This is a genomic window from Streptomyces sp. NPDC030814, assembly GCF_055572155.1.
Genome location: NZ_JBVIDX010000032.1, coordinates 1 through 90,015, shown reverse-complemented (window position 1 = coordinate 90,015; position 90,015 = coordinate 1). Strand labels below are relative to the sequence as shown.

80 protein-coding genes and 3 pseudogenes are annotated in these 90,015 nt (G+C 70.6%); 31 read left to right on the top strand and 52 right to left on the bottom strand.

The features are described 5' to 3' along the window. Window positions 1–262: 262 nt before the first annotated feature. Both ACZ43N_RS38530 and ACZ43N_RS38525 read right to left on the bottom strand, forming a co-directional pair. Complete coding sequence (locus tag ACZ43N_RS38530; protein ID WP_468103965.1) at window positions 263–1,963, bottom strand: DUF3152 domain-containing protein; 1,701 nt, start codon at window positions 1,961–1,963, stop codon at window positions 263–265. Between the two features lie 8 nt (window positions 1,964–1,971). Beyond that, window positions 1,972–3,180 carry an alpha/beta fold hydrolase gene (locus tag ACZ43N_RS38525; protein ID WP_468103964.1) on the bottom strand — a complete coding sequence of 403 codons (1,209 nt, stop codon included), beginning with the start codon at window positions 3,178–3,180 and terminating at the stop codon, window positions 1,972–1,974. Between the two features lie 362 nt (window positions 3,181–3,542). Between ACZ43N_RS38525 and ACZ43N_RS38520 the strand changes: the two genes are divergently transcribed. From ACZ43N_RS38520 to ACZ43N_RS38505, 4 genes are all read left to right on the top strand, one after another. Beyond that, a complete protein-coding gene (locus ACZ43N_RS38520) occupies window positions 3,543–3,767 on the top strand; it encodes a hypothetical protein (RefSeq protein WP_468103963.1) in 225 nt (74 codons plus the stop codon). A gap of 297 nt (window positions 3,768–4,064) precedes the next feature. After that, window positions 4,065–4,706, top strand: a complete 642-nt coding sequence (locus ACZ43N_RS38515) for a TetR/AcrR family transcriptional regulator (protein ID WP_468103961.1) — start codon at window positions 4,065–4,067, stop codon at window positions 4,704–4,706. Window positions 4,707–4,887: 181 nt separating this feature from the next. After that, the gene (locus ACZ43N_RS38510; RefSeq protein WP_468103959.1) at window positions 4,888–5,115 is read left to right on the top strand and encodes a DUF3107 domain-containing protein; all 228 of its coding nucleotides are present in this window, start codon (window positions 4,888–4,890) and stop codon (window positions 5,113–5,115) included. 219 nt (window positions 5,116–5,334) lie between these two features. After that, entirely contained in the window at window positions 5,335–5,604 is a 270-nt protein-coding gene (locus ACZ43N_RS38505; RefSeq protein WP_468103958.1) for a hypothetical protein, read from the top strand. A 270-nt stretch (window positions 5,605–5,874) separates the two neighbouring features. On the opposite strand, the gene ACZ43N_RS38500 is transcribed toward ACZ43N_RS38505, so the two are convergent. Further along, window positions 5,875–6,645: a ferritin-like fold-containing protein gene (locus ACZ43N_RS38500; RefSeq protein WP_468103957.1), complete on the bottom strand. Its 771-nt coding sequence runs from the start codon at window positions 6,643–6,645 to the stop codon at window positions 5,875–5,877. A gap of 500 nt (window positions 6,646–7,145) precedes the next feature. On the opposite strand from ACZ43N_RS38500, the gene ACZ43N_RS38495 reads away from it, so the two are divergent. Beyond that, a complete protein-coding gene (locus tag ACZ43N_RS38495) occupies window positions 7,146–9,623 on the top strand; it encodes a DEAD/DEAH box helicase (RefSeq protein WP_468103956.1) in 2,478 nt (825 codons plus the stop codon). Between the two features lie 246 nt (window positions 9,624–9,869). Next, window positions 9,870–10,739 (top strand): alpha/beta fold hydrolase, encoded by an 870-nt coding sequence (locus tag ACZ43N_RS38490; protein WP_468103955.1) that lies wholly within the window; start codon window positions 9,870–9,872, stop codon window positions 10,737–10,739. 32 nt (window positions 10,740–10,771) lie between these two features. On the opposite strand, the gene ACZ43N_RS38485 is transcribed toward ACZ43N_RS38490, so the two are convergent. After that, window positions 10,772–11,677 carry an NYN domain-containing protein gene (locus tag ACZ43N_RS38485; RefSeq protein WP_468103954.1) on the bottom strand — a complete coding sequence of 302 codons (906 nt, stop codon included), beginning with the start codon at window positions 11,675–11,677 and terminating at the stop codon, window positions 10,772–10,774. 239 nt (window positions 11,678–11,916) lie between these two features. Here ACZ43N_RS38485 and ACZ43N_RS38480 point away from each other — a divergent pair, with 239 nt between their 5' ends. Then, window positions 11,917–12,069: a hypothetical protein gene (locus ACZ43N_RS38480; protein WP_468103953.1), complete on the top strand. Its 153-nt coding sequence runs from the start codon at window positions 11,917–11,919 to the stop codon at window positions 12,067–12,069. A gap of 120 nt (window positions 12,070–12,189) precedes the next feature. Here the strand turns inward: ACZ43N_RS38480 and ACZ43N_RS38475 are convergent, their stop codons facing one another. The 4 genes from ACZ43N_RS38475 to ACZ43N_RS38460 all read right to left on the bottom strand — a co-directional run bounded on the left by ACZ43N_RS38475 (window position 12,190) and on the right by ACZ43N_RS38460 (window position 15,540). Beyond that, window positions 12,190–12,795, bottom strand: coding sequence for a MarC family protein (locus ACZ43N_RS38475; protein WP_468103952.1), 606 nt, complete (start codon window positions 12,793–12,795; stop codon window positions 12,190–12,192). A 259-nt stretch (window positions 12,796–13,054) separates the two neighbouring features. Further along, window positions 13,055–13,912 (bottom strand): PHP domain-containing protein, encoded by an 858-nt coding sequence (locus tag ACZ43N_RS38470; RefSeq protein WP_468103951.1) that lies wholly within the window; start codon window positions 13,910–13,912, stop codon window positions 13,055–13,057. A 137-nt stretch (window positions 13,913–14,049) separates the two neighbouring features. Continuing rightward, on the bottom strand, window positions 14,050–14,691 hold the full coding sequence (locus ACZ43N_RS38465) for a DUF6758 family protein (protein WP_468103950.1): 642 nt from the start codon (window positions 14,689–14,691) through the stop codon (window positions 14,050–14,052). A 264-nt stretch (window positions 14,692–14,955) separates the two neighbouring features. Continuing rightward, window positions 14,956–15,540, bottom strand: coding sequence for a suppressor of fused domain protein (locus ACZ43N_RS38460; RefSeq protein WP_468103949.1), 585 nt, complete (start codon window positions 15,538–15,540; stop codon window positions 14,956–14,958). Between the two features lie 569 nt (window positions 15,541–16,109). Between ACZ43N_RS38460 and ACZ43N_RS38455 the strand changes: the two genes are divergently transcribed. Further along, window positions 16,110–17,234, top strand: a complete 1,125-nt coding sequence (locus tag ACZ43N_RS38455) for a magnesium and cobalt transport protein CorA (protein ID WP_468103948.1) — start codon at window positions 16,110–16,112, stop codon at window positions 17,232–17,234. A 41-nt stretch (window positions 17,235–17,275) separates the two neighbouring features. Then, window positions 17,276–17,821, top strand: coding sequence for a hypothetical protein (locus ACZ43N_RS38450; RefSeq protein WP_468103947.1), 546 nt, complete (start codon window positions 17,276–17,278; stop codon window positions 17,819–17,821). 258 nt (window positions 17,822–18,079) lie between these two features. On the opposite strand, the gene ACZ43N_RS38445 is transcribed toward ACZ43N_RS38450, so the two are convergent. After that, on the bottom strand, window positions 18,080–18,790 hold the full coding sequence (locus ACZ43N_RS38445; protein ID WP_468103946.1) for a hypothetical protein: 711 nt from the start codon (window positions 18,788–18,790) through the stop codon (window positions 18,080–18,082). 272 nt (window positions 18,791–19,062) lie between these two features. On the opposite strand from ACZ43N_RS38445, the gene ACZ43N_RS38440 reads away from it, so the two are divergent. From ACZ43N_RS38440 to ACZ43N_RS38430, 3 genes are read left to right on the top strand one after another with little or no spacing between them, the layout of a single operon-like run. Further along, entirely contained in the window at window positions 19,063–20,352 is a 1,290-nt protein-coding gene (locus ACZ43N_RS38440; RefSeq protein ID WP_468103945.1) for a magnesium transporter MgtE N-terminal domain-containing protein, read from the top strand. A 58-nt stretch (window positions 20,353–20,410) separates the two neighbouring features. Next, the gene (locus ACZ43N_RS38435) at window positions 20,411–21,016 is read left to right on the top strand and encodes a DUF1003 domain-containing protein (RefSeq protein WP_468103971.1); all 606 of its coding nucleotides are present in this window, start codon (window positions 20,411–20,413) and stop codon (window positions 21,014–21,016) included. Between the two features lie 43 nt (window positions 21,017–21,059). Further along, window positions 21,060–22,193, top strand: a complete 1,134-nt coding sequence (locus ACZ43N_RS38430; RefSeq protein ID WP_468103944.1) for an Mrp/NBP35 family ATP-binding protein — start codon at window positions 21,060–21,062, stop codon at window positions 22,191–22,193. Window positions 22,194–22,319: 126 nt separating this feature from the next. Here the strand turns inward: ACZ43N_RS38430 and ACZ43N_RS38425 are convergent, their stop codons facing one another. The 5 genes from ACZ43N_RS38425 to sigE form a co-directional block, all read right to left on the bottom strand. Then, window positions 22,320–22,991, bottom strand: coding sequence for a hypothetical protein (locus ACZ43N_RS38425; RefSeq protein WP_468103943.1), 672 nt, complete (start codon window positions 22,989–22,991; stop codon window positions 22,320–22,322). A 309-nt stretch (window positions 22,992–23,300) separates the two neighbouring features. Beyond that, on the bottom strand, window positions 23,301–23,729 hold the full coding sequence (locus tag ACZ43N_RS38420) for a sec-independent translocase (protein WP_468103942.1): 429 nt from the start codon (window positions 23,727–23,729) through the stop codon (window positions 23,301–23,303). Between the two features lie 214 nt (window positions 23,730–23,943). Continuing rightward, a complete protein-coding gene (locus ACZ43N_RS38415; protein WP_468103941.1) occupies window positions 23,944–26,541 on the bottom strand; it encodes a S1C family serine protease in 2,598 nt (865 codons plus the stop codon). Between the two features lie 142 nt (window positions 26,542–26,683). Beyond that, window positions 26,684–27,901: an anti-sigma factor family protein gene (locus tag ACZ43N_RS38410; RefSeq protein WP_468103939.1), complete on the bottom strand. Its 1,218-nt coding sequence runs from the start codon at window positions 27,899–27,901 to the stop codon at window positions 26,684–26,686. Beyond that, a complete protein-coding gene (gene sigE, locus ACZ43N_RS38405; RefSeq protein ID WP_468103970.1) occupies window positions 27,898–28,614 on the bottom strand; it encodes an RNA polymerase sigma factor SigE in 717 nt (238 codons plus the stop codon). The genes ACZ43N_RS38410 and sigE overlap by 4 nt, the downstream gene beginning before the upstream one ends. 357 nt (window positions 28,615–28,971) lie before the next feature. Between sigE and ACZ43N_RS38400 the strand changes: the two genes are divergently transcribed. Continuing rightward, window positions 28,972–29,589 (top strand): O-methyltransferase, encoded by a 618-nt coding sequence (locus tag ACZ43N_RS38400; protein WP_468103968.1) that lies wholly within the window; start codon window positions 28,972–28,974, stop codon window positions 29,587–29,589. A gap of 135 nt (window positions 29,590–29,724) precedes the next feature. Here the strand turns inward: ACZ43N_RS38400 and ACZ43N_RS38395 are convergent, their stop codons facing one another. After that, window positions 29,725–29,892: a DUF3117 domain-containing protein gene (locus tag ACZ43N_RS38395; protein WP_003966491.1), complete on the bottom strand. Its 168-nt coding sequence runs from the start codon at window positions 29,890–29,892 to the stop codon at window positions 29,725–29,727. Between the two features lie 146 nt (window positions 29,893–30,038). After that, window positions 30,039–30,203: a hypothetical protein gene (locus ACZ43N_RS38390; protein ID WP_468103937.1), complete on the bottom strand. Its 165-nt coding sequence runs from the start codon at window positions 30,201–30,203 to the stop codon at window positions 30,039–30,041. 67 nt (window positions 30,204–30,270) lie between these two features. Between ACZ43N_RS38390 and chcB the strand changes: the two genes are divergently transcribed. After that, on the top strand, window positions 30,271–31,062 hold the full coding sequence (gene chcB / locus ACZ43N_RS38385; protein ID WP_468103935.1) for a 2-cyclohexenylcarbonyl CoA isomerase: 792 nt from the start codon (window positions 30,271–30,273) through the stop codon (window positions 31,060–31,062). 44 nt (window positions 31,063–31,106) lie between these two features. On the opposite strand, the gene ACZ43N_RS38380 is transcribed toward chcB, so the two are convergent. Together ACZ43N_RS38380 and ACZ43N_RS38375 are read right to left on the bottom strand one after the other, a co-directional pair. Further along, window positions 31,107–31,697 (bottom strand): DNA-3-methyladenine glycosylase I, encoded by a 591-nt coding sequence (locus tag ACZ43N_RS38380; RefSeq protein WP_468103933.1) that lies wholly within the window; start codon window positions 31,695–31,697, stop codon window positions 31,107–31,109. Then, a complete protein-coding gene (locus ACZ43N_RS38375) occupies window positions 31,694–32,044 on the bottom strand; it encodes a DivIVA domain-containing protein (protein ID WP_468103931.1) in 351 nt (116 codons plus the stop codon). Before ACZ43N_RS38375 ends, ACZ43N_RS38380 begins: the two co-directional genes overlap by 4 nt. A gap of 120 nt (window positions 32,045–32,164) precedes the next feature. Here ACZ43N_RS38375 and folP point away from each other — a divergent pair, with 120 nt between their 5' ends. Then, window positions 32,165–33,025 (top strand): dihydropteroate synthase, encoded by an 861-nt coding sequence (folP, locus tag ACZ43N_RS38370; protein WP_468103929.1) that lies wholly within the window; start codon window positions 32,165–32,167, stop codon window positions 33,023–33,025. A gap of 209 nt (window positions 33,026–33,234) precedes the next feature. On the opposite strand, the gene ACZ43N_RS38365 is transcribed toward folP, so the two are convergent. Continuing rightward, a complete protein-coding gene (locus ACZ43N_RS38365) occupies window positions 33,235–33,993 on the bottom strand; it encodes an LOG family protein (RefSeq protein ID WP_468103927.1) in 759 nt (252 codons plus the stop codon). Window positions 33,994–34,160: 167 nt separating this feature from the next. After that, window positions 34,161–35,240 carry a succinyl-diaminopimelate desuccinylase gene (gene dapE / locus ACZ43N_RS38360; protein WP_468103925.1) on the bottom strand — a complete coding sequence of 360 codons (1,080 nt, stop codon included), beginning with the start codon at window positions 35,238–35,240 and terminating at the stop codon, window positions 34,161–34,163. Window positions 35,241–35,359: 119 nt separating this feature from the next. On the opposite strand from dapE, the gene ACZ43N_RS38355 reads away from it, so the two are divergent. Together ACZ43N_RS38355 and ACZ43N_RS38350 are read left to right on the top strand one after the other, a co-directional pair. After that, the gene (locus ACZ43N_RS38355) at window positions 35,360–36,373 is read left to right on the top strand and encodes a VldE C-terminal domain-containing protein (protein ID WP_468103923.1); all 1,014 of its coding nucleotides are present in this window, start codon (window positions 35,360–35,362) and stop codon (window positions 36,371–36,373) included. A gap of 502 nt (window positions 36,374–36,875) precedes the next feature. Beyond that, entirely contained in the window at window positions 36,876–37,319 is a 444-nt protein-coding gene (locus ACZ43N_RS38350; RefSeq protein ID WP_468103921.1) for an ATP-binding protein, read from the top strand. A gap of 65 nt (window positions 37,320–37,384) precedes the next feature. Here the strand turns inward: ACZ43N_RS38350 and ACZ43N_RS38345 are convergent, their stop codons facing one another. Further along, window positions 37,385–38,485 (bottom strand): bifunctional succinyldiaminopimelate transaminase/glutamate-prephenate aminotransferase, encoded by a 1,101-nt coding sequence (locus ACZ43N_RS38345; protein ID WP_468103920.1) that lies wholly within the window; start codon window positions 38,483–38,485, stop codon window positions 37,385–37,387. Window positions 38,486–38,660: 175 nt separating this feature from the next. Further along, window positions 38,661–38,978, bottom strand: coding sequence for a ferredoxin (fdxA, locus tag ACZ43N_RS38340; protein ID WP_004926152.1), 318 nt, complete (start codon window positions 38,976–38,978; stop codon window positions 38,661–38,663). A gap of 140 nt (window positions 38,979–39,118) precedes the next feature. On the opposite strand from fdxA, the gene ACZ43N_RS38335 reads away from it, so the two are divergent. Further along, window positions 39,119–40,171, top strand: a complete 1,053-nt coding sequence (locus ACZ43N_RS38335) for a GNAT family N-acetyltransferase (RefSeq protein ID WP_468103919.1) — start codon at window positions 39,119–39,121, stop codon at window positions 40,169–40,171. Between the two features lie 17 nt (window positions 40,172–40,188). Then, window positions 40,189–41,040, top strand: coding sequence for a transglutaminase family protein (locus ACZ43N_RS38330; RefSeq protein WP_468103917.1), 852 nt, complete (start codon window positions 40,189–40,191; stop codon window positions 41,038–41,040). A 253-nt stretch (window positions 41,041–41,293) separates the two neighbouring features. On the opposite strand, the pseudogene ACZ43N_RS38325 reads toward ACZ43N_RS38330, so the two are convergent. The 5 genes and pseudogenes from ACZ43N_RS38325 to ACZ43N_RS38305 form a co-directional block, all read right to left on the bottom strand. After that, window positions 41,294–41,635, bottom strand: a pseudogene (locus tag ACZ43N_RS38325) (ATP-binding cassette domain-containing protein); the annotation flags it as partial. Window positions 41,636–41,746: 111 nt separating this feature from the next. Continuing rightward, complete coding sequence (locus ACZ43N_RS38320) at window positions 41,747–43,876, bottom strand: hypothetical protein (protein WP_468103915.1); 2,130 nt, start codon at window positions 43,874–43,876, stop codon at window positions 41,747–41,749. 160 nt (window positions 43,877–44,036) lie between these two features. After that, window positions 44,037–44,468 (bottom strand): DUF6113 family protein, encoded by a 432-nt coding sequence (locus tag ACZ43N_RS38315; protein WP_468103914.1) that lies wholly within the window; start codon window positions 44,466–44,468, stop codon window positions 44,037–44,039. Window positions 44,469–44,532: 64 nt separating this feature from the next. Next, entirely contained in the window at window positions 44,533–45,465 is a 933-nt protein-coding gene (mshB, locus tag ACZ43N_RS38310) for an N-acetyl-1-D-myo-inositol-2-amino-2-deoxy-alpha-D-glucopyranoside deacetylase (protein ID WP_468103912.1), read from the bottom strand. 95 nt (window positions 45,466–45,560) lie between these two features. Further along, window positions 45,561–45,755, bottom strand: a complete 195-nt coding sequence (locus ACZ43N_RS38305) for a hypothetical protein (RefSeq protein WP_005480627.1) — start codon at window positions 45,753–45,755, stop codon at window positions 45,561–45,563. A 225-nt stretch (window positions 45,756–45,980) separates the two neighbouring features. On the opposite strand from ACZ43N_RS38305, the gene ACZ43N_RS38300 reads away from it, so the two are divergent. Continuing rightward, window positions 45,981–48,137: a S9 family peptidase gene (locus ACZ43N_RS38300; protein ID WP_468103910.1), complete on the top strand. Its 2,157-nt coding sequence runs from the start codon at window positions 45,981–45,983 to the stop codon at window positions 48,135–48,137. Window positions 48,138–48,305: 168 nt separating this feature from the next. On the opposite strand, the gene ACZ43N_RS38295 is transcribed toward ACZ43N_RS38300, so the two are convergent. The 6 genes from ACZ43N_RS38295 to ACZ43N_RS38270 all read right to left on the bottom strand — a co-directional run bounded on the left by ACZ43N_RS38295 (window position 48,306) and on the right by ACZ43N_RS38270 (window position 54,407). Next, window positions 48,306–49,388 carry an ABC transporter ATP-binding protein gene (locus ACZ43N_RS38295; protein ID WP_468103908.1) on the bottom strand — a complete coding sequence of 361 codons (1,083 nt, stop codon included), beginning with the start codon at window positions 49,386–49,388 and terminating at the stop codon, window positions 48,306–48,308. Next, window positions 49,357–50,364 (bottom strand): ABC transporter ATP-binding protein, encoded by a 1,008-nt coding sequence (locus ACZ43N_RS38290; RefSeq protein ID WP_468103906.1) that lies wholly within the window; start codon window positions 50,362–50,364, stop codon window positions 49,357–49,359. Before ACZ43N_RS38290 ends, ACZ43N_RS38295 begins: the two co-directional genes overlap by 32 nt. A 9-nt stretch (window positions 50,365–50,373) precedes the next feature. After that, window positions 50,374–51,378, bottom strand: a complete 1,005-nt coding sequence (locus ACZ43N_RS38285; RefSeq protein WP_468103904.1) for an ABC transporter permease — start codon at window positions 51,376–51,378, stop codon at window positions 50,374–50,376. Further along, on the bottom strand, window positions 51,371–52,294 hold the full coding sequence (locus ACZ43N_RS38280; RefSeq protein WP_468103903.1) for an ABC transporter permease: 924 nt from the start codon (window positions 52,292–52,294) through the stop codon (window positions 51,371–51,373). The genes ACZ43N_RS38285 and ACZ43N_RS38280 overlap by 8 nt, the downstream gene beginning before the upstream one ends. A 50-nt stretch (window positions 52,295–52,344) precedes the next feature. Then, entirely contained in the window at window positions 52,345–53,991 is a 1,647-nt protein-coding gene (locus ACZ43N_RS38275; RefSeq protein ID WP_468103901.1) for a peptide ABC transporter substrate-binding protein, read from the bottom strand. Window positions 53,992–54,218: 227 nt separating this feature from the next. Next, the gene (locus ACZ43N_RS38270) at window positions 54,219–54,407 is read right to left on the bottom strand and encodes a hypothetical protein (RefSeq protein WP_468103900.1); all 189 of its coding nucleotides are present in this window, start codon (window positions 54,405–54,407) and stop codon (window positions 54,219–54,221) included. Window positions 54,408–54,647: 240 nt separating this feature from the next. On the opposite strand from ACZ43N_RS38270, the gene ACZ43N_RS38265 reads away from it, so the two are divergent. The 3 genes from ACZ43N_RS38265 (at window position 54,648) to ACZ43N_RS38255 (ending at window position 56,914) form a co-directional block, all read left to right on the top strand. Then, window positions 54,648–55,187, top strand: coding sequence for a SigE family RNA polymerase sigma factor (locus tag ACZ43N_RS38265; RefSeq protein ID WP_468103898.1), 540 nt, complete (start codon window positions 54,648–54,650; stop codon window positions 55,185–55,187). Next, window positions 55,187–55,996 (top strand): hypothetical protein, encoded by an 810-nt coding sequence (locus ACZ43N_RS38260; protein WP_468103896.1) that lies wholly within the window; start codon window positions 55,187–55,189, stop codon window positions 55,994–55,996. Before ACZ43N_RS38265 ends, ACZ43N_RS38260 begins: the two co-directional genes overlap by 1 nt. Window positions 55,997–56,368: 372 nt before the next feature. Beyond that, on the top strand, window positions 56,369–56,914 hold the full coding sequence (locus ACZ43N_RS38255; protein WP_468103894.1) for a hypothetical protein: 546 nt from the start codon (window positions 56,369–56,371) through the stop codon (window positions 56,912–56,914). A gap of 190 nt (window positions 56,915–57,104) precedes the next feature. On the opposite strand, the gene ACZ43N_RS38250 is transcribed toward ACZ43N_RS38255, so the two are convergent. From ACZ43N_RS38250 to ACZ43N_RS38220, 7 genes are all read right to left on the bottom strand, one after another. Then, window positions 57,105–58,244 carry an ABC transporter ATP-binding protein gene (locus ACZ43N_RS38250; protein ID WP_468103893.1) on the bottom strand — a complete coding sequence of 380 codons (1,140 nt, stop codon included), beginning with the start codon at window positions 58,242–58,244 and terminating at the stop codon, window positions 57,105–57,107. Window positions 58,245–58,257: 13 nt separating this feature from the next. Next, window positions 58,258–59,319: an ABC transporter ATP-binding protein gene (locus tag ACZ43N_RS38245; protein WP_468103891.1), complete on the bottom strand. Its 1,062-nt coding sequence runs from the start codon at window positions 59,317–59,319 to the stop codon at window positions 58,258–58,260. 9 nt (window positions 59,320–59,328) lie between these two features. Continuing rightward, window positions 59,329–60,309, bottom strand: coding sequence for an ABC transporter permease (locus ACZ43N_RS38240; RefSeq protein WP_468103890.1), 981 nt, complete (start codon window positions 60,307–60,309; stop codon window positions 59,329–59,331). A 95-nt stretch (window positions 60,310–60,404) separates the two neighbouring features. After that, window positions 60,405–62,213 carry an ABC transporter substrate-binding protein gene (locus ACZ43N_RS38235; protein WP_468103889.1) on the bottom strand — a complete coding sequence of 603 codons (1,809 nt, stop codon included), beginning with the start codon at window positions 62,211–62,213 and terminating at the stop codon, window positions 60,405–60,407. Window positions 62,214–62,325: 112 nt separating this feature from the next. Next, on the bottom strand, window positions 62,326–63,363 hold the full coding sequence (locus ACZ43N_RS38230) for an ABC transporter permease (protein WP_468103888.1): 1,038 nt from the start codon (window positions 63,361–63,363) through the stop codon (window positions 62,326–62,328). Between the two features lie 470 nt (window positions 63,364–63,833). Then, window positions 63,834–65,741: a translational GTPase TypA gene (gene typA, locus ACZ43N_RS38225; protein ID WP_468103967.1), complete on the bottom strand. Its 1,908-nt coding sequence runs from the start codon at window positions 65,739–65,741 to the stop codon at window positions 63,834–63,836. 418 nt (window positions 65,742–66,159) lie between these two features. Beyond that, window positions 66,160–68,625, bottom strand: a complete 2,466-nt coding sequence (locus tag ACZ43N_RS38220; protein WP_468103887.1) for an ABC transporter family substrate-binding protein — start codon at window positions 68,623–68,625, stop codon at window positions 66,160–66,162. Between the two features lie 339 nt (window positions 68,626–68,964). On the opposite strand from ACZ43N_RS38220, the gene ACZ43N_RS38215 reads away from it, so the two are divergent. The 5 genes from ACZ43N_RS38215 to ACZ43N_RS38195 all read left to right on the top strand — a co-directional run bounded on the left by ACZ43N_RS38215 (window position 68,965) and on the right by ACZ43N_RS38195 (window position 74,780). Further along, window positions 68,965–69,255, top strand: coding sequence for a hypothetical protein (locus tag ACZ43N_RS38215; protein WP_468103885.1), 291 nt, complete (start codon window positions 68,965–68,967; stop codon window positions 69,253–69,255). Between the two features lie 60 nt (window positions 69,256–69,315). Continuing rightward, window positions 69,316–70,152 (top strand): hypothetical protein, encoded by an 837-nt coding sequence (locus ACZ43N_RS38210; RefSeq protein WP_468103883.1) that lies wholly within the window; start codon window positions 69,316–69,318, stop codon window positions 70,150–70,152. A gap of 18 nt (window positions 70,153–70,170) precedes the next feature. Further along, complete coding sequence (locus ACZ43N_RS38205) at window positions 70,171–72,108, top strand: fumarate reductase/succinate dehydrogenase flavoprotein subunit (protein ID WP_468103882.1); 1,938 nt, start codon at window positions 70,171–70,173, stop codon at window positions 72,106–72,108. Between the two features lie 22 nt (window positions 72,109–72,130). Then, window positions 72,131–72,907 (top strand): succinate dehydrogenase/fumarate reductase iron-sulfur subunit, encoded by a 777-nt coding sequence (locus ACZ43N_RS38200; protein ID WP_468103880.1) that lies wholly within the window; start codon window positions 72,131–72,133, stop codon window positions 72,905–72,907. 238 nt (window positions 72,908–73,145) lie between these two features. Further along, window positions 73,146–74,780, top strand: a complete 1,635-nt coding sequence (locus ACZ43N_RS38195) for a hypothetical protein (RefSeq protein ID WP_468103879.1) — start codon at window positions 73,146–73,148, stop codon at window positions 74,778–74,780. 135 nt (window positions 74,781–74,915) lie between these two features. On the opposite strand, the gene ACZ43N_RS38190 is transcribed toward ACZ43N_RS38195, so the two are convergent. The 7 genes from ACZ43N_RS38190 to ACZ43N_RS38160 form a co-directional block, all read right to left on the bottom strand. Beyond that, on the bottom strand, window positions 74,916–77,753 hold the full coding sequence (locus tag ACZ43N_RS38190) for a SpoIIE family protein phosphatase (RefSeq protein WP_468103877.1): 2,838 nt from the start codon (window positions 77,751–77,753) through the stop codon (window positions 74,916–74,918). A 272-nt stretch (window positions 77,754–78,025) separates the two neighbouring features. Then, window positions 78,026–78,433, bottom strand: a complete 408-nt coding sequence (locus ACZ43N_RS38185; RefSeq protein ID WP_468103875.1) for an ATP-binding protein — start codon at window positions 78,431–78,433, stop codon at window positions 78,026–78,028. Window positions 78,434–78,644: 211 nt separating this feature from the next. Then, window positions 78,645–79,052: a (deoxy)nucleoside triphosphate pyrophosphohydrolase gene (locus ACZ43N_RS38180; protein WP_468103874.1), complete on the bottom strand. Its 408-nt coding sequence runs from the start codon at window positions 79,050–79,052 to the stop codon at window positions 78,645–78,647. A gap of 45 nt (window positions 79,053–79,097) precedes the next feature. Continuing rightward, window positions 79,098–79,298: an SPOR domain-containing protein gene (locus ACZ43N_RS38175; protein WP_468103873.1), complete on the bottom strand. Its 201-nt coding sequence runs from the start codon at window positions 79,296–79,298 to the stop codon at window positions 79,098–79,100. Between the two features lie 443 nt (window positions 79,299–79,741). Continuing rightward, the gene (locus tag ACZ43N_RS38170; RefSeq protein ID WP_468103871.1) at window positions 79,742–80,494 is read right to left on the bottom strand and encodes a GntR family transcriptional regulator; all 753 of its coding nucleotides are present in this window, start codon (window positions 80,492–80,494) and stop codon (window positions 79,742–79,744) included. Between the two features lie 148 nt (window positions 80,495–80,642). Next, complete coding sequence (locus ACZ43N_RS38165) at window positions 80,643–81,824, bottom strand: DUF4190 domain-containing protein (protein ID WP_468103869.1); 1,182 nt, start codon at window positions 81,822–81,824, stop codon at window positions 80,643–80,645. A 328-nt stretch (window positions 81,825–82,152) separates the two neighbouring features. Then, a complete protein-coding gene (locus ACZ43N_RS38160; RefSeq protein ID WP_468103867.1) occupies window positions 82,153–83,721 on the bottom strand; it encodes a S8 family peptidase in 1,569 nt (522 codons plus the stop codon). A 259-nt stretch (window positions 83,722–83,980) separates the two neighbouring features. Here ACZ43N_RS38160 and ACZ43N_RS38155 point away from each other — a divergent pair, with 259 nt between their 5' ends. After that, the gene (locus ACZ43N_RS38155; RefSeq protein WP_468103865.1) at window positions 83,981–85,087 is read left to right on the top strand and encodes a pyridoxal-phosphate dependent enzyme; all 1,107 of its coding nucleotides are present in this window, start codon (window positions 83,981–83,983) and stop codon (window positions 85,085–85,087) included. 175 nt (window positions 85,088–85,262) lie between these two features. Here ACZ43N_RS38155 and ACZ43N_RS38150 read toward each other — a convergent pair whose 3' ends face one another. Further along, the gene (locus ACZ43N_RS38150) at window positions 85,263–85,475 is read right to left on the bottom strand and encodes a hypothetical protein (protein WP_468103864.1); all 213 of its coding nucleotides are present in this window, start codon (window positions 85,473–85,475) and stop codon (window positions 85,263–85,265) included. Here ACZ43N_RS38150 and ACZ43N_RS38145 point away from each other — a divergent pair. Further along, a pseudogene (locus tag ACZ43N_RS38145) lies at window positions 85,468–85,575 on the top strand (LysR family transcriptional regulator); the annotation flags it as partial. The gene ACZ43N_RS38150 and the pseudogene ACZ43N_RS38145 sit on opposite strands and share 8 nt — an antisense overlap. A gap of 78 nt (window positions 85,576–85,653) precedes the next feature. On the opposite strand, the gene ACZ43N_RS38140 reads toward ACZ43N_RS38145, so the two are convergent. From ACZ43N_RS38140 to ACZ43N_RS38125, 4 genes are all read right to left on the bottom strand, one after another. Further along, on the bottom strand, window positions 85,654–85,866 hold the full coding sequence (locus tag ACZ43N_RS38140) for a hypothetical protein (RefSeq protein ID WP_468103862.1): 213 nt from the start codon (window positions 85,864–85,866) through the stop codon (window positions 85,654–85,656). A 175-nt stretch (window positions 85,867–86,041) separates the two neighbouring features. After that, a complete protein-coding gene (locus ACZ43N_RS38135) occupies window positions 86,042–87,214 on the bottom strand; it encodes an ROK family transcriptional regulator (RefSeq protein WP_468103861.1) in 1,173 nt (390 codons plus the stop codon). Between the two features lie 28 nt (window positions 87,215–87,242). Beyond that, window positions 87,243–88,322 (bottom strand): phosphotransferase, encoded by a 1,080-nt coding sequence (locus ACZ43N_RS38130; protein ID WP_468103860.1) that lies wholly within the window; start codon window positions 88,320–88,322, stop codon window positions 87,243–87,245. A gap of 27 nt (window positions 88,323–88,349) precedes the next feature. Then, entirely contained in the window at window positions 88,350–89,699 is a 1,350-nt protein-coding gene (locus tag ACZ43N_RS38125) for an aspartate aminotransferase family protein (protein WP_468103858.1), read from the bottom strand. 212 nt (window positions 89,700–89,911) lie between these two features. Between ACZ43N_RS38125 and ACZ43N_RS38120 the strand changes: the two are divergent. Continuing rightward, window positions 89,912–90,015: pseudogene (locus tag ACZ43N_RS38120) on the top strand (DNA-directed RNA polymerase subunit alpha); the annotation flags it as partial.

Below are 90,015 nucleotides of genomic sequence, written 5' to 3'. Positions count from 1 at the left end.
TAGTTTGCCCCCCCTTTTTTTTGGTTTGGGGGCCCTCTTTTCAGCGGGGGGTTGAGGGGGGGAGAAAGGGGGGGGGGAAGGTGGGGGGCCGGGCTGGCTTTTTCCCCCCCCCCCCACCAAAAGGGGTGAACGGTCGTAACTTTCCCCAGCGGGACGCGTTTCGTCGCGCTAGGAGATCAAATGATTACTTCACGTCAGATCATCGAATGCGCCCGCCGCCCTCGCGCAGCCGATTCGCCCCGACCGCCGAGCCGGCACCGGATCAACTCTCCGGGAACGCCCACGGGTTGGCCTTGCACGTGATGCCGTCATAGGTGAGGAACTTGCTCTGCTGCTGCATGACGGGCGCGAGATCACCGTCCTTGTCGCAGGTCACATGGCTGTAGCCGAGGCGGTGTCCGATCTCGTGGTTGATCAGCATCTGCCGGTAAGCGTGGATGCGGTCGCCGTAGGTCTTCGAACCCTGGGCCCAGCGATAGGCGTTGATCATCACGCGCTCGGTGGCGGCTGAATCGCACGACACGTTGTCCACGGTCGTGTCGAGCCCCGACTTGGCGCACCACACGGCGGTGGTGCCGGGGCTGGCCAGCGTGATCACGAAGTCGGGCTCTCCCGAGGAGATCCGTTCGAAGGTGCGGCCCCCGTTGTGCGCCCAACTACGGTCGTCGTTCAGGGTCTTCTGCACGGCCTCGGCGAACAGCTCCGCGTCGAGACCCAGCCCCTCCTCGACATCGACCCGGTAGCGGTACTTCTGCCCCGTCCCCGGCGCCTTGTCGAAGCCCATGACAGCCTGGAACTTGCCGTTGCCCTCGAGGTCCGCGGCGAGCTCGTACTTCCTGCCCATCTTCTCGTCGTACGAGAGGGGGGTCACGTTCGGCACGCTGGACGGTGTGGGCCGGTCGTCGCTGCGTGAGGTGTCCCGTACGTCGCGGGCGCCGGCGTCGGCGGCCTGCGTCCGCGGGGCTGTGTCGTCCTGGCCGTCGGCGACCTGACCGCCGACGATGACAGCGAGCACGGTGGTGACGGCGGCTGCCGCGATCCCGGCGAACGCCCGCCCCTTGCCGCCCTTGCCCGCGTCCTCCGCCGGGTCGCCGGTCAGCGGCTCCTCTTCGAGAACCCGCTCGGCCCGTACGTCGGCACCTGCGTCGCCGTCGGCGTGCGGCGCGCCGCGGTGGCTCCTGCCGGGCGCGAAGACGTCGTCGGCCTCGTCGAAGGCGTCCAGATACGCCTGCCGCGGGCCGCCGGCCGGTGGCGGCACGGCCTCCTGCCGGGGCCGGGGGATGGGGATGCGCCGCCCCGGCCCCCGGTCGCCCGCGCCGTACGCAGGTCGGCCGGACTCGCCGTGCGGCGCGCCGAACGCAGGGCCGCCGGGCGCGCCGTACGGGGCCCCCGAAGGAGCCCCGTGCGTGCCCTGTCCGGCGCCCGTCCGTGGTCGCCCGTCATCGCCCAACCGGCCCCAGCCTCCACCCGCTTCACGCTGCTCGGGATGCCCACCACGGCTCTGCGGGAAGCCGCCCCGGCCTGGGGCACCGTCGGGTGGACGGGGAAAACCGTGCGCGGGTGTGCCGTCCCGGAAACGGGGCGCCCCCTGTCCCGAACCACCGTCCGGCAGACGCGGGAACCCATGCGCTGGCGTGCCGTCGGAGAACTGCGGGAGCCCGTGCGCCGACGTGCCATCGGGGAAACGTGGGAACCCATGGGCGGGCGTGGCATCGGGAAAACGTGGGAACCCATGGGCCGGCGTGCCATCGGGAGGGCGCCGCGCTCCCGGCCCCGAAGCCCCTTCGTGTCCGCGAGGGACTCCGCGTCCCGGCGTGCCGTCAGGTGAACCCGGTGAGGCCGGTGGGCGCGGTCCGCCGCGCGGTGCCTCGTGGTCACCGGCTCCTGGTGGGCCCCCTGGGGCCGCCGGTCCTTTGCTCGTGTCGCCTTTCGGCGCCCGCCCCTTGCGGCTGTGCCGTCCCACGCCGCGTCTCAGCTCCCCACTGCGGGGTCGCCCGGTGCGGCTCCGCCCCCGGCGGACTCGTCACCGTCGGGCGCGCCCGAACCGACCGCCTCCACCGTCATCCCCTTCACGGGCTCGCCCTTCACCGGCTTCCCGTTCACAGACTCCCCGTTCACCCGCTCCACGTCCGCCCGGTCCCGGGCCGACGCCGCTGAGCCCCGTACGCCCGAATGCCGCGCCGCGGAGCCATGTCCCTCAGAGCCTCCCACACCGTCCGACCCCGTCCTGGTCGCGTCGGCCAGCAGGTCGAGGAACGCCGCGGCCACCGTCTGCGGGTACTCCATCATGGCCACGTGCCCGGCGTCCGGCAGGGACACGAGGCGCGAGTCGCGGAAGGCGCGGGCGGCGCGCTGGGCCATGCGGTAGCCGACGAGCTGATCGCGGCGGCCGTAGACGAGGAGCGTGGGGGCGAGGACACGCTCGGCCTGGCGCCACAGCGAGTGCTGACCGCCCAACGTGTACGCGTCGACGAGCCCACGGGCGGATCTGGTCATCGCGTCCCACATGTACGGGAGTTGGAGGCGTCGCTCCATCTCCTCCACGGCGTTGCGGAAGCCCTCCTCCGAGACCCGGCCGGGGTCGCCGTAGCAGAGCGCCATGACACCCCGGACGCGCTGCTCGGCGGTCCAGCCCTTGGTGAAACGGGTGAAGAGCGCCGCCACACCGGGGACCGCGAGCAACCCGGTCGGCAGCGCGGTGCGCTGCACGCGCAGCTCGGGAAGCGCGGGCGACACCAGGGTCAGCGTCCGTACGAGGTCGGGGCGCAGGGCCGCCACGCGCGTGGTGACCGCGCCGCCGAGGGAGTTGCCGAAGAGGTGCACCGGGCCGCGCCCGGACGCGTCCAGGTAACGGATGACCGCACGCGCGTGTGCCGTGACCGAGTAGTTGCCGTCGTCCGGCGGCGGCGAGTCGCCGAAGCCGGGCAGGTCGACCGCCTCGCTGGCCACCGCCTCGTCGAGCAGCGGCATCAGCCCCGACCAGTTCTGGGAGGAGCCGCCCAGCCCGTGCACGTACAGGGCGGGCGGCAGATCGTCACGCGCCGGCGGTCTCGACCGCACCGCCAGAGTGATCCCCGGCAGTCTCACCGACCTGAGCCGCTCCCCCGGCGCCACGCGCACCGAACTCGCCTTCGGCGACGCGGTTGCGGTCAGCAGGGACGGTAGTTCGGTCGAAGACATGCGGCAATGTTACGAGACGATCACGCAGTGGCTCATGTGTTCGCCGTCACAGATCGAGCCGGGTGGGGCGGGGTACCGGAGCACGACGTGGTCCCTGCGACCACGAAACCCGAAGCGGCTCCCGCGGCCAGCGGCGGGCCGACGGCGAAGTCGCGGTGAGACCCCGGCGACCACGCGGGGCGATCACGGCGGCCGGCGGCGCCACCGCCGCCGACAACCGTCCCCGTCACCACCGGACCGCATAGCGCCACGTTCGGCTGTCTCCTAGGCTCGTAGGCAGCAAGCACCACCCGTACGTGGCCCCTGCCGCTTCAGGGACGTTCCCGGCAGCACCGAGGCAGTAGCAGGAAGGGGAAACCCCGATGGCCGTTGACCCCACCGATCCTGAGACATTCGCGGAGACGGAGGCCGATTCCGTGGAGATCGACGACGTCGAGGCCCCCGAGGCCGATGCCGCCGAACAGCACACGTACGTCACCCCGGACAGGGACGACCCGTTGACCGACGTCGATCCCGACGCAGCCAACGTGGCCGACCTCGCCGAACAGGCCCGGGTGGTCGACCTCGACGAGGACGACTACCGCTGACACCGGACCCCGCCCGGACTGACACCGGACCGGGCCGGGCCCGCCCGGCGACCGACGTCGACGCTCCCGCCGGCGCACCGCCCGCCACCAGGACGACCGCCGGTGATGCCGACGACGACGATCGGTGACGGGAAAGGGCTTCCTTCTGTCCACCCTGCCCACGTTTGACGCGGTCCGCGGCACTTTCCCAGGCGTCCGGTCCGTGAAATTCTGCGCTCGCACCGCGCGCACCAGGGTTACCGAAAAGTACGATGGCGGCGCGGCGCACACCGCAAGTGGACGATTTTGGGAGGCGGCGTGACAGCCATCGAGCAGACAGAGGCGGCACGCCCGCGGGGCACACGCCTTCCGCGCCGAGCCCGACGGAACCAGCTGCTGGGCGCTGCCCAGGAAGTCTTTGTGGCCCAGGGCTACCACGCGGCCGCGATGGACGACATCGCCGAGCGGGCCGGCGTCAGCAAGCCGGTCCTCTACCAGCACTTCCCCGGCAAGCTCGACCTGTACCTCGCTCTGCTCGACCAGCACTGCGAGTCCCTCATCCAGGCCGTGCGCGGCGCGCTCGCGTCGACGACCGACAACAAGCAGCGCGTCCGGGCCACGATGGACGCGTACTTCGCGTACGTCGAGGACGAGGGCGGCGCCTTCCGGCTGGTCTTCGAGTCGGACCTGACGAACGAGCCCGCCGTGCGCGAGCGCGTGGACAAGGTCACCAACGAGTGCGCCGAGGCCATCTGCGACGTCATCGCCGAGGACACCGGTCTGTCGCGCGCGGAGTCGATGCTGCTCGCCTCCGGGCTGGGCGGTCTCGCCCAGGTCGTGGCGCGGTCCTGGCTGCACAGCGACCGCAGCGTCCCGCGCGAGCAGGCGGTCCAGCTGCTGGCGTCGCTGGCCTGGCGCGGCATCGCCGGCTTCCCGCTGCACGGCACCGAGCACCACTGACCGTCGTCGCGCGTTCCCCCGGACCGGTGTTCGGCACACACCTGGTCCGGGGTTTTGTTCCCGCACCCTGTTCGCTCCTGGCGTTCTCGAGCGGAGGGTGGGCGTCCCCTCACCGGGCTAATGTGTGCTGGGTACAGCGCGGACGCCCGCGCACTTCACTGACCGTCGGAGGGACATAGCCGTGGAGGTCAAGATCGGCGTGCAGCACGCGCCCCGCGAGATCGTTCTGGAGAGCGGTCAGAGCGCCGAGGAGGTCGAGCGCGCCGTGTCCGAGGCGCTGACCGGCAAGTCGGCGCTGCTGAGCCTCACGGACGAGCACGGCCGCAAGGTGCTGATCCCGGCCGACCGTCTCGCATACATCGAAATCGGCGAGCCGACCGCCCGCAAGGTGGGCTTCAGCGCGCTCTAGCCGAGAGGCACGCGAGGCATACGGAGGGGCCCGGTGGTGTGAAACCACCGGGCCCCTCCGTCATACGTCCGTCCACGCGCTCCTCCCGGCTCCCACGGCCCGAAGCCCACACGAGGGCCATAACTCGCCCACAGAGGGAGGATTGCGTTCCGTGACTCGCGGGTAGGACCGGCTACGACCGATTTGCCCAGGCCAGACCGTGCGGGAGGGAACCCGATCATGTTCTTGGAAGCGCTCGGATCCGCACTCGTCGGACTCGCCCTCGCCTGCGCCGCCGTCTACCGTCTGGCGCACCGTCTGCCGTCCCGCACGCTCGTGCTGCCGACCGGCGTGGCCGGCGCCCTCTTCGGCGCCTTCCTCGCCCACACCGCCCTGGGTGCCACGAACTATCTGGTGCTCCTGAGCGGTGCGGCGATCGTCGCCGCGGCGTCGCTCTCGCTCCTGCTGCGGCCGACGGAGCGCTTTCGACGCAGCTCGGCGCCCGCCTGAGCGCCAGGCCCCCACGGGGACGCAGGTCCCCGACATCAGCGGCTCCACCGCGCGGGCGCGCCCGAGCACGACGGACCGACAACGGCCGCCCACGGAGACCACGCCCCGCTCACCGGCAGTCCAACGGCACCGGTCCGGCAGTCGGCGTGATCCAAACGACAGACCCTAGAGCCGCTCATGCGGCGCCCAGCCGTCCCACGCGGCGGCCGGACGCGCACCAGGCGACCAGGTACCCACGCACGGCCGGACGCCCGCGCGGCGATCAGTTCCTCACGCGGCCAGGCCCAGCGCGGCCATCCGCTTCGTGTGCGCCTCGGTGATCCGGGAGAACATCCGCCCTACCTCCGCCAGGTCGAACCCGTCGGCCACACCGCCCACGAGCATCGTGGACAAGGCATCCCGGTCGGCCACCACCCGCTGCGACTGCGACAGCGCCTCACCCATCAGCCGCCGCGCCCAGAGCGCGAGCCGCCCGCCCACCCGCGGGTCCTCGTCGATCGCGGCCCGCACCTTCTCCACCGCGAACTCGGCGTGCCCGGTGTCGTCGAGGACGGCGAGCACCAGCCCGCGCGAGTCGGCGTCCAGGTGCGCCGCGACCTCCCGGTAGAAGTCACTGGCGATCGAGTCGCCGACGTACGCCTTGACGAGGCCCTCCAGCCAGTCCGAGGGCGCCGTCTGCTTGTGGAAGCCGTCGAGCGCGTCCACGAACGGCTCCATGGCCCGCGTCGGCTCCTCGCCGATCTCCGTGAGCCGGTCCCGCAGCCTCTCGAAGTGGTGGAACTCCGCAGCGGCCATCTTCGCCAGCTCCGCCTTGTCGACGAGCGTCGGCGCCAGCTTCGCGTCCTCCGCGAGCCGTTCGAACGCCGCGAGCTCCCCGTACGCCAGCGCTCCGAGCAGATCCACGACGGCGGCGCGGTACTGCGGATCGGCCGAGGCTTGGGCCCAGTCCTGGGCGGCGATGCCGGTGACCTCGGCGGTCTCGGCCGTCTCAGCGGTACCGGCGGCGTTGTCAGGCTTGTCAGACGTGGTCATGAAGCGCACAATAGCCCGCTCTGCGCGGGGCGGAAGGGCCCGGTCGATCGGTGTGACGACGACTACGTGACCAAATCGGCCATCGCATGTGCGCGTTTCCGGGGTATGGTGGTAATGCGCCTGCTGAGTAGGTCGACGTACCACTGCGGTATCTCGACCGCCTCTCGACAGGCCGCACGCATGAGGATGCCCGGTCGGTGGCCCGATCGGCTCCGACCCGACAGCCCTCCTGTTCCGTACGGCACTCTGCGTACGGCGTCCGGAGGGAACCCCTCAGCGGTATGAGCGCTAGAGCGTCGGCAGTGGTCCCGTGCCACACGGCCAGCCCGTGAGGGCGGCCGATGTCCCCCCAGGCACGGTCAGACGACACGACCCCCGCGCTCGCGCCACACCGCGTACACAGAAGAGGCAGCACCCTGACTACGACTTTTCGAGATCTCGGAATCCTTCCCGAGACGGCCGAGGCCCTGGAAGCCGTCGGCATCATCACTCCCTTCCCCATCCAGGAGATGACGCTCCCCGTCGCCCTCTCCGGCACCGACGTCATCGGCCAGGCCAAGACCGGCACCGGCAAGACCCTCGGCTTCGGTCTGCCGCTCCTGGAGCGCGTCACCGTCCCCGCCGACGTCGAGGCCGGCCGCGCCAGGCCCGAGGACCTCACCGACGCCCCGCAGGCGCTCGTCGTCGTCCCCACACGCGAGCTGTGCACGCAGGTCACCAACGACCTGCTGACCGCCGGCAAGGTGCGGAACGTCCGCGTCACCGCGATCTACGGCGGCCGCGCCTACGAGCCGCAGGTCGAGGCCCTGAAGAAGGGCGTCGATGTCGTCATCGGCACCCCCGGACGACTCCTCGACCTGGCCGGCCAGAAGAAGCTGAACCTGAAGCACGTCAAGTGCCTGGTCCTCGACGAGGCCGACGAGATGCTCGACCTGGGCTTCCTGCCCGACGTCGAGAAGATCATCGACATGCTTCCGCCGAAGCGCCAGACGATGCTGTTCTCGGCGACCATGCCGGGCGCGGTCATCGGACTGGCCCGCCGCTACATGTCGCAGCCGACACACATCCGTGCCACCGCCCCGCACGACGAGGGCGTGACGGTCGCGAACATCGCGCAGCACGTCTACCGCGCGCACAACATGGACAAGCCGGAGATGGTCGCGCGCATACTGCAGGCCGACGGCCGGGGACTGGCCATGGTCTTCTGCCGCACCAAGCGCACGGCCGCCGACCTCGCCGACCAGCTCAAGCAGCGCGGTTTCGCCTCCGGCGCGGTCCACGGCGACCTCGGCCAGGGCGCCCGTGAGCAGGCGCTGCGCGCCTTCCGCAACGGCAAGGTCGACGTCCTCGTCTGCACCGACGTCGCCGCGCGCGGCATCGACGTCGAGGGCGTCACCCACGTCATCAACTACCAGTCCCCCGAGGACGAGAAGACGTATCTGCACCGCATCGGCCGTACGGGCCGCGCGGGCGCGTCGGGTACGGCGATCACGCTCGTCGACTGGGACGACATCCCGCGCTGGCAGCTGATCAACAAGGCGCTGGAGCTGAACTTCAACGACCCGCCGGAGACGTACTCCACGTCCCCGCACCTCTTCGAGGAACTGAGCATCCCGGCGGGTACGAAGGGCGTTCTCCCGCGCTCGGAGCGCACTCGGGCCGGCCTCGACGCCGAGGAGCTGGAAGACCTCGGTGAGCCGGGTGGTCGCGGTGCCCGTGGGCGCAGCGGTCGTTCCTCCGGCCCCGCGTCGTCCGCCGAGCGCGAGCGCCCGGCGCGTACGCCACGCCGTCGTCGCCGGACGCGCGGTGGCGCCGCCGTCGACGCGACGTCCTCCCAGGCGACGGCGGTCACCGAGCCGACGCGGCCCGCGGACGCGCCCGACACGGCCACCGAGCCCGACGCCGGCCCCCGCACGCCCCGCCGTCGTCGCCGCACCCGCGGCGGCGCGACGCCGGCGGAGACGGTGGGTTCCGAGAAGGCCGTGGACACTGTCGACGACACCGTCGACACCGTCGACACCGTGGACGCCGTGGATGCCGCGGTGAGCGCGGTCGAGGACGTCGCGGACACGGCGGGGGCCCTGCCTTCCGCTGACGAGGCGAAGCCGCGCCGTCGCCGCACGCGCAGGACGGCGTCGACGGAACCGGTTGAGGCTCCGGGCGCCGAGGTGGCGGTCGACACGGTCGAGAGCACGGTGGCCGAGGAGGCTCCCGCCAAGCCGCGTCGGCGTACGCGGAAGGCCGCGGAGGCCCCCGTGGCTTCCGAGGCGGCGCCCACCGCCGAGGCCGCGCTCGACACGGCCGAAGGCACGCCTGCCACCGAGGAGGCCGCCAAACCCCGCCGCCGGACCCGCAAGACCGCGGCAACCGCCGAGGTCCCGAGCGAGGAGACGGCAGCCGCCGACGAGACCGCACCCAAGACCCGCCGCCGGACCACCCGCAAGGTCGCCGAGCCCCCGGTCGACGCGTCCGAGACGGTGGCCGAGGAGGCTCCCGCCAAGCCGCGTCGGCGCGCGCGGAAGGCCGCGGAGGCCCCCGTGGCTTCCGAGGCGGCGCCCACCGCCGAGGCCGCGCTCGACACGGCCGAAGGCACGCCTGCCACCGAGGAGACCGCCAAACCCCGCCGCCGGACCCGCAAGACCGCGGCAACCGCCGAGGTCCCGAGCAAGGAGACGGCAGCCGCCGACGAGACCGCACCCAAGACCCGCCGCCGGACCACCCGCAAGGTCGCCGAGCCCCCGGTCGACGCGTCCGAGACGGTGGCCGAGGAGGCCCCCGCCAAGCCGCGTCGGCGCACGCGGAAGGCCGCGGAGGCGCCTGCGGTGGAGGCGTCGGTTCCGGCGCAGCCGACGGAGGAGCAGGCGACCAAGCCGCGTCGCACGCGGAAGGCTGCGGCCACGGTTGCGGACGCGGGTGCGGCTGAGACGCCGGCGCCGCGTCGGCGGGCGCGGAAGGCTGCGGCTGTCGCGGAGTCGACGGACGGCTGACCCGAGGTAGTGAGGCGGAGGCCCGGTTCCCCCTGCGGGGGGCCGGGCCTCCGGCGTTCCGGGGGGCGTCCCGGATTCCTTGCCCCCGCCGCCCCACCCGTCCCGTGCCCAGGGGCTGCCGGTCGGGGGTGGGGGCTTGTCGCGCAGTCCCCACCGCGCCCCTGAAGGGGCCTGCGGCCCTTCAGACGCCCGCCGGCCCCTTCGGGCTTGTGATTGGGGTGGGCGGTCTCCGGATACCCTCGCCTCATGAGCCGTCCTCCCACCTTCGCCCCTCCTCCCGGCGCCCGCGCCCACCGGCTGCGCACCTCCCGCGGTGAGTTCGCCGTGATCGAGGCGGGCACGCCGGTGAAGGGCACCGTGCTCCTCGTGCCGGGGTTCACGGGCAGCAAGGAGGACTTCATCGCGCTGCACGCACCACTGGCGGAGGCCGGGTACCGCTCGGTGGCCGTGGACGGACGAGGCCAGTACGAGAGCGAGGGGCCCAAGGACGACGAGTCGCCGTACGCGCAGGACGAACTGGCCTGGGACCTGCTCGCGCAGGCGCGGGCCGTCGGCGACGGCGCCCCCCTGCACCTCGTCGGCCACTCCCTCGGCGGTCAGATCTCCCGCGCCGCGGTCCTCCTGGACGCCTCCCCCTTCGCCTCCCTCACCCTGATGGCCTCGGGTCCGGCACAGATCTCGGAGAGCCAGCAGCAGCGTGTGAAGCTGCTGCGGGACGCCCTGGCCGTGATGGGCATGGAGCAGGTGTGGGACGCCATCCAGGCGATGGAACCGCCGGAGGAGACCGACACCGGCGGTCTCGACGAGGGGCTGGACGACAGCGCCGACCTACGCCGCCGCTGGCTCGCCCACAGCCCGGCCCAGCTCATCGCCACCGGCCGGCAGCTCTGCTCGGAGCCCGACCGCGTCGCCGAACTGGCCGCCCTGGGCCTGCCCACGCACGTCCTGTCCGGCGAGCGCGACGACACGTGGCCGATCCCGCTCCTCGACGACATGGCCGCCCGCCTGCACGCGCATCGCACCGTCGTCACCGCCGCCGAGCACTCCCCCAACACGGACCAGCCGAAGACGACGGCCGCCGCCCTGATCGGCTTCTGGGACCAGCTCACCGGCTGAGCCCGGCTGCGTACCGCCGGGAGCCCGCCGGCCTAGTACTGCGCCCGCAGGTGCTCCCAGAACCCGTCCCGCAGCGCCCGTCTCAGGTCCGCCTGGCCCCGTAGCGAGTACTGGAGCAGGCCCTCCGCCTCGACGAGGAGGTCCTGGTCGACGGAGCCGGGCAGGTACGGGTGGCCGTGCAGGAGCTCCCTGAGCGGTTCCCGGCCCCGGGACGCGAGCCATTTCGCGGCGATCTGGGCGCCGACGAAGCGCACGTCCTCACGGGTGGGCCGGGCACCGGCGGTGGCCTCGTACGGGACGGCTGCCCGCCGGGAGACGTACGGCTTGAAGAAGTCGAGGTCGAAGGTCCGCTGGCTGTCGACCTCCCAGAGCAGCGGCTCGGCCTGGTTGCGGCCCTCCGGAGCCTCGATGCCCCAGAGATGGACCCGCGCCCCGTACCCCTGCGCGGCCTCGACCGCCGAGACCAGGTCCTCGTCACCGCCGATGAGCGCCGCGTCGCTGATGGCGCGGTGCCGGGCCAGGGACTCGAGGTCGGTGCGGATGAGGGAGTCGACGCCCTTCTGCTGGTTGTTCGCGTTGAGGTTGCCGAGCCGCACCTTGACGTCCGGCAGCTCGGCGATGGACTGCTGCTCCGCCGTATGGATGCGGCGGCGCGCCCCGTCGTACCAGTAGACGCGGAGCAGTCGGCTGTCCGCGAAGATCGTGCGGGCCCGGTCGATCAGGGCGTCGATGAGACCTTCCGCATCGAGGTCGAAGGACCGCCGGTCCTCCGTCCCGGCGACGAGCCGGCCGACGGCAGCGTACAGATACCCGGCGTCGACGAAGATCGCATGGGTCGAGGGCGTCTTCGCCACCTCGGCGAGCATGCGCTGGAGCAGCTCGTTCGTACGGTCGATGCGGGCGCCGAGCGCCGCCAGGTCGTCGTCGTTCATATGCATCCATTGTCCCGGCGGTCACGCTGCGAACACAACCGGTCCCAATCAGTCTTCCAGCTTCCTGGTAGACACACCCACAACGTCACTTACCAGCCAGTAATTAGGTTCTCGAAAAATTTCCTTAGCGTAGGGAATGTTTGTAACAGGCATACCGTTGACTCCTCATGGAACACGGGCACCGACGACCCGCGCACCACCAGTAGTTCTCCCCAGGGGAGGACGACCAGACGAAGGGAGAAGCCATGCGCTTCGAAATCCTGCGACTCGACGACATCGACGGTACGCCCGTCGACAGCACCGTCGTGGACGCCGCCTCCGTCAACAGGATCGTGCAGCAGGCCGCCGCCATCGGGCAGCGCCTCTGGATCCGCCCCGCCGACATGACCGCTTCGTAGTACCGGCCGACGTGACCGCCTCCCGCGAGGCGGATCCGTGCAGACTTCAGAGCCCCGTACGGGTCGCACCGATGTGCGCCGTACGGGGCTCTGCGTACGTCCGGACCCGGGGGCTCGGTATCAGCTGCCCCGGACGACCTGTGTGACACCGTTGATGATCTGCTGCACGGCGATCGCGGACAGCATCATCCCCGCGAGCCGGGTCACCAGTACCACACCGCCGTCCTTGATGACGCGGATGATCAGCAGCGAGTACCGCATCGTCAGCCACAGCACGACATGGATCGCCAGGATCGCCACCCACACCGACACCTGGGCGGCCACACCGTCCGCCTTCTGCACCGCCAGGATCACGGACACGATCGCCCCGGGCCCGGCCAGCAACGGCATGCCCAGCGGCACCAGGGCGACGTTCACGTCCTTCGTCTGCTTGGGCTCGTCCGTCTTCCCGGTCAGCAGATCGAGCGCGATCAGCAGGAGCAGCAGTCCGCCCGCGATCATCAGCGCGGGTACGGAGACATGCAGATAGTCGAGGATGTGGTTCCCCAGCAGACCGAAGACGGCGATCACCCCACCGGCCACGCAGACGGCCTGCAGTGCCATCCGCTTCTGGGTCCGGGCGGGACGTCCGGCGGTGAGGCCGAGGAAGATCGGGGTGATCCCCGGGGGATCCATGATCACGAACAGGGTGAGGAAGAGGGAACCGAAGACGGCGAGATCGAACACAGGGGTGCCTAGCGAGAGTGTGTGGAAAGCGGAGCAGGGGGAGATCAGCCCGCATCGCCGAGCGTTCGCGACACGGGGGAACATCGGACACGGGGGAACATCGGACACGGGAGAACACGGGACACGGGCGGACACAGGACATTGGCGGGCAGCGGGACAGCCGGGCAGCGGGACGGCCGGGCAGCCGGGCCGGACTGATGGGCCACCGACCGGGAGCCGTCGGCCTGAGCCGCCGGGTGCCCTCTGACGGAGGAGCCGTCTACTTCCCGCCGGTCCCCGGGACGGGAAACGCTCCGGTGGCGCGGCGCGTGATCTCCCCGTACACCTCGGGGTCGGTCGTGTACTCGCCGAGCGCACAGGTCTTGCGGCTGCCGTGGTAGTCGGAGGACCCGGTGGCGAGCAGCCCCAGTTCCTTCGCGAGGCCGCGCAAGCGCGCCCGGGTCGCCGGGTCGTGCTCCATGTGATCGACCTCGATGCCGTCGAGCCCGGCGGCGGCGAGGTCGGCGATCGCGGACTCGGGGACGGTACGGCCGCGTTTGACGGCGGCGGGGTGCGCGAAGACCGCCACTCCGCCGGCGCTCTTGATCAGCCGGATCGCCTCGAACGGGTCGGTCTCGTGCTTCTCGACGAAGGCACGGCCTCCGTCGGCGAGCCACTGCGGGGTGAAGGCGTCGTTCACGGTCGGCACGACGCCGACTTCGACGAGGGCGGTGGCCACATGGGGGCGACCCACGGAACCGTCACCCGCGATCCGCGCGACCTGGTCCCAGGTGACGGGCACGCCCAGCTCGTTCAGCTTGGCGACCATCCCACGGGCCCGCGGCACCCGGTCGTCCCGGACCAGCTCGCGCTCGGCGAGCAGCCGGGGCTCCTCGGGGTCGAACAGGTAGGCCAGCATGTGCATGCTGACGCCGTCCAGGCGGCACGACAGCTCGGCGCCGGTGACAAGCGTGAGCCCGTCCGGCAGCGCGGCGATCGCCTCGGCATGGCCGCGGGTCGTGTCGTGGTCGGTCAGCGCGACGACGTCCAGCCCCGCGGCACCGGCCTTGCGGACCAGCTCAGCGGGGGTGTCCGTACCGTCGGAGGCCGTGGAGTGGCAGTGCAGATCGATACGCACGACTCGGACTCCAGGCGCAGACGGAACGGAAGCGGACGCTCAAGAATAGCGCCCTTTCGAAGCGCTCCGGTCACACCCGAACCCGGGTAGCACCCCCTACACGGAGGGGGCGCCTCATGGCTCGGGGTGGGCGTCCCTCAGGGCTCCAGGATGCGTGGAGACAGCGCGCCGCACGGGAGGAGCTCCACCTCCGCGCCCCCGTCCCGCAGGTCGGTCAGGACCATTTCGTCATACATGAGGAGGCCCGTCTGCTCGGGCCAGACGACCGCCCACAGCCAGAGGCCGAGCGCCTCACCGGCGAAGACCGCGCGGTCGTCGGGGGTACCGGTGACATGCCAGAGGGGCGTGGGACGTCCCGCGGCGAGCACCTTGGCCTGGGGCGGTTTCTCCACGCTGAGATACGGCCCGGGGTCGGGCCCGTCGATGCCCGCGTACCGCGCACCGAGGCCCACGCCGAGTTCCTCGGCGATGAGTACCAGCTCACCCATGCCGCCGAGCGGCCCCGGGCCGGAGCAGGCCACGGCGGTGGCGCGTCCCCCGCTGCGGTCGTCGCCGGCGAAGGCCGCGCCGGTGAACAGCCAGCCCACCGGCAGCGGCCACGGCATCCACACCGGCACCTGGGCGCGGTGCACCACGACGCTGAGGGCCTCGACGCTGGGCGGGATCACGGGCTGCAGCGGGTGCACCGTCCCATGTACAGCGCACTGCCAGGAGTCGGCAAAGAGGCCGGGAGCCCTGACCCGGCCACCACACTTCGGGCAACTGGGTTCGCCCCTCATAGGGCCCAACGGTCCTCCCCGTGCTTCCTCGCGTCAAGGACGATCACCCGTCCGGCGTGTGCGCGTCACATTCCGCGCACGGGTGCCGGACACTCCGGACAGCGGCCGGCCGCCCGAGGACCGGGGAGCCAACCACCGGAATCAACTACCCACACCGCAGAGGGGAGCGGCGATTTTCGGCCACCTGCCGGTCGCCCGCCGGTCGCCTGTGGCGTGCCGTCCATCACACGGGGAAGTCGTGGGAAGCCGTCCGGGGCGGTCCGCTCAGTCCAGGGGGACCGCCGTACGGAAGGGGTCGCGGAGGTCCGTCCCATGGGTGAGCCAGCGCTCCTGGAGGGCCTGGGCACCGTGGACACGCTTCCAGGCCGCCTCGTTGGGGGTCATCGGGAGGAGGGGGAGGAAACGTACGGGGTCGGCGGGGGCGTCGAGTTCGAGGTCCTCGACCAGGCCACCGGATTCGGCGACGAGGACAGAGGTGAAGGGGGCACCGGGCCAGAGTGGCTCACCCACGTCGAGGGAGGCGCCGGGGGCCACGACCACGCCCTCCACCTGCGGTGACGCGGCCAGCACGGCCAGCGGGCGGAGAACCTTGTCGGTGTCGGCGATTCCGTGGCGGACGGACAGGACGAGTTCTGCGCGGGGGCCCTTGACGGGGTCGGCGAGGACCGCGGTGGGGTCGGCCATCGGCTGGGCGGACATGCCGAGCGTGGCGTAGCGGACGACGTCGCCCTCGGTGAAGCGGAGCACCTCGACACGGTCCGTACCGAGGAAGGTGATCGCGGCGCGCGCGTCCGGTTCGCCCAGCGCGCTGCGCAAACGGGCTTCCACCAACGGAAGAACATCAGCCATGAGCCGAGCATAGAACTCGTCAGGAACCGGCAAACGGGCGCCTTGACACTTCAGTCGACTGTTAGTCTGGGGCGCCGGTCGGGACAGCCGCGGGCAGCACGCAGAAGCGTCACTCTCAAGCCCTCTTGTCCCGGCCAGAGAAAACTGACTCCCCTACGGGGAACCCCGGATGGGGTATGGAACGTCCCTTACGAGGGACCGGCCGGAGGAGGTGGGGCTGCGATGGACCGAAGTCGACCGTGCAGTACCACCCGCTCTTCCGACCGCTGAGTCATGTAGCTCTCGCGTCAGCTCTCTGCTTGGCTGCCACCCTCATTCGCGCCGTGCCGCTCGTCGGTCGTCGCGCAACGGAAGAGCACTTCTTTACCGCCTTGATCCCATCACCGATCAGCCGTCGCCGATCAGACCTCATCGATCCGACGTCGCCGATCTGAATCAAGCGAAGCTGTCACCGCGACGGTGCGGTGCTCCCCGCTTTGTGGACGTGCCAAACATCGAAAGTCAAAACGTCCTCATTCCGGGTAGTTCCATCCGTCGTCGGCGGCCTTTCGTTGCGAAGGAGTCTGCCCATGTCGATGATCAACAACCTGCGCGCCGCGGTCCGCCCCTCCCGGCCGTCCCGGCTGTCGCTGCGCAAGGACGGCGCCGTGTACGACGCCACGCGCCCGGCGGAGGCGACCACGGCCGTCGTGGACTGCGCGGTCTACCGCGACGGCGCGCGCATCACGCTCGAGCGCACCCTCGCCCCGCACGAGGCGATCCGTCAGGTGCGCCGGGACGGCGGGTTCGTGTGGATCGGTCTGCATGAGCCGTCCGAGGCCGAATTCGCCGGTATCGCGGCCGAGTTCGGGCTGCACCCGCTGGCCGTGGAGGACGCGGTGCACGCGCACCAGCGGCCGAAGCTGGAGCGCTACGACGACACCCTCTTCACGGTCTTCAAGACCATCCACTACGTCGAGCACGACGAACTCACCGCCACCAGCGAGGTGGTGGAGTCCGGCGAGGTCATGTGCTTCACCGGGCGGGACTTCTTCATCACCGTCCGGCACGGCGGTCAGGGCTCGCTGCGGGCGCTCCGTCACCGGCTGCAGGACGACCCGGAGTTGCTCGCGAAGGGCCCGTCGGCCGTGCTGCACGCCATCGCCGACCATGTCGTCGACGGATACGTGGCGGTCGCGGACGCGGTGCAGGACGACATCGACGAGGTGGAGACGGAGGTGTTCTCCCCCGGACGCAAAGGCACGCCCCGGGGCACCGACGCCGGCCGCATCTACCAACTCAAGCGCGAGGTCATGGAGTTCAAGCGGGCGGTGCTGCCGCTGGTGCGGCCCATGCAGCTGTTGAGCGAGCGACCGATGCGGCTGGTCGACCCGGACATCCAGAAGTACTTCCGCGACGTGGCCGACCACCTCGCCCGGGTGCAGGAGCAGGTCGTCGGCTTCGACGAGCTCCTCAACTCGATCCTCCAGGCGAACCTGGCGCAGGCCTCCGTCGCCCAGAACGAGGACATGCGCAAGATCACCTCCTGGGCGGCGATCATCGCCGTGCCGACGATGGTGTGCGGGGTGTACGGCATGAATTTCGACTACATGCCGGAGACGCACTGGAAGTTCGGCTACCCGGTGGTCCTCGGCGTCACGGTGGCGCTCTGCCTGGGCATCCACCGCACGCTCAAGCGGAACGGGTGGCTGTAGCCGCCCGGCGCCACCGAGGGACCAGGGCCTAGGCTGACGGCATGACGGAACAGCTGCTCGACCGGGCCCTCGTCGAGGAGGCCACCAAGAAGTCCGGGCTCATCTGGGTGCGCGGCGACGGGGCGGCGTCGCCGCAGGTCCAGGGACACGGGGTGCCGTCGCGTGCGCTGTGGCACGTCTGGCACGAGGGCGCGGTGTGCCTGGTCGGCGACGGGCCGGGGGAGCAGCCGCTGCCGGGGCTCGTCGACGGCGGCTCGGCGGTGGTGACCGTGCGCAGCAAGGACAAGGGCGGACGGCTCGTGACCTGGGACGCGACGGTCGTGGAACTGGCTCCTCGGTCGGCCGAGTGGGAGGCGGCCGTGGCCGAGCTCAAGGGGAAGCGGCTGAACGCGCCCGACGGTGAGGCCATGCCGGAGCGGTGGGCGCGGGAGTGCCGGGTGCTTCGTCTGGAGCCGGCGGGGACGACGGCACCGTTGCCTGACGGCGATCTGGCGCGGCGCCCGCTGCCGACGCCGGCGACCACGCGTCAGCCGGTGCCCGCGGGGCTGCCGCGGCTGCTGTTCAAGCGCCGGAAGAAGCGGGGCTGAGGAGTCGCCCGCCCGTCGGCCCGGGGCGGGCGTCGTCAAGCGGCTGCGGGCTCGTCGGCGCTGGTCGCGCGATGGCCCGCGCCCGTCGGAGTGCGGCCCCGGCTGGGGCCCTTCTGTGCGGCGCTACGTGGGCTTTCGCCCGGTGCGGCGACAGGGCGTGCCGGACGTCGCGACGCCACGGGGATCCATCAGAAGGGCCCTGGTGATCTGAGTCGGAGATTCTGCCGCCTACCGCCGACGAATCTCCGGCTCACGTCACTAGGACGTCGGGAGTTGTTTGCCGTAGTCGACCACCGACTTCTCGTCCGGCTCCTCCAGCGGGAAGTTCTTGCCCCAGTCGGTGAGGAGGATGGTGCCCGCGTCGCCGGCGCGGACCAGGCGGAGAGGGTAGGGGGTGCCTTCGAGGGAGACGTCGAGGGTGCCGCCGGAGCCCTTGTCGCCGGTGATGCGGATCGTGCGGGTGCCGGACTGCTCGTGGTGGCCGTCGGTGGAGAGCGTGCCGTGCAGGGTGAGCAGGCTGTTGAGAAGGACGTCCTTGTCGGTGAAGCCGCTGAAGCGCTGGTAGGCCGGGTCGCCGGTGGGGACCTTGACGTACATGCCGTCCAGCTTGTCCGCGGCGGCCGTGTCGGAGCCGTCGTCCTTGCCGTCGTCCTCGTGGTCCCAGAACTCTGCGTCGGCCTTGAGGAAGAGGTGCTCGCCGACCTTCAGCAACCGGAAGGTCGTGGCGCCCGACGTCACGGATCCCGTGCCGCCGTCCTCCTTCAGGCGCATGTCCAGCTTGTAGGTCTTGCCGTTGCTGACGACGGAGCCCGACAGCCGGACGGCGTCGGCCGCCGTGGCGGCCGCCTTCGTCCTGCTCTGGATCTTCTCGGGGGCCAGCCTGCCGACCCCGTTGGTGCCCTCGTTCGGATCCTCGCTGCATCCCGTGAGCCCCAGCCCGCTCGCCACGAGGGTGCAGACGGCGCTCACCAGTGCGGCCCTTCGGGTTCGGGGAGTCGGAGTCACAGACGATGCACCTCTTCGTGGGGAGTCCAGGCCTACCGCAGAGTACCGGGGCTTCCGCGGTGCCACGGAGGCAGTCCGTCCGCACCGCTCACCAGGGCATATCCGATCGGGACGGGCTAGCCTGAAGCCCTCCTCGACGGACATATCCCGTATGACTCGCCTGATTATCGCGAAAGACCCCCGCGGCTCGGAGAGCACACGGATCGCACACGGAACGCGCAGGAAAGGGGCGGCTCATGGCGGCGTTCGCGCCCCGGATCTTCGTCTCCCATCTCTCCGGAATCGCGGTCTTCGACCCGAACGGCGACCAGGTGGGCCGCGTCCGCGATCTCGTGGCCATCCTGCGGGTGGGACGCAAGCCACCGCGGCTGCTCGGTCTGGTCGTCGAGCTGCACACCCGGCGACGGATCTTCCTGCCCATGACGCGGGTCACCGGGGTGGAGTCCGGCCAGGTCATCACCACCGGTGTGGTGAACGTGCGCCGCTTCGAGCAGCGGCCCACCGAGCGGCTCGTCATCGGGGAACTGCTGGACCGTCGCGTACGGCTCGTGGAGACGGGTGAGGAGGTCACCGTCCTCGACATCTCGGTGCAGCAGCTGCCGGCCCGCCGGGACTGGGAGATCGACCGGGTGTTCGTGCGCAAGGGGAAGGGCGGCGCGTTCCGGCGGCACAGGGGCGAGACGCTCACCGTGGAGTGGTCGGCGGTCACCGGGTTCTCGCTGGAGGAGCACGGACAGGGCGCCGAGAACCTCCTCGCGACCTTCGAGCAGCTCCGCCCGGCCGACCTCGCCAACGTGCTCCACCACCTCTCCCCCAAGCGCCGGGCCGAGGTCGCCGCCGCCCTCGACGACGACCGGCTCGCCGACGTGCTGGAGGAGCTGCCGGAGGACGACCAGATCGAGATCCTCGGCAAGCTCAAGGAGGAACGGGCCGCCGACGTCCTGGAGGCCATGGACCCGGACGACGCGGCCGACCTGCTGGCCGAGCTGCCGGAGGCGGAGCAGGAGCGGCTGCTGACGTTGATGCAGCCGGACGAGGCGGCGGACGTACGGCGGCTCATGGCGTACGAGGAGAAGACCGCCGGTGGGCTGATGACGACCGAGCCGATCGTGCTGCGTCCGGACGCCACGGTGGCGGACGCGCTCGCCCGGGTCCGCAACGCGGATCTGTCCCCGGCACTCGCCGCCCAGGTGTACGTGTGCCGGCCGCCTGACGAGACGCCGACCGGCAAGTATCTCGGCACGGTCCATTTCCAGCGGCTGCTGCGCGACCCGCCGTACACCCTGGTCAGCTCGATCCTCGACGACGATCTCCAGCCGCTCGACCCGGAGGCCGCGCTCCCCGAGGTGGCCGGGTTCTTCGCGACGTACGACATGGTGGCGGCGCCCGTGGTCGACGAGAGCGGTTCGCTGCTGGGGGCGGTGACCGTCGACGACGTCCTGGACCACATGCTGCCGGAGGACTGGCGGGAGACGGAGTTCCATCTGGACGACGACGAGGTGGAGGGGGCCGCCCATGGTTCCTGAGCGTTCCGAGCGCCAGGGGCGGGACGGAGGGCGCGAGCGGGCACACGCCGGGGCGGTGATGCGCGAGCGCACGCCGTCTTCCGGGGCGCCCCCGCGGGAACGCATGCCCGCCGGGGCCACCGCGCGCCCGCGGACCCGTCTCGACCAGCCTCTGCCACGCCGGGCGAGGTTCCTGCCCGAATGGGACCCGGAGGCCTTCGGACGGCTCTCGGAACGGATCGCGCGGTTCCTGGGCACCGGGCGGTTCATCGTCTGGATGACCGTCGTCATCATCCTGTGGGTCGTGTGGAACGTCTCGGCCCCGAACGACCTGCGCTTCGACAGCTATCCCTTCATCTTCCTGACCCTGATGCTGTCCCTGCAGGCCTCGTACGCCGCCCCGCTGATCCTCCTCGCGCAGAACCGCCAGGACGACCGCGACCGGGTCAACCTCGAACAGGACCGCAAGCAGAACGAGCGCTCGATCGCCGACACCGAGTATCTGACCAGGGAGATCGCGGCCCTGCGGATCGGTCTCGGCGAGGTCGCCACCCGCGACTGGCTGCGCTCCGAGCTCCAGGACCTGGTCAGAGAGCTGCACGAGCGCGAGGGCGACGGGCATCGCGGGACCAGGGCCCTATTCCCGCCGGAGCACCCCGGCGGGCGTGACATGAACGACCGCTGACGGGGCTCCCAGGGGCCCCGCGCGTCGCCGTACCATCGTCCTTATGGCTACGGAAGACGCGGTGCGCGAAGCACTGTCGACGGTGAACGACCCCGAGATCAACCGCCCCATCACCGAACTCGGGATGGTCAAGTCGGTGGAGATCGGTGCGGACGGAGCGGTCGCGGTCGCCGTGTACCTGACGGTCTCCGGCTGCCCCATGCGCGACACGATCACGCAGCGCGTGACGGAGGCGGTGTCGCGGGTCGAGGGCGTCACCCGCGTCGACGTCGAGCTGGACGTGATGAGCGACGAGCAGCGCCGTGAGCTGGCGTCCGCCCTGCGCGGCGGCCAGACCGAGCGCGAGGTGCCCTTCGCGAAGCCGGGCTCCCTCACGCGCGTGTACGCCGTCGCGTCCGGCAAGGGCGGCGTCGGCAAGTCGTCGGTCACGGTGAACCTGGCGGCCGCGATGGCCGCGGACGGTCTGAAGGTCGGCGTGGTCGACGCCGACATCTACGGCCACTCAGTGCCGCGCATGCTGGGCGCCGACGGGCGTCCCACCCAGGTCGAGAACATGATCATGCCGCCGTCGGCGAACGGTGTGAAGGTCATCTCGATCGGCATGTTCACCCCGGGCAACGCCCCCGTCGTCTGGCGCGGCCCGATGCTCCACCGCGCCCTGCAGCAGTTCCTCGCGGACGTCTACTGGGGTGACCTGGACGTCCTGCTCCTGGACCTCCCCCCGGGCACCGGCGACATCGCCATCTCGGTGGCGCAGCTGGTCCCGAACGCGGAGATCCTCGTCGTCACGACCCCGCAGCAGGCGGCGGCCGAGGTCGCCGAGCGCGCCGGCTCCATCGCGGTCCAGACCCACCAGAAGATCGTCGGCGTGGTCGAGAACATGTCGGGCCTGCCCTGCCCCCACTGCGACGAGATGGTGGACGTCTTCGGCACCGGCGGCGGCCAAGTCGTCGCCGACGGCCTCACCCGCACCACCGGCACCACTGTGCCCGTCCTCGGCAACATCCCGATCGACGTCCGCCTCCGCGAGGGCGGCGACGAGGGCAGGCCGGTCGTCCTCTCCGACCCCGACTCCCCGGCGGGCGCGGCCCTCCGGGCGATCGCCGGCAAGCTGGGCGGCCGCCAGCGGGGCCTGTCGGGCATGAGCCTGGGTATCACCCCGAGGAACAAGTTCTAAGGGCTGTCCGCTGTCCCGTGATCCCCGGCGGGCGCACGACGCCGGTCGCGGCCCTCGGGCCCCTACGGCGAGGAGGGGGCACCGCCACGATGGAGCGCGGTGCCCCTTTCACTGGGCGCGGGTCCGCTACGCGTACGTCGCGATGTCCTTGATCATGGCGAACCCCAGGCCGTAGGCGCTCATCCCTCTCCCGTAGGCCCCCAGGTGCACCCCTTCCTGGGTCGAGCCGGCGAGCACCCACCCGAACTCGGACTCGCGATAGTGGAAGGGCGTGGGGACGCCGTCCACCGGCAGGGACAGCGTCGACCAGTCGGGCCCGGCGAGGTCGTCCGCGAGGACCCACGCCGTCTCGGTCTGCTGGTCCAGCCAGTCGTCCCTGCGAACGTGGTCCAGCTGTCCGGGCCAGGTGAAGGACAGCAGCCCCACACCGGCCAGCCACGCGGCCGAGGAGACCGACGTGGCCTCCAGCACCCCCGTGCCGTCGGCGCTGCGCCGTACGTCGTTCGCGGCGACGGTCACCACGACCGCGAACCGCTCCTTGGGCTCGTCCTCCGTGAGTGCGGTGAACTCGTTGCGGACCGAGGGCTCGTCGCCGTGTCCGACCGAACCGTGCTCGACGGCGCCTTCCGCCGAGGTACCGACCTGCATCAGCCAGCGCGGCCCCGTGAAGGCCTCGTCGAGGCCGTACCAAGGGAAGGGCGCCAGCAGGTAGCCGTCGACCGTGCGTCGGGCGAAGGGGGCCTGTTGTCCGCCCTCCGCGGCCGACGCCTGCGCGTCTACCCGACTCGTCGTCTCCATGTGCCCGGACGCCTCCTCGCTCTCGACGGACCGGAGCGGCCCGCCCCCCTCTCGGGCGTCGCGCTCGCTTTCCTTACGGTCCGCACAACAACAGGGCAGCATAGCCACAGCGCTCCGAGCAGCAGGGAAAGCGCCCGGCGCGTAGGACGGCGTACGGACGGCTTCAGGCCGTACGAGGGCGCCTGCGGGTATGAATCGCATCACGTCCGGGGGCGCGGCAGCACGCGGGTGTACGGCGGCGGAGGGCAGGCGGGAGGCACTGCTGACGACGGCCTGGCGGGCCGCTCGGGCCACGACCGCGCGGACGCCTCAGGTGGCGTCCAGGTCGTACGGCGGGCGCTCTTCCAGTTCGAGCTTCTCGCGCTTCTTGGTCATGTCGACGGCTCCGCCGGAGCCGGAGGAGGACGACTCGGACTCACGGCCGTGGACCGCGTCCGTCAGCTCGGCCATCTCCTTCTTGAGGTCGAAGCCGTTGCGGATCTCCTTCAGCCCCAGGTCGTCGTTCTCCAACTGCTTGCGGATGAACGTCTTGGGGTTGAGGTCCTCGAAGTCGAAGTCCTTGAACTCGGGGCCGAGTTCATTGCGGATGTCCTGCTTGGCGCTGTCCGAGAACTCACGGATCTTGCGGATGGTCCGCGTGACGTCCTGGATCACCTTCGGGAGCTTCTCCGGTCCGAAGACGAGCACGGCGAGGACGACGAGCGTCACCACCTCGAGCGCACCTATGTCATTGAACACCTGAAGCTCCTTGCGATGTCCTCGGTCCCGATCCGCGGGCCTCGGCAGGTCTTCCGTGGTCCGGGCCGGATCCACGGTACCCGGCGATCCTGTCGAACCGGTACTGTCCGGCGGCGCCGGACCGTGGTCACCCCATGGGTTTTCCCAGCTGTTTGCCTGACAGGAGGGGGCACGGCTCCCCCTCCTGTGAAGTTGCCGTCATGGCGCGGCGCCGTCAGCCCCCGTCGGAGGAGCCGAGGGTCAGGGTGACCGTCTGCTCCTTGCCGTCCCGCTGGAGGGTGAGTTCGAGCCGGTCACCGGGGCGGTGGGCGCGCACCTTGACGATCAGTTCGTCGCCGGAGTGGATGCGCTGGCCGTCGACCTCGGTGACGACGTCGCCCGCGCGGATGCCGGCCCGGTCGGCAGGTCCGCCCTCCTTCACGGTGCCGTCGCTGTCGTCGCCGACGCGGGCGCCGTCACCCGAGTAGTCCATGTCGAGGGTCACGCCGATCACGGGGTGCGTGGCCTTGCCCGTGTTGATCAGTTCCTCGGCGACGCGCTTGCCCTGGTTGATGGGAATAGCGAAACCGAGCCCGATCGATCCGGCCTGGCCGCCCTCCGACCCGGAGCCGCTCCCGGCGGACCGGATGGCGCTGTTGATGCCGATCACCCGGGCGTTGACATCGACGAGCGGGCCACCGGAGTTGCCCGGGTTGATCGGCGCGTCGGTCTGCAACGCGTTGACGTACGACACGTCGCTGCGGTCGCCGCTCTCCCCGCCGGCCGTGATGGGCCGCTCCTTGGCGCTGATGATGCCGGAGGTGACGGTGTTGGCGAGGTCGAAGGGGGCGCCGATCGCCACGACCGGGTCGCCGACCCGCACGTCGTCGGAGTTGCCGAGCGGCAGCGGCTTGAGCCCGCTGACCCCCGACACCTTCACGACGGCGAGGTCGTACCCGCTGTCCCGGCCGACCAGGCTGGCGTCGGCGGTCTCACCACCGCTGAAGGTGACCGTTATCTCGCCGTCGTCACCGGCGGGCTCCACGACGTGGTTGTTCGTGAGGATGTGGCCCCGCTTGTCGAGCACGAATCCGGTGCCGGTGCCTTGCGCGTCCGAGCCGCTGACATGGAGGGTCACCACACCGGGCAGGGCACTCGCCGCGATCCCGGCGACACTGTCCGGGGCCCGCCCGGCCGTCCCGCCGCTGGACTGCGGCAGCTCGACCTCACCGACCCCGCCGTTCCGCTCCAGATAGGCCCCCACGGCCCCGCCGACGCCGCCGGACACGAGCGCGATCAACACGGCGCCCAGCACAAGGACCTTCACCCCGCGCCTGCGCCGCCGCGCCATGTCGTCGACGGCGGCCCCGTTCTGCTGCAACGGCCCGGACCCGGACCACGGGTCGTAGTTCCGCCAGGGATCCCGCGCCCCCGAGGAGGCTCCTTGGGACGCCCCTTGAGGAGCATCCGGGTAGGACGTCTGCGAGGAGTCCGGGTAAGGGGGCGGAGCGGCCTGAGAAGCGTCCGGACAGGACGGCGCCGCGGGTTGCGAGCCGCCCCCGTAGGGCGGCTGCGCGGACTGCGGAGCGTCCGCGTAGGACGGCTGCGGAGGTTGGGAGGCACCCGGGTAGGACGCGGGCGCGTTGCCGCCGGGTCGGGACGGGTCCGCGGGGGGCTGCGGGGCCGCCTGCGCCGCGTTCCCGTAGGGAGCGGGCGAGGATGCGGCAGGCGTGCCGCCGTGCGTGCCCTGTGAGCCCGGCATGCCGTCGGTCGAGTGGACCGGTGGCGGGGCAGGCACTGCGGCCTGGGGGGCCACCATCGTGGTCGCGCCGTGCGCGGGAACCGCCGCCGGGACCGGCACATCGTGCGTCGGGGGCACGGCCGGGACCGCCGGGCCGTGCGCCGGCGGTCCACCCGGCACCTCATGGCCCGGCGTTCCCGGCTGAACCGCCGTGCCGTGCGCCGGGGTTGTCGCCGGGTGCTGGACCGGTGGTGCGGGCGCCCAGGGGCCGGGCTCGCCGTAGGGCGGGGTGCTGTAGGGGTCGGGGTCGTGCAGGGGCCTGGGGCGCTGGACGGGCGCCTCCGGGTCTCCTGTGGGGCTCGGGGCGCCCACCGGCTGTGCAGCGGCTACGGCGGCATCGGCGGAGGCGGATGCCGCGGCGGCCGGTGCGCTCGGTCCCGCCGTGACGGGCTCCGCTCCACCCCGCTCCGCCGGCACGGCCGCCGACGTCATGGTCGCCGACGTCATGGCCGCCGACGTCTCGTGCGGAGTCAGCCGAGTCAGCGGAGTCGTTTCGTCGGCCGCGGCTGCGCTCTTGTCGAGGACAAGGCGTGTGGTCGTCTCGTCCGTCTCGACCTGTGCGGTTCCCTCGGTGGCCGGTGCCGCCGCGCCCGCGTGGACGCCCGGTGTCGTCGCCGTCGCGTCGGTGCTCCTGCCCGGGTCCGCGGAGACCGGTCGCTCCAGCTCGAAGTCACCGCTGTCCGCACCCCACGTCGAGTGAGCCCGCGACAGGTCGCCCTCCGCGGAGTCCCCATCCGGAACTCCCCGCGCCGGCTCGCCTCCCGGCGGCTCGTCCTGCCGCGACGGCCCCGCCGGTCCGGCCAGTTCGAAGTCGTCGTCGTGGGTGGGACGGTCGCGGGCCGGTCTCGTCGCGGGCCGCTCCAACTCGAAATCGCCCCCCTCGTTCGCCCCGCCGTCCGCGGAGCGGAACGCGTCCGCCGCCACCCCGTCGGCCCCCGAAGGCCCGCTGTGGTCCCCCGTCGTCCCGGCCCCCGCGCCCTGCGCTCGGGGTCGGCTCCACCACTTCCCCTTCGTGGGCTTCCCCTCGTTCATGTTCTCCCCACACCTGGGGCCCGTCCCAAGGACCGGCCCGACGCCCACCGTTCGCCGAGTGCCGCCGACCGGAACCGGCCCGGGCGGACACGGCCCACTCTGGATTCAACCAGGTTCGCGGGCCGACGCGCAGAACTCGGTGTCAGCGGAGGACGGGGGAGGTGGGAGTGGGCGACGAGGTGGTGTCGGGGGCCGGCAGCAGGCCGGGAGCGGTGAGCTGGGGCGCCTGTGACCATGTCGTCGGTTGGAGGAGCGGGACCGCCGTGAGCGGACGTATGAGCGGGGACATGACGGCCGCGCCCGCCAGGACGGGCTTGGTCAGCGGGTCCGCGGACTGGCGGAGCTGACCGCCCGGCGCCGGGATCCCGGGCAGCAGGGGAGCCGAGACCTCGGTCGGAGCCACCGGCACGTCGGCCCGCTGGCCCTGTCCGAGGAGGGGACCGATGGTGCCGCGGCGACGCTGCGCCTCGGGGCTCGTGGCCGCTCCGGTGGTCTGGGTCCGCAGGGGCGTGACGTTGCTGCCGGAGCCGGCGCCGCCTCGGGCGTCCACCGTCTCGGCGGGGGCACCGGCGGTCATGCCGCCCAGCGCGATCGCGGCCAGCGACACCGCGCCGGCCGCCACGAACGCGAACCGCATACCGCGCGAGGCGGAACGCTCGGCCTCGTGCCGGCTCACATGGTGGATCCGAAAGCCGTGGTCACCCGTGGCTCGGCGCTCCTCGGCGGCCGTGGCCTGCCGGTCCTCGCCGCCGTCCCCGTCCGCCGAGAGCGTGCTTCCTCCGCCGAGGAAGCCGCGATCGTCCGATGGAGAACGTCCGTTGAGAGGTCCTCGGTCGCCGAGGAAGCTCCGACCGCTGAGGAAGCCCCGGTCACCGAGGAAACCGCGTCCCCCGGTCAGACCCCGGCCGCCGAGCAGCCCACGGCCTTCGGAGGGCGACAGCGTGCCGCTGTGCGGACCCGCGGGGACGTATCCGAAGGAGTCCCCGGCGGAGCCGAAGACGCCGAAGTCGGCGAAGTCCCTGTTGTCGGAGGAGTCGAGGGGGAGTCCGTGGCCGCCGGGCGTCCCCCGGGGTCTTCCTCCGAAGCCTGCGCCGTCCAGCGGGGAGCCGCCGTCCAGGTCGCCGCCCGCCGGGAGCATCTGGAGCCGGGCCAGGAAGCTCTCGGAGGGGGGCGGCGGGGCGGCCTCCGCGAAGACGTTCTTCAGTCGGCGCTGTGCGTCCGCCTCCGCCTTGCACTTCGGGCAGGTGGCCAGATGTGCCAGGACGCGTTCGCGCGCCTCATGACCGAGCTCTCCGTCGACCAGCGCGGAGAGTCGGTCTCCCAGGTGCTGCTCAGCAGGGGTGGGCCGGGATCCACTCACGCGGTCGCGCCCCCTCCTCCCAGCGCGGGCACCCTGGGCACCGTGAAGCCGCGGCGCTGCTCGGCCCGGGCCTGCGGGGAGCGGTGCGCGAGAGCCTTGCGGAGCTGGGAGCGGCCGCGGTGGATCCGGGAGCGGACCGTACCGAGCTTGACGCCGAGGGTCGCGGCGATCTCCTCGTACGACAGTCCTTCGATGTCACAGAGGACGACGGCGGCGCGGAACTCCGGCGCGAGGGTGTCGAGGGCCTGCTGGACGTCGGCGTCGAAGTGCGCGTCGTTGAAGATCTGCTGGGGGGTGGGCTCGCGGCTGGGCAGGCGCTCGGCCGCGTCCTCCCCGAGGGCGTCGAAGCGGATGCGCTGCTTGCGCCGGACCATGTCCAGGAAGAGGTTCGTGGTGATGCGATGCAGCCAGCCCTCGAAGGTGCCGGGCGTGTAGGTCGACAGGGAGCGGAAGACACGGACGAAGACCTCCTGGGTGAGGTCCTCGGCGTCGTGCTGGTTGCCGGTCAGGCGATAGGCGAGGCGGTAGACCCGGCCGCTGTGGGTGCTGACGATCTCCTCCCAGGTGGGCGGAGTCCACGCCTGCGCGTGCGCGTCCGTGGTGAAGGTCGCAGTCTGCGCTCCGCGCGTGGCGGAAGCGTCGGCGTGGCTGTGGTCAGCGGTGTCGTTCACGGATTTCGGCCTGCCCGCCGACCCGAGAAAGCGCCGCAGCACTCCTCCCCGATCCACAGGCGCAGCCGCACCTCCCCTATCGGCTCTGGTGGTGTCCAGTGGAGCCCCTACCATAGCCACCTCGCCCGTTAGCTCCGGATAAGCGGTTTTACGAGAATTTGATGTGTGCCGATCCGGCTCATACGGCTGATCCGTCCGATCCGGCTCATATGGCTTTGTCAGCAGCTGCACCGGCGCCTGCTCGCCGTACCGATCCATCACTTGACCCCCGTCGCGGCCCCCGTCACTCACTCATCCCTTTAAACGACCGGTCCCATCAGCAGGTTCCCGGCGGCAACGGATACAGTCACGCCCAGGTATCCGCGGGTACATAAGGAGAGGGTCATTACCGGCAACCGGCTGACGAGCTGGGCGTTCGCCGACGCCTTTGTCGCCGAGGACGACGCGCTGCGCTGGGCTCGCGACCGGGCTCGGGAAGCAGGGCTGCGCTCGGTGTCGCCCGGCACAGGCGCCGCGTTGAGCATGCTCGCGGCCTCCGTGGACGCGAAGGCGGTCGCGGAGATCGGTACCGGGACCGGTGTCTCCGGTATCCATCTGCTGCACGGCATGCGGCCGGACGGCGTGCTGACCACCGTCGATCCGGAGCCGGAGCACCAGCAGTTCGCCCGGCAGGCGTTCCGCGCGGCCGGCTTCGCCAGCAACCGCGCGCGCTTCATCCCGGGCCACGCCCTCGACGTGCTGCCCCGGCTCGCGGACGCCGGGTACGACCTCGTCTTCTGCGACGGCGACCGGTTGGAGAGCCTCGACTACCTCGCTGAATCGTTGCGTCTGCTGAGACCCGGCGGCCTGGTCGCCTTCGAGGGGGTCTTCGCCCACGGCCGCACCGTTGACTCGGGCCCCCAGCCGACCGAGGTCATACGCCTGCGGGAGCTGCTGCGCACGGTCCGCGAGAGCCCCGAGCTGGTGCCCTCCCTGCTCCCGGTGGGCGATGGGCTGCTCTGCGCGGTCAAGCGCTGAAGACCCGCACCCCCGCCGCCACCCGCCCCGCCTCCGCCGTTCACCCGGTGCACGCCGTACACCCGGCACAACAGTGCCCCGGCACCACCGAGGGGCGGTGCCGGGGCACTGAAGAGATATGGGTCGCTACGCGCGTCAGCCGACGACCTTCTTGAGGGCGTCGCCGAGGGCGTCGGCCTCGTCAGGGGTCAGCTCGACGACGAGCCGACCGCCGCCTTCGAGCGGAACGCGCATGACGATGCCCCGCCCCTCCTTGGTCACCTCGAGCGGGCCATCGCCCGTCCGCGGCTTCATGGCCGCCATGCTCGTTCCCCTTCCTGAAACCAGCTCATCGCCAAAGCCGACGGCCCTGGAGGGCAGGCGCGGGCCCACCTGGGGACACGCGACACCGGCATCGAACACATTGCTTCCAGGCCATTATCCCGCATCTCACGACCCGATGACCAACATCAGTAGGCATCGCTTGAGCAACGCGCGCGAGCAAAACCACCCAATTCGGCGATGTGGCTGCGATACTGCGCCACCGCACCGACCTCGGTCGCCGCTCGGCCGATCGAGATTCTTTGACGCAGGTCACACGTCCGGCCCGCGCCACCGCCGTTGATCTCCGACATGCTGTGCTGTGACGCAGGGCGTACCGACCAGTACGTCACCAGCCGCGACACCGGAGGGGTAACCGCCATGGCCGACACCGTGCTCTACGAGGTGCACGACGGACTCGCGACGATCACGCTGAACCGCCCCGAGGCGATGAACGCGCTGAACATCGCGACCAAGGTCGCGCTGCGGGAGGCCGTGGAGTCCGCCGCCGGGGACGACGCGGTACGGGCCGTGCTGCTGACCGCCGCCGGGGACCGGGCCTTCTGTGTGGGGCAGGACCTGAAGGAGCACATCGGGCTGCTCGTCGAGGACTCGACGCAGGTCATGAGCACGGTCAAGGAGCACTACAACCCCATCGTGAAGGCCATCGCCGGCATGCCGAAGCCGGTGGTGGCGGGTGTGAACGGGGTCGCCGCCGGCGCCGGCCTGGGCTTCGCGCTGGCCGCGGACTACCGGGTGGTCGCCGACACCGCCGCGTTCAACACGTCCTTCGCCGGGGTCGCGCTCACCGCCGACTCCGGGGTCTCGTGGACCCTGCCGCGCGTCATCGGTCCCGGCAGGGCCGCCGATCTGCTGCTGTTCCCGCGCAGTATCAAGGCCCAGGAGGCGTACGAGCTGGGGATCGCCAACCGGCTCGTCCCGGCGGCCTCGCTGCCCGGCGCGGCCGAGCAGGTGGCGCGGATGCTGGCGGAGGGGCCGACGGTGGCGTACGCGGCGATCAAGGAGGCGATGGCCTACGGGTTCTCGCACTCGCTGGCGGAGACCCTGGGCAAGGAGGACGAGCTCCAGACGCGAGCGGGGGCCTCGGAGGACCACGCGATCGCCGTGCGGGCGTTCGTGAACAAGGAGACGCCGAAGTATCTGGGCCGCTGAGGCCGGGCCCGGCCGCCGCACTCCCCCTCCCCCTCGAAGGACCTCTAAAGGGGCGCCCCTCTCGCCACGCAGGTCTCCAGGTGGTCGTCCACCAGGCCGCACGCCTGCATCAGCGCGTACGCCGTGGTGGGACCGACGAAACGGATGCCCTGTCTCTTCAGGGCCTTGGACAGGGCCGTGGACTCGGGCGTGACCGCGGGGACCTCGGCGAGGGTCTTCGGGGCCGGGCGGGTGGCGGGGTCGGGGGCGTGGGACCAGATCAAGGTGTCCAGGTCGCCGGGTGCCCATTCCGCGAGGACCCGGGCGTTGGCGACCGTGGCCTCGATCTTGGCACGGTTGCGGATGATGCCCGGGTCGGCGAGGAGTCGTTCCTCGTCGGCCTCGGTGAAGGCGGCCACATCGGTGATCTTGAAGCCGGAGAAGGCCGCGCGGAAGCCCTCACGGCGGCGGAGGATGGTGATCCAGGAGAGGCCGGACTGGAAGGCCTCCAGGCAGAGCCGCTCGTACAGCGCGTCGTCACCGTGGACCGGGCGGCCCCATTCCTCGTCGTGGTACGCCACGTAGTCCTCGGTCGACAGGGCCCAGGGGCAGCGCAGGGCGCCGTCGGGGCCGGCGAGGGCGGTGCGGTCGCTCACCGGTGCTCGCCCTCCTCCGGCTTGCGCAGCGACGTCGTGGTGGCCGCGCGGGCGCCGGCGAGCGCGGACTCCAGGTCGGCGATCCGGGCGTCCCGCTCGGCGATCTCGGCGCTGAGGCGGCTGAGGGCGTCGTCGACGTCCACCATGCGGTAGCCGCGCAGGGCGACCGGGAAGCGGAGGGCCTCCACGTCCGCGCGGTTGACCGGGCGGTCGGCCGGCAGCGGGTCCTGGAGCCGCTCGGCGGTGGCCTCGGGCAGGGCCGCGCTCTCACCGCCGCCCACCACGGCGAGCGTCACCGCGGCCACCACGACCGCGAGCGCGACGACCAGGAACAAGAACATGAACATCGCTGGGGTCCCCTCGAGTGTGTCCGCTCCGATCGTGCCATGCGAGTCTGACAGTTAAGGTCGCAGGCGGTTGGGCAGGGCGGTCGATCTGCGGGACGTATCGGGAAGAGGGCACAGCGGATGCTCAGGCTGGGCAGGCGGGAATTCGGCACGCACGAGCCGGTGATCATGGCCATCGTGAACCGGACCCCGGACTCCTTCTACGACCAGGGGGCCACGTTCCAGGACGAGCCGGCGCTCGCGCGGGTGGAGCAGGCGGTCGCCGAGGGGGCCGCGATCATCGACATCGGTGGTGTGAAGGCCGGGCCGGGCGAGGAAGTGACCGCCGAGGAGGAGACGCGGCGGACGGTGGGGTTCGTGGCCGAGGTGCGGCGGCGGTTCCCCGACGTGATCATCAGCGTCGACACCTGGCGGCACGAGGTCGGTCAGGCCGTCTGCGAGGCCGGGGCTGATCTCCTCAACGACGCGTGGGGCGGGGTCGACCCGCGGCTGGCGGAGGTGGCGGCGCTGCACCGGGTGGGGCTGGTGTGCACGCACGCGGGGGGCGCCGAGCCTCGTACGCGGCCGCACCGGGTCGAGTACGACGACGTCATGGCCGACATCCTGCGGGTGACCGTGGGGCTGGCCGAGCGGGCCGTGGCGCTGGGGGTGCCCCGCGAGTCCGTACTGATCGATCCCGGGCACGACTTCGGGAAGAACACGCGGCACAGCCTTGAGGCGACGCGGCGGCTGGGGGAGATGGTGGGGACGGGATGGCCCGTGCTGGTGTCGCTGTCCAACAAGGACTTCGTGGGGGAGACATTGGACAAGCCGGTGAAGGAGCGGGTGGTGGGGACCTTGGCGACGACCGCGGTGTCGGCGTGGCTGGGGGCGCAGGTGTACCGGGTGCATGAGGTGGCCGAGACGAAGCAGGTGCTCGACATGGTGGCGTCCATCGCGGGGCACCGGCCTCCTGCGGTCGCCCGGCGGGGGCTGGCCTAGGGGTTCTCGCCCCCGCCGCCCCTTCCCGTCCCGTCTCCAGGGGCTGCGCCCCTCGGCCCCGGCTTCCGGGGACCGCCGCCCCCGAACCCCGCTCGGGGCCGAGGGGGTGGCTTCGGCCGGATGCCGGTGCCATGCCTCCGGGCTGGTCGCACGGTTCCCCGCGCCCCTCGAGGGAGCCTGGGGCTACGCCCCGGCTCCCTCGATGAATGTCAGCGGCCCGCCTCCTTCGAGACCAGGGCCACCGCCTCGTCCACGTCGTCGGTGACGTGGAACAGGGTCAGGTCCTTCTTCGCGGCCTTGCCCTCGGCCACGAGCGTGTGGGTGAGCCAGTCGACCAGGCCGCTCCAGTAGGACTCGCCGAAGAGGACGATCGGGAAGCGGGTCACCTTCTGGGTCTGGACGAGGGTGAGGGCCTCGAAGAGTTCGTCGAGGGTGCCGAGGCCGCCGGGCAGGACGACGAACCCCTGGGCGTACTTGACGAACATCATCTTCCGGACGAAGAAGTAGCGGAAGTTGAGGCCGATGTCGACGTAGGGGTTGAGGCCCTGCTCGAAGGGCAGCTCGATGCCGAGCCCGACGGAGGTGCCGCCGGCTTCGAGGGCGCCCTTGTTGGCCGCCTCCATGGCCCCGGGGCCGCCGCCGGTGATGACGGCGAAGCCCGCCTCCACGAGGCCGCGGCCGAGCCGGACGCCCGCCTCGTACTCGGGTGAGCCGGCCGGGGTCCGGGCGGAGCCGAAGACGCTGATGGCGGGCGGGAGTTCGGCGAGCGTGCCGAATCCCTCGATGAACTCGGACTGGATGCGCAGGACCCGCCAGGGGTCGGTGTGGACCCAGTCCGAGGGGCCGCCCGCGTCCAGCAGCCGTTGGTCGGTCGTGCTCGCCTGCACCTGGGTGCGTCTGCGCAGCACCGGCCCCAGCCGCTGCTCCTCCGGTGGCTGGTTCCTGCCCTCGGGGTTGCCGGTCGCCATGTCCGCTCCCTCCGCCGTGCTGGTGGTTCGGTTCAGCGTAGATCCACGCGGGTTACGGAGGGGGGACGCGAGCGTGTCCGCCGCGATCCGTCACCGACGCCTTCCGATGCCCGCCGATATGCGGTGATTCATCTCCAGCGGTCCTCCGGCCGAATCCCTGCGGCGCCTCAGGCGGTGAGCCAGGCCCGCAGGCGCTCCTCCCCCGCCAGGATCTTCGCGGTCTCCACGCGTTCGTCACGCTTGTGCGCCAAGTGCGGGTTCCCGGGGCCGTAGTTGACCGCGGGGACGCCGAGCGCGCTGAAGCGGGAGACGTCCGTCCAGCCGTACTTGGGCGAGGGCGTGCCGCCGACCGCCTCGATGAAGGCGGCGGCCGCCGGGTGGGAGAGGCCGGGCAGCGCGCCGGGGCTGTGGTCGTCGACCACGAACTCCTCGACACCGCAGTCGGCGAAGACCTCGCGGACATGGGCGATGGCCTCCTCCTCCGTACGGTCGGGCGCGTAGCGGAAGTTGACCGTGACCACGCACTCGTCGGGGATGACGTTGCCGGCGACGCCGCCCGAGATGCCGACCGCGTTCAGACCCTCCCGGTACTCCAGGCCGTCGATCAGCGGGTAGCGCGGCTTGTACTCCGCGAGGCGGGCGAGGATCGGGGCGGCCGCGTGGATGGCGTTGGAACCCATCCACCCGCGGGCGGAGTGGGCGCGCTCGCCCTTCGTCCTCAGCAGGACCCGCAGGGTGCCCTGGCAGCCGCCCTCGACCTGGCCGTCGGAGGGTTCCAGGAGGACCGCGAAGTCACCCTCCAGCCACTCGGGATGGGCCTCGGAGATGTGCTTGAGGCCATTGAGCTCGGCCGCTACCTCCTCGTTGTCGTAGAAGACGAAGGTGAGGTCGCGGTTCGGCGACGGCACCGTGGCCGCGATGCGCAGCTGGACCGCGACGCCGGACTTCATGTCGCAGGTGCCGCAGCCCCACAGGACGCCGTCCTGGTCGAGGCGGGAGGGGACGTTGTCCGCGATGGGCACGGTGTCGATGTGGCCGGCCAGGATCACCCGCTCCGCCCGCCCCAGGTGCGTACGGGCGACGACGTTGTTGCCGTAGCGCTCGACCGCGAGGTGCGGCAGGGCGCGCAGCGCGGTCTCGATCGCGTCCGCGAGCGGCTTCTCGGTGCCGCTCTCGGAGGGGAAGTCGACGAGCTGCGCGGTCAGCCGCGCCGCGTCCAGGGTGAGGTCAATCGGGGTCTCGGCCATGCCCTCGACCCTAACGCGCCGCCCGCACGGTTCCGGCCGCCGACCGGTTCAGGCCGCACGCGACGAGGTTGTCCACAACCCGCGGCACGTTCCCATTACCCTCCAGTACCTTGGACGGCGTGCCAGAGTCGTACACCGTTTCTCCTCATCCTCGCCCCCGCCGCCGTGGGGGCTGCTTCCTGCGCTTCGCGGCGGCGTTCGTCGTGCTGCTCGCGCTGGGGGCGTATCTGACCATGCAGTATCTGACCGGAGGCAACGGCACACCGAAGTGCAAGGTGGTGTCGGCCGACGACGCGAAGACGTCGTACGAGTTCACTCCCGAGCAGGCGGCGAACGCGGCGACGATCTCGGCCGTCGGCACCTCGCGTGACCTGCCCGAGCGGGCCGTGACGATCGCGTTGGCGACCGCGCTCCAGGAGTCCGGGCTGCGCAACATCGCGCACGGCGACCGGGACTCCCTGGGGCTGTTCCAGCAGCGCCCGTCGCAGGGCTGGGGCACCGAGCAGCAGATCCAGGACCCCGTGTACGCGGCGGGCGCGTTCTACGAGCACCTGGTGAAGGTCGCGGACTACGAGGAGCTGCCGCTGACCGTGGCCGCCCAGCGGGTGCAGCGCAGCGGCTACCCGGACGCCTACGCCAAGCACGAGCCGGACGCCGCGCTGCTGGCCGCCGCGCTGACCGGCCGGGCGGCGGCCACACTGACCTGCGAGGGACGCCGGGAGGCGTCCGCCACGGCGTACGGCGGCGGCCCCGAGGCGGTGCGCAGCGCGCTGGCGCGGGACTTCGGGGACAAGATGGTCGAGACGGCCGGGGCCGTGGTGAAGTCGAAGCGCTCCGCCGCCTCCGCGAGCGCCCCGGGTTCGTCCGCCGCCCGGCCGGCGGGCGGGGCGAGTGCGCGCCCGGCCGTCTCGGCCCTCACGATCCCCGTGCCGGACACCGGGGGTGCGGACGACATGCGGCGGCGCGGCTGGGAGCTGGCGCACTGGGCCGTCGCGAACTCCTCCCGGCTGGGCGTCGAGCGCGTCTCGTACGCCGGGCGGGAGTGGGTCGCCGAGGGGCGGGCCGGTGCGTGGCGGAAGGCCGCGGCGACGGAGGGATCCACGACCGAGGTCCGCATCACCACGGGACGGTAAGGGCCCGTGTCGCCGGGGGACGGCAGAGGGTCGCGTCACCCGCGGGACGGCAGAGGGTCGCGTCACCCGCGGGACGGCAGAGAGTCGCGTCACCCGCGGGACGGCAGAGGTTCGCGTCGGCACGGGGCGACCATGGTCGGCAGGTCCGAATCGTCCTTGGACAGCGGGGCTCGGCACTCACCCGTCGGAGCTAAGCGTGGTGCGCCGGGTCGACGAGGTGCGCGGGTTTTCGCCCGCGTGCCCTCGCCTCTTCGAAACCCCTGGGAGCGTGTAGCCGTAAGGATTCGGCAGACTGTCGAATCGCGCGCCGTTCATCCGTTTTTATCCGGATTCGATAATGCGACGCATTGCCAACTCTTTACGTTGGGCCGCCGCAACCTTCGCGGACCACGAGCGGTAATCACTGCGTCCGAGCCCGGAACGATCCCGTCGACAGCCATTCGGCGGTCAACTCCCGGGCACGGTCGGACACTTCACCGTTCTCTTCCGTCAAAGGAGCACCATGTCCCTCCCCCTGACCCGCCGGATCGCCAATGCCGCGCTGCTGACCGCAGCGGGAGCGGCCTCCGTGGTCGGTGCGGCCGGCTCCGCGAGCGCGGCGCCCGAACTCCCGGCCACCCCGGACCTGGGCGGTCTGTCCGCCGTGGACGGGACGAACGCCGGTAACACCGTCGACGGCGCGACGCAGAGCGTCACCGGCGTGGCGAGCAACGTCGGCGGCAAGGCGGCCAAGGAGACCCTGCCGACCGTGAGCAAGACCGGCGGCAAGGCCGTCAAGAAGACGACGCCCGTCGCCCGGAAGACCGCCGGGGACGCCGCGGGCACCGCCGGTGCTGCTCTGGGTGACGCGGCCAAGGGCGCGACGAAGGGCGGGCTGCCGACGGACTCCGTCGCGAAGGGCGGGCTGCCGACGGGCAAGCTGCCGGTCAAGAGCCCGCTCGGCTGACACCTGGTCCAGCGGCCGAAGGGGCCCGGGGTTTCCCCCGGGCCCCTTCGGCTGTGCGGTCGGGGCTACGCCCGGGTCAGGCGGGCCACCGCTGCCGCGACCCGCTCGTCCGTGGCCGTGAAGGCCACGCGCACGTGGTGCTCGCCCGCGGAGCCGTAGAAGTCGCCCGGGGCCACGAGGATGCCCAGGTCGGCGAGGTGGGCGACCGTGGCCCAGCAGGACTCGTCCCGGGTGGCCCAGAGATAGAGGCTGGCCTCGCTGTGTTCGATGCGGAAGCCGTGGCGCTCCAGGGCGTCGCGGAGGGCGGCGCGGCGTGCGGCGTACCGGTCGCGCTGTTCGCGGACGTGGGCGTCGTCGCCGAGGGCGGCGACCACGGCGGCCTGGGTGGGGGCGGAGGTCATCATGCCGCCGTGCTTGCGGATCTGCAGGAGCGGGTTCAGCACGGCCGGGTCGCCCAGCAGGAAGGCCGCGCGGTAGCCCGCCAGGTTGGAGCGCTTGGACAGGGAGTGGACGGCGACGATGCCCTCGTACGAGCCGCCGTTGACGTCCGGGTGGAGGACCGAGACGGGGTCGGCCTCCCAGCCCAGCTCCAGGTAGCACTCGTCGGAGAAGAGCAGGATGCCGTGCTCGCGGGCCCAGGCGACGATCCGGGTCAGTTCCTCCTGGGAGAGGACCTTGCCGGTGGGGTTCGAGGGCGAGTTCAGCCAGAGGAGCTTCAGGCCCTCGGGGTCGAGCTTCGTCGGGTCGTCGTAGACCTCGTGATCGGCGCGGGCGAGGCGGGCGCCCACCTCGTACGTCGGGTAGGCGAGGCGCGGGTACGCGACCCGGTCGCCGGGGCCGAGGCCCAGCTGGGTGGGGAGCCAGGCGACCAGTTCCTTGGAGCCGACGATCGGCAGGACGTGGCGGTGGGTGATCCCGCGGGCGCCGAGGCGGCGCTCGGCCCAGCCGGTGATCGCGTCACGCAGTTCGGGGGTGCCCCAGACGGTCGGGTAGCCCGGCGAGTCGGCGGCGGCCACCAGCGCCTTCTGGATCAGCTCGGGAACCGGGTCGACCGGGGTGCCCACGGAGAGGTCGACGATGCCGTCGGGGTGGGCGGCGGCCGTCGCCTTGTACGGCTCCAGCTTGTCCCAGGGGAAGGTGGGGAGACGATCGCTGACTGCGGACACGGGATCTGGCTCACTTTCTCGTACGTACGTTCCCCTACGGCGGGACGCAGGCGTACGTACTGCTCGTACGGCGAACGCCTCGGTCCCGTACGGCGATCATGGTGATCGGGCCGTACGGGACCGAGGCGGCGCTGGACGCGGGCCGCCGGCCGGGCGGGCCCGCGGCGTCGCTGCCTCAGGCCTGCGGCGGCAGGGCGGCGATGAAGGGGTGGTCGCGCTCGATCAGACCGAGCTTGCTCGCACCGCCGGGAGAGCCGAGCTCGTCGAAGAACTCGACGTTCGCCTTGTAGTAGTCCTTCCACTCCTCCGGAGTGTCGTCCTCGTAGAAAATCGCCTCGACCGGGCACACCGGCTCACAGGCACCGCAGTCGACGCATTCATCCGGGTGGATGTAGAGGGACCGCTGACCCTCGTAGATGCAGTCGACCGGGCACTCCTCGATGCACGCCTTGTCCTTGACGTCGACACAAGGCTGCGCGATGACGTAGGTCACGCTGTCGTTCCTCCTCGATAGGGCGCTGGCGGGCCTCCTCAGGCTCCGCCGCCTGGCGCGCGGGAGCGCGGCGTCGTCGATGCCCGCACCTAGTATCTCCGTTCCTGGGCATGATCCGAACAGGAGGGGTGAACTGACCTGTGGAAATCTCTGCCGGAGGACGTCTCGAGATCCGCGTTTCCGCCGCTGACGTGGGAAAACGCGTCTCCGTGCGGCGCGTCGACGAGGATGCCGTCGCGGGTCGGAAATTCACCGACACGGTTGGTGTTCTCACATCATGGGACGACGGCGTGCTGCTGATCACCCGCAGGGACGGGGAGCGCGTGCGGATCGAGGAGTCGTCGCTGGTCGCGGGGAAGGTGGTGCCCGCCGCGCCCGCCCGCCGACGGGGACCCGCGGCCTCGTACCAGGAACTGGCGCGGGTCTCCGCCCGGGCCTGGCAGCCGGTCGAGCGGGAGTCGCTCGGCGGGTGGGAGCTGCGGGCCGCCGCCGGCTTCACCCGGCGCGCCAACTCGGTGCTGCCCCTCGGTGACCCCGGCATACCCCTGCACGAGGCCCTGACGGCCGTACGCGGCTGGTACGCGGCCCGGGGGCTGCCCGCATACATGCAGCTGGCCACCGGCGGCGAAGGCACCCAGGAGCTGCTCTGCGCGGAGGTGGCGGACCGCGGGTGGACCCGGGAGGTCACCGCCGAGCTGTGGATCGGGGGGCTCGCGCCGGTCGCGGACCGGGAGGCGCCCGGGGTGGGGCTGTCCCGGACGGCGGACGAGGCGTGGCTCAGCCGCTACCAGCGCAAGGGGGTCAGCGAGGTCGCGCTGAAGGTGCTCGGCAGCGGGCCCTCGGTGTGGTTCGCGACGGTGCCGGGGGACGAGGGTGCCCCGCCCGCGGCGATCGGGCGGTGCGTCGTGGACGGGCGGTGGGCCGGTTTCGCGGCCGTGGAGGTCGATCCGGGGCGGCGCCGTGAGGGACTCGCGACGACCGTGATGGCCGCGCTGGCCCAGCGGGCGCTGGACGAAGGGGCCTCGGCGGGCTGGCTCCAGGTCGAGACGGACAACGCCGGGGCACGGGCGCTGTACGCGGGGATGGGCTTCGCCGCGCACCACGCGTATCACCACTACCGGGCGCCCGAGGGGGCCGGTGACCCCTCCGGCTTCGGTGGTCGTTCCGGTTCCGAGTCGTATCGATCGTCATGAGCGGGCAGCACCCTGACATGCGTGCCCCACTGCCGCCGGAGCCGGAGCGGGCCGCCGAGGTTCGGCGGCGGTTCGCGGCCGAGGCGCGTGCCGAGCGGCCCGATCTCGCGACGCTGTGCCTGCTGGTGGGGGCCGCGGGCGACGGGGCGCTCAACGAGGCCGGCCTCGACGCGGCGCAGATCGAACTCGACCGGCTCGCGGGGCTGCTGCCCTACCGTCCCGGCGGGCCCCGTGCCTGGGCGCTCGCGCTGGCGGGCCTGCTCGGTGACCGCTGCGGTTTCCGCGGCTCCGCCGCGGACTACCAGCGGCTGGAGTCGTCGTTGCTGCACCGGGTGCTGGAACAGCGGCGGGGGCTGCCGATCCTGTTGTCCGTGGTGTGGATGGAGGTGGCCCGGCGGGCGGGCGCCCCGGTGTACGGGGTGGCGTTGCCCGGGCACTTCGTCGTGGGGTTCGGGCCTGCCGAGGAGCAGGTGCTGGCGGATCCGTTCGACGGGGGGCGGGTGCTCACCGGGAGCGATGCGGAGACGCTGGTCGCCGGTGCGACGGGGGGACCACTGGAGCCGGGGATGCTGCGGCCGGCCGATCCGCTGGACGTCGTGCTGAGGATCCTGAACAACGTGCGGGCTTGGGCCGCCGCCCGGCCGGAGCGGTCGGACGTGGCGTTGTGGGCGATCGAGTTGTCGCTGGCGCTGCCCTCGCATCCGGCCCGGTTGCGGTACGAGCGGGCGCAGCTGCTGGTGCAGCGGGGGGAGTTCCTGCGGGGGGCGGTCGAGTTGGAGGCGTACGCGGATGTGGTGGCGGGGGTGGACGAGAGTGCGGCGGAGCGGGTGCGGCAGCAGGCGGGGGCGGCTCGGGCGCGGCTGAACTGAGGGCGGGGGCGGTTGAGCTGTGGGCGGGGGGGTGGCTGAGGGCCCGGGCCGGTTGAGCTGTGGGCCGGGTGCGTGTTCTCGCCGCGGGGGCCTGGGTCCGTGGACGGCTGCGGGTGCGTCGTGGCCGATCGCGCAGTTCCCCGCGCCCCTGCGCCGGCTGCCCACGGCCGGCGGCTTCCAGGCCCCCGCTGAGTCGCCTCGCCCCTCCGCCGCGCCGCTCTCGCGGGGGTGGGGGTCGATGGCCCGGGGAGGAGCGGACGCGCTGGGCCTGGCCGCCGGAGAGCTTGTCGACCTTGCGGTGGGCGATCCGCGTGACGCCCGCGGGCCAGCACCTGGGACACCGGGTACGGCCCGGGGGTGCAGCGAGCAGGCCGGTCGGCTCGGATCGGCTCGGCTCGGCTCGGCTCGGCGACGGTGACCTCGTCCATGAGGCCGCCCTCGGCAGCATGGCCCCGATGCGGCCCACGACAACGGCCTCATGCGGGCCGGTGCCGAGGACGCGGACCGTGCCGGTGTCGGACCGCCTCCGACCGAGGGAGAGGCCGAGGGTGGTGGACCTGCTCGCGCCGTCCGGGCCCAGCAGGGCCACCGTCTCCGTGTCGGCGGTCCTGAGTCCCGCATGACAGAAGTCGTACCGGGCCCGGTCGCATACGCGGAAAGGGGCACCCGGTGTCCCTCCGGGTGCCCCCTTCCGCGTCGTGCTCCGTCAGGTCGGGTTCGTGTCGATCACGGCGACCCGGTCGGTCTTGCTCTTCAGGGCCAGGCGGAGGGCGCCGTAGACGTCCTTGGCGTTGACCGGGGTCTTCGCTCCGTTGCCCCGGGTGATCAGGACGCCGTCGAAGGTGCCGCCGTACAGCTCCTTCAGTGCCTTCTCGTTGTAGGAGTCGACGAGCTTGCCGTCGACGGCCTTGACGGTGAGGAACTTCCACAGGGAGTTCTCGGGGCTCAGCTTGACGCTGTGCGCGGCGTCCGTCTGCACGGTGACGATGGCGGACATCGCCGGCTGTGCGAACTCCTTCATGAACCGGTCGACCTCGGCCTTGTCGACCGACGGCTCCTTGGCCGTGGTCGGAAGGCTCACGGCGGGGGTCGTGCCGGTCTCGACCTGGGTGCGGTAGGCCTTCTCGACGGCCTCGGAGGACTGGTCCACGGCGAGGCCCTTGCCGGCCTTGCCGTAGACGGCGACGGCCTTGCCGGGCTCGTACTTCACGGTGCCGTCGCTCGCCGAGCCCGAACTGCCCGCGGCGCGCTCCAGCGCGACGCGCAGCTTCTCCTCGTCGACGGGCATGACGGGCTCGACGACCCGCTTCTGCCCGAAGAGGGAGCCGATCACGGAGATCGGGTTGTAGTCACTGACGGCGGCGACGCGGACGGTGTCCTGCATGTCGAACTGGAGACCGGCCTGGTCCGGCCGGAGCGTCACCGTCCCGCCGTCGACCGTGAGCTTCAGCTCCTTGTTCGTGTGGGCGGCGAAGGCCTTGTCCAGCTTGTTGACGGCCTCGTCACGGGTGCCGCCGCCGATGTCGACGCCGAGGACGGTAGTGCCCTTGGGGACGTCGGAGTGGTTCATGAGGAGACCGGCACCGTAGACACCGCCGGCGAGGACGACCACGCCGCCGCCGAGGAGTGCCAGCTTGCTGCGGCCCTTCTTCTTGGCCGGCTTCGCGGCCTTCGCGGCCTTGCCCGCGGCGGGCTTCTGCTGCTGCGCACCGGGGTCGGGCAGCTTCGGCGGGGTGTGCCGGGTCGCGCCGTCGACGCCGCCCGGGCCGTAGGGGGCGCCCTGCGTGCTTGGGGGCACGACGGGGATGCCGCTGGTCAGGGTATGCCCGGAGGGGTTGTCGAGGGGGCCGGGGCCGCCGTAGCCGGGAGCGCCGGAGTCACCGGCGGGACGCTGCGGGGTGAGGACCGCGGTGTCGTCGCTGAGGCCACCGCCGGGGTGGGCGTAGTCCGCGCCGGCCGGGGAGGTGAAGTCGGCGGCGGGGCCGAAGGGGTCGTTCGGGGTCGCGGGCGGGCCGAGGGGGCTGTCACCGGTGACGGGGCCGCCGGTGGGGCCCGCCGGGCCGGAGGGGCCGCCTGTGGCGCCGCTGCCCGAGAAGTACGGCAGGTCCTCGCGGTCGGACGTGGCGGCGGCGAGCGCGGCCGACACGTCGAAGGAGCCGGTGCCGCCGCCGTGGCCGGGAGCCACCGGTCCGGCGCCGGTGGCACCGGGGAGCCCGGCGCCGTTCGTACCGCCGGGCCGGGGGCCGTTCGCGCCGGGGCGCGGGCCGCCGGACTGGGGGGCACCGGGCTGGGTAGCACCGGGGCCGCCGGTCGGCCTGCCTGCGCCGTTGCCGCCGCCGGGACGGGCGCCCGGGCCGCCGGCCACGGCCGCCGCACCGGCGGAGAAGCCGGCGCCGTTGCTGCCGCCCCCGCCGCTGGGTGCCTTGCCCGCGGGGGCGCTCTTGCGTGGCGCGAACCAGTCGCTCGCCGGCTTGTCGTCGGCCGCCGGGGACGGCTCCGGCGCGGGCGCCGGGGTGTTCGTCAGCACGGGCATGGCCGTGGTGCCGGTGGTCTCCGACTCGGAGCCGGCGTCGTCCGCCGGGCCCTCGCCGTCACCGACCGGCTTGCGCACGACGACCGGCGGGATGGGCCGGGACCCGGGGATGTTGATCCGGACCCGGGTCGTCAGTGTGGTCTCGGTCTTGGGGCCGTCCGGCCGCTCGCCTGCGGCCGACCGGGCCGCTTCGGCACCGGCCTCGGTGGCCATGGGTGTGCCGTACGGCGGTGTCCCCGACGGGTACGCGGTGCTGCCGCGCCCATTGGCCCCGGAGGACGAAGTGTCAGTTTCACGACTCAAGGCAGGTTCTCCCGGTTTGCTCCGCCGCCCGTCACGACCTCAACTCAGCGGGCAGCTCGGCGGCGCGCACCACCATACTGGCCACTTCCGGCGCGTATCCCACGACCGCGTGGGAAACCCACACGGGACCCGCACCCCCTGACTGCGGCGAAGTGGTACGTCACTTCCCAAGTCGGGCGCCGGATGCGGTCGGTTGACGCCCCCACCCAAGGGTGGCGCACATCACAGCCACAGCCATGCCGCCGAGCAGGAAGAGATACGAGCCGACTCCCGCGGCGAAGAGGAAGTCGCCCTCCGGGCGGGTGGAGGTCAGCAGGACCACGGAGATCATCCAGCCGGCGGCCGGCGCAACAGCCCCCGCCCTGCCGCCCGTCACCCGGGCGCCACCCAGGAACAGCCCGGCAGCGCCGATCAGCGCCAGCAGCAATCCGAGCGGGAACCATGCTGCTTGGACGAGCCCGCCGGCCACTCCGATCACGGCTCCCAGCAGTAAGAGGCCCAGGTAGGCGGCGATCCGTCCGAGCGAGGGCAGGGTCAACGGCTGGGCGAGCATGCTGCCTTGTCCACCCGCGGGCGGCCGGCTCGGCTTCATCGCGCGCCCGCCTCTCGGCCGCCGCGCGTCCACACCACTCGTTCGTCATACACAGTCGTACGCATCACAGGCCCGTTCCGTTCTGGATCCCCTCGACAGACATGCCGGGGATCCCTTCGAACAAGTCGCTCTCCCGGCTCCCGCCTTCGCGTCTGCCGCGCACCAACTCGTAGTACTCGGTGGTGAGGAGGGGCTGCGCCAGCTCGTTGGAGAGGGCGAAGTAGGGTTCGGCGACCTCGATCTGGGTGGCGTGGGCGCGCATCGCGGCGGCCTTCGCTGCCGCGAAGCCGGTGCCGTCGATCTCGGTGGTGACGATGTGGTCGTCGACCACGCCCGGCACGTCGGTGACGGCGGCGGCCCGAGCGAAGGGGAGCCGTCCGGGTTCCGCGAGGTGGCGGCGGAGCCGGGCGAAGCCCTCGACGATCACTCCGCGCGGCATCCGGTTCCAGTAGACCTTGGCGATCTCCCAGGGGCCGCCCAGGTCGGGGCGGAAGCCGGGGTCGGCGGTCAGGTCGGCGGCGCGCATGGCGACCCGGTGGGCCTGGATGTGGTCGGGGTGGCCGTAGCCGCCGTCCGGGTCGTAGGTCACGAGGACCTGGGGGCGAACCTCGCGGATGACCTGGACGAGGTGGCCGGCGGCCTCGTCGACGTCGGCGGACCAGAAGGCGCCGGGCCGCTCGTTCTGTTCGACGCCCATCATCCCGGAGTCGCGGTAGCGGCCGGGGCCGCCGAGGAAGCGGTGGTCGGTGACGCCGAGTTCCTTCATGGCCTCGGCCAGTTCACCGACCCGGTAGGGGCCCAGGGCGTCGTCGCGGTCGGGCGCGAGATGCGCGAGGTGGGGCGGGATGACCTCGCCCTCCTCACCGAGGGTGCAGGTCACCAGCGTCACCCGCGCTCCCTCGGCCGCGTACTTGGCCATGGTCGCGCCGTTGTTGATCGACTCGTCGTCCGGGTGCGCGTGCACCAGGAGCAGTCGGCGAGCGGGCAGATCGGTCATGGGCCCACCCTACGAGGCGCCCGCTCCGTGCCCGTGCGGGGCGCAGGCATTCACGGGAACGGGTGGGAGGGAGGGCCCGGGGGCGGTCGGAGGTCTCAGAACTTGATGCTGCCGATCATGCCCGCGATGTTGGTGGTCAGCTCGCTGATCGTCGGCGCGATGGTCGAGGAGGCGAGGTAGAACCCGAGCAGGATGCAGATGATCGCGTGTGGTGCCTTCAGCCCTGACTTCTTGATCAGGATGAAGACGATGATCGCCAGCAGCACCACCGCCGAAATCGAGAGTGCCACGGCGGCTCACCTCCAAAAAGTTCCCTGGGACCTGGGGAGTGAAGCAGTTGTCGAACGGCGACGGTGAGGACGTCGTCGGACGATGACGCGGGTGACGCAGTTGTGAATCCGTACAGCGGCCAGCAGGTTCATACCCACTCAGCGGTAGTGATCATAACTATCCAAACGCGCGCATCGATCGGCGCACGGCCGCACAAGGGGGCGCATGGCCAATATGGTCGGGTCATGACGACCGAGCCCGAGTCCTTCCCCCGTCGGCACGCACGGACACAGCGTTTCAGTCTCGGCGCGCCGCGCGCGTTCTCCGTCGCTCCCGATGGTTCCCGTGTCGTGTTCCTGCGCTCCTCGTCCGGTACCGACCGGGCCAACAAACTGTGGGTGCTGGACCTCCCGGACGATGCCGGGCGCAGTGGGACGGGAGTCCCCCCGGCCGGAGGCCTGGAGAGGGTGGCGGCCGACCCGGAGGCGCTGCTGCACGGTTCCTCCGAGGAGTTGTCGGCCGAGGAGCGCGCGCGTCGTGAGCGCAGCCGTGAGGGCGGCGCCGGGATCGTCGGCTATGCCACCGACGCGGCCGTGGAGTTGGCCTCTTTCGCCTTGTCAGGGCGGCTTTTCGTGGCGGAGCTGCGAGCCGGTACGGCACGCGTACTCGATGTGCCGGGACCGGTGATCGACCCGCGCCCCTCCCCCGACGGCCGGTACGTCGCGTACGTCACCCGCGGCACGCTGCGGGTGGTGGAGGCGGAGGGCGGGAACGACCGGGCGCTCACCGAGGAGGGGACGGCGAACGTCACCCACGGTCTGGCGGAGTTCATCGCGGCCGAGGAGATGGGCCGTTCACGCGGCTTCTGGTGGTCGCCCGACTCGGACCGGCTGCTCGTGTCGCGCGTGGACGACACGCCGGTGCGCCGCTGGTGGATCTCGGACCCCGCGCAGCCGGACAGGGACCCGCAGCGGGTGGCGTATCCGGCGGCCGGCACCGCCAACGCGGAGGTACGGCTCTTCGTGACCGACCTGTCCGGGACGCGCACGGAGGTCGTGTGGGACCGTGCACGCTATCCGTATCTGGCGCATGTGCACTGGTCAGCGGCGGGTGCTCCGCTGCTTCTCGTCCAGGCCCGGGACCAGCGCAGCCAGCTGTTCCTGGCGGTGGACCCGGACACCGGGGCGACCCGGATGGTGCACGCCGACGAAGATCCACATTGGCTTGATCTTTTCCCCGGGGTGCCCGCGTGGAGCCCGTCGGGGCAGCTCGTGCGTGTCGCGGACGAGGGCGGCGCGCGGGTGCTGGCGGTGGGCGAACGCCCGCTGACGGGGCCGCAGTTGCACGTCCGGGCGGTGCTGGACGTGTCCGACGACGATGTGCTGGTCTCCGCGTCCGCGGGCGAGGCCGCCGCGGCGCCGGAGATCGGCGAGCTCCACGTCTACCGGGTGAACGAGCTGGGTGTGGAGCGGGTCTCCGAGGAGCCCGGCGTGCACTCGGCGGTGCGTTCCGGCCGTGTGACGGTCCTCGTCTCCGCGACGCCGGGCCGGGCGGGGGCCCAGGCACGGGTCCTGCGGGAGGGCAAGCAGGTGGCCACTGTGGCGAATTGCGCGGAACACCCGGGTCTGTCCCCGCGTGTGCGGTTCACACAGGGGGGCGCACGCCGCGTACCGTGCGCCCTGCTTATGCCGAGGGACTACGACGGCGTCACACCCCTGCCGGTCCTCATGGACCCCTACGGCGGCCCGCACGGCCCCAGGGTGCTGGCGGCGCACAACGCGCACCTGACGTCGCAGTGGTTCGCCGACCAGGGTTTCGCGGTGGTCGTCGCCGACGGGCGCGGCACCCCCGGCCGCTCCCCCGCCTGGGAGAAGGCGATCGACGGTGATCTCACGCTCTCCCTGGACGACCAGGTGGACGCGCTGCACGACCTCGCGCGGTCGCATCCGCTGGATCTGTCCAGGGTGGCGATCCGCGGCTGGTCGTACGGCGGCTGGCTGGCGGCCCTGGCCGTCCTGCGCCGCCCGGATGTCTTCCATGCCGGGATCGCGGGCGCCCCGGTCACCGACTGGCAGCTGTACGACACCCACTACACGGAGCGGTACCTGGGCGACCCTGCGGCGAGCCCCGACGCGTACGCGAGGAGTTCGCTGGTGACGGACGGCGGGCTCACGTCGGCCGCGGAACCGCACCGGCCGCTGATGATCGTGCACGGCACCGCGGACGACAACGTGGTGTTCGCCCACGCGCTGCGGCTTTCCTCCGCGCTCCTCGCGGCCGGCCGCCCGCACGAGGTGCTGCCGCTCTCCGGGGTCACGCACATGACCCCGCAGGAACAGGTGGCGGAGAACCTGCTGCTGCTTCAGGTCGACTTCCTGAAGCGGTCACTGGGTCTGGGATAGCCCCTGAGGGAGCGGGCACGGCAACGGGCCGGGGCGACATGGCGCGCCCCGGCCCGTTTACGGCACCCGCACGGCCGTACGCTGTTCAGCTTCGCGCGTCCGTATATCGGAACGACGTCAGCCAAGTTGCCTGCGTGTTAACGCGATTGGTGTGCGTTTGTATGGCTATCAGGCCCCCTTGGCATGATCGTCCAGCGGTTCCTCCTGGGGCACGAGCTGCTTCTCCTCCGCGAAGTGGCAGGCGGAGTCATGGGCCGCCGGGCCCGATCCGTGCCGGAACTCGGCCGGTACCGCGAGCGGCGGCACCTCCTGTGCGCACGTCTCGCGGGCCTTCCAGCAGCGGGTGCGGAAGCGGCACCCTGACGGGATGTTCGTCGGGGAGGGCACGTCCCCGAAGAGGATGATCCGTTCGCGGTGTTCCCGCGCCTCGGGGTCGGGCAGGGGGACGGCGGACAGCAGTGCCTGCGTGTAGGGGTGGGTGGGGTGGTCGTAGATCTCGGCGTCGCGGCCGATCTCGACGATCCGGCCCAGGTACATCACGCCCACCCGGTCGGAGATGTGCCGCACGATCGACAGGTCGTGAGCGATGAAGACGTAGCTCAGCCCGAACTCCCCCTGGAGCCGCTCCAGCAGGTTGATCACCTGGGCCTGGACGGACACGTCGAGCGCGGAGACCGGTTCGTCGGCCACGATGATCTCCGGCCGGAGAGCCAATCCGCGGGCGATGCCGATGCGTTGGCGCTGACCGCCGGAGAACTGGTGCGGATAGCGGTTGACGTACTCGGGGTTGAGGCCGACCACGTCGAGGAGTTCCTGCACCTTGCGCCGCCGGTCCCCCTTGGGGGCGACCTCGGGGTGGATGTCGTACGGCTCTCCGATGATGTCGCCGACGGTCATCCGGGGGTTCAGGGAGGTGTACGGGTCCTGGAAGACCATCTGGATGTTGCGGCGGACCGCCTTCAGGGCCCTGCCCGAGAGCTTGGTGATGTCCTCGCCCTTGTACTTGATCGACCCGGCCGTGGGCCGCTCCAGGTTGACCAGCATCCTGGCCACCGTCGACTTGCCGCAGCCGGACTCGCCGACGATGCCGAGGGTCTCCCCCGCGCCCAGCGTGAAGTCCACCCCGTCGACGGCCCTGACCGCGCCGACCTGCTTCTTGAACAGAATGCCCTGAGTCAACGGGAAGTGCTTGACCAGTCCACTGACCTCCAGGATCGGATCAACCGTTGACTTGGTCGTCGACTCGGTCATCGAGGTACTCCCTCCAGAAGTGGCAGGCGCTCACCCGGGTGCCGTCCGACGACGTCACGTCGTACAGCGGGGGTACGTCGGTGCGGCACCCGTCGCGGGCCTTCGCGCAACGCGGATGGAAGGCGCAGCCGGGCGGGATGGCGGTGAGGTTGGGCGGGAGGCCCTTGATGGCGTAGAGCTCCTGGCCCTTCTGGTCCAGTCGTGGGATGGAGTCGAGCAGGCCACGGGTGTACGGGTGGGCCGGGGCCTTGTAGATGTCGTGGACGGGGGCGGACTCCACGATGCGGCCGGCGTACATGACGGCGATGCGGTCGGCGACGTCCGCGACGACGCCGAGGTCGTGGGTGATGAGGATGAGGCCCATGTCCAGCTCGCGCCGCAGTTCCGCGAGGAGGTCCATGACCTGGGCCTGGACGGTGACGTCGAGTGCCGTCGTCGGTTCGTCGGCGATGATCAGGGAGGGCTCCAGGGCCAGCGCCATCGCGATCATGATGCGCTGGCGCATACCGCCGGAGAACTGGTGGGGGTAGTCCCGTACGCGTTCCTTCGCGGCGGGGATGCGGACCCGGTCCATCAGCTCCACGGCCTTGGTGCGGGCGTCCTTCTTCGACATGCCCCGGTGCACCACGAACATCTCACCGAGCTGGTCGCCGACGCTCAGCACGGGATTCAGGGCGGAGAGCGCGTCCTGGAAGATCATCGCCATCTCGGCGCCGCGGACCTTCCGGCGTTCGTCCTCCTTGAGCTTCAGCAGGTCCCGGCCCTTGAAGAGGATCTCGCCGCCGGTGATCCGCCCCGGGGGCATGTCGAGGATCCCCATGATCGCCTGTGCGGTGACCGACTTCCCCGACCCGGACTCCCCCAGCACCGCGAGCGTCTGCCCCGCGTCCACCGCGTACTCGACCCCGTTGACCGCCTTGGCGACCCCGTCCCGCGTCCTGAACTCCACCCGCAGATCACGCACTTCGAGCAGCATGACGACGGCTCACCTCAGCTTCGGGTCGAGGGCGTCGCGGACCGCGTCGCCGAGCATGATGAACGCCAGGACGGTGATCGCGAGGGCGCCGGAGGGCCACAGCAGGGCGTGCGGGGCGTTGCGGATGTAGGGCGAGGCGGCGGAGATGTCGATGCCCCAGGAGACGCTCGGCGGTTTCAGGCCGACCCCGAGGTAGGACAGGGTGGCCTCCAGGGCGATGTACGTGCCCAGCGCGATGGTGGCGACGACGATGACCGGCGCCACGGCGTTCGGGGTGATGTGCCGCAGCAGCATCCGGGAGTTGGAGGCGCCGAGCGCGCGGGCGGCCTGCACGTAGTCGTTCTGCTTGGCGGTGATGACGGAGCCGCGGGCGATGCGGGAGATCTGCGGCCAGCCCAGCAGCACCATGAACCCGATCACCGGCCAGACGCTGTTGCTGGTGACCACCGACAGCAGCACCAGACCGCCGAGCACCACCGGGATCGCGAAGAAGACATCGGTGATCCGCGACAGGAACGAGTCGGAGACCCCGCCGAAGAAGCCGGCGAGCCCGCCGAGCACCGACCCCAGAACCGCGACCCCGAGCGTGGCGCAGACGCCGACGGCGATCGAGATCCGCGCCCCGTAGACGGTCCGCGTGTACACGTCGCACCCCTGGCCGTCGAACCCGAAGGGGTGACCCGGCTGCGAGCCCTGCTGGGCCTTGGCGAGGTCGCACTTGAGGGGGTTGCCGGAGGCGATCAGCGACGGCCACAGGGAGATGACGACCAGGAAGAGGATCACGAGCCCCGAGATGATGAAGACGGGGTTGCGACGCAGATCGCGCCAGGCGTCCGACCAGAGGCTGCGGGGCTTGCCCGCCGGGCCGCCGCCGTCCGGGCCGGGCCGCTTCTCCAGGGTCTCCCCCTCGGTGGTGGCCAGGTCCATCGCGCCGCCCATCCCGGTCGCGGCGATCGCCCCGCCCTCGGCGGCGCGCCCCGCGCCGGACACATGCGGCTGCTGCGGCTCAGGCATAGCGGATCCTCGGGTCGAGTACGGCGTAGAGGAGGTCGACGAGCAGGTTGGCGAGGAGGAACACCAGCACGAGCACGGTCACGAAGCCGACGACGGTCTGGGTGTTCTGGCGGAGGATGCCCTGGTAGAGCTGGTAGCCGACGCCGTGGATGTTGAAGATCCGCTCGGTGACGATGGCACCGCCCATCAGGGCGCCGATGTCCGTGCCGATGAAGGTGACGACGGTGATGAGGGAGTTGCGCAGCAGATGCCTGGTGATCACCCGGCGGCGCGGCAGGCCCTTGGCGACGGCGGTGCGGACGTAGTCGGCCCGGCCGTTCTCCGCGATCGACGTACGGGTCAGCCGGGTGACGTAGGCGAGGGAGACGGAGGCGAGGACGAGGCCGGGGACGATCAGCTCGCTGAAGGGCGCATCGGAGGAGACCGACGGGCGGATCCAGCCCCACTCCACCCCGAGCAGCAGCTGGAGCAGCAGACCGGTGACGAAGGTGGGGATGGAGATGACGACCAGCGTGGTCAGCAGGACCCCGGTGTCGACGGGCCGGCCGCGCCGCAGACCGGTGACGACGCCGAGGGTGATCCCGATGACGACCTCGAAGAGGATCGCGACGATTGTCAGCCGGATGGTGACCGGGAAGGCGGAGGCCATCAGCTCGGTGACCTCCTGCCCGTTGAACGCGGTGCCGAAGTCGCCGGTGAAGACGTTGCCCATGTAGGTCAGGTATTGCTGCCACACGGGCTTGTCGAGGCCGAACTCCCTGCGGAGCTGGGCGGCCGTCGCCGGGTCGCACTCCCGGTCGCCGCACAGGCCCGCGACGGGGTCACCCATCACGTTCACCATCAGGAAGATCAGGAGGGTGGCGCCCACGAAGACCGGGATCATCTGCAGCAGACGCCGGACCACATACCGTCCCATGCGGACTCCGGGGGTAGTGGACGGGCGCCGGGGCACCCGCCCGGAGCGGCTCAGCTGACCTTGATCTGGTCGTACACCGGCACGCTGAACGGGTTCAGGGACACGTTGGACAGCCGCTCCGAGTAGCCCGCGCTGCCGTTCTGGTACCAGAGCGGGATGGCGGCCATGTGGTCCCGGACGACCTCCTCGGCCTGCTGGAACTTCTGCACCGCCTTCGCCGTGTCCTGCTCGGCGTTGGCCTCGTCGATGAGCCTGTCGAATTCGGCGTTGGACCACTCGCCGTCGTTGGAGGAGGCGTTGGTGTAGTACAGCGGCTGAAGGAAGTTCTGGATGAGCGGGTAGTCCATCTGCCAGCCGGCGCGGAACGGGCCGCTCATCTTCCGCTGGGCGATCTGGTTGCGGTAGTCGGCGAAGGTCCCGACCGGGTTCCCCACGCACGCCTTGTCGTTGTCGAGGGCGTTGTTGATGGAGTTGCAGACCGCGTCGACCCACTGCTTGTGGGAGCCGGTGTCCGCGTTGTATGTGATCTTGACCTGGCCGCCGGGGAGTCCGCCGCCCTCCCGGATCAGCTTCTTCGCCGCGTCCGCGTCGTACTCGCAGGCGTCACCGCACAGGCCCCTCTTGTAGCCGCCGTCCTCGCCGAGGACCGGTGAGGTCGAGTCGGTGGCGGGGGTGCGGGTCTTCTGGAAGATGGTCTCGGTGATCTGCTCGCGGTCGATCGCGCGGGACAGGCCCTCGCGGACCTTCTCCATGCCGGGCTTGTTCCAGGCCTCGTCGTAGAACGGGAAGGACAGGGTCTGGATGATGCCGGCCGGGGTGTTGATGTACCGGTCGCCGAGGTCGGCCCGGACGTTCTTCAGCTGGGCGGCGGGGACGTCGTCGACGAGGTCGAGGTTGCCGGCCATCAGGTCGGTGTAGGCGGTGTTGTTGTCCGTGTAGACCTTCAGGTCCACTCCGCCGTTCCGGGCCTTGTCCTGACCCGGGTAGTCGTCCCACCTGCGGAGGGAGAGCTGCGAGCCCTTGGTGTACGACTGCACGGCGTACGGGCCGTTGCCGACGGGCTTGCTCAGCCAGGCGTCGTGGTCGGTGAAGAACGCCTGGGGCAGGGGGGCGTAGGCGTTGTAGCCGAGGGTGTCGGGGAAGGTCGAGAACTTCTGCTTCAGCGCGACGGTGAACGTCCTGTCGTCGACGACCTTCAGGCCGGAGAGGGTGTCGGCGGTCTGCTTGCTGCCGTCGTCGGGGTGGGTCTTGTCGTAGCCCTGGATGTACTCGAAGAAGTACGCGTTCTTCTGGTTGTTCTTGAGGCTGGCCCCGTAGTTCCACGCGTCCACGAACGACTTCGCGGTGACCTTCTCGCCGTTGCTGAAGGTCCAGCCGTCCTTGATGGTGATCGTGAAGTTCTGCGAGTCCGTGGTCTCGATCTTCTCGGCGAGCATGTCCTCGGCCTCGCCGGTCTTGGCGTTGTACCGCTTCAGCCCGCGGAAGATCATGTCCAGCACCTTGCCGCCCTGCACCTCGTTGGTGTTGGCCGGCTCCAGCGGGTTCTGCGGGTCACCCCAGGAGGAGCTGAGCACCGCGCCGCTGTTCCCAGCGCCGCTGCTGCCGCCGCCGTCGTCGTCCCCACCGCCACAGCCGGTCGCGGCGAGCGCCACGACCGCCGTGCCGGCAATCCATCGGGCGTGCGTGGCTCCACGCATGGGGTGCCTCCTCGTACGTGCGCGAGTGCGCTCAGGACAGCGCGGCCGCGATGATCCATTACCGGTCAATATCGACCGATAACACGCATGACGCACATCACGCGGCCCGTCCGGGGGAACGCATCCAGCCGGATGTACTCACTCATTGCCTCCAGGGCCCTTCCGATGGATTTCCGCGGCGTCGCGGCGTCCGGCACGCCCTCTCGCCGCACCACGGTCGGGGTGGGTCATGTCTGCACCCCCACCCGCCGGGCACTGCCTGTGCGCAGGGAGGCCCGGCCCGGAGTCCCACCCTTGTCGCGGTCGAGGAAGGCGTGCAGGGCCGTGGACGTGGTGGCTATGAGGGTCTCAGGGCCCGTGCTCTGGCGGAGGTAGGAGTGGCTGGTGGCGGGGGCGGCGGATTCAGTTCGCGGCACCAGCTTCACTGGAGCCGGGGCCTTCAACAGAACGCGGTACAGAACCGCGGTAGGAGGCCGAGCGACCCCTCGGTCACATAGACGTCCGGGCGACGCTTCCGGGTCGATGGCGGACAGCGCGGCCCCGGCCAAAGTAGCGACCGAAGTGGGCACCGGGGCGGAGGGGCTGCGAAGAATCTTCAGAACCGAGGCAACGGTCTTACCCGCCCATGGACTCTATGGGTCATCAAGGAGGTGCCCATGGGGGATCAGAAGAAGACTCGGGACGAGGAGTTCCAGAGCTTCGTCATCGGCTGCTGGCCGCGGTTGCTGCGTACGGCTTTCCTCCTCTCCGGTGAACAGCATGCCGCGGAGGACCTGGTTCAGTCGACGCTGGAACAGGCGTACCTGGCGTGGCGCCGCGTCTGCTCGGCCGATGAGCCCGAAGCGTACGTACGGCGCATGATGATCAACGCACATGCCCGCAGACATCGCAGACGTCTTAAAGAGTTTCTGTCGGCCAAAGGCGACTCCGACCTTACGCACGAACCGCGCGACACCGGCGATCCGATCAGCCAGGCCGACAACCGCAGCACGCTGCTCAAGGCACTCACTCAACTACCGCCACGTCAGCGGCAGGCGGTGGTCCTCCGCTACTGGGAGGACCTGACCGAAACGCAGACAGCGCAAGCCATGGGCTGCTCGGTGGGAGCGGTGAAGAGCAACTCGGCCAAGGGAATCGCGAAGCTCCGTGCTGTACCAGGCCTGGATGAAGCGATGACGAGCGAAGGGCGGAAGTGATGAACGCGGGCGGGCAGGAAAACCACGACATGACCCACAGGGACATCTCCCTCCTTCTGGCGGACGCCGCGGCCGGGGTCGAGATCAGCATGGCCCCGGTCCACGTGATGCTTCGCAACGGCCGACGCCTCAGAACCCGCCGCTGGGCGGTGGCGGCAGCCGCGGCCCTGGTGCTCGCGGGCACAACGGTGTCGCTCGCGGTGACGGGGCTGCAGGAAGGAGACGGGAGGCGAGGCGCACATGTGGCGACACAGGCGCCGACGTCCGAGGAGCGGAATGTGAACTCCGCCCGTCGGACCGTGCTGGGGAGCGGAACCGTCCAGGGCGAGCAATGGCAGGTGTTTATCGACGTGTGGGAGGCACCGCACAACGAGGAGGAGGCCCGCGCGCAGTTGGCGGCGATGGAAGAGAGCAAAGAGGACCCTGTAGTTGACCGGCCGGCCGAACTGATCGGCAAAAAGGCGTTCTTCGTGTGGCGGAGAGTTGGGAGCAAGAGCGACATCGCGGTGTTGGACGTGTTCACAAAGGAGTCCACCCAGTCGGGCACCGACATCGAGTCCTTCTCCTTCAAGCTGGAAGGTCCCAAGAGTCCTTTCCACCTGGTCATCGGCCACGTGGCCAAGACTGCCCAGCGCGTCACCTGCACCTGGAAGGACGGCACGACCACCGAAGTCCGGCGAGCCACCGCAGGACAGGACACTGTCGACGGAGAGACCGAGATCCGGTCGGCCGCGGGGTCCCCTGTGGACTGGTTCGTGTGCCTGGCACCGAAGGGCAAGGCATACCTGTCGGCGGACGTCCCGGAGTAGCAGGATGAGAGTTCCGGGGCCCATGGCTCCGAGGCAGTCTCAAGCCGATGGCCGACTGCTGCGCCTCGCCTCATGCGCCGCGATCCCGAACTGCGGGCAGGCATCCTCGGGGCGCTCGACGGCCCCCGGGTCAGAGAAGACCGTACGCAATAACGCCTCTTCGGTCTTCAGCAGCATCGGCGTGACCAGCCAGGCACAGGCCGCCGTCCGCGCCCACGCGGGCGGTTAACGACCCCTGTCACATTGTGCCCGCTTGCAGAGGCAGGCAGGGGCGAGCCACACCAAACTCATCGGCACGACATGCCCACCTCAAACCGTCCCCTTTCACCATCCATGGAGGCCACCATGCGTACTTGTAGAGTCGCGTCACTGTTGTTCGCCCCCGCCCTAGCGGTCGGAGTCCTGGGCGGAGCCTTCCCTGCCGCGGCGAAGGACCAAGGCTTCTCACCGAATTCGGCTCCCTTCGGTAAACCCTGCGAGCCGGGCTACGACTACGAACCCACGTCGACGAAGAGGGCCGTGGCGGCACAAGGGAAGGGGAGCCTCAAGCATGTAGGCATCACGATGGCCAATTACAACGGTGGGACGCGGACCATGACTTCCGTCTTCACGACCGAAGCAGAAGGCGAAGTCGGCATTTCCGTCAGCGGCAAACTGAAGGCAAAGGCCTCCGTCGTGGTCGCCGAGATCGAGCAGGAGTACGGCGTGGACGTCTCCGTGAAGCTCAAGGCCAAGATAGGTAACCAAATCAGAGTGAAGACGCCGCCCAAGAAGACCAGCTACGCCCGCTACGGCATCTTCAGGCTGAAGGTGAACGGATACAGCCAGTACATCTACGCGAACTGCACCAAGGGAAAGAAGATCAAGTCAACGATCTACACACCCCACGTCCTTGGCTGGAAGACGTGGAACCGCTGACCCGTTCGGTCCGCGTGCTACTCATGGGGCAGCGATAGGGGGATGACGCCCCTCCAACTCGCCTGGGCGTACTGAGGATAGAAGCGCAAGTAACTTCAGATCGAGTTTCGTGCCTTCAGGCCCGCCGACAACGAATGTCCGGGCGCAGAGTTCTCCGACTCTGCGCCCGGACTCCCGGTTCAACCAGGTGTCAGTCCTTGCTGAGTTTCTTCCCCGTCTCAGCTTCCTCCTCCAGCGCCTTCAGCGCCGGGTCGAGCACGACGTCCTCGGCACGGGCCTCCGTCGTCGGCTCCTCCGGGAAATGGCAAGCCGTCAGATGGCCGTCACGGTTCCCGGAGAGCTGGACCAGCGGCGGCTCCTCCGTGGCGCACTTGTCCTGCGCCTTCCAGCACCGGGTGCGGAAGCGGCAGCCGGACGGCGGCGAGATCGGCGAGGGAACGTCGCCGTAGAGCCGGATCCGCTCCTTGCCGTTACCCTCTTCACCCTCCACCGTGACCTCCGGCACGGCCGAGAGCAGGGCGTGGGTGTAGGGGTGCCGGGGCCGCTTGTAGATCGAGTCACGGTCGCCGACCTCGACCACCTTGCCGAGGTACATCACCGCCACACGCTGCGAGAAGTGCCGCACGATCGCGAGGTCGTGGGCGATGAACACAAAGGCGATGCCCAGTTCCTGCTGCACCTTCTGCAGCAGGTTCACCACCTGCGCCTGGATGGAGACGTCCAGCGCGGAGACCGGCTCGTCGGCGACGATCAGCTTCGGGTTCAGTGCGAGGGCCCGGGCCACGCCGATGCGCTGCCGCTGACCGCCGGAGAACTCGTGCGGGAAGCGGTTGTAGTGCTCCGGGTTGAGACCCACGAGCTCCAGCAGCTCACGGACCTTCTTCTCCCGGCCGCCCTCCGGCTCGATCCCGTTGACCTCCATCGGCGACTTGATGATCGTGCCGACCGTCTGGCGCGGGTTGAGCGAGGAGTACGGGTCCTGGAAGATCATCTGGATCTCGGACCGCACGGGGGCGAGCTGCTTACGCGAGGCGTGCGTGATGTCCTGGCCCGCGTAGGTGATGGAGCCGCTGGTGGGCTCCAGCAGACGCGTGATGAGCCGACCGGTGGTCGACTTGCCGCAGCCGGACTCGCCGACCAGGCCGACGCTCTCGCCGACACCGACGGTCAGATCGACGCCGTCGACCGCCTGTACGGCGCCGACCTTGCGCTTGATCGGGAACCCACCGTAGATCGGGAAGTGCTTGGTCAGCCCCTTGACCTCGAGGAGGGTCTCCCTGGAGGTGTCGACGGGGCCCTGCTGTGCGGGGAGGGTGAGGTTGTCGCTCATGTCTCGGTTCTCCCTAGCGCAGCCTGGGCTGGATCTGGTCGATGAAGATGGTCTGCTTCTGCTCGGCCGTCAGATGGCAGGCAGCGGCACGGCCCTCGGCGAGCGGCGGCCGCGCGTCCGTGCAGAGGGTGCCCGGCACCTCGCTCTTGAAGGCGCAGCGCGGGTTGAAAGGACAGCCCGAGGGCGGGTTGAGCAGCGACGGCGGGCTGCCCGGGATCGGCGTCAGCGCCTGGTGGATGTCGCTGTCCAGCCGCGGCATGGAACTCAGCAGACCCCACGTGTACGGGTGCCGCGGGTCGCCGAGCACCTCCTTCACGCTGCCGCGCTCCACGGCCCGGCCCGCGTACATCACCAGCAGGTCGTCGGCCATCTGCGAGATGACGCCGAGGTCGTGGGTGATGAAGATGATCGCGGAGCCGAACTCCTGCTGAAGGTCCTTCAGCAGGTCGAGGATCTGCGCCTGGACCGTCACGTCCAGTGCGGTGGTCGGTTCGTCGGCGATGAGCAGATCGGGGTCGCACATCAGCGCCATGGCGATCATCGCGCGCTGGCGCATACCGCCGGAGAACTGGTGCGGGTAGTCGTCGAAGCGCACCTTGGGCTGCGGGATGCCGACCTTCTCCAGCATCTGCACGGCCCGGTCCCGAGCCTCCTTCTTGGAGGCTCCCGTGTGCTTCATGTACGGCTCGGACAGCTGCCGGCCCACCGTGTAGTACGGCGAGAGCGCCGTCAGCGGGTCCTGGAAGATCATCGCCATCTTGTTGCCGCGGAGCTTCTCCAGCTCGTTCTCACGGGCGGTGACGAGCTCCTGGCCCTCGAGCAGGATCTCGCCGTCGATCGTGGCGAACTGCGGGTTGTGCAGACCGAGGATGGTCAGGTTCGTCACCGACTTGCCGGAACCCGACTCACCGACGATGCCGAGGGTCTTCCCCCGCTCCAGGTCGAAGCTGAGCCCGTCGACGGCCTTGACGATGCCGTCCTCGGTCTTGAACCGGACCCGCAGGTCGCGCACGGAGAGAAAGGCCCCGGCGTCGGCCGAGGAGGGAGCCCCCGATTCCTTGGTCAGAGTGGTCACAGAAAGCTCCTAGGACAGCCGCACGCGCGGGTCGATGAAGGCGTAGCACGCGTCGACGATGATGTTGAACAGAAGGATCATGGCGGCCGAGAACAGCATCACACCGAGCAGCAGGGGCAGGTCGCTGAAGTTCACGGCCTCCACCGCCAGCATGCCGAGGCCCGGCAGGCCGAAGGTGTACTCGGTGATGATCGCGCCACCCAGCAGCGCCCCGATGTCGATGCCGAAGATCGTCACGATCGGGATGAGGGAACCGCGCCAGGCGTAGCGGAAGAAGACGTAGCTCCGGGACATGCCCTTGGCGCGGGCCGTCCGAACGTGCTCCTCCTGGAGCTGCTCGATCATCGACGAACGCGCCATACGAGTGTACTGAGCGGCGAAGATCGTCGAGAGCACGGCCCAAGGGATGATCAGCCCGGTGAACCAGGCGGCCGGGTTGTCGGTGATGTTCGTGTACTTGGGCTGGTCGAACAGGTGCATCTGGAAGACGAGGATGGCGAGCGCGAGCGGGCCGAGGAAGTAGATCTGCATGGAGCTCAGAACCATGGAACCCGCGGTGAACGTCTTGTCGAGGACCGTACCGCGCTTCCACGCGGCGACCAGGCCCGCTCCGAGGCCGACGATCAGGAAGAGGATCGAGGCACCGATGGCCAGCGAAATCGTGGTCGGCAGGCGGTCGATGAGGGTCGACCAGACGTTTTCCTTCGTGTGGTACGAGTAGCCGAAGCAGGGCGCCGGGCAGGGGCCCTGGGCGAAGTCGTCGCGGCCCGCGATCAGGCCGCTCAGGAAGATCCAGAACTGCTCCGGGATCGACTTGTCGATGCCGAGTGTCTGGTGGATGTTGGCCAGCGCGTCCGGAGTGCAGGTCTTGCCGCACATCAGCAGCGCCGGATCACGTGGCATGCCGAAGAAGAGCAGGAACGCGACCACGGTCAGCAGGACCAGGATCACGGCGGAGCCGAGAGTCCGGCGGAGGATGAAGCGCAGCATCAGAAAGCAGCTTTCGGGCGGGGGAAGCCTGGGCGGGCCAGGGGCGCCCCGTCGCGGGACGGGGCGCCCATCAGCACCTTGAGGGGTGGGAGGTGTTACTTCACGAACAGCCTGCGCGGGTCGACGCCACCGAGGACGTCGTCGTACACGAGGCCGCCGATCTTCGACCCGGCGATCTGGGTCTGCTTGTAGTACGCCGTCGGAACGTTGGAGACAACTTCCTTCACGATGTACTCGTTGACCTTGTTCCACTCCTCCGCGGCCTTGACCGGGTCCGTGATCTTGTTGATCCGGTCGATGTCCGCGTTGACCTTGTCGTCATTGATGTGCGAGTAGTTCGAGGCGCCGTCCTGGATCTGGCGGCCGTCGTACAGCGGCGGGATCACGGTCGAGGCGCTCGGCCAGTCGGCACCCCACGCGGTGTGGAAGATGTCGTAGTTGTTCTTGACCTTGCTGACCTGGTCGTAGTACGTCTCGGCCGGGATCTCCTGGCGCTGGACGTCGAAGCCGGCCTTCTTCAGCCCGGCCGCCATGGCGGTCGAGTACTGCTGGCCCTCAGGGGTGTTGATGTAGCCGAAGGTGAGCTTCATGCCCTCCTTGCCGGCTTCCTTGAGCAGCGCCTTGGCCTTCGCCGGGTCACCGGCCGGCTTCTTCTTCTTGCCGAACGGGTCGAACTTGGCGTTGTAGCCGGAGACGGTCGGGCTGATCAGACCGCCGGCGACCTCCATGGCCTGCGCACCACCGTAGGCGCGGACGAAGGGCGTGACGGGCAGCGCGTACGCGATGGCCTCACGGACCTTCTTGTCCTGCATCTCCTTCTGGGACAGGTTGATGTTCATCTGGCCCACGTACGGCTGGTAGCCGGAGACCACGCGGCCCTTCAGCGAGGCGTCGGCCAGCACCTTGGACAGGTTGCCCGCGTCGACCTGGTTGTTGAAGCTGATCGAGGTCGCGTTCTCGCCGGAGTCGTCGAGCAGCGCCTTGGTGGAGTCCTCGAACTGCTTGTTGAAGACGAAGTTGAACTGGTCGACGTACTGGTGACGGATCGGGTCCGTCTTCGCGTCCCAGTTGTCGTTCTTGACCAGCGTCATGGACTTGCCGGACTTGAAGTCCTTGATCTTGTACGGACCGGCCGTCATGGGGGCCTTGTCGTACTTCTCCTTGGTGTCCTTCTTCTCGGACACGAGGGCGTAGCCCGCCATGGCGAGCGCGTACGGCAGGTCCGGCTTCGGCTCCTTGAACTTGAAGACGACGGTCTTGTCGTCCGGCGTCTCAAGGATGCTGTCCGGCAGGTGCTTGCCCTTGTACGGGCCGTCCTTGAGGAGCTTGCGGTACTCGGTGCCCGGGGTGTTGGCCAGCCACTGCTGTATGTAGGTGGGGCCGTTGGTGACGAACGGGGCGAAGAGGCGCTCGAAGGTGTGACGCACGTCCTTCGACGTGATCTCGGAGCCGTCGGCCCACTTCACGCCGTCCTTCAGCGTGAACTTCCAGGTCTTGCCGCCGTCAGTGGTCGTGCCGCTGTCGGTGGCGAGGTCGCCGACGACCTCGTGCTTGGAGCCGTCGTCACTGGTGGCCTTGTAGCCCGTCAGACCACGGTGCAGGATCGAGGACAGGGAGCCCTCGTCGGAAACGTAGACCTGGGCCGGGTCGAGGTGGGCGTAGCTGTCCCTCTGAAGGACCGTCACCGTGCCACCGGGCTTGGCGCCGGGGACGTCGGCGGCCGGGCCGGTCGACGCCTTGGCGTCGCCGAACTCGATGCTGGACTGCTGCCGGGCGGCGTTCTCCTTGTCCTTGTTGTTGCTGGTCCCTTCCTTGCTGCCGCCTTCGCTGCAGCCCGTGAGCGCGAGTGCTCCGGCCGCGAGCATGGAGATGGCGGCGTACGCGTGGCGTCCACCCTTACCCATCACTTGGTTCCCACCCATCTATCTGTCACAAGTGCGATGAAATGAAGTGCCAGCCGATGCCGCGACGATGCCGCCCCGGCTGGTTCGGGCGAGGATGCCCATTCAGTCCCGGTCAGCGAGCCGTCTTGGGGTCGAAGGCATCGCGGACCGAGTCCCCGAGCAGGTTGAACGCCACGATGAAGATGATCATGGAGATACCCGGGAAGAACATGTAGGTGATGTCGTTCTGCATCACGAGTTCGGTCGACGCCTTGGAGAACATCTGGCCCCAGTCAGGCGTCGGCTCGACGATTCCCACGCCGAGGAACGACAGACCGGCCTCCGCCGTGACGAAGGCGGGGAGCATGTACGTCGACTGCACCAGGATCGGCGTGACGACGTTCGGGAGGATCTCCTTGCGAATGATCCGCCAGGGGGACGCCCCGCTCACCTTTGCGGCTTCGATGAACTCGCGTCCGGCGAGGGAGAGCGTGGTGCCGCGCAGGATGCGGGCGAGACTCATCCAGCCGAGGAACCACTGCACCGCGATCAGTGCCACCACCCGGACGTAGACCGGCGTCTCGTCCTTGGGGTCCACGAAGAGCGAGACCACGACCGGCATGCTCGCGATGAAGAACAGCTGCGAGGGGAAGGCGAGCAGGAAGTCGACCAGCCGGCTGATGGCGAAGTCCACCTTGCCGCCGAGGTAGCCCGCCGCGACACCCAGCAGGACGCCGGTGAGCACGGTGGCGATGGTGACCGCGACGGAGATGCCGAGGGAGTTCCTGATGCCGTACAGCAGCTTGGTGAAGACGTCGTAGCCGTTGCCCGGCTCCAGGCCGAACCAGAACTCGCCGCTGATGCCACCGTTGGGCTGAAGCGGGACACCCGCGCTGTCGAACAGTTCCGGGCGCTCGTCGGCGTACACCGTGAACGGGTCCTTGCCGTACAGCTTCGAGATGACCGGCGCGAGCAGGCCGATCACGATGAAGAAGAGGACGATGCAGGCGGACGTCACTCCTGCGCGGTCCCGCTTGAAGCGGATCCACATCAGCTGGCCGGGGGAGCGACCGACGAGTTCCTTGACCTGGACAGTCTCGGTCGTCGCCGCCAGTTCGGGGTCCAAGGCGACCGCGGGCCCGGAGCCCTCGGCCTTGGTTGGACTGGTCATGTGTGTTCTTCCCCCGGGGGGTTGGAGAGTTGAGCGCAGCACAGATCCGGCTACCGGCGGGTTCTGCGTTTTGGGGGAACTTTCGCCAAGCGAGTCAACGCGCGTCAAGGGCGGAAGACATAGGGATCTCCCTACCGTCCATATTTTGAGCAAAAATTGCAAAGATTGACACCTACGCGCGCTTGACAGACGAGATGGAAGAGCGACGAATCGGACATTCGGTGAAGGATTTTTGTTTACATGTCCGAAACTTGATCGCTGCATCTCCGATATCCGAACAGCGGTTCACAGCACACAGACAGTCGGCTGAAGGGTTCGAGACGCGCTGCCGGCTTTCACCTTCACTCCCTCACGAGCGCCGCCGGATCCCCCTCCTTTGCACAGATTCTCCCCGTATGCGGGTACGCCTGAGGCCCGGTCCTCCGCTCGGCGGTTGGACCGGGACTTCAGCGACTGCGCGAGACGGTGTGTCAGCCGTGCTTGGCGCGGCTCGCGGCGCGGGCGCGCTCGCGGGCGTCCAGGTTGACCTTGCGGATCCGCACGGCCTCCGGAGTCACCTCGACGCACTCGTCGTCGCGGCAGAACTCCAGCGACTGCTCCAACGACAGCTTGCGCGGCGGGACGATGGACTCGGCGACGTCAGCGGTCGAGGACCGCATGTTCGTCAGCTTCTTCTCCTTGGTGATGTTGACGTCCATGTCGTCCGCGCGGGAGTTCTCACCGACGATCATGCCCTCGTACACCTCGGTGCCGGGCTCCACGAACAGCACACCGCGCTCCTGGAGGTTGGTCATCGCGAACGCGGTGACGGCGCCGGAGCGGTCGGCGACGAGCGAGCCGTTGTTACGGGTCTGCAGGGTGCCGAACCAGGGCTCGAAGCCCTCGTGGATGGAATGCCCGATGCCCGTGCCGCGGGTCTGCGTGAGGAACTCGGTACGGAAGCCGATGAGACCGCGGGAGGGCACCACGAACTCCATGCGGACCCAGCCCGAGCCGTGGTTGGACATGTTGTCCATCCGGCCCTTGCGGACGCCCATGAGCTGGGTGACGGCACCCATGTGCTCCTCGGGCACGTCGATCGTCATGCGCTCGACCGGCTCGTACGTCTTGCCGTCGATCTCCTTGGTGACGACCTGCGGCTTGCCGATGGTCAGCTCGAAGCCCTCGCGGCGCATCTGCTCGACCAGGATGGCCAGCGCCAGCTCACCGCGGCCCTGCACCTCCCAGGCGTCGGGGCGCTCGGTGTCCAGCACGCGCAGCGAGACGTTGCCGATCAGCTCGCGGTCGAGGCGGTCCTTGACCTGGCGGGCGGTGACCTTGCGGTCCTTCACGGCCGCCTTGGCGTCCGCGCCCTTGCCGGTGCCGCCGCGGCCGACCAGCGGGGAGGTGTTCGTACCGATGACCATGGAGATCGCGGGCTCGTCCACCGTGATGAGCGGCAGCGCGAGCGGGTTCTCCACGTCGGCCAGCGTCTCGCCGATCATGATGTCCGGGATACCGGCGACGGCGCAGATGTCACCGGGGCCGGCCTTCTCCGCCGGCTTGCGGGTGAGCGCCTCGGTCATCATCAGCTCGGAGATGCGCACATTGGTGACGGAGCCGTCGCGCTTCATCCAGGCGACGGTCTGCCCCTTCTTCAGCTCGCCCTGGTGGACGCGGAGCAGCGCGATACGGCCGAGGAAGTTGTCGGCGTCGAGGTTGGTGACGTGGGCCTGGAGCGGGGCGGCGTCGTCGTACGTCGGGGCCGGGATGTGCTCCAGGATCGTCGAGAAGAACGGCTCCAGGCTGGTGGAGTCGCTCGGGACGGTGCCGTCGGCGGGCTTGGTCAGCGAGGCGACGCCGTCGCGGCCACAGGCGTAGACGATCGGGAACTCGATCTGGTCCTCGTCGGCGTCCAGGTCCAGGAACAGGTCGTAGGTCTCGTTGACGACCTCGTCGATCCGGGAGTCCGGGCGGTCCGTCTTGTTGATGCACAGGATGATCGGCAGCCGCTGCTGGAGCGCCTTGCGCAGCACGAAGCGGGTCTGCGGCAGCGGGCCCTCGGAGGCGTCGACGAGCAGCACGACACCGTCGACCATCGACAGACCACGCTCGACCTCGCCGCCGAAGTCGGCGTGGCCGGGGGTGTCGATGATGTTGATCGTGATGGGCTCCCCGCCGTCCTTCGGGTGGTACTTGACCGCCGTGTTCTTGGCGAGGATCGTGATGCCCTTCTCACGCTCCAGGTCGTTCGAGTCCATCATGCGGTCGTCGACGGAGTCGAGCTGGTGCGCGGCGAAGGCACCGGCCTGCTTCAGCATGCCGTCGACGATGGTCGTCTTGCCGTGGTCGACGTGGGCGACGATGGCGACGTTGCGGATGTCGTGACGTGTGGTCACAGCCATGTTGCGGCGTTCTCCCGGAGTGTGAGGACGGCCCTGCTGCGTACGTCTGTGTTACGCGGGCCCTGCCGGGCTGGACACGCCACGGCCTCACCCCATGGTACGGGGCCGCGACGGCAAGGACTCCCCCGGCCGTACGGGCCCCGCTCCACCCCAGCTCAGGCCCCCTTGACGGCGAGGGAACCCATAGGGCACGGCCGCTCGGCGGCGGTCCGCCCGGCCGCTCGGTCCCCTCGGGGAAGGGAACCGGCTCGCCACACGCCGTGAGCCGGGTCCGGTGCCGGACGTCGGGCGCCGGACGCCGGACGCCGGACAGGCGTAGGCGATGGGTCCAGTCCCGCATGGCTCCCCCTGCGTAAACCGCCGCCCCGCATGGTGCGGGGCGGCGGTCAGTGCGTACGCGAAGGGTGATCACTCAATGCCGGGTGCGGCTCGCCGTCTGCGTCGCGCCCTGCTTCAGGAAGCCCATGTCCTCGTAGACGGGGGTCTGGAAGCCGAAGGCGCCGGCGTTCGCCAGCTGCGAGCGGGCGGCGAAGAGCTGGGGCCGCTGGTAGAGGGGGATCGAGCCGGCCGCTGCCCAGATATGGGCGTCGGCCTTGCGGATCAGCGAGCGTGCCTCGGACTCGTCGAGGGTGGAGATCGCCTGGTCGAAGAGCTGGTCGACCTGATTGGTGCCGACGCGGGTGTAGTTCTGCTCGACGCTCAGCGAACCGTCGGCCGCGGGGACCGGCTTCGCGTAGATGGGGCGGGCATCGGTGGCGGGGAACGCGGAGGTGGGCCACGAGTACAGGGCGAGGTCGTACTGCCCGTTCGCGATGTGGTCCTTGAAGTAGCTCTCGCCGGCGACCTTGGAGATCTCCGTACGGACGCCGATCTTCTCCAGCATCACCGCGATCCTCGCGCCGACGGTCCGCAGGGACTCGGTGCCCGGCCCTGACGGCAGGACGAAGCGGAGGGTGAGCGGCTTGCCGTTCTTGGCCAGCGGTGCCCGCGCGGCGCCGACGGGCGCCCGCGTGCCGCGCGGGGCGTAGGCGCCGGGGGCGTACTGCTTGCCGTCCTGGGCGAGGTGGCTGTCGTCGTCGGCCTCGTACGGCTTGTTGTCGTCGCCGACGACGTACGTGTCCTCGTCGTCCCCGGAGTCCGCGCGCTCGTCCTTCTTCCCGGACTTCTTCTCGTCCTTCGTCCCGCTCTTCTCCCCGGACTCCTTTTCGTCCTTCGTCCCGCTCTTCTCCCCGGACCCCTTCTCGCTCTTCGTCTCGCTCTTCGTCTCGTCCTTCTTCTCGCTCTCCTTCGCCGACCCCTTCTCGCCCTTCTTCTCCGACTCCTTCTCGGACCCCGTCCCGGACTCCTTCCCGGACTTCTCCCCCATCGCTCCGTCGGCCTTCTCGCCCTCCGCCCCGGCGGCCTTCCCGCCCTCCCGGAACGGGCCGCCCTCCTCCCAGCCGGCATCGGCGAGGAGGGCGCGGGCCTCTTCGGTGTCCTGGTCGCCGAGGGCACCGCTGCTGTCGGCGTAGGCGGCCTGGCCGGAGAGGGCGAGGTGGCTGCCGACGGGGACGGCGGGCAGGCCCAGGGGCTTCAGGACGAGGGAGGCGAGTTCCTCACGGTCGATGGCGCGGGCAACGGCGCGACGGACGCGCTCGTCGGCGAGGGGGCCGTCGGAGCCGTTGAGGGCGAGCTGGGTGAAGGCCGGTTCGAGGGAACGGCGCACCTCGAAGCCGCGCAGGCCGGACTGCTGTGCGGTGTACTCGGCGATCGCCCTGCGCCGCTCCTTGCGGGCGCTCATCTCCTTGTCGGCGGCCTTCTCGTCGGAGCCGTGCGCGATCGCCCAGGAGCGCAGGGACCTCGCGGGCGTCAGATCGGCACCAGGGCCGTGGGCGAAGGTGCCGCCGGACCCGGCGAGGGGACCGCTGAGACCCTGAGCCGCCCCTCGAGCGTCGTCCGGAGAGCCGTGCGAGGCGGCGGAGCCCCGGGGGCCGGCGGAGCCCTCGGGGCCCAGGGCCTGCCTGGCGGCCCGCATGACGCGCTCCGCCTGGGAGGAGTCGATCTCGGCGATGTCCACCGTGCCCTTGGCGAGCGCCTCGGCCCGCTTGGCGCGCGGTACGGCGCGCAGCACCAGCTCGGACAGCTTGGCCCGGCGGCCCCACCAGCGGGGGTTTCGGGTGAGGGTGACCTCGCCGCTCTTGCGGTCGACGTCCTTGAACGCGAAGGGCCCGGCGGTGACCTTGAGCTTCTTGCGGGTGCCGTCGTTGAAGGAGTCGGGGGTGCCCGTCACCTGCTTCGGGTAGAGCGGGGAGAACAGCGACTTCCAGTCGGCGTAGGGGCGGGCGAAGGTGACGCGGACCTCCAGGTCGTTGTCGCCGCGTTCGACCTTCTCGATGCGCTCGTAGCCGGCGTTCCTGGCGGTCCAGTACGCGGAGTCCTTGCCGGACAGGGCGCGCCACTGGGCGGCGAAGTCGGCGGCGCCGATCTCCCGGCCGTCGCTCCACACCGCCTCCTGGTGGAGCTTGTAGAGCACGACCTGTCGGGGTTCGCGTTCGACGATCTTCGCGGACTCCAGGTAGTCGGTGTCGATCCGGGCCCGCCCACCTGCGTCGAGGCGGTACATCGACGGCAGGACGGCGTCGGCGACGCGGGCGGTGGCTGGGTCGGCGTCCGCCTGGAACGTGTTGAACGTCTCCGGTACGGCGTCCACGGCCCAGCGCAGGGTGCCGCCGTCGGCGATCCGGTCACGGGCGGTCGGCGCGATGTCGGGGCCGGCGACCGGCCTGCCCGCCGGGTCCTCCTCTCCGCAGGCCGTGAGCAGGGGCGCCGCGAGCACCCCTGCGGTCAGGAAGGCGACCGAGCGCATCACCGCACGCGGTCCTACGCCGTGGTGGGACATCACTGCTACCTCCGGAGGACCGCACCCTCCACCAGAAGGGCGTTATGATCACTTTTGGGTGCATATGGAGCTGATCAGATCTATGGCCACACACTGAAGAGGAAGGGGTTCACCGACCGATGGAGACACGGCGACGGGGAGCGAAAAGCCACCCGTGCGGCGCAATGCGCCGCACGTGATCCCCGGCGCACACCGAGCGTGCGTGGGTGTGCACGGGAGGCTCGCAATCCGCCAATCGATGCACATCCCTTCCCAGCGCAACGTGTGACGCGCAACACTCGCAGGCGCATGAACGTTGCCGCCTCGGTCCTGGACAATCCGCGGAAGTGAGGGCAAGTCATGTCCGTGCAAGATGAACTGACATCGGTCCAGCGTTGCCTCGACGACCTCTACCGGTCGGTGGGACGCCTGGAACAGCAGATCGGCAGCGGTGGGCTCGACATGCGCCGTGTCCGCGCCGACGCCGATCACCTGCGCGAGAGCGTCGCGCTGCTGCGCGAGGGGGCCGTCGCCCGCTCGTCCGCCAAGCACCCCGAACTCGTCCCCATCCCCGACACCCCGTACGACGACTCGCTGTGGACGGACTCGGACGACGAGGGACTCGGCGCCCGCGACCGCCGCGCCCCCTGACCCCGAGCCCCCGGCCCGCCGAGCGCTCGACAACCGAACAGACCCGACCGGGAGTCCCCGTTGGCCACTGGTACGGAACCTCCAGGCACAGAACCCCATCCCCGGCGCGGCGGCGTGCACACCGGTACGCGTGCCGCGATCACCGCCCCGCATCTGCGGACCGACCGCTGGTGGCTGGCGCCCGCCGCCACCGCGGCCGGTCTGTTCGCCTTCATCGTGTACTCGACATGGCGGGCGTTCGCGGACGCGGACTACTACGCGGCCCCGTATGTCTCGCCGTTCTACTCCCCCTGTCTGGCGGAGCGCTGCGAGCCGATGCACGCGGGACCCAACTGGGAGATCTTCGGCAGCTGGTGGGGCATCTCACCGGCGATCATCATCCTGATCTTCCCGCTGGGCTTCCGCCTGACCTGCTACTACTACCGCAAGGCCTACTACCGCGGCTTCTGGGCGTCCCCGCCCGCCTGCGCGGTGGCCGAGCCGCACAGGAAGTACACCGGTGAGACCCGCTTCCCGCTGATCCTGCAGAACATCCACCGGTACTTCTTCTACGCGGCGATCGTCGTCGCCGGGATCCTGACGTACGACACCGTCCTCGCCTTCCGCGACGAGAACTACGAGTGGGGCCACATGGGCCTCGGCACGATCGTCTTCCTGATCAACATCGTGCTGATCTGGGCGTACACGATCTCCTGCCACTCGTGCCGGCACATCGTCGGCGGCAAGCTCAAGCACTTCTCCAGGCACCCCGTGCGCTACCGGATGTGGCAGTGGGTCGGAAGGCTCAACGCCCGCCACATGCAGCTGGCCTGGGCGTCGTTGGTGAGCGTGGCGCTCGCCGACTTCTACGTGTATCTGCTCGCGTCCGGCGTCTTCGACGATCCGACCCTCTTCTAACGACAAAAGGTGCTTCTGATGTCCGTGGTCGAACGACAGGAGTGGGACGTCGTCGTGGTCGGCGCCGGCGGGGCCGGGCTGCGGGCCGCGATCGAGGCCCGCGAGCGAGGCGCCCGTACGGCGGTGATCTGCAAGTCGCTCTTCGGCAAGGCCCACACGGTGATGGCCGAGGGCGGCATCGCGGCCGCCATGGCCAACGTCAACCCTGGTGACAACTGGCAGGTCCACTTCCGCGACACCATGCGCGGCGGGAAGTTCCTCAACCAGTGGCGCATGGCCGAGCTGCACGCCCGTGAGGCCCCCGACCGGGTGTGGGAGCTGGAGACCTGGGGCGCGCTCTTCGACCGTACGAAGGACGGCCGGATCTCGCAGCGCAACTTCGGCGGCCACGAGTACCCGCGTCTCGCGCACGTCGGGGACCGTACGGGCCTGGAGCTGATCCGGACGCTCCAGCAGAAGATCGTGGCGCTCCAGCAGGAGGACCACAAGGAGACCGGGGACTACGAGTCCCGGCTGAAGGTCTTCCAGGAATGCACGGTCACCCGGGTCCTCAAGGACGGCGACCGGGTCTGCGGGGTCTTCGGCTACGAGCGCGAGTCGGGCCGTTTCTTCGTCCTCGAAGCGCCTGCCGTCGTCATCGCCACCGGTGGCATCGGCAAGTCCTTCAAGGTCACGTCGAACTCGTGGGAGTACACGGGCGACGGGCACGCGCTGGCGCTGCTCGCGGGGGCGCCGCTGCTGAACATGGAGTTCGTGCAGTTCCATCCGACAGGCATGGTCTGGCCGCCGTCGGTGAAGGGCATCCTCGTCACCGAGTCGGTGCGCGGCGACGGCGGGGTCCTCAGGAACTCCGAGGGCAAGCGGTTCATGTTCGACTACATCCCGGACGTCTTCAAGGAGAAGTACGCCGAGTCCGAGGAGGAGGGCGACCGCTGGTACGAGGACCCCGACAACAACCGGCGGCCTCCTGAGCTGCTCCCCCGTGACGAGGTGGCCCGCGCCATCAACGCGGAGGTGAAGGCGGGCCGGGGCTCCCCGCACGGCGGTGTCTTCCTCGACGTGTCCACGCGGATGCCGGCCGAGGTGATCCGCCGCCGGCTGCCCTCGATGTACCACCAGTTCAAGGAGCTGGCCGACGTCGACATCACCGCGGAGGCCATGGAGGTCGGCCCCACCTGCCACTACGTGATGGGCGGCATCGCGGTCGAGTCGGACACGGCGGCGGCACGCGGGGTGCCCGGGCTGTTCGCTGCCGGGGAGGTGGCCGGCGGTATGCACGGCTCCAACCGGCTGGGCGGCAACTCCCTGTCCGACCTGCTGGTCTTCGGCCGCCGGGCGGGGCTGCACGCGGCCGAGTACGCGACGGGTCTCGCCGGGGCCCGGCCCCCGGTGGACGACGAGCAGGTCGACGCGGCCGCCGCCGAGGCGCTGCGCCCGTTCTCCGCCGAGGGCGAGTTCCGCACGGAAGGGCACCCGCCGGAGAACCCGTACACCCTGCACCAGGAACTCCAGCAGGCCATGAACGACCTGGTCGGCATCATCCGCCGCGAGGGCGAGATGGAGCAGGCACTGGAGAAGCTGGCCGACCTCAGGGTGCGGGCGCGCCGGGCCGGGGTCGAGGGGCACCGGCAGTTCAACCCGGGCTGGCACCTCTCCCTGGACCTGCGGAACATGCTGCTGGTCAGCGAGTGCGTGGCACGGGCCGCGCTGGAGCGCACCGAGTCGCGCGGCGGCCACACCCGCGAGGACCACCCGGCGATGGACCGCGACTGGCGCCGGATCAACCTGCTGTGCCGGCTCACCGACCCGACGGGCGGGCTCGCGGCCACCGACCCCGTCGCGGGCCAGATCTCCCTCACCCGGGAGACAACCGATCCCATCCGCCCGGACCTGCTCGCCCTCTTCGACAAGGAGGAGCTGGTCAAGTACCTCGCCGAAGAGGAGCTGTACGAGTGAGCAGCCACGAGGAGCCACGGTCATGAGCGGCTACACGGCCCACTTCAGGGTCTGGCGGGGCGATGTGGGGGGCGGCGGCCTGGAGGACTTCAAGGTCGAGGTCAACGACGGCGAGGTGGTGCTCGACATCATCCACCGCCTCCAGGCGACCCAGGCCCCGGATCTCGCCGTCCGATGGAACTGCAAGGCCGGCAAGTGCGGTTCGTGCTCGGCGGAGATCAACGGCCGTCCCCGGCTGATGTGCATGACCCGTATGTCGGTCTTCGAACGGGACGAGACGATCACGGTCACCCCTTTGCGGGCCTTCCCCGTCGTACGGGATCTCGTCACGGACGTCGGCTTCAACTACCAGAAGGCGAGGGAGGTTCCGGCGTTCGTACCGCCGGAGGGGCTCGGTCCGGGCGAGTACCGCATGATGCAGGAGGACGTGGACCGGCCGCAGGAATTCCGCAAGTGCATCGAGTGCTTCCTGTGCCAGGACACCTGCCATGTGGTCCGCGACCACGAGGAGAACAAGCCGGCCTTCGCCGGGCCCCGCTTCCTCATGCGCGTCGCCGAGCTGGACATGCATCCGCTGGACGCGGCCGAGGACACCGGCCTGGACCGCAAGCGCACCGCGCAGGACGAACACGGCCTCGGCTACTGCAACATCACCAAGTGCTGCACCGAGGTGTGCCCCGAAGGCATCAAGATCACGGACAACGCGCTCATCCCCTTGAAGGAACGGGCCGTCGACCGCAAGTACGACCCGCTCGTATGGCTCGGCTCGAAGATCAGGAGGCGCTCCTCGGCGGACTGAGGGCCTGTCGCGGGGCGCCGTACCGTCGCGCCGGGCAGCCCCCGTGGAACAGTGGGTCGATCATGACGCCCGCGCCCCGGTGGACCCGGTCCTGTCGGTACGGCTCACCGTCCCCGGTCTCCCCCGCCGTCACACGGTCCGGTCGCGGGCCGACGGGTCCGGCCATACGCTCCCCCATGTGACGTCGCGTTCGAGGAGAAATCGGTCGCGCGGCGCCACGTCGCACATAGGTGTGCGGGTGGCGCACGCCGCGTTCGGCGGGATGACCGCCCTGGTCTGGCTGTTGCTGGTCCCGCTGGCGGACACGGCGGACAGGGACCGTCCGGCGTCCGATGCGACCGCGGACCGGTCCGCGGTCGCGGCCGTGGGCGGGCGGGCGACGGGTTCCGCGGTCGCCCTGGCGCCCACGGCTGCGACCACGACAGCGGCCGCGGCGCCCTCCGCGGCCGTCGTCGAGTGGTCCCCCGGGGTGACGGCCACCGGCCCGCCCTCGGCCTCGGCCGCAGCCCGGCGGGCTGTGGCCGCCGAGGTGGACGACACGGCGGCCGGTGACGACGACAGCCCGGCGACCGATCTGATCCTGCCGGTGGCGGTCGCGGGCGCGGCGGTCGGGCTCGCCCTGTACTCACTCTTCCGGCGCAGGCGGCGCGCGGCGCTGCGGACGACGCCGAGCGGGACCTTCGAGCAGCACCTCCCCCCGACGGCCGACCTCGACCGACGGGGACGGCGTCTGCTGGTCGAGACGGACGACAGCATCCGTACCGGCGCCGAGGAGCTGCGTTTCACGGTGGCCCGGTCCGGCCGCGCGGCGGCCGAACCGTTCATCGCGGCGCTGGCGGACGCCCGCCGCGAAGCGGCGGCGGCCTTCTGGCTCCGTCAGAGACTGGACGACGCCGCCGACACCCTCCCGCCCGACGAGGAACGGGCCCTGCTGGAGGAGATCCTCGCCCGCTGCACGATGGCCCAGCGACGCCTCGACATCGCCGCCCCCGCCTTTGACCAACTCCGTGCCCTGGAACGCGACACGCTCCCGGCCCTGCAGTGCGCGGAGGCCCGCTTCCGGGAGCTGACCGGCCGTACGGCGACGGCGGCCGCCACCCTTTCCGGGCTCCGCGAGCACTACGCCCCCACCGTCGTCCGCCCCGTGGCCGACTACGCCGAACTCGCCGAGGACCGCCTTGTGTTCGCGACGGCCGAACTCAACCTGGCGCGCCGGTCCACCGACTCGGGCGACCGGCACGCGGCCGCCGTGCACCTGAGGGCCGCCGAGGGCTCCATCGACCAGGCGGACGTCTTCGTGACGGGGGTGGAGCGGCTCGCCGCCGAGGTGGCGCGCGCCGCCGAGACCGCGAAACAGGGGGCGCCCCGCACGGGCCCGTACGACGACCCCCTCGACGTCCTGTGCCGCCAGGACCGGTGGCTGCTCCCGGCCCGCAGCGCGGTGGCCGCCACGGCGGACTACGTCACCACGCATCGCGGGGCGGTGGGAGTGACGGCGAGGACCCGGCTCGCTGAGGCGCAACGGAGTCTGGAGCGGGCCGAGGCGGCCACACTCCGCGACGGCACCACCGACACGGCCGACGCAAGGGGCACGACCGGCGAGACGACGACGCAGGCCGACGACGAGACCGCGGACACGGAGAGCGCCCGCCGCGCCCACTCCCTCGCCCAGGAGGCCCGAGGACTGGCCGAGCAGGACGTACGGGACTACGGCGACCCGTACGAGGGCCCGGTGGGCGACGGCATGGCCGGGGCGCTGCTGGGCGGCGTCATCCTCGGTGACATCCAGGACGGCGGTCGGATCACCCCCCGGTGCCCGGCCTGCTTCGGCGGCACGGCCACCCGCGGTCGCCGGGCGGCGCGGGGCGGGTAGGACGGCGACCGCGGACGGGGCGGCAGGTCACGGGGGCGACGGCAACCGCGCATCCCCCTGGGCCGTGCCCGCCGGTCCGCGACTGCCCCGCGGCGTCGGGTGCCATCCATCCAGAACACGGCGTCAGGCGCCCACCTAGAACAGGCTCAGCAATGCCTCCGCCGGGTCCGTCAGGCCGCCCTCTTCTCCCGGGAGCGGCAGTTCGAACCACACCGTCTTCCCACGGGGCGTGCGCCGGGAGCCCCACGCGGCCGAGAGCAGGCCCACGAGTTGCAGGCCACGGCCGCCCTCGTCCGTGTCGCGGGCGCGGCGGCGGCGCGGCTGGACGAGCCCGGCGTCCCAGACCTCGCAGACGAGGGTCCTGTCGAGGAGCAGCCGGAGCCGTATCTCGCCCTCGCCGTAGCGAAGCGCGTTGGTGACCAGCTCGCTGACGAGCAACTCGGCCGTGTCGACCAGCGGTTCCAGGTCCCAGCTGAGCAACTGGCCCCGGGCGTACTCCCGGGCGCGTCCCACGCTGCGCGGCTCGCGCGGCAGGGTCCAGTCGCCGACGGAGTCGGCCGGCAGCCCCTGGACACGTGCCATCAGCAGAGCGATGTCGTCCTCGCCGTGATGTGTGTCAAGGGTGTTGAGGACGTGGTCGCAGACGTCCTCCAGTGACCGGGGGCGCTCGGAGCGCACCGCTGTGGGCGGCTGGGCGGGGCCGGTGAGGGCGCCGACGAAGGCCTGGAGGCCCTCGTCGAGGGGGTGGTCGCGCGATTCGACCAGTCCATCCGTGTAGAGCGCCAACAGCGCGCCTTCGGGTAGTTCGACCTCGACCTCCTCGAACGGCTCACCCCCGACACCGAGCGGCATGCCCGGCGGCACGTCGAGCATCAGCGCGCTTTCGCCGGGTTCGACCAGTACGGGCGGCAGATGGCCCGCGTTGGCGAAGGTGCAGCGCCGGGTCACCGAGTCGTAGACGGCGTACACGCAGGTCGCGAGGTACACCTCGGAGAGGTCCTTGTCGCGGGGCCGGCTGGCGGCCGTGCGGGAGGCGGACTGGACGCCGCCGGGGTTGCCGAGTCCGCGGGCGATCTCGTCGAGCGCGGAGAGGACTTCGGCGGGTTCGAGGTCGAGCAGGGCCAGGGTGCGGACGGCGGTGCGGAGTTCGCCCATGGCGACCGCGGCGCGCAGGCCCCGGCCCATGACGTCGCCGACGACGAGTGCCGTGCGGTGGCCGGGGAGTTCGATGACGTCGAACCAGTCGCCGCCGACCTCGGTGGCCGCGTTGCCCGGTAGATAGCGGCAGGCGATGTCGAGCCCGGAGGCCTCGGGGTCGCCCGGCGGCAGCAGGGAGCGCTGCAGGATGAGGGCGCGTTCGTGTTCGCGCCGGTAGAGGCGGGCGTTGTCTATGCAGACGGCGGCGCGGGCGGCCAGTTCCACCGCGAGGGCGCGGTCGCGTTCCCCGAACGGTTCGCTGCCCTTGGTGCGCGAGAACTGCACGAGTCCGACGACGGTGTCGTGGGCGACCATCGGCACGGCGAGCGTCGTCCGGATGAGGTTGCCCTCTTCGGGGACCTGCTGGGGGCGCGCGGTGCGCAGGGCGTCGGCGCAGGGCGAGTTGAACGGGTAGTGGTGGACCGCGCCCACGCGGACCGGGGCGGGCCCGCCGACGAAGGGCGCGTCGGAGACGGCGCTGGCGAAGGCGACCCGGCGCAGTTCGGCGCTGCCGTCGGCGAGTCCGGGCGGGGTCTCGTCGCCGACGAGGAGACCCTGGTAGAGGTCGACGGTGGCGAGGTCGCAGAAGTTGGGGACGACCACGTCGAGGAGTTCGCGGGCGGTGGTCTCCAGGTCGAGGGAGTTGCCGATGCGGGAACCGGCCTCGTTGAGGAGGGCGAGATTGCGCCGTGCGGCGGCGGCCTCGCGGGCGGCGGAACGGCGGGCCGTCACATCGATGCCCAGCCAGGCGATGCCGATGGGGCGGCCGGTTCCGCTGTGCACCCGGTAGAGGTTGACGGACCAGTGGCGGCGTTCCTCGGAGCCGGGCACGAAACCCGAGATGTGCATGTCCGTGATGGAGTCACCGGTCTCCAGGACCCGGCGCAGGGTCGCCTCGACCCGCTCGGCCTCCGGCGACTGGAGGTAGTCGTGGACGCCCCGGCCGCGGTGGTCGTCGACGCGGCCGCCGTAGATGGAGGCGAACCGCTGGTTGGCGCGCCGCACCCGGAGGTCGGTGTCTATCAGCAGGAAACCGAAGGGAGATTGGCCGAATATCGCCTGCGAGGCGGCGAGGTCGGTCTCGATGCGGCGCAGCGTGCGCACATCCACCACGATGCACACGGCGGCCCGTTCGCCGCCCTCGACCGTGGTGGGCATCACATAGACCTCGGCGAGCCCCTCGGTCCCCTCGGGGCCGGGCACCCGGAAGGGCACCACCCCGGTCCACTCCCGGCCGTCGAGGACCTCGGCCATCTTCCGCTGGCCCTCTTCGCGCCGGTCGGGGTCCACGAACGCCTCGATGGGGTCCATGCCCACGGCCCGCGCGGCCGAGATGCCGAACAACTGCTCGGCGCGCAGGCTCCACTGGTCGACGAGACCGTCCGGGCCTATGGAGAACGAGGCCACCTTGATGTAGTCGTAGATCGATCCGGGCGGGCTGGTCTGCCACATCGGATCGCCGGGCCCCTGGCCGGCCATGACACCCGCGGCCGCGACGGCGTCGGCGGCCCCGTCCCCGGCCGGCGCCGTACGGCCGGCCGGCGCACGACTTGTGGACGTGTGCCCAGGAGCATCGCCGCCCGCCCCGGCGGAAGCGCTTGCGCCTTCGCGCGTGACGTCATCGTCGCGTGTGGCGCGACCCAGGCCGGAATCGTCTGCGGCCTCGGGCCTCGCGCGGTCCGACGGGCCCTTCGGCTCCGTGGACTCCGTGGCCTTCGCTGGTATCTCGCTCACGCGAACCGTCCCCTCCAGCTCACCGCGTCCGGCTTCGGTCACCAGGGGCGGCTGCCCGCAGTATCCAGCACTACGGCGCCGCGCAACACGGTGTTCACGATCACAGCACGGTCCCGATCGTTTTTGGACCGGCTGGGACATACTCCCAAGTCTTCTAACCAGGCGTTGCCCGCTCCAACCAAAGACTCCGGCTCGCGCTACTGGCTTGAACCGATCGGTCGCACGCGCGCCCCGGGGAGCCGCCCCCCAAGGCCCTGTCCGTACGCCGTGCGCCGGTCGCGCGGGACCGTCAGCGGGTACGCCTGCCGGTCCGGTCAGTCGGGAACCGTCAACTCGAACCAGACTGTCTTGCCCGATTCACCGGGCCGGGTACCCCAGGCCCGGGCGGAGCAGGCCACGAGCCGCAGTCCTCGGCCACTCTCGGCGTCCGCGTCGGCGGCACGCTCGCGCGGCGGGTCGGGCAGCGGGTCGGAGACCTCGACGAGCAGGGTGCCCGGCGAGCCGTCGGAGCGTCTGAGCCGTACGCCGATGGGACCGGTGGCGTGCCGCAGGGCATTGGTCACCAACTCGCTCACCAGCAGAGCGGCTATGTCCCCGACGGAGTCGAGCCCCCAGTCGCGCAGCCGGCCGCGCACCACGGCCCGGGCGGTCCGTACGGCGTCGGCCTCGGCGGGAAAGGTCCACTCGGCGCAGTCGTCTCCGTTGTCGATCACGCCGATCACTTCCCAGTCAGAAGCGGACCCTGTCCGATTTCATGGGGTTAATGGGCACATACCCGATAATGAACCCCGAGTACCGCGTATGAGGGCGCACTGTCGCACAAACAGCGCGGGGAGCGCATCCCCCCGCACCCGAGGAGTCAGAAAGGGGCGCACGGAAACGTGCGAAGGCTTCGACGGGCACGTGCGTACGAACCGTCCGAGACGGGGGCGCTCAGACTCCCCCGGACCCCCAGGCCAGCCGCACGGTCTCCATCACGGCCGGAACGTCCTGGTCGAGCCAGTCGACGTCCCAGACCTCGTCCGCGCTGAGCCAGCGCAGCTCGTCGTGGTCCTCCAGCGGCCGGGGTTCCCCGGAGAGAAGATGCGCGATCCAGACGCGCAGCACATAGCCCGGCCCCACCGGCCACTCCCCCGGCACCCGCTCGGCGGACTTCGCCTCGACGCCGAGTTCCTCGCGCAGCTCCCGCACGAGGGCCTGTTCAGGGGGCTCACCGGGTTCCACCTTGCCGCCGGGCAACTCCCAGCGTCCGGCCAGCTCGGGCGGCGCACTGCGACGTGCGGCGAGCAGCCGGCCGTCCTTCAACAGGGCGGCACCCACCACCACGATCGGTTCGGTCATGCGCGGGAGCCTACGGGAGCGTGCGGACACGTCGGGCGGGGTGAATCACTTGCTCCCACTCTGGCCGTTCTGGCCGTTCTGGCCGACGCGCTCCACCCAGTAGAGCTGCTTGTGGCCGCGATTGTCGAGGCTGTCCGCGATCTTCTGCGCCTCGGCGCGGGTCGCGTACCTGCCGACGCGGTAGCGATTGCCGTTGTCGTCCTGCCTGATGACGAGCCAGGGAAGAGTGATCGTGCCGTCGTTCATCGACCCCCACCGCTCCTTCCCACCTCGGCCGATCCGAGTCCCGCCCCCGGATTCCGCCGCACCCCGCCGTCCAAGGAAACCGCAATCCGCATATGCCCGAGCGTACGCCTAACCTTTACGCAGCGAATCCGTCTTTTCACAAAGAGGTACGCAACAAGCCAAGATGAGCGGGGCGCACCCCGGCGAACGCGCCGTCGCTCACCACCCGTGCGCCTCTCGACGCCTCAACGAGCAGCCATCCAGCGCCTTTCGGGCGGATCGGGGCGCCACCGGGGCACAGAACCGCCCGGCGGCAAGAACGACCGAATTCGAGCTGCGTTCGGGCGACCCTCCGGCCCCCGGCGCCTCCAACTTCCCTCAGACACAGGGCACTTGACGCATGCCCGCGTCACCGTCCGCTACACACGGAATCCACGGATCCCCCGACGGGCGGACACCGTCGCTCACTTGACGGGCAGATGGTAGGAAACCCGGTACCGGTCCGCCGGAACCACCACGTCCGCCGTCTCCACGGGGCGGCCGGAGGCGAAGTACGTCCGCTGGACGACGAGAACCACATGCCCGGGGACGCCGCCCAGGGCGAGGAGTTCCTCGGCGAGGCCGGGGCGGGCGCCGACCTCCTCCGTGACGTTGTCCACGATCACGTCGATCGCGGCCATGCGCTCGACGACCCCCATCCCGCCGAGCGGGCCCTCCTCGGGAAGCATCACGGGGGTGCGACCCGTGAGGGCCAGCGGCTCCCAGGAGGTGGAGATCATCATCACCTCGCCCGCGTCCCGGAAGGTGTACTTCGTGCACATCACGCGGTCCCCGGGCTGGATGGCCAGCCGCTCCGCGATGGCCCCGCTCGCCTCGACCTGTTCGCTGCGCGACTCCCAGGTGCCGCGCACAGCGGCGTCGGCCTGCTCCTGCCGGAAGGGCGTCGCCCCGCCGGCGGGACGGAAACCGGAACGGGCGACCCGACGCGGCACCGGCCGCTCCCGCACATAGGTGCCCGACCCCGAGCGACCCTCCACCAGCCCCTCGGCCATGAGCACCTTGCGGGCCTCCAGCGCGACCGTGTCGGAGACGCCGTACTCCTCGCGGATCCGCGCCTGGGAGGGGAGACGGGTGTGCGGCGGCAGCGATCCGTTCACGATCTTCTTGCGGAGATCACCCGCGACACGCAGGTACGCCGGCTGCTCACCGAAAGTCACTGGCCGCTCCCATCAGGTTGTACAGACAGCTACAGACTGGCAACCGTGGGTTGTGCCATGCAAGCAAAGGCCAAGGAATCACTCGATGTGATGACATGTGCCCGGGGAGGCGTTTACGCAGGCACTTTCTCCCCGCTCTGGGCGCCAGTCACACCTGAGCGCGGGGCTCGCCCCCTCCGCCGCCCTCGCCCGCGTCCCCCTCGTCGGTCGCCTCCGGAGTCGTGGCCAGCCCCAGAGCCTCGCGGGCCGTGACCGCCTTCGGGCCGTCGGTCAGCAGGTGCGCCCTGTCCCAGTGGTCGCTGAACTCGTCGGCGTCGGCGGCGTCGGCGGCGCCCTGCCACTCCTCGCGGGCCTTGTCGAGGGCCTTCGCGTAGTCGCTCACCGCCTTCTCCGTGCCGGGCTCCCAGTGGTGCGCCCGCAGGGCCGCCGCCTGCCGTTCCAGGGCGTCGACGACATCGGGCGCCCACGCCTTGTGGGCGGGCAGGTCGTCGCTGACGTACTCCGTGTCCGGCAGCCCCTCGAAGGCCTCGTTGAGGATGCCGTCGGCCTCCAGGAACGCGATCTGGTCGGCGTCGAGGGTCGTCTCGTCCCGCCGCAGCGAGCCGGTCAGGCTCGCCTCCGCGTCCTCGTTGCCGAACGCACAGGTGACCTGGCGGTCGCCGTGGCGCCAGCTCTGCCGGGTGGGCGTGTAGTAGTACACGTCGACGTCGGCCGGCATCGCCCAGGTGTCCATGACGTACGACACGGAGAGCTCGTAGCACGTGTCCCCGGACGTCTCGTCGACGGCGTCGTCGCCCGGGTACTTCCCGTCCGGCAGGCGGAAGCCGCCGAACACCTCGGCGTCGTGCTCCCCCGCGCAGGGCACCACGTCGACGTCGTACGCGTAGCCCTCCAGGGAGCCGTCCGGCGCGTCGAAGCACTCGCCCTTCTCCACCGAGAAGGTGGTGCCCGCGCCGCTCGCCGCCTCCTGGAAGCCGTTCCACGCGTCGCGCGCGCCGCCCGTGGTGAGAGCGAGCGTCATCAGCAGCGCGCCGACCGTCGACAGCACGATCCCGGCCACCGCCATGCCCTTGCCGCGCTCCCCCTTCCGCTTGATCTGCACCAGGGCGATCACGCCGAGGAGCAGACCGATGCCCGGCAGCAGACACATGACGCCCAGGACGAGCGCGGCGATCGCGAGCCCGTTGACCGGTGGAGGCGGCTGGAGCGCCGGATACGCCCGCCCCCAGGCGTGGCCCCACGGTTGGGGCGCCGACGGGTACGGCTGCCCCGGCGGCGGGAACGGGCCGCCCCGGGGCGGCTGGGCCCCGGAGGGCGGGGGTGTGACCACGGGTCGCGTGCTCCTTGCGCCGGAGACGGGAACTGGCGTACGGCTTTCGTACGACTCGGCGCATCGTAAGCGCGGGGCGGGCGGGGGCGACACACAGGGCGCGGAGCCAGGGGGCGGCGCCCGGCGGAATCTTCCCCGACCGCCCCGCGGTCGGGCCGGGACCAGAGGTCTTCGGGCCGGGACCAGACGTCTTCGGGCCGGGACCAGACGTCTTCGGGCCGGGACCAGACGTCGTCCGGCCGGGACCAGACGTCGTCCGGCCGGGACCAGACGTCGTCCGGCCGGGACCAGACGTCGTCCGGCCGGGACCAGAGGCGTCGGACCGGGATCAGAACTGGAGCGCCCACGAGTCGATGCGGCCCGTGTCCAGCGCGGCGTTGTCGCTCACCCGGAGCTTCCACACCCCGTTGGCGACCTCCGAGGAGGCGTTCACCGTGTACGTGGTGTTGATGTTGTCCGCGCTGCCGCCGGCGCCGTAGGCCTTCAGCGTGTACGCGGTGCCGTCGGGGGCGACCAGCTGCACCTGGAGGTCACCGATGTATGTGTGGACGATGTTCACGGGCACGCTGAGCGAGGACGACGCGTTGCCGGAGACACCGCTGACGGTGATCGGCGACTCGGCGGTGGCGTTGTCGTTGATCGCGTAGTCGGTCGTGTTCTCGAAGCGGGGCCCGGTCGGCGGCGGCGTGGTCCCTCCGTCGCCCACGTTCAGCAGGCGGTTGGGCGAGCCGGTGCCGGGGCTGGTGACCACTCCGGTGGTGGCGGCGTTCACCAGGGCCGTCTGGACGGCCGCCGGGGTGGCCGTGGGGTTGTCCGCCAGGTACAGGGCGGCTGCTCCGGCGACATGCGGGCTCGCCATCGACGTACCGGAGATGGTGTTGGTCGCCGTGTCGTTGGTGCGCCAGGCCGAGGTGATCGAGGAGCCGGGGGCGAACAGGTCCAGGACGGTGCCGTAGTTGGAGTAGCTCGCCTTGGCGTCGGAGTTGGTGGTGGCGCCGACGGTGATGGCCTCCGTGACGCGGGCGGGGGAACGGGTGGAGGCGTTGGTCGTCTCGTTGCCGGCCGCGACGGCGTAGGTGACGCCGGAGGCGATGGAGTTGCGTACGGCGGTGTCGATCGCGGTGTCGCCCGGGCCGCCGAGGCTCATGTTGGCGACGGCCGGTTTGACGGCGTTGGCGGTCACCCAGTCGATGCCGGCGACGACCTGCGCGGTGGTGCCCTGGCCCGAGTTGTTCAGGACGCGGACGCCGACGATCTTGGCCTTCTTGGCGACGCCGTAGGCCGTGCCGCCGACGGTTCCGGCGACATGTGTGCCGTGGCCGTGGCCGTCCTGGGCGGTGTTGTCGTTCTCGACGGCGTCGAAGCCGTCCACGGCGCGACCGCCGAAGTCGCTGTGTGTGATGCGGACGCCGGTGTCGATCACGTACACGGTGACGCCCGCGCCCGCGGTGTCGTCGTAGGTGTAGCTCTGGTTCAGCGGGAGCGCCGACTGGTCGATGCGGTCCAGGCCCCACGAGGGCGGGTTGGGCTGTGTCGCCGAGATGGTGAAGGTCCGGTTCTGGACCACGGAGACGACGTTCGGATCGGCGGCGAATCGTTTCGCCTCCGCCTCGGTGGCCTCGACCTCATAGCCGTTGAGCGCCTTGGTGTAGGTGCGCTCGATCTCGGCGCCGTACCGCTCGGCCAGGGCCCTGCCCTTGCCGGAGCCGGCCTTGGCGTCCGCCTTCAGGGTGACGATGTAACTGTCCTTGACGGCGCCGGGCGCGCCCGCGTACTGGATCGGGCCTTCCGCCGCGGCGGTGGCGGGGAGGGCGGAGACGAGACCGGAGGCGAGCGCCGCGGTGGCCGCCGCGCTGATCACGGCCAGTCTTCGCCGGTTCTGACGCATCACTGCCATCTGAGGATCCTCCTCAATCGGTGGTGCGCTGGTGGGAGTGACGCACACACTCGGACGCGGACAGGAACACGCAAGAAAATCATGCCCATGTCAATTTCCTGTGGGGTTGCTGTGCGTCAGCCGAAAGATTGAGGCCTTTGAAGGAATTGCACAAGGCCCCTGCACGCACGTAACCGCTGCCACAACACGATGGCCGTGCCACCGCCGTGACACACCGTCATGCGTCACCGTCGTCGGCGGCCCCACTTACCCTGCGTGCATGACACCTCTGCCGGATCGCTTCTGCCCGACGGACGGCACCCGCGTCCCCGCGGCCTCCCTCGCCTGGTGCTGCCCGGCCTGCCGCGGCCCCCTGGACCTCGACTTCGCGCCCACCCCCGCCCCCCTCAAGTCGCTGGCCGGCCGGGTGAACTCCCTCTGGCGCTACGCAGAGTGCCTCCCCCTCGCCACGCCCTCCGTGTCCCTCGGTGAGGGCCGCACCCCGCTCGTCGAACTCAGGGACGGCATCCTTGCCAAGCTCGACTTCCTGATGCCGACGCTGTCCTTCAAGGACCGCGGCGCGGTGCTCCTCGCCGAGCTGGCGCTGCGGCTCGGGCCGCGCCAGATCGTCGCCGACAGCAGCGGCAACGCGGGCACGGCGATCGCCGCGTACTGCGCGCGGGCCGCACTGCCCTGCACGGTGTACGTCCCCGCCGGCACCTCGGCCAAGAAGCTGGAGCAGATCGACGCGCACGGCGCGCGGCTCCGGATCGTCGACGGGGACCGCGAGACCGCGGCGGCCGCGGCCCGCGAGGCGGCGGACGAGGAGGGCGTCTTCTACGCCTCGCACGTCTTCAACCCCTACTTCCTCCACGGCACGAAGACCTACGTCCACGAGTTGTGGGAGGACCTCGGCGGCCGTCTCCCGGACGTCCTGGTCGTCCCGGTCGGCAACGGCACGCTGCTGCTGGGCGCCGCACTCGCCGTCGCCGAACTCCACACGGCGGGCCTGATCGACCGCCGCCCCGCCCTGTACGCCGTCCAGTCGGCGGCCGTCGCCCCACTGGCCCACGCGTGGGCCGAGGGCGCGGACGATCTCGTCGGCACCACCCCCATGGCGCCCACCCTCGCCGAGGGCATCGCCATCCCGCGCCCGCCCCGGGCCCGGCAGATCCTCCGGGCCGTACGCGACTCCGGCGGCAGATTCCTCACCGCCACCGAGGACCAGCTCCGCCACGCCCAGCACGACCTCGCCTCCCAGGGGCTGTTCGTCGAGGCAACGGGAGTGGCCTGCTGGGCCGCCGTACGGGAGGGAGCCCTCGGGAGCCGCACGGCCGTGGTGCCGTTGTGCGGGGCGGGGGTGAAGTCGGGGCTGGTGGGGAGCTGAGGCCCGGGACACTCGGCGGGCGAACGGCTGGAAGGCAGGGGGCAAGAGCCCCGGCGGAGGCCCGAAGGGCACGGCTGCGGCCCAGGAGACCAGGCGCAGGTCCAGGGGCACAGCCCTCTGGGGACAACCGGGGCCGGACGGGACCCTCACGGCCCCGCGGTGCCCCCACGCCCGCTCACGCGTCGAACGCGGTCGCGCGCGTTCTCTTCTCCCAGGTCAGGACCTCCTCCCGGACACCGTCGAGGTGCTCCCGGATCGTGGTCACGCTGTCGTCCCCGAGCGGCAGCCGCAGCGGTGTGCGCTCGGCCTCCGGCGCGGCCGGGATCAGCGCCGCCGCCTTGCAGTTGTACGTCCAAGACCTTTGGTGATGGCCGATGGTTATGACCATGGACGTGCACGGCCGCGATCTGCGTTACTTCGTCACCGTCGCCGAGGAGCTGCACTTCACCCGCGCCGCCGAACATCTCTACGTCTCCCGGCCCGCACTGGAGGCATGCGGGCGTTCCGACAACGCGGCGAGGTGCCGTACCCGGCGTCGTGCGCCTGCCGGGGATTACGGGACAGTTTTAGAACGCCACGAACCACAGCAGGGCGAGAGCCCCCGCCCCGACCGCCGTCATCAGCATGTCGCTCCGCCTGTGCCCCAGCCACAGCAGGAGGACCGCGGCGGCGACCGCGAGCACCCGCACCTCACCGTTGAACACGAGCAGCACCCCGAGGATCGCCAACGCCACCCACATACGGGCCCCCTCCCCCGGCCGGTCGGCCTCCCTGCTCAAGGCCTTCCCTCGCGGGGAGATCGACATCCCCCAAACCACCACGTGCCGGACACGAACGGCCCAAGGGGGCCCGGCCCTGCCGAGTCGGGTCCGTGCCGGCCTGCGCATCCGGGACGAGCGACGACCACCTCTCGCCCCCGGACCTCGCTGTCGTCTTCGACTGCGCGGGTGCGGATCAGAATGCCGGCGCGGCCTGCCCCTGCCGTGGTCCCTGACTGCGTGCCTTGAGCAGCGCGTCCCGTAGGCGGCTGTGGGTCATGGCCAGGCAGGCGTGCACCGCGCCGCGCGCCACCGACAGTCCCAGAACCTGGGAGACGGTCGTGATCCGGGGGACGGCCGGCAGGGTCTGTTCGAGTCGCTCGCGTACCTCGGGGAGCACCTCGTCCACCAGGGGACGCAACCGGCCCACGAAGTAGACGGCTTCGGGATCGAGGGTCACGGCGACGATGCTCACGGCGGTCGTGACCGCCGCCGTGAACGCCTTGAGTATCTCCGCGCGGACTCGATCGTCCTGAGGTGCCGGCCACAGGTCCTCGACGCGTTCGACGTCCAGTCCGTGTTCACGAGCCAAGCTCACCAGCCCTGCCGTGCTCAGCAGCCCGTTGAGCGTGCGCTCGTCGATGCCCGCGGAGAGGGAACCGATGTCGCCGAACGCGGGAGTGCGTCCCCGAGTCAGTTCCCGGTCCCTGCACGTGGCGAGATTCAGGGTGCTGCTGAGGCTGAACAGGGCAGCGTCATGGATGCTCGGGTCGTCCGTGAGCACCTGGAGCAAGGACGCGTTCGCGTCGCTGTCGAAGGTCACGGGAGCCTCGACGAGTTTCTCGACGGTTCGCTGGAGTTCTCTGCCGGAGAAGGGCTTCATCGGATCGGCGGGCCGGAAGACCTCGGCGCCGTCACGGACATGGGCCGGCAGTGCCGCGACGACCTGTCGCAGTGGCCCTCCTGCGGACGCGCCGGTCCGCGTGATCAGGTCGACCAGCCACCGGCCGGCAGCGGGGACGTCGTGGTGCTCGACCGTCTGCACGATCAGGTGCCCGAGTTCACGGCCGCGCAGGTCGGTCACCAGCACGCCGGTGGTCACGGCGCCGAAGCTGACGCCCACGACGTGTCCGGCCGTCTCGGGCACATCGAGGTACGTCGACGGACGGCCACGCCCGGCGGCGGCGTCGACTCCCCCGTCCACGACGAACCCGTCGGAGCGCAGTTCCTCGACGGCCCGCGACACCGTCGCCTTGCTCAACCCCGTGAGCTCGATGAGCTTGTTTCGGGTCAACGGCGCGTGGGAGAGAACCACCTCGAGGACACGTGCCTTGTTGTGGTCGCGTGGAGTGGGGTTGATGCTGCTCACCTCATGACCTTAGCGAGACCGTATCCGCTCACGGCGTGTCATGGCGCGTGCTCAGCAGGCGGGTCACGACCTCCTCCATGGAGACGGCCAGGGCCCGCTCCACGTTGGCCCAGTCGTCCCTGGCGTGCTCCAGCAGGTAGTCGCGACGCTCCGGCACTCGTTCCGCGCGCCAATGGGTGACCAGCGCGCGCAGGGTGAGGCGCGCCAGCGCGGCGACGGGCAGGAGCGGGAGTTCGGTGTCCTTGATCGGCCGGGCCCGCTCGTACCCCGCGACGAAGGTGCACGCCTCAGCCCACGGATCCCCTGGTGTCCGGCCGAGAAGGTTCGCGAGGGACACGGCAGGGTCGAAGATCAGAGCAGTGCGCATGCTGTCACCGAAGTCGATCACTCCTGTGACGAAGCTGTCCGTCCCCGGATCCACCAGGACGTTGTAGGGGCTGTAGTCACCATGGATCACTTGGGTCTCGAGATCGCCCAGCCTGGGGACCACGGTCGCGTGGAAAAGGCGGAACACCTCGTGTGCCAGGCGGCGGTGCTCGGCGCCGGGCGTGTACTCGATGAGCTCCCGCAGCTGGTCGAAGTGCCGAAGGTCCCACACAAGGCGCCGCTCGTCCGCTGGATGACTGAATGACCGCAGGGCCAGATCCACGCGGCCGAGCATCCGCCCGGCCAGGGCGAGCCGGCCGGGATCGGGGTTCGCTCGCGCCAGGACGGCACCTTCGACGAAGTCGAAGACCCGCAGGACCCGAACCCGGCCGTCTTCCGTCTCGATCGGTACGTCGTCGCCGCCCTCGGTGGTCTCCTTCACCCGCTGGATCGGGAGATGAGGAGCTTCGGTTTCGAGATGGCGCATCACGGCCGTTTGCAGCGCCACGACAGCCACCGCCTCGTCGGGCGGGGAAACCTTGACGAGATGGTCGGCCGCGCCGGTCCGCAGCCGGAACGTGTCGTCCTTCTCGGTCGCCAGCCGTTCGAGCTGTCCGCTCAGCCGGTAGTGCCGGGCGAGGAGGGCGTCCACCACGTCCGTCGCGATCGGCTCGTGGGACGACGCCAGGCCGCTCTCCTCGAACAACTGCTGGGCGATACCAGCGGGGGGCGAGGTGTTCACCGTTCGGTCCCTTCGGGTTTCGGCCTGCTACAGGCGCGTCCGGGCGATCTCCGCGAAGGTCTCGAGGAATCGCGTCACGTCGGCCGAGTCGAAGGCCAACGGCGGTCGGATCTTGAGCACATTGACTGCTTCCCCGGTGCCGCTGATGAGGACGCGACGCTCGCGCAGGTCGTTGATGACCTGGTCGGCGCGGACCTGATCGGGCTCCAGGGACTCCCGGTCCTGCACGAGCTCGACGCCCACGTAGAGACCGCTGCCGCGGACCTCAGCGACGTAGGGTGACTCACGAGTGATCTCCTCGAGGCCGGCTCGCAGCGCCCTGCCGTTGTCGAGGACTCGCTGCTGAACGTTCTCCGCCTCGAAGACGTCCAGCACCGCGGCACCGGCGGCAACCGCGATCGAACTGCCCGCGAAGGTGTTGAAGTATCGGACATTCTTCCCGAACTCGTCGCACACCTCGGGCCTGAACACCACGCCGGAGATCGGCATGCCGTTGCCCATGGGCTTGCCCATCGTGACGATGTCCGGGAGCACGCCATGGCGGTTGAACCCCCACATCGACTCGCCGAGCCGGGCGAATCCCGACTGGACCTCGTCGGCGATGTACACGCCGCCCGCGGCATGCACCTCCTCCACCATGTCACGCAGGTAACCGACCGGATCGGTGAAGATGCCGTCGCTGGAGTGCGCGCAGTCGGTGATCAGCGCCGCGAGCCGGTAGCCGTGGCGCTCGAGGTCGTCGATCGCGCCGCGCACCTGGCTGCGCATGTGGTCGGGAAGCGAGGAACCCGGCGGGACGAGTCGCGGGTCGGGAGCATCGATGACCCGCACGTTCGGCCCGAGCGGTGACCCCGCGCCGAGCGTCGGCGAGAAGCTCGCGACCTCGCGAGTGAGACCGTGGTAGGCCCAGCGGGTCACTACGATTCCCTCGCCGCCCGTGTGGAAGCGCGCCACGCGCATGGCCAGGTCGTTCGCCTCGGAACCGCTGCACGCGAAGCTGACCTTGGAGAGCGCTTCGGGCATCGTCGCGAGAAGCCGCTCGGCGTAGTCGACGAGCGATTCCTGCACATAGCGCGTGTTGGTGTTGACCGCCGCCATCTGGCGGGACACGGCCTCGACGATGTGCGGGTGCGCGTGCCCGACGCACGGCACATTGTTGTAGGCGTCGAGGTAGTCGTTGCCATCCCGGTCGAACAGGTGAGCGCCCCGGCCGGAGACGAACTCTACCGGCTCCCGGTAGTTCAGCGCGTAACCAGGGCCCAGCACCTTGTTGCGCCGCCGCACGGTGGACCGCAGCCGCTCAGGCAGTTCACCGAGCGCGGCGGGGTCGAACCTGTTGGGATAGTTGGCCAGCGCTCGACTCAGCGTGGAAGTCATCGGCGGATCCCTCCTTCATGGCTTGCATCTCGTCGCGGTCGCTTCGGCGACACCATAGCATTTTTTGTTTCTGTTCCAACCTGAAACTTAATCGTCCTGTCCGGGCGACAGGGATCAGCCCCGCCGAAGACCGTTTGGCCCGTACGCCCCGTACCCTTCGTAAGGTCTACGGCGTCACATAGCGGGCGCAAAACCACTGGAGGCAACACCCCGTGCTGATTGCTCAGCGTCCCTCGTTGACCGAAGAGGTCGTCGACGAGTTCCGTTCCCGGTTCGTGATCGAGCCGCTGGAGCCGGGCTTCGGTTACACCCTCGG

Coding starts and splice junctions, on each gene's coding strand:
- dapE (WP_468103925.1), bottom strand. CDS start 35,240: ATGGCCGAGACCCCGATTGACCTCACCCTGGACGCGGCGCGGCTGACC.
- ACZ43N_RS38375 (WP_468103931.1), bottom strand. CDS start 32,044: ATGTTCATGTTCTTGTTCCTGGTCGTCGCGCTCGCGGTCGTGGTGGCC.
- ACZ43N_RS38260 (WP_468103896.1), top strand. CDS start 55,187: ATGAACGCGGGCGGGCAGGAAAACCACGACATGACCCACAGGGACATC.
- ACZ43N_RS38200 (WP_468103880.1), top strand. CDS start 72,131: ATGAGCGGCTACACGGCCCACTTCAGGGTCTGGCGGGGCGATGTGGGG.
- ACZ43N_RS38520 (WP_468103963.1), top strand. CDS start 3,543: ATGGCCGTTGACCCCACCGATCCTGAGACATTCGCGGAGACGGAGGCC.
- ACZ43N_RS38455 (WP_468103948.1), top strand. CDS start 16,110: ATGTCGATGATCAACAACCTGCGCGCCGCGGTCCGCCCCTCCCGGCCG.
- ACZ43N_RS38180 (WP_468103874.1), bottom strand. CDS start 79,052: ATGACCGAACCGATCGTGGTGGTGGGTGCCGCCCTGTTGAAGGACGGC.
- ACZ43N_RS38435 (WP_468103971.1), top strand. CDS start 20,411: ATGCGCGAGCGCACGCCGTCTTCCGGGGCGCCCCCGCGGGAACGCATG.
- ACZ43N_RS38465 (WP_468103950.1), bottom strand. CDS start 14,691: ATGAGGGGCGAACCCAGTTGCCCGAAGTGTGGTGGCCGGGTCAGGGCT.
- ACZ43N_RS38295 (WP_468103908.1), bottom strand. CDS start 49,388: ATGACCGAGTCGACGACCAAGTCAACGGTTGATCCGATCCTGGAGGTC.
- ACZ43N_RS38390 (WP_468103937.1), bottom strand. CDS start 30,203: ATGTCGGAGATCAACGGCGGTGGCGCGGGCCGGACGTGTGACCTGCGT.
- ACZ43N_RS38395 (WP_003966491.1), bottom strand. CDS start 29,892: ATGGCGGCCATGAAGCCGCGGACGGGCGATGGCCCGCTCGAGGTGACC.
- ACZ43N_RS38450 (WP_468103947.1), top strand. CDS start 17,276: ATGACGGAACAGCTGCTCGACCGGGCCCTCGTCGAGGAGGCCACCAAG.
- ACZ43N_RS38495 (WP_468103956.1), top strand. CDS start 7,146: ATGACGCTCCCCGTCGCCCTCTCCGGCACCGACGTCATCGGCCAGGCC.
- ACZ43N_RS38235 (WP_468103889.1), bottom strand. CDS start 62,213: ATGGGTAAGGGTGGACGCCACGCGTACGCCGCCATCTCCATGCTCGCG.
- ACZ43N_RS38250 (WP_468103893.1), bottom strand. CDS start 58,244: ATGAGCGACAACCTCACCCTCCCCGCACAGCAGGGCCCCGTCGACACC.
- folP (WP_468103929.1), top strand. CDS start 32,165: ATGCTCAGGCTGGGCAGGCGGGAATTCGGCACGCACGAGCCGGTGATC.
- ACZ43N_RS38485 (WP_468103954.1), bottom strand. CDS start 11,677: ATGCATATGAACGACGACGACCTGGCGGCGCTCGGCGCCCGCATCGAC.
- ACZ43N_RS38275 (WP_468103901.1), bottom strand. CDS start 53,991: ATGCGTGGAGCCACGCACGCCCGATGGATTGCCGGCACGGCGGTCGTG.
- ACZ43N_RS38440 (WP_468103945.1), top strand. CDS start 19,063: ATGGCGGCGTTCGCGCCCCGGATCTTCGTCTCCCATCTCTCCGGAATC.
- ACZ43N_RS38215 (WP_468103885.1), top strand. CDS start 68,965: ATGTCCGTGCAAGATGAACTGACATCGGTCCAGCGTTGCCTCGACGAC.
- ACZ43N_RS38365 (WP_468103927.1), bottom strand. CDS start 33,993: ATGGCGACCGGCAACCCCGAGGGCAGGAACCAGCCACCGGAGGAGCAG.
- ACZ43N_RS38300 (WP_468103910.1), top strand. CDS start 45,981: ATGACGACCGAGCCCGAGTCCTTCCCCCGTCGGCACGCACGGACACAG.
- ACZ43N_RS38460 (WP_468103949.1), bottom strand. CDS start 15,540: ATGGCTGATGTTCTTCCGTTGGTGGAAGCCCGTTTGCGCAGCGCGCTG.
- ACZ43N_RS38230 (WP_468103888.1), bottom strand. CDS start 63,363: ATGACCAGTCCAACCAAGGCCGAGGGCTCCGGGCCCGCGGTCGCCTTG.
- ACZ43N_RS38490 (WP_468103955.1), top strand. CDS start 9,870: ATGAGCCGTCCTCCCACCTTCGCCCCTCCTCCCGGCGCCCGCGCCCAC.
- ACZ43N_RS38480 (WP_468103953.1), top strand. CDS start 11,917: ATGCGCTTCGAAATCCTGCGACTCGACGACATCGACGGTACGCCCGTC.
- ACZ43N_RS38160 (WP_468103867.1), bottom strand. CDS start 83,721: ATGGCAGTGATGCGTCAGAACCGGCGAAGACTGGCCGTGATCAGCGCG.
- chcB (WP_468103935.1), top strand. CDS start 30,271: ATGGCCGACACCGTGCTCTACGAGGTGCACGACGGACTCGCGACGATC.
- ACZ43N_RS38285 (WP_468103904.1), bottom strand. CDS start 51,378: ATGCCTGAGCCGCAGCAGCCGCATGTGTCCGGCGCGGGGCGCGCCGCC.
- ACZ43N_RS38290 (WP_468103906.1), bottom strand. CDS start 50,364: ATGCTGCTCGAAGTGCGTGATCTGCGGGTGGAGTTCAGGACGCGGGAC.
- ACZ43N_RS38205 (WP_468103882.1), top strand. CDS start 70,171: ATGTCCGTGGTCGAACGACAGGAGTGGGACGTCGTCGTGGTCGGCGCC.
- ACZ43N_RS38430 (WP_468103944.1), top strand. CDS start 21,060: ATGGCTACGGAAGACGCGGTGCGCGAAGCACTGTCGACGGTGAACGAC.
- ACZ43N_RS38425 (WP_468103943.1), bottom strand. CDS start 22,991: ATGGAGACGACGAGTCGGGTAGACGCGCAGGCGTCGGCCGCGGAGGGC.
- ACZ43N_RS38350 (WP_468103921.1), top strand. CDS start 36,876: ATGTCCCTCCCCCTGACCCGCCGGATCGCCAATGCCGCGCTGCTGACC.
- ACZ43N_RS38125 (WP_468103858.1), bottom strand. CDS start 89,699: ATGACTTCCACGCTGAGTCGAGCGCTGGCCAACTATCCCAACAGGTTC.
- mshB (WP_468103912.1), bottom strand. CDS start 45,465: ATGACCGATCTGCCCGCTCGCCGACTGCTCCTGGTGCACGCGCACCCG.
- ACZ43N_RS38415 (WP_468103941.1), bottom strand. CDS start 26,541: ATGAACGAGGGGAAGCCCACGAAGGGGAAGTGGTGGAGCCGACCCCGA.
- ACZ43N_RS38150 (WP_468103864.1), bottom strand. CDS start 85,475: ATGGTCATAACCATCGGCCATCACCAAAGGTCTTGGACGTACAACTGC.
- ACZ43N_RS38525 (WP_468103964.1), bottom strand. CDS start 3,180: ATGTCTTCGACCGAACTACCGTCCCTGCTGACCGCAACCGCGTCGCCG.
- ACZ43N_RS38505 (WP_468103958.1), top strand. CDS start 5,335: ATGTTCTTGGAAGCGCTCGGATCCGCACTCGTCGGACTCGCCCTCGCC.
- ACZ43N_RS38155 (WP_468103865.1), top strand. CDS start 83,981: ATGACACCTCTGCCGGATCGCTTCTGCCCGACGGACGGCACCCGCGTC.
- ACZ43N_RS38175 (WP_468103873.1), bottom strand. CDS start 79,298: ATGAACGACGGCACGATCACTCTTCCCTGGCTCGTCATCAGGCAGGAC.
- ACZ43N_RS38280 (WP_468103903.1), bottom strand. CDS start 52,294: ATGGGACGGTATGTGGTCCGGCGTCTGCTGCAGATGATCCCGGTCTTC.
- ACZ43N_RS38330 (WP_468103917.1), top strand. CDS start 40,189: ATGCGTGCCCCACTGCCGCCGGAGCCGGAGCGGGCCGCCGAGGTTCGG.
- ACZ43N_RS38220 (WP_468103887.1), bottom strand. CDS start 68,625: ATGTCCCACCACGGCGTAGGACCGCGTGCGGTGATGCGCTCGGTCGCC.
- ACZ43N_RS38240 (WP_468103890.1), bottom strand. CDS start 60,309: ATGCTGCGCTTCATCCTCCGCCGGACTCTCGGCTCCGCCGTGATCCTG.
- ACZ43N_RS38315 (WP_468103914.1), bottom strand. CDS start 44,468: ATGAAGCCGAGCCGGCCGCCCGCGGGTGGACAAGGCAGCATGCTCGCC.
- ACZ43N_RS38265 (WP_468103898.1), top strand. CDS start 54,648: ATGGGGGATCAGAAGAAGACTCGGGACGAGGAGTTCCAGAGCTTCGTC.